Source organism: Corynebacterium lemuris, from assembly GCF_024919295.1.
GTDB classification, from domain to species: Bacteria; Actinomycetota; Actinomycetes; order Mycobacteriales; family Mycobacteriaceae; genus Corynebacterium; species Corynebacterium lemuris.
Window position 1 is genome coordinate 226579 of the sequence record NZ_JANWTC010000001.1, and the last position, 115343, is coordinate 341921.

The following is a 115343-nucleotide window of genomic DNA, read 5'->3' on the forward strand; positions in this document are numbered from 1 at the left end:
CACCCTGGTGGTCACCCTCGAACCGTGCACGATGTGCGCGGGCGCAGTGCTCGGCGCGCGGGTCGGGGAGCTGATCTTCGGTGCCTTCGAACCGAAGACGGGCGCCTGCGGCTCGCTTATCGACGCCGTCCGTGCCCCCGGCCAGCTCCACCGCCCCGCGGTGCGCGCCGGGGTGCTGGAGGCGGAGTGCGCCGGGCTGCTGGAAGATTTCTTCGGATCGTTACGTTGACGTTATGCGCGTCTGCCGATGTGTCATTAGCGTGGAGGAACGAACACCGATCCGAAGAAAGCGAGTGAACACCATGGGTACATTCGAGAACAAGGCGGAGGACCTCGGCGGCAAGGCCAAGGAAGGCTTCGGCAAGGCCACAGACAACGAGAGCCTCGAGGCCGAGGGCAAGGCCGACCAGACCAAGGCCGACATCAAGGAGGCCGCGAACAAGGCCGGCGACAAGATCAAGGAGACCGGCGACAAGATCCTCGGTTCCTTCCAGGACGACGACAAGCGCCGCTGATTTGGCCCGTCCGGACACCCTCCGTTAGTCTTGGACCTTGGTCGAGTATCGGCCTGACCAGGTGGCGTGTCCGAGCGGCCGAAGGTGATCGCCTCGAAAGCGATTGTTGGGTAACCCCCAACCGAGGGTTCAAATCCCTCCGCCACCGCAGCTGAAGGGCCCCGGTGCGCAGTGATGCGCACCGGGGCCCTCCTGTATCTGCGGAGACCGTGGGTAGACTGGCCCTGTTTGATTGTCGACGGTATTGAGGAAGCCCCTACCTCGTGGCTAAATTTCTGTTCAAGCTGGGACGTTGGTCCTTTCACCACAAGTGGATCGTCATCGTCCTGTGGCTGGTGACCCTGGCTGGTGTGGCCGGCGCCGCCGTGACCTTCCAGAAACCCTTCACCAATGATTTCCCCATGGGCAACACCCCCTCCATTGACGCGACCTACTCCCTGGTGGAGAAATTCCCGGGGGAGGGCAACCCCGTCAGCGCGGCCGGCGTGAACGTCGTCTTCGCCGCACCCGAGGGGCAGACCCTGGCGGAACCGCAGAACTCTGCCGCCATCGACAGGGTCGTCGACCACATCGAAGCCAACCTGCCTGATCTGACGGGCACGGAGCGGTTCGGTAACCCGGTGGAGGTTTCCCCGGCCCTGCAGGACAGCGTCATCACCATGATGACGGACCAGGGGCTGCCGGAGGAGACCGCCCGCGCCGACGCGGAGAACCTGGCGATGCTCTCGGACGACGGGCGCATCGGCTACACCACCTTCACCATCGACGTCCCCTCCTCGATGGATGTCACCGACGAGCACCGGCGTGTGGTCAACGAGGCGATGGACCTGGGCCGTGAGGCGGGCGTCCAGGTCGAGGCCGGCGGCGCCGGTTTCGGTGACCCCATCACGATCAAGACGAGCAGTGAGATCGTCGGCCTGATCATCGCCTTCATCGTGCTCATCTTCACCTTCGGCTCCCTGGTGGCCGCCGGCCTGCCGGTGCTCACCGCCGTGGTCGGTGTGGGCATCGGGGTACTGACCATCGTCATTGCCACGGCCTTCACCGACCTCAACAACATCACCCCGGTTCTGGCGGTGATGATCGGCCTGGCCGTCGGCATCGACTACGCCCTGTTCATCCTCTCCCGGTACAGATCCGAACGGGAACGGATGCCCGCCGACGAGGCCGCCGGCATGGCGGTGGGCACCGCCGGTTCCGCGGTGGTCTTCGCCGGCGCCACCGTCATCGTCGCCCTGGCGGCACTGGCGATCGTCAACATCGAGTTCCTCACGGCCATGGGCCTGTCGGCCGCCTTCACCGTGTTCGTCGCGGTGCTCGTCGCACTGACCTTCATCCCCGCCCTGCTGGGTGTGCTCCGCGACCGCACCTTCGCCGGGCGGGTACCCGGCGTGGCCGGGAACCGACGCAGGCGCGAGATCCGCGCGAACCGCCCCCGCCGCCAGAAGCCCACCATGGGCAACCGCTGGATCAACTTCGTGCGCAAGGCCCCGGGGCTGGTCATGGCCGTCGTGGTGCTGTCCCTGGGGGCGATGTCCTACCCGGTGCTCAACATGGAGCTGTCGCTGCCCTCGGACTCCACCTCCAACCTCGACACCACCCAGCGTAAATCCGCTGACCTCATGGCCGAGGGCTTCGGCGCGGGGGTCAACGCCCCCTTCCTGGTCATCGTCGACGCCGACGAGGTCAACGTCGACGCCCCCGCCCTGCAGCCGCTGATCTTGGCGCAGGGGGACGTCGATAAGCAGGAGGCAGCGGTGACCGCCTCCTTCCTGCACACCGTCGGCCAGCTCAAGAACGTCGGCGGGGTGAAGCACGCCCAGCTGATCTCCATGAACCCGGACACCAGCGCCGCCCAGATCCTGGTCACCCCGCTGACGGGGCCCGATGACCAGTACACCGCCCAGGTCTCCCACGCGCTGCGCGAACAGGGGATGCAGGTCACCGACGCCACCGGCGTGGAGATCGGCCTGACCGGGCTGACGGCCGTGCAGATGGACATCACCGAACGGCTTTCCGGGGCGATGCCGACCTACCTGGCCATCGTCGTCGGCCTGGCTATCTTCCTGCTGCTCGGGGTGTTCCGCTCCGTGATGGTGCCGCTCGTCGCCGGCCTGGGCTTCCTGCTCTCGGTGGGCGCGGCCTTCGGCCTGACGGTCCTGGTCTGGCAGGAGGGCCTCTGGGACCTGGTGAACACCCCCGCCCCGCTGATCTCCTTCATGCCGATCTTCCTCATCGGCGTCACCTTCGGCCTGGCCATGGACTACCAGGTTTTCCTGGTCACCCGCATCCGCGAGCACTACATCAGCCTGCGGGTGCAGGAACGGGAGAACCCCGACCCGGACACCCCGCGGGCCGTCTCGCGTCTGAACGCGGTCGACCAGTCCACCGTCGTCGGTTTCACCCGCGGTGCCCGCGTGGTCACCGCCGCCGCACTGATCATGATCGCCGTGTTCATCGCCTTCATTGACCAGCCCCTGCCCTTCATCCAGATCTTCGGCTTCGCCCTGGGCGTGGGCGTGCTCTTCGACGCCTTCTTCATCCGCATGGCGCTGGTGCCCGCCACCATGTTCCTCATGGGCAACGCCACCTGGTGGATCCCCCGCTGGCTCAACCGCCTCATCCCGCACATGGACATCGAGGGCACCGCCCTGGAGAAGGAATGGGAGGCCCGGCACGCCGCCGAGAAGGAGCACCGGAAGAAGATGGATACAGTTAGCTCATGACAGACCTCTCCTTCACCCTCGGCACCGAACTGGAATCCGGCCCCGGCCGGCACGGCCGCACGGGTACGATCCACACCCCCCACGGTGACATCCGGACCCCCGCGTTCATCCCGGTGGCCACCAAGGCAACGGTGAAGACACTGACCCCGGAGCAGATCCGGCAGACCGGCGCCCAGGCGATCCTGTCCAATGCCTACCACCTCTACCTGCAGCCCGGCGCCGACATCGTCGACGAGGCCGGGGGAGTGGGGCGTTTCGAGAACTGGTCCGGGCCCACCTACACCGACTCCGGTGGCTTCCAGGTGATGAGCCAGGGCTCCGGCTGGCAGAAGACCATCTCCATGGACGTCGCCGAGGCCAACGCCAAGGGGCATCTGCCGGCGAAGAAGAACATGGCCAAGGTCGACGAGGACGGGGTGAACTTCACCAGCTTCATCGACGGCTCCCGCCACCGCTTCACCCCCGAGGTCAGCATGCAGATCCAGCACCAGCTGGGCGCCGACATCCTCTTCGCCTTCGACGAACTGACCACCCTCATGGACAACCGCTCCTACCAGGAGGAGTCCGTCGAGCGCACCCACCGCTGGGCGGCCCGCTGCCTCGACGAGCATGACCGGCTCACCCATGAGCGGGCAGATAAGCCGCTGCAGTCGCTGTGGGGCGTGGTGCAGGGCGCGAACTACGAGGACCTGCGCCGCCAGGCCACCCGCGGACTGGTCGCGCTTTCCGACACCGCCGTGGAGCAGGGCCGCCGCGGTTTCGGCGGCTTCGGCATCGGAGGTGCCCTGGAGAAGGAGAACCTGGGCACCATCGTCGGCTGGGTCTGCGACGAACTGCCGAAGGACAAGCCCCGCCACCTGCTGGGCATCTCCGAACCGGATGACATGTTCACCGCCATTGAGGCGGGCGCGGACACCTTCGACTGCGTGGCACCGACCCGCCTGGCCCGCCGCGGCGGCGTCTACACCCTCGACGGGCGCATGAACCTTGAGGGGGCGCGGTTCAAGCGGGATTTCCGGGGCATCGACGAGGAATTCGGCGGCTACGTCTCCGAGAACTACTCGCGCGCCTACCTCCGCCACCTGTTCAAGGCGAACGAGTTCCTCGGCATGACGTTGTGCACCATCCACAACCTCAGCTTCATGATCACGCTGGTGGACAACATCCGCGACTCCATCGACGGCGGCTACTTCGAGGAGTACCGCGCCGAGTTCATGGGCCGCTACTACGCGGGGCAGCAGAAATAGGGGTTCCGGCCCGGTTTCCGGCGGGGAGTGGTGCGCAACATCTGACGGCTGTGTGACGGACGTGCGCGCAACATCCCTGCTCAATGGCTCTCGCTTGACGCGTCAAGGTAAGATATTGCGCTACGCGCCCGGCACCTGGTCGTAGCCCTCACGGCGTTTGACCCAGCCGATGACCGCGTAGGTCACCGGCAGCAGCAGCACCTCGATGAGCGTCTTCCACAGGAAACCGACGATGACGAAGTTCAGCAGGTCCGCGCCCGTCGCGATGCCGATCACCGGCGCGGCGATGATGCAGAACAGCAGGGTGTCGCCGAACTCGCCGACCACCGTTGAACCGATCAGGCGGGCCCACAGGGATTTCTCTCCGGTGCGCCGTTTGATGGCCACCAGCACCCAGGAGTTGAGCAGCTGGCCGACCATGTAGCCGGTCAGGGAGGCGACGACGATCTGGGGTACCAGGCCCAGGACGTGGGCGAACTCCTCCTGCGAGCCGTAGAAATCGGCCGCCGGCAGCCAGATGGCCACGTAGAAGGACAGCACCGCCAGGATGGTCACGGCGAAGCCGGTGAAGATGGCGCGCCGGGCAGCCTTGAAGCCGTAGCATTCGGCCAGCACGTCGCCGAGGACGTAGGCGATGGGGAAGAGGAAGAAGGCACCGTCGGTGATCAACGGGCCGATGGACACGCCCTTGGTGGCCAGGATATTGGAGATGAGGAAGACCGCGACGAAAACGGCGACGATGACGGGGTAGTAACTGGGCTGGAGGGGGATGAAACGGTCGTTCATCCCCTGCCCAGGTGCAGGTTCATTGGAAGTCATGACTGGAATATTCGCACAACTTCCGCAGTAGTCTGTAAGTCATGACTGCGCACGCCGGACGTTATGCCCCTTCCCCCAGCGGTGACCTGCACTTCGGTAATCTCCGGACGGGTCTCATCGCCTGGCTCTTCGCCCGCCAGTCGGGACGGAAGTTCTTGCTGCGGGTGGAGGATGTGGACAGCCAGCGCTCCACGATCGACTCCGCCCACCGCCAGATCGACGATCTGCTCACCCTCGGCCTCACCTTCGACGGGGACATTCTCTACCAGTCGGACCGTTCCGCCGCCTACCAGCGCGCCCTCGACCGGCTCAGGGCCCACGGCCGGGTCTACGAGTGCTACTGCTCGCGCAAGGACGTCCAGAACGCGCCCCGCGCCGCGCACCACGTGCCCGGCAGTTACCCGGGAACCTGCCGCGAGCTTGACGACGCCGAGCGGGAGCGGCGTCGAGAAGAGCTCGCCGCCCAGGGCCGCAAACCTGCGCTGCGCCTGCGTGCGGACGTGGACACCTTCACCATCCAGGACCGCTACCACGGTGAGTACACCACCGAGATCGATGATTTCGTGTTGCGCCGTGGCGGCCAGGACACGGACTGGGCCTACAACCTCGCGGTCGTCGTCGACGATGGCTTCCAGGGCATCGACCAGGTCGTGCGTGGGGAGGACCTCCTGCCCAGCACCCCACGCCAGGCCTATCTGGGCAGCCTGCTGGGCATCCCCGCCCCCGAATACGTTCACGTTCCGCTCGTGGTCAACCAGGCCGGGCAGCGGCTGGCCAAACGCGACGGGGCCGTGACGCTGCGGGAGATGCTGCTGGAGGAGCCGGTGCACCACGTCATCGGCAAGCTCGCCGAATCCCTGGGCTACCCGGACGTGTTCACCCTGCATAAGCTGCTCCAGGTCTTCAACCCCGACGACCTGCCGCGCGAACCGTTGGTGTGGCGCTGAGGCCTCAGGTATGTTCGGGAAAAATCGGACATTTTATGAGGTGGGTCACCATGGAGCAGGATCAGACAGCCGCACGGATCGTCGCCGACACACAGGATGCGGTCATCTACGCCGACCGCAGCGGCACCGTGCAGATGTGGAACAAGGGTGCAGAGCGGATCTTCGGCTGGCGGGAGGCCGAGGCCATCGGTGAGAACCTGGACATGATCATCCCCGAGAAGCACCGCCGGGCCCACCGGCGTGGCTGGAGCCGCGTCATGGACACCGGCCTGACCCGTTATGGCGCCGACCCCCTCGCCGTGCCCGGGCTGCGCAAGGACGGCAGCATCGTCTCCCTGGAGTTCTCCATCACCCTGCTCAAGGACGCGGGCGGGGCCATCGAGGGCGTGGCTGCCATCCTGCGGGACGTGACCAAGCGCTGGAACCGCGAGCGCGCGCTGCACAAGCGGGTCGAGGAGCTGGAGGCGGCGCAGTAGGAGTTCTGTGATTTATCTGGTCAACTCCGGGCCGGAAATTTTGATTCCGGCCCGGAGTTGACCAGATAAAGCTTCGGCACCCTGAAACCGGATCCGGGGATGCAGAGAACCCCCGGTGAAAAATCACCGGGGGTTCTGCTCTGGCGGAGGATAAGGGATTTGAACCCTTGAGGGTATTGCTACCCGCACGCGTTCCAGGCGTGTGACATAGGCCGCTAGTCGAATCCTCCTGAGCACTGCAGCAACAGCTGCTGTGTTCTCGTAAGACAGTACACAACATCGGTGGAAAAACACAAATCACAGGTCAGGGCGCCGAAGTGGGGGTTTGCTGTCAGGTCCTGCAGCGTTGGAGACGGTGGGGGAGTTGGCTCCGGCGGCGGGCGATGCGCTACAGTTGTGCGCAGGATCCCGTGCGGCGTCCATCTTGTGAACTCCCCCAGGGCAGGAATGCAGCAAGGGTCAACGAGCTCTGACGGGTGCGCGGGATCCCCTTATTTTCTCAATGCGTCTAACATTGTGGCCGTACATCCCCGATGGAAGGCAGGCCCTCAACATGACGCTCCTCGACTTCGATTCTGACCGCCTGGCACAGTTCGCGGCGCAGGTCCGCGCCGATTACGAAGAACTCAAGGGGAGGAACCTCAAGCTTGACCTGACCCGGGGCAAACCCTCCTCTGAACAGCTCGATTTCGGGGAGGCCCTCCTGGCCCTGCCGGGGGAGGACGACCACCTCGATGCGGATGGTCAGGATGTCCGCAACTACGGCAACCTCAAGGGCATCCGGGACATCCGGGAGCTGTGGGCGGAGCTGCTGGGTGTGGACCCGGAGAGTGTCTTCGCGGGGGACTCCTCCTCCCTGAACATCATGTTCGACCTGGTCACCTGGGCCTACATGTTCGGCACCAACGATTCGCAGCGGCCGTGGCAGGACGAGGAGAAGGTCCGCTGGATCTGCCCCGTCCCGGGTTATGACCGCCACTTCACCATCACGGAGCACCTCGGCTTCGAGATGGTGACCGTGCCCATGCTCGAGGACGGCCCGGATGTGGAGGCCATCAAGGAGCTCGTGCAGGATCCGCAGGTCAAGGGCATGTGGGCGGTGCCGGTATTCGGTAACCCCACCGGCATCACCTTCTCGGAGGAGGTCTGCCGGGAGCTGGCCGCCATGGAGACTGCCGCCCCGGATTTCCGCATCATCTGGGACAACGCCTATGCGGTGCACACCCTGACCGATGAGTTCCCGCCCATCTACGACGTCGTCTCCTTCGCGGAGGAGGCCGGCAACCCGAACCGTTTCTGGGCGATGACCTCGACCTCGAAGATCACGCATGCGGGCTCCGGTGTGAGCTTCTTCCACTCCTCGAAGGCGAACCTGGACTGGTACCTGCAGACCGCCGGTGTCCGCGGTATCGGCCCGAACAAGGTCAACCAGCTGGCCCACGCCCGCTACTTCGGTGACGCGGAGGGGGTGCGCGCCGTGATGCGCAAGCACGCCGGTTCGCTGGCCCCGAAGTTCGCCCGGGTGCTGGAGATCATGCAGAGCCGTCTCGGTGAGTACGAGGTGGCCCGCTGGACGGAGCCGGCAGGCGGCTACTTCATCTCCCTCGACGTCATCGACGGCACGGCCTCCCGGGTCGTTGAGCTGGCCAAGGAGGCCGGCATCGCGCTGACGGGCGCGGGTTCCTCCTTCCCACTCAAGGATGACCCCAATGACCGCAACATCCGCCTGGCACCGTCGCTGCCGCCGGTGGAGGAACTTGAGGTGGCGATGGACGGGGTGGCCACCTGCGTGCTGCTCGCGGCCGTCGAGAAGCTCGGGGCGTAGTGCAGCGGGAGGAGACCACCTTCTGGCTGGGCCAGCTCATCCCCGCGGAGCTTGATTTCGGGGAGGATGCGGCGGTCGCCGACCTGGATGACGGCCAGCGGGTGGCGGTGACGGTGGGTTTCGCGGACGTCGACACCGGCCTGGTGGCCGTCGAGGGCGGCGCGGATGTCCGTTCCGAACTGATCACCGTGGCGCGTGCGGAACGTGGGCAGCTCACCGCCGTGCTGCGGGCCGCGGCCACCCTGCTTGCCGACGCGAACGGTCTCCTCCCCGCCCAGCCCGGCACCATGATCCCCCACCTCGCCGAGAAGGCGGGTCTGCAGGGTCTTTCCGTCGCGCACGGCCTGTTCGTCCCGCCCTACCTCTGGGGCGGGGAGACCCCGCGTGTCACCGAGGAGGACCGTTTGACGGTGCTCCTGCAGCTGGTCATGCTCACCGACGCGGAGTACGCCTACGCGATGGAGGAGGGTCCCGGCGGGCTGCAGCAGGCGCTGGGTGAGGCGGGAATCGACCTGCTCGACTGGGCTCGGTGACCCGCAGCGGCGCCGGGTAGGCTGTTGCGCGTGGCTCTCTACCGGAAGTACCGTCCCGCCTCCTTCGCCGAAGTCGTCGGACAGGAGCAGGTGACCCGTCCCCTGTCGGTGGCCCTGGACTCGGGCCGTATCAACCACGCGTACCTCTTCTCCGGTCCGCGCGGCTGCGGTAAGACGTCCTCGGCCCGCATCCTGGCCCGTTCGCTCAACTGCGTGCAGGGGCCGACCTCCACCCCCTGCGGGGTGTGCCCCTCGTGTGTGTCCCTGGCCCCCGGCGGACCCGGCAACCTGGACGTCACCGAACTGGACGCCGCCTCGCACCGCGGCGTCGAGGACATGCGTGATCTGCGCGATTCCGCCATCTTCGCCCCTGCCGAATCCCGCTACCGCGTCTTCATCATCGATGAGGCGCACATGATCACCCGCGAGGGTTTCAACGCGCTGCTCAAGATCGTGGAGGAGCCGCCGGAGCACCTCATCTTCATCTTCGCCACGACGGAGCCGGAGAAGGTGATCGGAACCATCCGTTCACGCACCCACCACTATCCGTTCCGCCTGCTCACCCCGCAGGCGATGCGCGGTCTGCTGGAACGCACCGTCGAGGCCGAGGGCGTGCACGTCGACGATTCCGTCTATCCGCTGGTCATCCGCGCCGGCGGCGGCTCCCCCCGTGATTCGCTGTCCATCCTGGACCAGCTCATCGCCGGCACCGGGCCCGAGGGCCTGACCTACGAGATCGCCCTGCCGCTGCTCGGGGTCACCGACCTCTCACTTATCGACGCCGCCGTCGACGCCCTCGCCGCCGGCGATCGCGCCGCGATGTTCACCACCGTCGACGACGTCATCGAGGCCGGCCACGACCCCCGCCGCTTCGTCGAGGACCTGCTCGAACGCCTCCGCGACCTCATGGTCCTGCAGGCCGTGCCCGAGGCCTTCGACCTCGGGCTTGTCGACGCCCCCACCGACCGCGCCGAGATCCTCCGTCAGCAGGCCGCCGCCTTCACCGCCGCACAGCTGGCGCACCTGGCCGCCACCACCAATGACCGCATCGCCGACATGCGCGGTGCGACCTCCCCGCGCCTGCTGCTGGAGATCCTCTGCGCCCACCTGCTTCTCCCACCCGCCCCGGTCCAGGCCGCCGGGGGAGTGGCTTCCGCGGCAGTTGCCACCGCCTCCCCGACGGCGGCACCGGCCGCCACACCCGCCCCCGCGGACGGGAAGGTCTTTGAACGGCCCTCGGTCCGCCGGGCCCGGGAGGCCGCCGAGAAAGCCGCACAGCAGCAGACCACCAAGGAACCGGCCACCCCGAAGGCGCCGGAGCCGACTCCCGAGCCGAAGCCTGTTCCCACGCCCCCGCCGGCCCCGGCGACCCCGAAGCAGCCGGAACCCGGGCCGGCCCCGGCACCTGCGGCACCTGCCGCCTCCGTCGACCCCGTCGAGATGATCCGTTCCCGCTGGTCGGAGATCCGCCAGCTGGTATCGGGCCGCAACAAGATCGCCGGCATCATGCTCGCCGAGGCACGTGTCCTCGGACTGCGCGAGGACACGCTCACCCTCGGCCACAACACCGGGGCCCTGGCGGAACGCCTCAACGCGGAGATGAACAACAGGGACATCGCGGCGGTCGTCTCCGAGGAGGCGGGCCGCAGCCTGAAGGTCCACTGCGTGATCGGCACCGATCCGGCGGCCGCCGGTTTCGCTGCTCCGCAGCCCAGGCAGGAGGTGTGGAACCCGCAGCAGCCCGCGACTCCGCCCGCGACTCCGCCTGCAAAGCCGGCACCGGTAGCCACGTCGGAACCCACCCCGCCGCCTGCACCCGTGTCCGAGCCGGCACCCACTCCGACGTGGGGTCAGCCACGCCCGATCGGCGGCCAGGCCACCCCCACCCCGGCCCCGACGCCGCCGCAGGCTCCCGCACCCGCGGCGGCACCTGAACCGGCACCGGCCCCCACCTGGGGTCAGCCGCGCGCCCTCGGAGGAGAACCGGCACCGGCACCTGCGCCGACTCCGCCCCCTGTGCCTGAACCGGCCCGGGAAGAACCACAACCGCAGCCCCGTCCCTGGGAGGCGGTCGCGGAACGGGCGGCCAGTCCCTCCTTCGGGGACGGCATTCCCTTGCCGCCCGAGCCCGATGACGAGGACATCGAACCGGCCCCGCCGGTGGAATCTGCACCTGAGCCTGCCCCGCAGGCCCCGCCCGTGTCCTCCCGTCGGGAAGAGGAGGAGATGATGGTCGAGGCGGCGCAGGAGCCGGGCACCTTCGACCGTCGAGACGCGACGACGATCGCCGTCGAACTGCTGGAGCAGGAACTCGGCGCGCGCCGGCTGTGAGCCGGTAGACTTGCGCGCGATCACTCCACTCAACGAAAGGCCCGTCATGACCCAGCCGGATATGTCCCAGATCCTCGCCCAGGCGCAGGAGATGCAGGCCAAACTGCAGCAGGCCCAGCAGGAGATCCTCGCCACCGAGGTGACCGGTACCGCCGGCAACAACCTCGTCACTGTCACCATGACCGGCGGCGGCGAGGTCACCAACGTGACCATTGACCCGCAGGTGGTGGACCCGGAGGACGTCGATACGCTCCAGGATCTGGTCATGGGTGCCTTCCAGGACGCCCACGCCAAGGCCGGCGACCTCGCCGCCCAGAAGATGGGACCGCTGTCCGGCGGCGGCGGCGACCCCTTCGGTGGAATGCTCGGCTGAGGCTGATCAGATTCGGGTAACGTGGCCCTCAGGAATCCCTGAAGAGGTGCGCCATGCTGAGTCGACTCGACGACCCGTTCTTCACTGCCCCGGAGGGGCCGGACCGCCCACTCGTGGTCTTCCTCGGTGACGACATCGATGATGAGGACCACGACATCCTCTTCCCCGCCCTGCGGGAGCGGGGGCGGGCGGTCATCCGTGTCCACCCCGATGAGCTGGTTATCCGCCTGGACCCGGAGCGCACGACATTCTCGGTGCAGGGTCATCCCCTCGAACCTGATCTGGTCGTCGGCTGGGTGCTCGATGACCTGCTGATACCGGGCATGGCCCAGCTCGACGTGTTCGTACGCGCGGGTGTGCCCGTGATTAACGACGCCCTGACGCTCTTCCGGGCGCAGAACAAACTGACCGACAGCTCCATGCTCGCCGCCGCCGGCAGCCTGTACTACCCGGTGATCTCCGGCAAGGACATCCCCGAGCTACGCCGCTGGATCGAGGAGATCGACGGCCCCGTCGTGCTCAAACCCCTCGTCGGTTACGGCGGGCGCGGCCTGCAGCGGATCATGGACATGCCGGATGATGAGGCCATCATCTGGGCGATGGAGCAGCACAACGAGGCTTATTATGCGATGCCGTGGATCGATAATCCTGGCCGTGACATCCGCGTCTACACCGTCAACCACCGGGCCGTCTTCGCGATGTACCGCTACGCCCACGAGGGGAAGTGGATCACCAACGTGCGGGCCGGTGGCCTGATAGCCATGTGTCCACTCACCGACGACCTGGTCGAGCTGGCGGAACGCGCCTCGCGCGGCGCCGGGACACTCATCGGTGGGATCGACATCGCCGAGAACCGGGAAACCGGCGGGTTGGTCGTCTACGAGGTCAACTCCTGTCCCACCTGCGAGCCGCCCGCGCTGGACGCCGTCGCCGACTTCCTCGCCGCTGCCGCCCTCGACCTGGATGAAGCGCGGGAGGTGTGGCACCCCCGCCACGTCTACACCGAATACGATCCCTCGCCCGAGCTCTTCCACCCCAGCAAGCACGACCAGCTCAAACCAGCCGACTGAGGGGTGGATCGGGGGCCCGGCGACCGCAGCCACTATCCTGGACCGGATGACGCGGCCGCTCCAGGCCGCGTGGGAACCTGAACTGAAAGGGGTCGGAAGGCGACGTGTTTGAAGGACCGCTCCAGGACCTGATCGATGAGCTCTCCCGCCTGCCCGGGGTAGGCCCCAAGAGTGCCCAGCGCATCGCCTTCCACCTCCTCGGCGTCGAACCGGATGACATCAACCGCCTCACCGCGGCCCTGGAGGCCGTGCGCGACGGTGTGACCTTCTGCCGCATCTGCTGCAACATCTCCCGCGAGGAGGTCTGCCGTATCTGCGCTGACTCCGGCCGCGACCGCGGCATGATCTGCGTGGTCGAGGAACCGAAGGACATCCAGGTCATCGAGCGCACCGGTGAGTACAACGGCCGCTACCACGTGCTCGGTGGGGCGCTTGACCCCCTGGCGAACGTCGGCCCGAAGGACCTGTACATCTCCGAGCTGCTGCAGCGCATCGGCGGCGTGCTGCCGGACCGGGAGCTGGCCGATTCCACCCCGGATGTCCCGCGCCACGACTCGACCCCCGACATCCACGAGGTCATCATCGCCACCGACCCGAACACCGAGGGGGAGGCGACGGCCGCCTACCTCGCCCGGCTGCTCAAGGACTTCCCGGGTCTGACGGTCTCGCGTCTGGCCTCAGGCATGCCGCTGGGCGGCGATCTGGAGTTCGTCGATGAGCTCACCCTCTCCCGCGCCCTGAGCGGCCGGTTGAAGATCTAGCCGCGCCGGCTCCCGGCACGGAAAATGCTCCACAGAACCGGAGCCCCTGGAAAGGTGCCGGGGCAGTTCTGTGGAGCGTTTTCCGCAGGCCCAGGACAGGGCTCAGTTATCCACCAGCTGCTGCGGCAGCTCCGGCACCGGGACGACGACGACGTCGTAGAGCTTCCAGTGCACCTGGCGGATCTGATCCCGCAGCCCCTCGAGTTGCTTGACGGTCGGGGCCTGCCCGTCGCGGAGGACGACGAAGACCTCGACGTGGAAGATCCGGCCCTGGTCACGCCCGCGTGCCGCGGCGTCCTGCACCCAGACGGCGGCGCGGGCGGTGTCGGCGGCCTCCTCGATGAGCGGGTGGAGATCGGAGTCGTCGAAACGCATGGGGTAGGTGTCGGTGAGGTCCTCGATGGCGGCCTTCAGGTTGGTCATACCGTCGTAGATGATGGAGCCGGACACGAGGATGGCCACCGCCCCGTCCATCCACCACAGGCCGACGCCGATGCCCAGGACACCGATGATGGTGGCGAAGGCGGTCATCCAGTCCGCCTTCTGCATGTCCGCGTCCGCCCGCAGCACCTTGTCGTGGAGAGGTTCCGCCAGCTTCAGTTTCATCCGGCCGAGGATGACCGGGATGATGCCGGTGATCAGCATGGCACCGACCATGAGCCAACCGGCCCAGATGTCGTATCCGAAGAGCACGGTGATCCCGATGGGGGGTTTTTCCTGGCTGATCAGACCCATCGCCGAGTTGAAGAGCAGCAGCCCGCCCATCAGGAGCAGGGCTGTCGCGGAGACCAGGTGACCGACGCCGATGGCGCGGTGATAGCCGTAGGGGTGCTTCCGGTTGGCCGCGCGGCGGGTGAAACGGGTGGCGATGAGGAAGGCGATCGGCGGCAGGAACCCCAGCATGTCCTCCACCCAGGCCGCACGCATCGCCTGGGACTGCCCGGCGACCAGGCCGACGATGGTGACGGCGAAGACCATGTAGATGATGGTGATCCACTCGAGGCGGATCGCCTTCTTCAGGATCTTCTGCATGTCCTCCGGCAGGGGATCATTGACCGGGTTCTGCCGGGTGTCCACGGCGCGGCTCACTGGATCTCCCCGTGCTCGCGGGCGAGATGACGTTCCAGGGCGACGAGCAGCTCATTCTCGCCCAGCCGCACACCCATGACCATGTCCTCGCCTTCCACTGTGGTGTACGGCCGGGTCAGGACCATGTGGGAGGCCCAGGGGGCGGTGGTGGTCAGACCGCCGGCGATGACGTCGACCTCACCGTCCTTGATCCTCTCCGCCAGGACTGATTCCGGGCCCGGCCGCCATTCGATCTCGGCGTTGATGGATCGGGCGAAGCTGTTGAGCAGCTCCGCCTCGCTGCCGGTGACTGCACCGGTGTCACCGTCGATATTGACCCAGGGCGGGTGTTCGGAGACCCCGACGACGAGGGTGCCGTCCCGGGCACGGTCCATGGTGCCGTCGACGTCCGCCGGCATGCCGGACACGATGCCGCATGCGCTGAGCAGCGGCCCTGCCGAGAGCAGCAGCCCCGCGAGGCGCATGGTGGGTTTCATCTGACCTCCAGATCTACATGAAGTTCACTGAATATGAAGCCAGTCTAACGACGTTCCTCCGCGGCGGGGCCGCAGCTATTTCAACCGCTCCAGGCGCAGACGGTCGACGACGGCGATCTCCAGCGGTTCCAGGTCCACCAGGGCCATCCCGAGGGCCCGGGCCAGCAGCAGGTCCGCCAGCTGGGGGTTGCGTGCCAGGACGGGACCGTGCATGTAGGTGGCGATGACGCTGCCCTGGACGGCACCCTCCGCGAAGCGCTGGCGGGTGCCGTCGGCGACGTCGTCGGCCGCGGCGGCGACATCGCAGTTGCCGGTACCGCGGGTGACCCGGCCCAGGGGCTCGGCACGTGAGCCCAGCAGGGTGGCGCCGAGGTGGTTCTCGAAGCCGGTGAGCGGTTCAGTCAGCTCGGCGGTGATGCCCGCCTTCGTCGGGGTGGCGGCGACCTCCCCGATGGCGCGCTGCTGGAGGCCCACGGTGGTGGCGTCGATGAGGCCGAGGCCGTCGATGACTTTCCTTCCGGCGCGGAAGGATTCGCCGAGGATCTGCAGGCCCGCGCAGACACCCAGGATGGGGCGGCCCGCCCAGGCGGCGCGGGTGAGCCCGCCGTCGGCGATGAGGTGCTCGGCCGCCAGCGTCTGGGCGGAGTCCTCGCCCCCGCCGAGACAGTAGACGCTGAGGTCGTCCGGGACGGGCTCGCCGAGCCTGACCTGCAGGATCTCGGCGTCGATACCGCGCATGCGGGCACGCTGGCGCAGCACAAGCGCGTTGCCGTCGTCGCCGTAGGTGCCCAGGACGTCGGGCAGGACGAGTCCGATGGTCAGGCGGTCAGCCACGGTGCTCCAGCTCCTTGTTCAGTGCCTTCTTCAGGTCGCGGAAGGCGGTGTAGTTGGCCAGGACCTCGACGCGTCCCGGCGGGCAGGCCAACACCGCCTCGAGGGGATCGGGGAGCAGGTCATGCCCGATGTCGGCGTAGGTCAGACGTACCGCGAGATCGGTGCCGCGCTCACCGGCGGCCTTGACCTCCAGGCCCTCGAAGTCCTCGAAACGCACGTCCCACAGCCAGGAGAGGTCCTCACCGTCGGCGACCTGGCCGTTGACGGCGATGACCAGGCCGTCCGCGGAGCGGTCGACCATGGACAGGGCCTCCTGCCAGCCGGCGGGGTTCTTCGCCAGCAGCAGGTGGATGTCCCGGTCGCCGAAACGGATGGTGGAGTAGCGGCCGGCGACGTTGTCCACACCCTCGGTGGCGGCGACGGCGTCGGCAAGCGGGACCTGGAAGCCCTCGACGGCGGCTGCGATCGCCTGGGTGGCGTTGCCGCGGTTGGCGCGGCCCGGCAGCCGGAGCTTCATGTCGGATTCGCCGTGGGGGGAGACCAGCCCGTGGTCCGTGACGGTCCACGTGGGGGTGGGGCGGCGGAAGGTGCGGCCGTCGGCAAGCGGTTTGACGGACCACCAGTCCTCGCCCTCGCGGACGACGTGGCCGCCGGTGCGCGGGCAGGAGACCGAATCGCCGGTCCAGCCGGCGCCGGCGGCGACCCACACGACGTTGGGGGCGTCGAAGGCGACGGAGGTCATGAGCACGTCATCGCAGTTGGCGATGATCAGCGCGTCCGGGTGGTTGTTGACCGCGCCGCGCAGGGCGCGTTCGATCTTGTTGATCTCCCCGACGCGGTCAAGCTGGTCGCGGGTGAGGTTGAGCAGCACCATCACCTGCGGGTTGAGGCGGTCGGCGACGGCCGGGACGTGCAGCTCATCGACCTCAAGGACGAGGTGGCTGGCGTCCTTCCCGGCGAGCAGGGCGGAGATGATGCCGGCGTCCATGTTGTCGCCGCCGTCGTTGGTGGCGACGGGGTACTTCCTCCGCATCGCGGCGGCGAGCATCCGGGTGGTGGTGGATTTGCCGTTGGTGCCCGTGACCAGCACGGCGGGGCGGCCGCGGCCGAGCCTGTCCATGATGGTCGGGTCGATGGCGTTGGCCACCAGCCCGCCGATCATGCCGCCGGCGCCCCGGCCGGTGAGGCGGGAGGCGGTGGTGGCGAGCCGGGCTGCGGTGGTGGCCGCCGTCGAACGCAGGCGGCGCAGGACACCGGTAGTTCTGGAACTCATGCTCTCAGACTAGTACCAAGTGGCCGGTCCGCGACTGACCGGCGGTGCCCGGGTGTTTGCATTGGAGAAGCCTGGAAAATGGTCGTGATCTGCTGGAACAGGGGAACAGGACGTGGAAGGTGGATGGCGGGGTTCAGCTGAAGATCACAGGACTCAGGAGGTCCCCGGGTGTCGCCCCACCCGGGACGTGGAACGGCCCTGGCGGTGGCCGGAGCGATGACGCTGACGCTCTACCTGGCCCACCTGGCCTTCCTGCACTTCTACCCCTTCGAGGACCGCCCGTGGACCGCCCTGCTCATCCAGGTGGCCGCGGTGCTGGTCATCCCCGTGTTGTGGCGCCTGATCTTCCGGCGGGGACCGCTGGAATGGGTGGTCGCCGCCATCAGCCGGCTCGCGGTGGCCCCGGTCAAGGTCCGGGAGACCGCGGACCGGGGCCGCCACCGCAGCTGAGCCTGGGCTGAACGGGCGGATCAGTCCCGCCAGGCCACCGCGAGCTCGGCGCCCAGGGCAGGTGGCAGAGCCAGCTGGCGCACCTGCCAGCCACGGGGCGCACGGGGCCGGCGGCGGGTGCCCACCTCATCGAGACCCGGGCCCCGTCGCAGACCCACACCCATGGCCTTGAGGGTGGCCTCCTTGCGGGTCCATGCGGCGGTCACCTCGGAGGCGGGTCGGCCGCGCAGCCGCCGCTGATCCGCCGGGTGCAGGAGGCTGAGCAGCAGCTCCGCCTGCTCCGGGGACTGCTGCTTCTCCACGTCCGCTCCCACCGGGCGGTCCGCCAGCGCCACCGCGATCAGCTCCGCTGTCCGCGCCAGTGAGGTCTCCGGCGCCGGTGCCGGTCGCCGGGCCAGCAGGAGCCGCAGCAGGACATGGGAGAGCCGCCGGACAGCAGAGGAGTCCCCCTGCTCGGCGCGGTCCTGCCCGGCAGAGCTCAGCAGATGACCATGGGAGTCCAGCAGCGGGCGGTACTGCGCGACGGGAAAAAGGTGGACCTCCACGTCCGCGGGCACACCCCGGGGGACCCGGATGCGGGCGGCAGCCAGGTCCGGCAGATTCATGCCCGCCGGGAGTGGCTCTTCGCGCCCATCTTGGCCACGGCGGCGAGGAATTCGGCGTCGGTGAGCAACGGGATGCCCTTGCGTGCCGCATGCATGGCCTTGCCCCGCAGGTCGGCGGTCTCATTGCACACCACCAGGCTGGTGGTGCGCGTGAGCTTCTCCGAGTAGACCAGCTGTGCCTTCAGGGCCGCCTCGATGAGGATGTCCGGATCGGTCTCCACCTCGGGGGCGATGACCACCTCCATGCCGCGCTTCAGGTTCCCGCCCGCGATATGCGTCCCCGGGTTCGGATGGGGCCGGGGTGCCTCCACCGCATCCACCCGCACGTGGGAGCGCTGCAGACCGAAACGATCCGCCCGCAGTTCAGCCGGCGTGGTGCTGCAGAGCTCACCGTTGTCGCGGATGGCGAAGAAGACGTCGATGAGGATGTCGTTGAGCTCACGTGTCGTCTCATGTTCCGGCAGGAGTGCACGTTCCACGGTGGCGACGGGGGACTCCGCATCCACCTTCAGGACCAGCGCCAGCGCCGCCAGACGGGTGTCCTCCAGCGTGATCCGCTGCCGGCGCGCGGTCGCGAGCGTATCGACGATCGCGGTCGGCTTCGGCACGTGTCCCACCCGCTGGCGACGACGTCGGCCCCGGCCCCGACCCCGACCGCGGGAACGGTTGGAACGGGCGGCGGCGTTCATGGCGCGCCGGGCCTCGGAGACGAGGAAACCCCACACGCGGGGGGCGTTGTGGACGATGAGGGTGCGGTCGTCGATAAGCCGGTCGAGCGTGCGGAGCACCTGCGAGAAGCGCTGCCCCTCCGCGACCTGTTCATGGGTGAGCCCGTGGTAATGGCGGGGGCCGGGGTCGCTGCCCGGGTTGAGTACGGCATGGAACTCTTCGCCGATCTCACCGTCTTCGTTGAAGGTGAGGACGTCCACTGCGACCAGTCGCGCGGTCGACGGGTGGATCCCCGTCGACTGGGTGGTCACTGTGACATAAGGGAATTCAGTGACTTCAGCGGCACGGGCGTCCTGCTCGGTGTCACCGTTTGTCATTGTCATTATTCAGAGTCTAATCTCCGCACACCGGTACGCGGGCCGGCAGGTCGCTGAGGCGGGGGTACCCCAGATATCCAGAGGGTGTCGGGCAGGGTGCCGGGGATCAACTATCGGTCAGGGCCGGTGGTAGGGGGGTGGTTTCCGCCTGCCGGGGAGGGCCTTCATTACGAGAACGGTGGGCTGGTGGGGCGGCTGCCCAGTAATTCCGGCGGGAAAGCTCGGGGTGATCGGCGGGGGCGGCCCCTGGCCCGGGGAGTGCCGGCACCGAGGGCGCGGGAAGGGATGACGCCGTGGTCTAGCTGTTCATATGTGCGCACATGCATGTGATTTGGCTGTGTGTAGCCAAGAAGTTAAATAAATATGTTCTTATGTTTCTGCCGCAAATAAGTATCTCCTTAGTTTTTTATTCTACGGCGACCCAATTTCGAGACTCGCTTTTCTTGGTGAGTTCTGCATCCATGCAGGTAGGGGCACTTACCGCAGCGGTGCAGGGAGTGGTACCCCCGCTTTAGGGGAGCTGGAGAGGTGGCCTTTTCACAGCTGTTTATGGGGCAATTCTGCGGTGATGGTTAGGGGTGTGGCGGGTTGGCGCAGTTCAGTACATGTTTGCAAACGTTTGAGTGATCCATGTTCACTTCTGTTCGCAAGGAGGGGGAGGCGGGTCCCTGGGATTCTGCAGCAACTAAAAGCGGTCAATACGGTTACGATTTCGTCTCGCACCACGGGCTTTGTCCCTGTTATTGGAAATAGTGTGCTGCATCACTCTGGCGGGGTTCCGGTTCTTTTCTGGGAAGACCTCGACGGGCGTGGCTGAGAAAGGAAAGAAATGGATAAGAGTCTGTTCATGCGAAGTGGCGGGAAGGGGGTGGCCCCCTGGATACCGCTGGCTGCGATCGTCGCAGTGCTCGCACTGCTTCTCTCCCTGCTGACTGTCGCACCGACAGCCTCGGCCGATGAGAGCGATACTGACATCACCTCCATCCTTGAGGAACAGAACGCAATCCAGTCCATGCTGGAGGACTCCGCCACAGAGGAGTCCGCCACTCCTACCGCTGAGGTCGTCGAGGAGGAAGAGGCAGGTTCGGATCCCGTGGGGGATTCCACCCAGCCGGAAACCACCGGGACCCCGCTCACCGAGCGGGAGACGACCGAGCGGCCTGAGCCCCGCATGGGCCTCTTCGCAGCGAACCCCGCTGTCGTCGTCGAGGTCACCAGTGTCCTCAAGAAGGGGAGCACTGTTGCCGACGACGAGAAGCTGACCGTCGAGGACACCGTCACCGTCAAGGGAGAGTGGGATGCCACCTCTGACACCACCGGCGTGGCACCGCAGGAAGGGGACACCTTCACCATCGGTTTCCCGGACGAGCTGGAGATCCGGGGCGACCTGGACTTCAACCTGAACGCCCCGGGCAACATCCCGCTGGCCAACTGTGTGGCTGTCGGCGGATCTCGTGAGGCCACGTGCACCATCACCGCTGCGGGTGCTGATGAAGACGCCTACATCCCTGCCGGCACCTGGACCATCGAGGCAACCGTCACCGAGGAGACCGAGGACAACTTCGTCCGATTCAACCTCAACGGCACCGCCACCCCGGTGCCCCTGCCGGGCGGCGGCGGGATCGACCCGAAGCCGGAAGAACAGCGCTTCACCACCAAGGCTGGTGCCTTCAAGGGCATCAGCGGCACGGTGGCCACCTGGACTGTGACTATTCCGGGATCTGCCCTGCAGGGCGAGGCCCCCTACGAGTTCACCGACAAACTGCCTTCGCAGACTGACGGCCCGAATGCCGGCACGATGGTCTACGTCGACGACTCCGTGAACATCGACCGCGGCGCCGGCGTCGTGGCTCTCGACAATGGCGACGGCACCCTGACCCTCACCCTCGAGCCGCCGACCGGTGGTTTCGATCCGCAGGTCGACTACAAGCTCACCTACGACACCAAGGTGGACGGTGACCGCGCCGGACCGGCAGGCACCACCTACACCAACGATCTTGAGGGACCGGGCGTCGGACCGGGTGGCGTCGTCGGCAAGCTGACGCAGATCTGGAATAAGGCCCAGTTCAGCAAGGGTGGCCGCATTCAGGTCGGCACCGCCGCCGAGATGGAGGACCGCCTCGCCAGGATCACCTGGACCGTCGTCGTCCCGGGCAGCAAGCTCCAGCGAGACACCAACTTCTTCGGTGATTCCCTCACCGACCACCCCGCCGGCACGGCAGGGCACAACTACTGCGCTGACTTCAGACTGGACGTCTCCGAGATGGTCCACCGTGATACCGAGGGGGGCTCCACCAGCTGGAGCGCGCCCCTGTCCGGTGTGTTCAACTCGGGCCCGAGCATTTCCGGGGACCGCAAGTCCTTCACCGCGACCTCCGACTACGAGTTCAAGGAGGACGCCCAGTACCGCTTCGTCTACACCTCCTGCGCCGACACCCCCGGTATTCCGGAGCACGAGTCCTGGTTCCGCAACGTCTTCACCATCAACGACGAGGACGTCCTGGGTGCAGTCCAGTACAGGGGCGGCAACAGCTCCAAGACCGGTGGCCTCATCACCGAAGAGCGTGAGATCAACGGCCAGACCCTGGAGCCCTACACCGCTCTGACCTGGAACATCAACATTCCGGGTCGCCACATCGAGAACAACGATGAGCCCCTGGTTCTGCGGGATCTCCTCAGCGCGGGCCACAAGGTCTGTGAGGGCTCCGGCAGCGTCAAGGACCGCCTGGGCCTGAAGGTCATCGCCAGGGACCAGGTCGGTGGGCAGCTGCCGCAGCTGGATCTCACCGCGGACACCACGGCCACCAGCAACGACGGCCTCCAGATCACCCTTCCCCGCCCGGAAGGTGGTTACAACCGTGAGTACCAGTACGTGATCACCTACGTCACCTGCACCGCCAGCGGTGGCGACGACACCAACGCCGGAGTCGAGTACACCAACTCCGTGCAGTACGAGGGCGGCAGCGCCAAGGGCACCGTCAGGTCCCGTGAGACCGCCAGCGGTACCGGCGGCATCGCCAACCGCGGTTCCTTCACCCTGCTCAAGGAGCGCTCCTCCGAGTCCGAGAAGTTCCCCGAGGACACCGTCTTCACCGTCCGTGTCGAGGAGTTCGGCCCGAACGGCCAGGTCATGGCGCCCTACAACCTCCAGGTGAAGGCCAACGGCGAGCCCGTCAAGGGCAGGTTCGTCCGCGGCGAGGGTTGGACCATCAAACTCTCGGAGATCAACCTTCCGCAGGTTGACGGTATCGAGTTCGGTGATCCCCGCTTCGCGGAGAGTGACGGCGTCGAGCCCATGAACGGTGGCAAGGAAGCACTCGTCACCGTCAAGCCGCGCACCAACGCCCAGGTGAAGCTGTTCAACACCGCCAGGAAGGACGAGGTCTCGCTCACCAAGGTTGTGGAGGGCGACGCCAAGGACGCGGTCAACCCCAACCAGTATTTCGATGTCACCGCCCGGGTGAACGGCAAGAAGGAAACCCTGAGCCTGAAGGCCGGGGAGACCATCACCCTGGACGAGCTGCCGATCGGCGCCGAGGTCTTCTTCGAGGAGATCCAGCCCGCCGACAACAATGTCATCACCTGGGGCAAGCCGGTCTTCAGCAAAAACCCGATCAAGGTCGGCGAGGATGCCTCCGTCATCCTCACCAACACGGCCAGCGCCTCCGAGGGCACCTTCAGCCTGAAGAAGGTCCTCAACGGTGCTGAGGCCAGCAACGCAGAGCTGCCGACCTCCTACACGGTCAAGGCTGCCTGGGGCGACAACGAGACCGCAGAGATCGACGTCCCCGCCAACGGCGACGTCAAGGCCTCCGGCCTCGATCTGCCCACGGGCACCGAGGTCACCCTGACCGAGGTCCTGCCGCAGGTCAACAACATCGACTGGGGCACCCCGGTATTCTCCGGCGAGGGCGTCACCGTCAATCCTGACGGCTCCGCCGTCGTGACCATCGGGCGTGGCAACGTCGACCTGACCGTCACCAACACGGCCGTGCGCACCGGCACCTTCCAGCTGAGCAAGGGCCTGACCGGTGAAGCCGCGGGTGATGTCCCGGCGGACGCCGTGTTCACCGTGAAGGCTCAGTGGCAGAAGACCGGCGACACGCAGTTCACCACCAGGGAACTGCAGGTCGGCCTCAACGGCACGGTCGAGCTCGGCGAGGACCTGCCGGCCGAGACCCGCGTCCGTTTCTCCGAGATCAAGTTCCCGGAGATCGACGGCGTCGTCTGGGGCACCCCGGTCTGGGGCACCAACCCGACCGGCGAGCAGTGGCTCACCGTCAACAACGGGGTCGCTGAGGGCATCATCTCCGATGACCCGGCCGAAGGCCGCCTGATCTCCGTCACCAATGAGGCCAGGTACGCCGATCGTCCGGTGTACATCACCAAGCAGGTCGAGGGCCCCGCCGCCGCCAAGGTGGCTGCGGACCTGGTCTACAAGATCCAGGCGATCTTCCCCGACAACGAGGTCCGGACCTACGGCATCACGGCCGGCGAGCCGGAGCTGATCGGAAACTTCCCGGTGGGCACCGAGATCACCTTCAGCGAGATCCAGCCGACCGACACCAACGAGATCACCTGGGGTGAGCCGACCTTCTCCCCGAAGACGCTCACCGTCGGAACCGATCTCCGCGCTGATGTCACGGTGACCAACGTCGCCGATCAGACTGTCGGCACCTTCTCGGTGACCAAGAAGCTGGATGGCCCCGAGCAGTTCAACGACGCAGTTCCGGAGTCCTTCGACGTCATCGCGACGTGGACCGAAGGTACCGAGGAGAAGTCCCACACCATGACCGTCCCGGTCGGTGGCGCGGTTGACTTCGCCACGGATTACGGACAGCCGCTCCCGTCGGGCACCACGGTCACCCTGACCGAGGTTCTGCCGCCGAACGGCGAGGGACTGGCCTGGAGTTCCGCCACCTTCGTGGAGGGCAACGAGGTCACCATCGGCCTGGATCCGATCAAGGTGAAACTGAAGAACTGGGTGGACAAGAACGACGGCACGCTCCAGGTTCTCAAGGCCGTGACCGGTGACGCCGCCGAGGGCATTGAGTCCGACGTGGAGTTCACCGTCAAGGCCGAGTGGAAGAAGCCGGGCAGCACCGCCACCAACTTCGACTCCACCAGGCTGACGCTCAAGAACGACGGCGTCGCGGTCCCGCTGGGCCTCGACCTTCCGGTCGGCACTGAGGTCCGTTTCACGGAGATCGACCTGCCGGAGATCGAGGGCATCGAGTGGGACACCCCGCAGTGGGATGTCCACCAGCCTGAGGGATCCTGGCTGCGTCAGGATGCTGAGGGTGTCGCCACCGGCATCGTCTCCGATGATCCGGCCGAGGGACGCATCATCAAGCTGACCAACGAAGCCACCTGGAAGACCGGCGAGCTCGAGATCACCAAGAAGATCGTCGACGGCGACAAGATCTACGACGTGAAGGACTCCTCCATCGATGAGGACTCCGAGTTCGAGGTCCGTATCACCGGCATCGACCCGGCGCTGCCGGACGACGTCAACTTCCCGAAGGTCGGCCAGAGCTTCAGGCTCAACAAGGCCAACGACTGGACCTGGTCCTCGGGCAAGGTCCTGCTGAAGGGCACGAAGGTGACTTTCGAGGAGGTCAACCTGCGCAACACCGCCGGCTACGACTGGGCCAAGCCCTACTACGTCACCGGCACCGAGGGTGAGTTCGTCTACGGTAGCGAGATCGTCATTACCGGTGGGGACAAGACCGACACGGTTGAGATCCACAACCGCCTGATCCCGACCACCGAGGTGGACATCGACAAGATCGTCACCGGTCCGAAGGGCAACGAGGTCGAGAACGACGCCTCCTCCACCTTCCAGGTGACCGCCAGGTGGCAGGACGCCGACGGCCAGGACCGCACCTGTGTCCTGAACGTCACCCCGCGCGGCGGCGCTGTCCCGACCTCGAAGTGCGACGCCACCGTCATCGACGGCAAGGTCCACTTCCCGACCAACACCGAGATCACCTTCACGGAGACCGGTGCCTACACGGACGTCCCGAACGTCAAGTGGGGTGAGGTCATCTGGAGCGCCGACCGTGGCGCCGAGGTGAGCAAGGTCAAGGGCGACAAGAAGAACAAGAAGCACCAGGCCGCCGCCACCGTCGTCTTCACCGGCGGCAAGAAGAACAAGAAGGTCACCCTGGGTCTGGAGAACAAGACCAGCTCCGACGGTCTGATCCTCCTCCCGCTGCCCATCCCGCTCCTGCCCTTCGGTGGTGGCTCCTCCGTGGTGCCGGTCCCGACGAACCCGACCGCCCCGGCGGCACCGGGTGAGCCGGGCAAGCCGACGGAGCCCGCGCAGCCGGCCCAGCCGAGCGCACCGGGTGAGCCCGGCAAGCCGGTGAGCCAGGAGAAGCAGGACCAGCACGCCCAGGTCACCCCGGGCAAGCGCGGTCTGGCCAGCACCGGAGCCAATGTGCTCTGGCTCACCGGCGGCGCAGCTGCCCTGATTCTCGGTGGTGCGTGGCTCGCGCTGCGTGGCCGCCGGAACGAATCCTAGAACGGTAGTCTGACCGCCGTGACAGGGTGGGTGAGGTTCATCCCTGAGCCTCACCCACCCTGTCGTCCCCGCCCCCATACATTCATTCCGAATCTTCTGCAGGAGTCTCCATATGCTTTCCGTCATCCCGATCCCGCTCGTCATCGAAGACGTCAACGCCACCGGCTCCGCCGTGGTTGATCTGCTGGGCACCCTCTCCATCGCCCTCTACGACCTCTTCTCCGGGGCAGGCCTCGACCTCGGCGCACTGTCCTCCGTTCAGCTGTAGAACCCACTGACTGACAGGCTGTGGCCCTGCACCTCCCTCGGGGTGCAGGGCCACAGTGCTTCTCGACGCCGCGGGGCACCACCCCGCGGTCGGCGGGGGCGCCTATAAGCGAACAGGCCCTCCGGTGCACCGGAGGGCCTGTCAGAGTGCGGGGGTGTTTAGACGCCGCCGGCCAGGACGGAGACCTTGCTGGTCAGCGCGCGGTTGACCGCGGAGGTCAGGGCCTTGATGGAGGCGCGGGTGATGGAACCTGCGATACCCACACCCCAGGCGGCGGAACCGTTGACCGTGGCGTAGATGTAGCAGGCGGCCTCGGCGTCATCGCCGGCGGAGCGGGACTGCTGGGAGTAGGACTGGACCTCGGCGTCGATACCCAGCTTCTCCAGGGCGTTGGCGTAGGCCGCGACCGGGCCGTTACCGAAACCGGAGATCTCGACCTCCTTGCCCTGGTGGATGACGGTGGCGGTGACGGTGGCCTCATCGGAGTCGGTCTCCGCGTTGACGATGTGGATGGCGACCTCCTCGACCGGCTCGGTCACGTCCAGGTACTCGGTGGCGAAGATGTCCCACATGTTCTTCGAGTTGACCTCGCCACCCTCAGAATCGGTGACCGCCTGGACGACGTTGGAGAACTCCACCTGCATCTGGCGCGGCAGGTTGATGCCGTGGTCCGTCTTCATGATGTAGGCGACACCACCCTTACCGGACTGGGAGTTCACGCGGATGACGGCCTCGTAGTCGCGGCCCACGTCCTTGGGGTCGATGGGCAGGTAGGGAACCTCCCAGATGGTCTCCTGCAGCTCCTCCCAGGTGACGTCGGTGTTCGCAGCACCCGGCTGGACCTTGGCGGCCATGGCATCCAGCCCCTTGTTCACGGCATCCTGGTGGGAACCGGAGAAGGCGGTGAAGACCAGCTCGCCGCCGTAGGGGTGACGCTCCGGGACACGCAGCTGGTTGCAGTACTCCACGGTGGCGCGGATCTGGTTGATGTCGGAGAAGTCGATCTGCGGGTCCACACCCTGGGTCAGCATGTTCAGGCCCAGGGTGATCAGGTCGACGTTGCCGGTGCGCTCACCGTTGCCGAACAGGCAGCCCTCGATACGGTCGGCGCCGGCCAGGTAACCCAGCTCGGCGGCGGCCACGCCCTCGCCACGGTCATTGTGGGGGTGCAGCGACAGGATGATCGAGTCGCGACGGGCCAGGTGGCGGTGCATCCACTCGATGGAGTCGGCGTAGACGTTCGGGGTGATCATCTCCACGGTGGAGGGCAGGTTGATGATCATCGGGTTCTCCGGCGTCGGCGCCATGACCTCGGTGACGGCGTCACAGACCTCCAGCGCGAAGTCCAGCTCGGTGCCGGTGAAGGATTCCGGGGAGTACTGCCAGCGCCAGTTGGTGGCCGGGTAATCCACGGCGATGGACCTGATCAGTTCCGCGGCGTCCACGGCCAGCTGCTTGATGGCCGGCTTGTCCTTGCGGAACACCACCCGGCGCTGCAGCTCGGAGGTGGAGTTGTAGAAGTGCACGATGACGTTCTTCGCGCCCTCACAGGCTTCGAAGGTGCGGCGGATCAGGTGCTCACGCGCCTGCACCAGCACCTGGATGGTCACATCCTCCGGGATCATGTCCTTCTCGATGATCTCCCGGACGAAATCGAAGTCCGTCTGCGAGGCGGAGGGGAAACCGACCTCGATCTCCTTATAACCCATTTTCACCAGCAGGTTGAACATGCGGCGCTTACGCTCCGGGCTCATCGGGTCGATCAGCGCCTGGTTACCGTCACGCAGGTCCACCGCACACCACTGCGGGGCGACGGTGATCTTCTTGTCCGGCCAGGTGCGGTCCGGCAGGGTGATGTCTTCCACTGCCTCGGCGAAGGCACGGTAGCGGTGTACCGGCATGGCGGAGTTGCGCTGCTTGTTCCAGGCGGGCTGGTCCTCATGGCGCGGCCCGTCAGGGGTGCGGATCTCGGAGGGGGCGGAGATGAAGGAGTCGTTCGGGGACATGGCGGTTTCCTTTTCGGGTCTTCGTGTGGCTACCAGGGGCCGACAATGGCCTTCACTGTAGTAGCCGGGTGGGTCTCCCCGCTGAATCATTCAGTGGGAGTCACGACCGGCAACACCAAACCCCGCGACGGGTTGCCGGTCGTTTCTTATCGGACCTGGGACCCGCCGCGGCGAAGAAGGAGAAGGTTCGCGCGGAAGTACATGTTGTGAAGTTTACACCGGAAAGCTTCCGGGGCAACACAACTTTGTGAAAATCAGTGGGAACCCACCGCAGCGCCTGCCGGGGAGGGGCAGGAAAACCCCCGGGCACCGCCGGTGAAAGGCGGATGCCCAGGGGAAGGGCGGGCAGGGGCGGGAAGTGCTCTACCAGTGGGAGCTGAGTGCCCGGAGTGGCCAGGTGAGCCAGCTGAACGCGAACACGAAGGGGCTCGCCAGCCAGGAGCTGACCCCATGGTGGTGGTGGCGGTGGTAGTTCGACATGATCCCTTTGTCCTTTCTGACTTTCCGATGTGAGATGTACCACTTACCACGGTAGGGGTCTGATCGCAGCCTGTCCACGGTTCAGCGGGGGTGAATCGTTTACATACCCGATTGTTATCTCTGTTATCTGGGGTGGCCGGAATTCTCTGCGGGAGCCCTGGGGTGCGGCTGGGTATACACGGTCCGGATGCTGGGTGGACAGTCCGGAATGGTGGCTCGAATCCGGGGTTTTCCCGTGGGAGAGTGCTGCGGTGCCCCTTTGAACTCGAGGGTGGAAAGCAAAAAAATAAGCCCCCGTGCAGGCCGGCAAAACCGGCCCGTACGGGGGCTTGAAAACTCCGGGGAGTTTAGCTGAGGCCTAAGCCTTACTGGTCAGCATCCTCGAGGGAGGAGCCCAGGAAGCCGTCGAAGAGGCCGCCGAAGGCGTTCCAGAGGCCGCCGATGAAATCGACGAGGCCGCCGAAGAGGTTCTCGGTGTTGGAGGAAAGGGCGTCTGCGAATTCAACGAACATGTTGATTCCTTTCAGATAGAGAATTGAACTGCTGAACACTTTAACCACACTGACCTTCGAAAACGAAAATCCGCCGGTCAAAGCGTCCAGTCTGACTGTACTGACAGGAACCTGAGAAAGAGGCTTTTCCGGTACCCGGTCGCCCACCGTACACCCGGTTAGGATGACGTGGTGCGTAACCGTGATGCCCGGCTCCGACTGCTTGCTCAGGCCCTCATCATCTACAACATCGGCACCCTTTTCCGGATCGTTACACTCGCTTTTTTCGCGATGCTGAATAGCGCTTCCCTGGCGGAGCTTCTGGGAAAGTGGGACGCAGGGTATTACCTGGCCATCGCGGAAAACGGCTATTTTTCGGCTGATCTGAAAACTGATGGACCGGTCCACCATCGGACGCTGGCTTTCTTCCCCGGGTTCCCCGCCCTGACCCGTCTGGTGCACGAGCTGACCGGGCTGGAAATGGCCGCAGCCGCGACGGCCGTCAACCTCGTGGCGGGGGTGGCGTTGACCGCCGGAGCGATGGCTATCGCGGAGCGGATGGGGGCTGGACGGGCGGGAATGCTCGGCGCAGGCATCCTCGCCTCCTCCGCTCCGATGTCCATCACCTTCGCCATGCCCTACACGGAGGCGGTCTTCGGGGCCCTGGCCTTCTGGGCGATCGTGGCACTGATGGACCGTCGCTGGGGTATCGCCGCCGGCCTGATATTCCTGCTCGGTTTCGTCCGGCTGACAGCCGTGGCGCTGATCCTGGTCTTCGGTCTGGTGGTGCTGGTCCATGCCCGTCGGGACTGGCGGGCCTGGGCCTGTCTGGCGCTGACCCCCTGGTCGTTGCTCGGTTATGTCGCCTGGGCAAGCTGGCACAGCCGGGAGGTGGGCGGTTATTTCGGCGTCCAGGAGGCCGGTTGGCATTCCGGCTTCGACTTCGGTGGGGCCACGCTGCGTTGGGTGTGGAAGGTGCTCACCACCAGCGGGGAGGCCGGCTACCTGCTCAGTGTCGCAGTGATGGCGGCGGCGGTGGTCGCGCTCGTGGCCGCCCGCGGCCGCGTGCCCTGGGAGGTGTGGTGGTTTTCCGCCGTGCTCTCGGCCACTGTCCTGCTCTCGGACGGGATCATGCACTCACGCCCGCGGCTCCTCCTGCCGGCGGTGATCCTGCTGCTGCCGTGGGTGCTGTGGGCCGCGGAGAATCTTCCCCGGCGCTGGCAGCTCGGCCTGGCTGCCGGTTGGGTGGGATTCGGTGCCTGGTTCTCCGCCTACATGCTGGGGGTTTTTCCGTGGGCCATCTGAGTGTCGGGAAAATTCCCATACGTATATATACAGTGCTGTGATTCCGGCCATCAGGCGGCGTTTGAGATGATTTTTATCACAATATTGGCGGCGTGCTCCGTGGCGGTCCTGCAGTCTCAGCCCACGCCCTTGCGGGAGAGCACCACCGTGGAGATGATCATCGCCAGCAGCGCCAACCCCATGAACGACCACCCGGTGAAACTGTCCACCTGGAACTTCTCACCCAGAACGAGGTAACCCAGGCTGAAGGCGACGATGGGCTCGGTGATGGTCATGGCGGGGAGGGAGTTCTTCAGCGCGCCGGCGTTGAAGGAGTACTGCTGGACGATGGTGCCCAACGTGGCACCGAGGATCAGCCCGTAGGTCTCCCAGTTGGTCAGGACCGCCGACACCCCGCCGTGGATGAAGATGTCCACGAAGGCCTTGCTCAGCACAGCGACGTAACCGAAGAGCGCGCCGGTGACCACGCCCAGGAGTAGGGCCTTCTCCCGGCGGATCTGGCGTTGGGCAAATCTCTCCAGCGCCAGGAGGGTGATCAGGCCGACAGCCAGGGCGGGGACCCACCTCTCCAGGGGCGGCTGCGGATCGCCCGGCAGGGGGCGGCCGAGGAGCACGAGCACGGCGACGGCGACGGTGAGCAGGCCCGCCCAGAACATCTCTGCGGGGGAGATGCGGCGGCCGTCGTAACGCGCGGACAACGGCAGCGTGAACATGAGGGAGAGCACCAGGATGGGTTGGACAACCAGCAGGGTGCCGAAACCCAGGGCGACCACCTGCAGTCCGTAGCCCAGCAGGGCGGTGCCGGTGCCGGCCCACCACAGGGGCCGGGTCACGGCGTTCCAGAACGGGGAACCCTTGAGGGAACCGTCGGCGGGGGCCTCCTCCGCGATGCGGTGGCGCACCACGGTTCCCCACGCGATGGTGAGGGCGGAGGCCAGTGCGAAAAGCACGGCCAGCAGGTTGCTGTGCACGAGAGACAACCTTAGTGAACCTGGGCCTTTCCGCAGGGTCGGGCACCCGCGTGTGGCCCGCGAACATCGGCGGTTCAACTACTGCAGGACAGGGGTGAACAGGTACGATGGGGCAGAACTTTGTGCACCCGAGACGAAAGGCAACCTGCCGGTGGCTCTGATCGTTCAGAAATATGGCGGCTCCTCCCTGGAGAGCGCGGAGCGGATCCGCGCCGTGGCGGAGAGAATTGTCGCGACCAAAAAAGCCGGCAATGATGTCGTCGTCGTCTGCTCCGCGATGGGTGACACCACCGATGAGCTGCTGGAGCTCGCCGCGGCCGTCAACCCGGTGCCGCCGGCGCGTGAGATGGACATGCTGTTGACCGCCGGTGAGCGGATCTCCAATGCACTGGTCGCCATGGCGATCGAGTCGCTGGGGGCGGAGGCGCAGTCCTTCACCGGTTCCCAGGCCGGCGTGCTCACCACCGAACGCCACGGCAACGCCCGCATCGTGGACGTCACCCCGGGCCGGGTGCGGGAAGCTCTCGACGAGGGCAAGATCTGCATCGTCGCCGGCTTCCAGGGCGTGAACAAGGAGACCCGGGATGTGACCACTCTGGGCCGCGGCGGTTCGGACACCACCGCCGTGGCGCTCGCTGCGGCCCTGGATGCCGATGTGTGCGAGATCTACTCGGACGTCGACGGCATCTACACCGCCGACCCGCGCATCGTGCCCAACGCCCAGAAGCTGGCGAAGCTCTCCTTCGAGGAGATGCTCGAGCTGGCGGCGGTCGGCTCGAAGATCCTGGTGCTGCGTGCCGTGGAGTACGCGCGTGCCTTCAATGTTCCCCTGCGAGTTCGCTCGTCTTACAGCAATGACCCCGGCACCCTGGTTGCCGGTTCGATGGAGGATATCCCTGTGGAAGAAGCAGTTCTCACTGGCGTAGCTACTGACAAGTCCGAGGCGAAGGTCACGATCCTCGGCATCCCTGATAAGCCGGGCGAGGCGGCCACCGTATTCCGTGCGGTCGCTGACGCGGAGATCAACATCGACATGGTGCTGCAGAACGTCTCCTCCGTGGAGGACGGCACCACCGACATCACCTTCACCTGCCCGCGCGCCGACGGCCCGCGCGCCATGGAACTGCTCAAGAAGATGCAGGCGAAGTACGGCTGGTCCAACGTGCTCTACGACGACCAGGTGGGCAAGGTCTCCCTGGTCGGTGCGGGCATGAAGTCCCACCCGGGCGTCACCGCGGATTTCACTGAGGCGCTGCGTGACGCAGACGTCAACATCGAGCTGATCTCCACCTCCGAGATCCGCATCTCCGTGCTCATCCGCGAGGCCGGTCTCGATGCCGCTGCGCGTGCCCTGCACGAGAAGTTCGAGCTCGGCGGCGACGCCGAGGCGACCGTCTACGCCGGCACCGGCCGTTAGTCCCCACACTTCTGAAGGAGATTTCACCACCATGACCACTCTTGCTGTCGTCGGTGCCACCGGTCAGGTCGGCCACGTGATGCGTGCGATCCTGGCGGATCGCAACTTCCCGGCCGACAAGGTCCGTTTCTTCGCCTCCCCGCGTTCCGCCGGGACCACCCTGCAGTTCCGCGGCGAGGACATCACTGTCGAGGACCTCACCCAGATCACTCCGGAGTCCATCGCCGACGTCGACATCGCCCTGTTCTCCGCGGGTGGTTCCACCTCCCGTGAGTGGGCCCCGGTCTTCGCCGCCGCCGGCGCGACCGTGATCGACAACTCCTCGGCCTGGCGCAAGGACGAGGATGTCCCGCTGGTTGTCTCCGAGGTCAACGGTGCGGAGGCGAAGGCCCCGTCCAAGGGCATCGTCGCCAACCCGAACTGCACCACCATGGCCGCTATGCCGGTGCTCAAGCCGCTTCACGACGCCGCCGGCCTGATCCGTCTCCACGTCTCCTCCTACCAGGCGGTCTCCGGTTCCGGCCTGGCCGGTGTGGAGACCCTGGCGAAGCAGACGGCCGAGATCGGCGACCGCAATGTCGAGCTGGTCCACGACGGTTCCGTGGAGGCGCCGGCGGATCTGGGGCCCTACGTCGCCCCCATCGCCTTCAACGCGCTGCCGCTGGCCGGCAACCTCGTCGATGACGGTTCCCTGGAGACCGACGAGGAGCAGAAGCTGCGCGACGAGTCCCGCAAGATCCTGGGCATCCCCGGCCTGCGCGTCGCGGGCACCTGTGTCCGTGTCCCCGTATTCACCGGCCACACCCTGACCATCCACGCCGAGTTCGAACGTCCCATCACCGTTGATGAGGCCAAGGCTCTGCTTGCTGACGCCCCCGGCGTCGAGGTCGTCGACGTCCCCACCCCGCTCGACGCGGCAGGCAAGGATGCCTCCCTGGTCGGCCGCATCCGCCAGGACCAGTCCGTCGACGACAACAAGGGCCTCGTGCTCGTCGTCTCCGGCGACAACCTGCGCAAGGGTGCTGCGCTGAACACCGTGCAGATCGCCGAGCTGCTGGTCCAGTAGCTTCAACGCGCTCCCGGCCCCTCCTTCCGCCAGTACAGCGGGGGAGGGGCCGTTCGCGTTGCCGGGATGCGCGTCAACTCTGGGAGGTTATTTTTCCTCGGGATCCTCCGAGCTGGCTGCTGTCGCCGCGATGAGATCCCGGCGGGCGCGTGCGACTCGGGAGCGGATGGTGCCGATGCGCACGCCGGCGATCTTCGCCGCCTCCTCGTAGGTGTAGCCGAGGACCTGGGTGAGGATGAGAGCCTCGCGGCGCTCCTCGGGGAGGGCGTCAATGAGCGCGCGGACGTCGATCCACTCCGACCAGGAGGAGGCGTTGGCGCCGTCGACGGGGGTGGTGGCGGCGGCGTCCTCATATTCGGTGATGGATTTGCGGGGGCGGGCCATGTCGTGGCGGATGTTGTCGATCCAGGCACGGCGGGCCAGGGAGAGCAGCCAGGTGCGTGCCGAAGACCGGGCGGCGAAGCGGGGGAGTGCGCCCATCACGCGGAGGTAGGTCTCCTGGGTGAGGTCGTCGGCGATGTCGCGGCCGCCCAGGTGGGCGAGCAACCGCCACACGTCGTCCTGGGTGGCGCGGATGAACTCCGTCAAGGCCTCGCGGTCACCGCGGCCAGCCCGAAGAGCCAGGTCGGTGACGCGGGCGTCATCGGCGGCGGAGTGCATGGTCACGGCTCATGACGTTACCAGGACCGCTGCGGGGCCTTCCTTTTGTAGCTAGAGTTGAGGTTGCGGGGGTCACTAAATGGGGCTAAGCTATCAATCACCCGCAGCCGATAGGTTACATTAATTATCGATACAGAAAGAGGGAGCTATGAGCGAGCAGAACTCCGCAGCTGACAAGATTGTGGACCGGGGCCTGCGCCCCAAGGTCACCGGAAACACCACCCGCCACAACGGCGCGCCGGTCCCGTCCGAGAACATCTCCGTCACCGCTGGCCCCCAGGGCCCGAACATCCTCAACGACATCCACCTGATTGAGAAGCTCGCGAACTTCAACCGTGAGAACGTCCCGGAGCGCATCCCCCACGCCAAGGGTCACGGTGCCTTCGGCGAGCTCCACGTCACCGAGGACGTTTCCCAGTACACCAAGGCCGACCTCTTCCAGCAGGGCAAGGTCACCCCGATGGGCATCCGTTTCTCCACCGTCGCCGGCGAGAAGGGCTCCCCGGACACCTGGCGTGACGTCCACGGCTTCGCGCTGCGTTTCTACACCGAGCAGGGCAACTATGACATCGTCGGCAACAACACGCCGACCTTCTTCGTCCGTGACGGCGTGAAGTTCCCCGACTTCATCCATTCCCAGAAGCGCCTCCACGGCTCCGGCCTGCGTGACGCTGACATGCAGTGGGATTTCTGGACCCGCGCGCCTGAGTCCGCGCACCAGGTGACCTACCTCATGGGTGACCGCGGCACCCCGAAGACCACCCGCCACATGAACGGCTACGGCTCCCACACCTTCCAGTGGGTGAACAAGCAGGGGGAGGCCTTCTGGGTCAAGTACCACTTCATCTCCCGCCAGGGTGTGGAGAACTTCACCGACGCCGAGGCCGCCGAGATGGCCGGTATCAACGCCGACTACCACCGCGAGGACCTCTGGAACTCCATCGAGGAGGGTGACTACCCGATCTGGGACGTCAAGGTCCAGATCATGCCGTTCGATGAGGCCGAGGACTACCGCTGGAACCCCTTCGACCTGACCAAGGTCTGGTCCAAGAAGGATTACCCGCGCATCGATGTCGGCTACTTCGTGCTCAACCGCAATCCGCACAACCACTTCGCCCAGATCGAGCAGATCGCCCTGGACCCGGGCAACCTGGTCCCCGGCATCGGCCTGTCCCCGGACCGTATGCTCCAGGCGCGCGTCTTCGCCTACGCCGACCAGCAGCGCTACCGCATCGGACCCAACTACCGCGACCTGCCGGTCAACCGTCCGCTCAACGACGTGAACTCCTACAGCCGTGAAGGTCACATGCAGTACCTCTTCGAGGGTGCTGACCAGCCGACCTACACCCCGAACCGCTACAGCAAGGGTGCCGGCTATCTGGACAACGGTGAGGACTCCTCCTCCAACCACACCTCCTACGGCCAGGCTGAGGATGTCTACGTCAACCCGGACCCGCACGGCACTGATCTGACCCGCGCGGCCTATGTCAAGCATCCCGAGGATAACGACTTCATCCAGCCGGGCATCCTCTACCGCGAGGTCATGGATGACGGCGAGAAGGAGCGTCTCGCGGACAACATCTCCAACGCGATGCAGGGCATCTCCGAGGAGACCGAGTCCCGCGTCTACCAGTACTGGAACAGTGTGGACGAGAACCTCGGCGCCCGCGTGAAGCAGCTTTACCTGCAGAAGAAGGGCAGCGGTGCTGATCACACCGCCTCCGTCGGCGACGAGGGCGACAACTAGTCAGTCCCCTTTCAGCTGAACCCCGCCGGTGACCACCCAGAGTGGTCACCGGCGGTTTCGTGTTTCATGCCGACGGCCGCTCAGAGGGAACTCTTATTCGGGCTGAACGAAAGGAGTGCGGGCTGGTCATGTCATGATGAATCCACTTCCCGCACACCCAAGGAGACTACGTGTCCGCATCAGCCCGACTGTCCCTGCTTCTCGGCGCTTTCGCTCTTTCCCTCACCGCTTGCTCAGCAGCCGGGGAGACAGAAACAGTCGTGGTCACTGAGACGGTCACCGTCGGGGAGCCGACGTCCACCACGCCGTCAGCCGCGCCAGTCACTGTTACCTCGACTGCGGAAGCTGAACCTGTTCCACGTGAAACCACTGCTGCATCTGTGGAGAGGATAAGCACCACCCAGGCGGAATCACCTCAGGATTCAGCTAACTCCGAGTACCGCGCTGCCCTGGGGAAGGCAAATTCGTACGCCAATAACCAGCACATGTCGAAGAGCGGACTCTACGATCAGTTGACCTCGCCCTACGGGGAGGGTTTCACCCCCGACGCCGCCCAGTACGCGGTGGAAAATGTCTCGGCGGACTGGAATGCCAATGCACTGGCCAAGGGGCAGTCCTACGCCTCCCAGCAGGATATGTCCCTCCAGGGAGTATACGATCAGCTGACCTCTGAATATGGTGAGGAATTCACAGCTGAGCAGGCACAGTACGCAGTGAACAACCTGCAGATCGACTGGAGTGCCAATGCCCTGGCCAAGGCACGCAGCTACCGGGATAACCAGAATATGTCGGAGCAGGCGATCTACCAGCAGCTGGTTTCCCCCTACGGGGAACAGTTCACCCCGGGAGAAGCCAGCTACGCGATGAACAACCTCTGATTCATTCGCCCGGCTGGTAGGCGCGTTCCTCGGCATGCCGGACATCTTCCACGGTGACACCGTATATGGAACGCCCCATGTAGTAGGAGCCGACGGAGGCGACGATCCACACCCCGGCGATGGCCAGGACGGCCCGGACGAAGTTGTTCGGGTCAAAACCCCGGGTGGACCAGTCGATGATGAGTTTGCCCATGACCAGCAGGGGGAAGGCCACACCGACGGTGGGGCCGAGCAGATTGACCCGGGTGAGGGCGTCCGGCGCCCGCCACATGGCGATCGCTGTGGTGACGACCATGATGGTGGCGAGGATGACCAGGGCGGAGACGATGATTTCGGTGACGGTCACGGCTATCGGCGTCCCTTCGAGATGATGCGGGCCATCGACAGGGTGGGCAACACACCGCCGGCGATGGCGGCGAGCAGCGCGACCTCGTAGCCGATGGAGGTGGGGTTGGTCAGTGTCCAGGTCAGGAAGATGCAGATCATGGCGTAGAAAACCAGGTCACTGAGCACAGCGCGGGTGAACACATCATGGGTGCGCAGTACCAGCACCAACCCGGACAGCAGACAGACGGCCATGACCGCGATGCAGGCCGCGAGAATCCATTCGAAGGGGGTCACTGCTGCTGCTCCTTCCGGCCGAGCGGGTATTCGTAGTAGCGGGGATGGAGTTCGGTGGCGGAACCCTGCCCCGGCACATTGTGGTCGATGCCGCGGACATGGGGGGCCATGCGGGACTCCATGTCGGCCAGCCCAGCCACCACGTCTGCCGGGTCGGAACCGAAGGCGGCCTGCACCAGCAGGATGCGCGGCTGCCCGGGAGTCGCCGGTTCGCGCAGTCCCAGGGAGAGCGTGGAGGGGGTGGCGGTGATGGAGGTGGTCAGCCAGAAGATCTGCCACTCGGTGGTCACGCGCAGGGGATAGCGTACGACCACCGGGTCATAACCCGCGTTGGGGCGTAGTGCCGCCCAGGCCACCTGGAGGCCGGAGGCGAAGATCTCCTTGATCAGCCATGGAATGTAGATCAGCAGGTGCATGTCAGCGGCCTCCCTGAAGTCCGGTCATGTCGGGGACGCCCACGGGGTCCTCGCCAAGGACAGCGGCGGCATAACCCCCGGTGTCGAGCAGTCCTGCGGTGGCGGTGAGGGTGGCGTCGAGAAGCGGGCCCGCGAGGGCGAACATCGCCACAGAACCGGCCACCAGCAGGACGGGTGGTGCCAGCAGCCGGGGGGAGATCCGCAGGGACGTGGGGTAGCGCTGCATGGGCTGGCCCCAGAAGACCTCCCGCCACACCCGCAGCAGGGAGAGTAACGCACCCACCGAGGCCACCACCACGACCGCGATGACCAGCCAGGCCCACCAACCGCCGCTCCGGGCGATCTCGAAGACGAGGAGAAGTTTGCCCCACATACCGGAGAAAGGCGGGAAGCCGACGATGGAGAAGGCACCGGCCGCGAAGAGCGCGGCCACCACAGGTTCGCGCCGGGCCAGACCTGACAGGCGGGAGATCAACCCGGTGGCGTAAGTCTCCTCGATGGCTCCGGAGGTGAGGATGAGCGCCGCGACGGTGATCATGTGGTGCAGTGTGTACAGCAGCCCCGCGGCCAGGGCGCGTTCCGGGTCCCCGGAGGTGAAGGCCAGCATGACCAGGATGAAGGGCATACCGTTGATCATCTGGTAGGCGAGGACCTGGCGGATGGACTTTTCCGCCAGTCCCGCGAAGGCACCGATGAGCATGGAGATGATCATCAGGGTGATGATCAACCAGTTCCAGCGGTCCTCGAGGTCGAAGATGTGCACCCAGATGCGGTAGAGCATGTACACCGCGACCTTGGTGTGCAGACCGGAGAACAGACCCATCACCGCGGCTGAGGTGGTCGGGTAGGTGCGCGGCAGCCAGGTGTGGACGGGGAAGGCACCGGCCTTGGCCAGGATCGCGATGATGACCAGCCCCATCGCAACGACTGCGGGGCCGTTGCCGGCGGCGGTGCCCTGCAGCGCGGCGATGTTCACTGAACCCGTGACGCCGTACATGATGCCCACACCCACCAGAAGCAGGGTGGAGGCGGCGAGGTTGACCAGCACGAAGGTACGCCCGCCGGCCAGGCGTGCCCAGGTGCCGGACATGGTGATCAACCCGTAGGAGGGCAGGAGCATGACCTCGATGAACACGAAGAAGTTGAACAGGTCGGCCGTGAGCAGCGCGCCGTTGACACCGGTGATGAGGATGAGGGTCAGGGAGGCGTAGTAGCGGGAGACCGTCTCGCCGGTGAGGGTGGCGAACCAGTTGGTGGCCGCGGCGACGATCATCGTGGTGATGATCATGATCGCGGAGAAGGTGTCCGCTGCAAACGGGATGGCCACACCACCGACGTAGAGACCGACGTTGTGGGCGATGGTGCCGTGCTCGGCGGTGTGGGCGAAGAGCCATGCACCCGCGGCCACACCCAGGACGGGGATGCCGATGTGCAGGATGTCGCGGGCCCGGCGCCAGGGCAGGAGCACGGCGACGGCCGCGCTGAACAGTGGGACGGCAGCGAAGAGGGGGAGTGTCCAGTCCATCTACGCCGCCCTGCCCAGGGTCTGCACCGGGTCGGTGGCGATGTTGTCGTCCGTCGGTTCCGGGACCACGGTGTCGTCGTCACGGCCCAGCGCCGCCAACGTCAGCAGGATCGTGGTGGTGGCCATGGCGATGACGATGGCGGTGAGCACGAAGGCCTGGGGGAGGGGGTCGGCGGCGTCGGCAAGCGACGTACGGTCGGGGAAGGGTTCCCCGCGCCAGGCGCCCACCCCGCCGGCCAGCAGCGTGAGGTTCGCGGCGTGACCGAGCAGGGACATGCCGAAGACGATGCGGACCATACCGCGCTGCTGGATGAGGTACGTGGAACCGGCGACCAGAATGGCGATGGTCAGGGCGAGGATCATCGGTTCTCCTCCTTCTCGGTCTCGGTGAACACTGAACGGGGCGCTGCGGCCGGGTTGATGGGCTCCGGCCAGGGGTCGGCGGCGTCCTCCCCGACGGGAACCGCCGGGGTTGGCGGCAGCGGCCCCTCACCGGTGCGGGCCCAGTCGAGTTCGGACGTGTCCATACCCGGGCGCAGGTAGCCGCCCAGGGCGTTGATCGCCATGGTGAGCATGCCCAGCACCGCAAGGTAGATACCCAGGTCGAAGATGAGCGAGGTGGTCATGTGTTCACCGAGGATGTCGCCGTGGATGGCGTAGAGGAAGGAACCCTCCAGCAGTCCCAGGAAACCGGCACCCACGGCGGTCATGATGCCGATGCCGGTCAACCAGGTCGGGGTGGATTCACGGAAGACGATCTCGTCGCGTCCCTTCGACAGGTAGGCCAGGCCGATGGCCGCACCCATGATCAGTGCCGCGACGAAGCCGCCGCCGGGGTCCTGGTGGCCGCGCAGGAACACCAGCACGCTGAGAAGCACCAGCACCGGGATGACCAGCACGATGACCTTGCGCATGGGGATGGAGTTGAGCTGTGACTGGCCGAAGGGTGCCGGACGGGTGCCACCGCGGAAGGGGTGGCGCGGCATCGATGTGGCCACCGCGGCGATGACGATGGCGGCCATGCCCAGCACGGACAGTTCGCCGAGGGTGTCCAGGGCGCGGAACTCCACCAGGATTGTGGCCACGACGTTCTGCCCGCTGGTGATCTCGGGGGCCTCGGTCAGGTACCAGATGGCCAGCTCGGAACGCTCGCGGCGGCCGAGCAGGGCGTACACACCGGTGAAGGCCACGGCTCCGGCCAGCAGGGCGATCACCAGCGCGCCGAGCTGCCTCCGGCCGAAATCCGGCTTGGGGAAGAGCGCCGGCTGGTAGCGCAGCACCATCATGATGACGATGACGGTCAACGCCTCCACAGTCAGCTGCGTCAGGGCGACATCCGGGGCACCCAGCAGCATCATCTGCAGGCTCATGCCCACGCCGACGGTGCCGATGAGCACCGCCGCACTCAGTCTGGAGCCGGTCAGTGCCAGTCCCACCACGGAGACCGCGATGATCGCCAGCGGGATGAGGTCCCAGGGGTTGTCCAGGCCCGGGGTGCGCGGGGCCGGGGTGATGCCGTCGACACCGGGGCTTAACCAGGTGGCCACGCCGAGCACGATGACGCTGAGCACCAGCGGCAGCAGATGTCGCGAGGGGTTGAGGGAATCGGCCATCGCCCCCAGGCCACGGCCCAGGGCGGTGGCGCCCCGGACACCGGCGGAGAGCAGTTCGTTGCCGGAGGCCGGTGCCAGGCGGCGACCCTCGAGCGCGGGCCAGATCTGCTTCCGCGCCACCACGCCGAGCGAGCCGACGACCAGCACGGCCACCGAGATGAGCAGGGGTGTGTTGATCCCGTGCCACAGACCGAGGTGGGTCTCGTGGCTGGCGCCGAGGGAGGCGACGACGGCGGTGACGGGGGTGTCCAGAAGCGGCAGTGCAAAGGCCAGCGGCAGGGAGAGCACACCGGGCAGGGCCGCGGGCAGCCACAGTGAGACCGGGGCCTCGCGCACGCCGGACATGTCGCGCGGGCCGTCGATGAAGGCACCGAAGACGATCTTCGCCGAATAGGTGAAGGTCAGCACCGCACCGAGCGCCGCCACCGCCAGCAGGAGACCGGGGGCAGGTGCGTCCTGGAAGGCGGTGAGCATGCCCTCCTTGGAGGCGAAACCGAGCAGCGGTGGGACCGCGGCCATCGATGCCGCGCCGATGACCACGGAGCCGAAGGTCCACGGCATGCGGTCCCACAGCCGGCCCAACCGGCGGATGTCACGGGAACCGGCCTGGTGGTCGATCACGCCGATGAGCATGAACAGTGAGGACTTGAACAGGGCGTGGGCGAAGGTGTGCACCACCGCCGCCGCCAGGGCGAAGGGCGTGCCCATGCCGATGGTGGCCACGATCCAGCCCAGGTGCGAGACCGTGGAGTACGCCGTGAGCTGTTTGAGGTCGGTCTTCTGCACCGCGAACAATGCCGAGATCACGGCCGTGGCCATGCCGACGATGATGAGCAGCGCGTTCCACACCGCCACATCATGGAAGACGGTGGAGAAGCGCAGCAGCAGGTAGATACCCGCCTTGACCACCGCCGCCGCGTGCAGGAAAGCCGAGACCGGGGTGGCCGCGGCCATGGCCTCCGGCAGCCAGAAGTGGAAGGGCAGCTGTGCGGACTTGGTGAAGGCGGAGACCGCCACCAGCACCGCCACCGTTGCCGTCAGGCTGGGGTTCTCCACCCAGAAATCGCTGGCCAGGATGCCCTGCAGACTGGTCGTCCCCGCAGAGGTCGCGGCGAGCGCCACCGCCACCAGCAACGTCAGCCCGCCGACGAAGGTGAGGATGAGGGTACGGACGGAACCGGCCTCACCGGCGGAACCTGACCGGGCGATGAGCAGGAAGGAGGCCAGCGAGACCAGTTCCCAGGCCAGGAAGAGCACGACCACGTCATCGGCGAGCACCAGCAGCAGGATCGACAGCGTGAAGGCCGTCATGATGGTGTAGAAACTCGTGTTCCCCTGCCGCCTGGGCAGGTAGGCGGCGGAATAGATGAACACCACCGCCCCGATCACCAGGGCGAGCAGGGCGAAGAACATACCGAGGGCGTCGCCGCGCAGCGACAGCCCCACGTCGACCCCCGGTGCGATGACGTCGGCGACCCACACGCGGGAGAACTCCAGCGGGCGGCCGTCCAGTACCGCGGGCAGCTCCCGTCCGAGGAGCACCGCGGCGACCAGGAAGATCACCGCCAGCGGCCAGCCGGCGTTTCTGTCGAGGGCGCGCACCGCGGGCGGGGAGAGGACCACCGCCAACGCCATGAGCGAAATGACAATAATCAGCGTCACGGGACTACCACGCTCAATCGGCTCGGGGACATGTGAAGGTCAGGAAGAATCCGTCCTGAGGTTACCAGCCTCACATCACGGTGCGCCTACCACATACCCACCCCTGCCGACCAGTACTTTCAGAAGGCATGAGCCTGCCCACCACACGCACCCGCCACTGGGTCACGGCGATCCTCCTTCTGGTCCCGCTGATCGTCGGCACCGTCATCGCCGCCACCACCCATCTCGATGCCTCCCGCGCCTGGAGCAGCGCCGAGGAACCCGCCGCCGCGCCCGCCGCCGGTCTTCACCCCACTGAGCTTGTCGACGCCCGCCGTGCCGCCGGCGAGGCCGGCGCCCAGGCGGGTTTCCTCGCTGCGGGCACCGGTGAGCTCAGGGACGGGGTGGAGGAGATGCGCGAACAGGCCACCACACTGCCCGGGCAGTTCGGTGAGGCGGTCGCCGGCGCACAGCAGCTGCACCAGGGGCTCGTGGAGATCCAGGCCGGGGTGGGCCAGCTCGGTGGCGGGGCCACCGAGGTCGCCGACGGGGTGGGGCAGGCCGTGGACACCGTCATCGGCCTTGAGGCGGTGCAGGGCCAGCTCGTGACGGCGATCGACCGCACCGTCCGTGAGCTCGAGGGAACGAGGGATCCTCAGCTCGTCGAGGCCCGGCGGCAGCTGACCGATCTCCGCGGGCAGGTCCAGTCCCTGCAGCTCGGCGGGGAGATGGCCGATCAGCTGGTCGCCCTCAAGGACGGCTCCCGGCAGATCGCCGACCAGCTGAGTGTGCCCGGCCAGCCCTTCCATGACGGCATCTACTCCGCCACCCGCGGCGCCCAGGACCTGGCCTACGGCCTCAGCCAGGCCCAGGGCGGTGTCGACGAAGCCGTCGCCGGGGTGGACACCCTCGGTGAGGGCGCCCAGCGTATCGACGACATGGCCACCCGCACCCAGGACCGCATCGGCGTCGTTCAGCGTGCCCTGCCCGTCACCCAGACCACCGCTGAGGTGGCGGAATCACCTGTTGTAGCGCTGGCCCCCATGTATGCCCTGCTCATCGCCGCTCTGGTGATGCTCGGCGGGGCCTTCGCCGGGGCCACCCGCAACTGGTGGATCCTCCTCGGTGCGGTCCTGGGACTCACCGGCCTGGGGACGGTGCTGCTCTGGCTCACCGCCACCGGCCTGACCGCCGGTGTCGTCGCCTGGTCGGCCCTGGTCCTGGCGCTGGGTGTCCTGGCCGCTGCCATGGCCACCCGCGTGCTGCTCAGCGTCCTCGGTCCGGTCGCCGGCTGGATCACCGCCGCTGTCCTCGGTGCGGCGCAGATCGGTGTGGTCGGCTGGGTGTGGAAATCCCTGTCCTACACCGACGTGGCCGCCGGCTGGCAGATCCTGGCGAACCTCTCACCGCTGAGCTGGGCCACCGCGGGGCTGACCACGGTGGGCAACGCCGCCACACCGCAGGTGCTCTGGCTGGCCCTCGGTGTGCTCGGGGCGATGGCGGTGGTCGGTGTCGCGGGTGTGGCGCTGGGGAGCCGGGGCCGGCGCTGAGCGGGGCGTCGATAAGCAGGGTGGGCGCACGAGGAGAACACCCCCTGACTGAATTTCTCCAGTCAGGGGGTGTTCTGTGAATGGTCGGGATAACAGGATTTGAACCTGCGACCTCTTCGTCCCGAACGAAGCGCGCTACCAAGCTGCGCCATATCCCGGTGTACTCCGTGGTACCTGGAATACCATAGCCCACATCCCGACCTCTACCAAAACCACAGCTCAGGCTGTGGTCTCGGTGATGCGCAGCAGAGTGGCGGAGGGGCGGCAGAAGAAGCGGAACGGTACATATCTGGAGGTGCCCAGTCCGTTGGAGACGTGCATCTTCATCGGACCGAAGTCATGGAGCCCCTGGACCCGCGCCCGGTCGATGCCGCAGTTGGTCACGATCGCGCGCGAACCCGGCAGACACAGCTGGCCGCCGTGGGTGTGGCCGGAGAGGGAGAGCTGGTAGCCGTCCTCGGCGAAGCGGGACAGCACCCGTGGCTCAGGTGAGTGCAGGAGCGCGAGGGAGAGGTTGGAGTCCGGGTTCGGTGGGCCCTCGATGAGGGAGTAGTCGTCGAGGTTGTGGTGCGGGTCGTCGACACCGGCGGCTGCGATGCGCACCCCGCCAACCTGGAACTCGACGCGCTTGTGGGTGGCGTCGTGCCAGCCACGTTCGAGGAAGGCGGCGCGCATGTCGCGCCACGGCAGGTCGATGTAGGAGGGGGTGCGGCGCAGTTTGAGCAGGTAGGAGAAGGGGTTGACCAGCTGGGGGCCCCAGTAGTCGTTGGTGCCGAAAACGAAGATGCCGGGGCGGCTGAGCAGCGGGCCGAGGGCGCGGAGGACGTCGGGGACGGCACGCTCATCGGAGAGGTTGTCACCGGTGTTGACCACCAGGTCCGGGCTGAGGGAGTCCAGGGCGCTCACCCAGGCGGTCTTCGTGTCCTGCCCGGGGATCATGTGCAGATCCGAGATGTGGAGCAGGCGGAACTCCGGCTTGCCCCGCAGTGCGCCCGGCGGGAGCAGGGGCACGGTGATGTCCTTGAGTTCGAATTTGCGGAGCTCGGAGTTCCCCCAGGCCGCGAGACCTGCGGTGGCGGCCAGGGCGCCGATGCCGGTCAGGCCTGCGAGGGGGAGAATGCGCTTGGTCACCTTGGCTGTCTCGTTCACCCGGACCACCCTACCCGGCGCGTACCCTGGGGCCCATGAGTGAGCTCAAGAGCAGAATCAGGGACGATCTGAAGACCGCCATGAAGGCGCGGGAGAAGCAGCGGACGGGCACGATCCGCATGCTGCTCGCCGCGATCCAGGCGGAGGAGACCACCGGCGCGAAGCATGAGGCCACCGATGAGGACATCCTCAAGGTGATCGCCCGGGAGATCAAGAAGCGTCGCGAGTCCGCGGAGATCTACACCACCAACAACCGTCCTGAGCTGGCGGAGACGGAGCTGGCGGAGGTGGCGGTGCTCGAGGACTACCAGCCCGCCCAGCTTGACGACGCCGCGGTGGACACCCTCGTCGACGACGCGGTCGCGTCGGTCGCCGCGGAGCTCGGCGTGGTACCGGCCGAGGTCTCCATGAAGCAGATGGGGCAGGTCATGAAGGCCGCCACCGTCGCGGCTGCCGGACAGGCTGACGGTAAGCGCCTGTCGGCGGCGGTCCGGGCGAAGCTGGCCTGACCCCGTCCTAGAGGCCGAAGGCGTCGCGGAGCTGTGTGGTCAGTGAGTCGATGTCGTCCTGGGTGATCTCCGGCAGCGCCGGGCGGCTCTCCCGCGGGGAGGTGGTCGGAGCCGTGGTCCGTGGCGCGGGGCCGGTGGAGATCTCGAGGGTCACGGTGCCGCCGGGGCGCAGCATCCCCTGCGGGACGGCGCGTTCGACGCGTCCGCGCGGCTGGCTGCCGGGGGTGTTGCGGACGTTGACCTGGTAGCCGTCTCCCTCGAGTCGGCGGCGGGCATCCGCCTCGGTCAGACCGACTACCTCTGCGAGCACGGCGTGGGTGGTGCCCAGCTCATAACGCTCGTCCATGGCGGGCAGGGTGCCGCTCAGTGCGGCGGGGATGAGGTTGGCGGTCTGGAACCAGGACTGGGCGGCCTCTGAGCCGCCGAAGAGATTGCCGTTGGCACACTGGCGTACCGGGGAGGTGCACAGCGGGGTGGTGGTTGTGCCGTCGTTGTAGATGTACGGTGCGGCGGAGAAATTGCTGTTGAAGCCGAGGAAGGCCGAGGACTGGTGGGACTCGGTGGTGCCCGTCTTGGCGGAGGCCTGGCCGGACCAGCCGTTGGCCCGGGCGGCATTCGCTCCGGTACCGATGGTCAGGTCATCGGACATCCCGATGGCCAGCGCGTTGGCCACGCCCTGATCGACGGCGTTCTCACAGTCGGGTCGCTCGAGGAAAACCTCCTGGCCGCCCCGGTCCGTGACCTTTGCAATGGGGTTGGGTTCGCACCACCGGCCGCCGGAGGCGATGGTGGCGCCGACGTTGGCCAGCTCCAGCGGGTTCACCGGGGTGGGGCCCAGGGTGTAGGAACCCAGGTTGGCCTCCTTCATGTAGTCCGCGATGGAACGTTCCCCGTCGTGGGTGCCGGGCTCGGCATAGCTGCGCAGGCCCAGCTTCACGGACATGTCGACGACCGCCGGCACACCGACCTGCTCGATGAGCTGGATGAAGGTGGTGTTGGGGGAGTAGGCGAGGGTCTCCCGCAGGGTCATGCGCGACTGGTAGGCGCCGGCGTTCTCCACGCAGTAGGTGTTGGGCGGGCAGTTGGCGGCGCCGCCGGTGCCCAGGCCACGGGCCTCGTAACGGGCGGGTACGTCCAACTGGGTCTCCAGGCCCATGCCCTGGTCGATGGCGGCGGCGGCGGTGAAGATCTTGAACACGGAGCCGGCGCCGTTGCCCACCAGGGAGCTCGGCTGCGGCAGCATGGTCTGCCCCTGGTCGAGGTCGAGACCGTAGTTGCGGGAGGAGGTCATGGCGAGGATGTCGCGGGAGTCAGTGCCCGGCTCGACGACGTTGAGGACCTCGGCCACACCCGTGGCCGTGGGGTCGACATTGCGGGCGACGGCGGCGCGGGCCGCGTCCTGGACCTGCGGGTTGAGGGTGGTGGTGACGGTGTAGCCGCCTTCGCGCAGCTGGTCGCGGCTGAGCCCCTTCGAGTCGAGGTACGTCAGTGCGTAGTCGCAGAAGAAGCCGCGGTCCCCGGCGGCGATGCAGCCGTTGGGCAGGGTGGCCGGTGAGTCGAGGACTCCCAGCGGTTCCGCGGCGTAGGCGGCGGCCTCCTCGGGGCTGAGGTAGCCGTGGGTGGCCATCGCCTGCAGGACGGCGCCGCGGCGGCTGGTCACCCCCTCCTCGTTCGTGTACGGGTTGAGGAACTCCGAGGACTGCACCATGCCGGCCAGCATCGCCGCCTGCGGCACGGACAGTTCAGCGGCGCTGGTGCTGAAGTAGGTCCGGGCGGCGGCCTCGACGCCGTAGGCATGGTTGCCGAAGGGCACCAGGTTCAGGTACCCGGTGAGGATCTCGTCCTTGCTGAGGTTGCGGTCCAGGTCCGAGGCCATGCGCATCTCCCGCAGCTTGCGGGGGACGGACTGTTCGACTGCGGCGGCCTGCTCCTCCGGGGTCTCGGCCTCGATGTGCAGGAGGTAGTTCTTCACGTACTGCTGGTTGAGCGTGGAGGCGCCCTGCTCGACTCCGCCGGCCATGACATTTGTCAGCATTGCGCGGGCCGTGCCCTGGATGTCGACGCCGTCATGTTCGTAGAACCGATGGTCCTCGATGGCGACGATCGCGTCCTTCATGTGTGGTGAGATCTGGTCACCGGGCACCTCGTAACGCCGCTGGTGGAACACCCACGCCATCGGCTCACCGGTGGCGTCGGTGATGGTTGTCACGCCCGGGGTATCGCCGTAGGTGAGCTCCGAGAGGTTGGAGGCCATCGTTTCATTCGTCCGGGCGATACCCGCCCCGGAGATACCCGCGACGGGGGCGAGGGCGAGTGCGCCCGCCACACCTGCGACGACGGTGGCGGCAACCATATTGGCCAGGGATTTCCAAACAGACACGTTCTTTACCCTACGCACGTATGGGGGGAGGAGGGAACCGAATAGTTCCCCCTAAAAGTGTGACGTACTCGACTTCGTGTTAATACTGTGAATAGACTTACACGCATAAAGGCCGAGTGGCCCTGAATGTGAGTCTGGACCACCTGGACCGTTTGAAAGGAGCGAATGATGGCAACCCCACTCGCTGGCGAGACCTTCCGTTCCCCCTCTGACCAGCACCCTGTCAACTATGAGCGAGGTGAGTGGATCACCCAGGCGACGTGCCGTACGGGAGACCCCGATGCCCTCTTCGTACGTGGAGCTGAACAGCGCAAGGCTGCCGTCATCTGCCGACACTGCCCTGTGCTTACCGAGTGCCGGGCCGATGCCCTGGACAACAAGGTCGAGTTCGGTGTGTGGGGTGGCCTGACGGAGCGTCAGCGTCGTGCCCTGTTGCGCAACAACCCGCAGATCACCAACTGGGCCGCCTACCTGTCCTCCGGTGGGGAACTGAACGGCATGTGAGTGCCCCCGGTACGGTGGACGTCATGACCACTTGGGAATACGCCACCGTTCCGCTGCTCACACACGCCACCAAGCAGATCCTCGACTCCTGGGGCGAGGACGGCTGGGAGCTCGTCTCCGTCATGCCGGGCCCGAACCCGGAGAACGTCGTCGCCTACATGAAGCGGGAGAAGAACTAGATGTCGACCGTTTCTGAGCGGCTCGACGAGCTGGGGGTCACCCTGCCCGCTGTCGCTGCCCCCGTCGCGGCCTATGTGCCTGCCGTCCGGACCGGCAACCAGGTCTGGACCTCCGGACAGTTGCCCTTCATCGACGGTGCCCTGGGCACCACCGGCAAGGTCGGCGCCGAGGTCACCGCCGAAGAGGCGGCCGACCTGGCCCGCACCGCCGCCCTCAACGCCCTGGCTGCGGTGGATGCGCTCGTGGGTGCGGACAAGATCACCCGTGTCCTCAAGATCGTGGGCTTCGTCGCCTCCGCCGAAGGCTTCACCGGCCAGCCGACGGTGGTCAACGGGGCCTCCAACCTCATGGGTGAGATCTTCGGTGAGGCGGGCGCACATGCCCGTTCCGCCGTGGGTGTCGCGGAGCTTCCGCTGGCCGCCCCGGTGGAGATTGAGCTCATCGTCGAGGTCGCCGACTAACCTGCTTCCCCGGTTCGGCAGGCCGGGAAAACCGGGCTAAGCTGATGCCCATGGAGCATCCTGCTTACAGCCAGCGTCGCCCGGTGACGCCTTCCGTGTCGGTGATCCTGTGCGCCAACCCGGGCTATGCCGCACTGGAGGGCACCAACTCCTGGCTCATCCGTGCTGAGGGGGACACCCGCAGCATCGTGATTGATCCGGGGCCGGAGGACGAGGGCCACCTCAACGTCATCCGGGCGAATGCGGGGGAGGTCGCGCTCGTGCTGCTGACCCACCGCCACCCTGACCATGCCGACGGCGCGCCGCGCCTGCGCCAGCTCACCGGCGCACCGGTCCGTGCCTTCGCCCGCACCGCCTCCTCCGATGATGTCGAACCTCTCGCCGACGGCGATGTGATCTCCGTCGACGGTGTCACCCCGCAGATCGAGGTCGTGCACACCCCGGGTCATACCGCCGACTCGGTGTGCTTCTTCATCTGGTCCGGTGTCCCCGGGGAGTCCACCCTGGAGGGCATCATCACCGGTGACACCATCGCGGGCCGGCACACCACCATGATCTCCGAGACCGACGGCGACCTCGGGCAGTACCTGGGCACCCTGGAACTGCTGGAGCGCCGGGGTCGGGACATTCCGCTGCTGCCGGGTCACGGTCCGGACGGCAGGGACGTCTCGGCCTTCGCCCGGAAGTACCTGGACCGCCGTCATCTCCGCCTCGAGCAGATCCGGGACATCCGTGCCCGGCAGGGGGAGGACGTGGAGCTGAAGACGTTGATCGACGAGATGTATGACAACGTGGATCCGGTGCTGCGTCACGCCGCGGAGCAGTCCACCCGCGTTGCCCTGCGCTACCTTGACGGTGTGAAGACCGTCTGACCTGCAGAAGAACAGAACCCGACGCCCTGCGCAGGGCGTCGGGTTCTGTTCTGTTCCGGGGTCAGCGGGCGCGCTTGGCCAGCGACTCCGTGTCCACGATGAGCACGGACTTGCCCTCCAGGCGGATCCAGCCGCGGTGGGCGAAGGTGGCCAGGGCCTTGTTCACGGTCTCGCGGGAGGCGCCGACGAGCTGGGCGATCTCCTCCTGGGTGAGGTCATGGTTGACGCGCAGGGCGCCACCCTCCTGGGCGCCGAAGCGGTTGGCCAGCTGGAGGAGGGTCTTGGCCACGCGGCCGGGGACATCGGTGAAGATGAGGTCGGCCAGGGAGGCGTTGGTGCGGCGCAGGCGGCGGGCGAGGACGCGCAGGAGCTGCTGGGCGATCTCCGGGTGGTCCGAGACCCACTGCTTGAGCATGTCCGAGTTCATGGTCGCGGCCTGGACCTCGGTGACACACACGGCGGAGGAGGTGCGCGGACCCGGGTCGAAGATGGACAGCTCACCGAACATGTCGGAGGGGCCCATGACGGTCAGGAGGTTCTCCCGGCCGTCGGAGGCGTGGCGGGCCAGTTTCACCTTGCCTGCGGTGATGATGTAGAGGCGGTCGCCGGGTTCGCCCTCCTCAAAGATGGTTGTTCCACGGGGGTACCGGGCCGTTTCCATGTCCTGGGTCAGGTTGGCCACGGCCACGGGGTCCACCCCCTGGAAGATTCCGGCGCGGGACAGGATCTCCTGTACACCTTCCACTTATCGCTCCTCAGTCATAATCGACGTTCGTTGACAGGGCGCCGGGGGAAAACCTCGGTGGTATAGGCTGCAGCCCGCGGATCGGGCCCATCTGTGACGTCCGGCGCAATGTATTCGCCACCACCTTACCGTGGAATTGGTCACTGGTAGGTATCGGAGGGAAATTTGTCACATCCCACTGATTATAATACGCGGTACCTAATGCGGTGATTTATCATCGGTCTGCAACACGACGGACTCCAGTTTCTCCATCAGCAGAGCGAACAGCGCCAGGACCAACGGGGCGGCGACGACGAGAACGGCGATCATGGGTGCCCATCGTAATGGCTAAGCTGTGCCTTATGTCGGTCACGTCCTCACATTCCCATCCCGCCGCCCGCGGCACCGAGACTGACCTGGGCCGCACGCGGCGGGCCCGCCGTATCAACCGTGTTCTGGCCCAGATCCATCCGGATGCACACTGCGAACTCGACCACCGCAACCCGCTGGAACTGACGGTCGCCACGGTCCTGTCCGCCCAGACGACGGACGTCCGGGTCAACCAGGTCACCCCGGAACTGTTCCGCCGTTATCCCACGGCCGCGGCCTATGCCGCCGCGGAACCCGCGGAGCTGGAGGAGATCCTCCGACCCCTGGGTTTCTTCCGTGCCAAGACGAAGAGCCTCATCGGGCTGGGCGAGGCACTGGTCGCGCGTTTCGACGGCCAGGTGCCCACCGCCCTCGAGGACCTGGTCAGCCTGCCCGGTGTGGGGCGCAAGACCGCGCTCGTCGTCCGTGGAAACGCCTTCGGGCTGCCGGGTCTGGCGGTGGACACCCACGTCACCCGCCTGGCGGGTCGGCTGATGCTCACGGAGGCCACCGACCCCCTGAAAATCGAACAGGCCCTGTGCGCCCGGATCGAGAAGAAGGAGTGGACGATGTTCTCCCACCGGCTCATCTTCCACGGCCGCCGGGTGTGCCACGCCCGCCGCCCCGACTGCATGTCCTGCGGTATCGCCCGGGACTGCCCCTCCTACGACCCCACCTCCAGAGCGCGAGCATGAACCGGCAGCACACCTGGACCATCATCATCGGCATCCTCCTCACCGTCGGGGTCTTCGCCGCGGCCGCCACGATGCTGCGTACCGTCAACGGACCTGCCCAGGACCCGCAGGCGGTGGGCACGGCGGGGAATGCGGGGGATGAGGGGGCGTCGCAAAGCAATGTCCCGCCACGCCCGGACTGCCCGGCCACCGGCGCGGGCGGGGTGGCGCTGGACTGCCTCGGCGGCCAGACCGGTGAGGGGGCGGGGGAGGGTATCACCGTGGTCAACGTGTGGGCCTGGTGGTGCGGACCCTGCCGCGATGAACTGCCCTTCTTCGACGAGTTCGCCGCCACCCACCCCGAATACACCGTTGTCGGCGTCCACGCTGACGCGAACCCCGGCAACGGCGCGGCGATGCTCGGGGAGCTGGGCATCAGCCTGCCCAGCTACCAGGATGACGACAATCTTTTCGCCGGTACCCTGGGATTACCCGGCGTCATCCCCCTGACGCTGGTGTTCGACGGCACCGAGCAGCTCGCCATGTACCCGAGGACGTTCCAGTCGGTCCAGGAGCTGAGCGAGGCCGTCGCTGATGCAGTGGAGGACACTTGAGGAATGATTTCGGGATCGACCACCCCGGCAGCAACACCGAACTGAATCCGGAGCAGGCCCCGCGCTGGCTGCGGCAGCTCGTCTCCGAGGTGTCGGACGCCCGCGCACACCCTGATGTCCGGCGCGTCGACGCCTGCATGACCAACCGGGAGGGGCCGGACCGTTCCGCAGCTGTCCTCATGCTCTTCTCCGGTGCCGACCACCTGCAGGCCTATCCGCCGGAGGACGCCGCTGTCCTGCTGACCCACCGCTCGCCGGCGATGCGCTCCCACTCCGGGCAGATCGCCTTCCCGGGCGGCCGGGTCGACCCCACCGACCTCAACCCGGTCGATGCCGCGCTGCGGGAGGCATGGGAGGAGACCGGTCTGGACCGTACCACCGTCACCCCGGTTGCGGAGATGGAGCCGGTCCACATCCGGGCCTCCGGTTACCCGGTGCACCCGGTGCTCGGTCACTGGCACAGCCCCGGTGAGGTCGGGATCGCCAGCCCCGCGGAGGTCGCGGATGTCTTCCCCGCCTACCTCTCCGACCTGGTCGACCCCCGCAACCGCCTCATGGTGGGTTGGTCGGGATGGAAGGGACCCGCGTTCACCATCAACGACTACCTCGTGTGGGGTTTCACCGCCGGCCTGCTCTCCGCGCTGCTGGACCAGGGCGGCTGGTCGCGCCCCTGGGACCGGGAGACCACTCTTGACCTGCAGGAGACGCTGGCGAAATCCCGCAACAACGAACCGCGCTATTCCGATCCGGGCAACCGGGTAAGATTTCTCCGGTAAACGCCGGAGCACCCGTCCCCGGCACGTCCACCCGACAGGAATCTGAACTTCGTGACCCCCGCGCTCATCGTCGACGGCCTCATCGTCCTGGCGGTTTTCCTCGCGATCACCGTCGGCTGGCGCCAGGGGGCGTTCACCTCCGTGCTCTCCACGGTGGGGGTGGTCGCCGGGCTGATCATCGGTGCCGCGCTCGCCCCGCCGGTCATGCAGCTGACGGATTCCGTCGCGCTGCGTTTCCTGCTGGTCCTGGGCACGATCATCATGCTCGTCGGCCTGGGCAACCTCATCGGCGGGATCCTGGGGGCCTCGGTCCGGGACCGGATGCGGATGCGGGCCTCCCAGACCATTGATTCGGCCATCGGTGCGGTGTTCACCGCCGCGGCGACCCTCATCGTCGTCTGGTTGATCTCCATTCCCCTGGCCACGGGGTTGACCGGTCCCGCCAGCCAGGGCCTGCGCAATTCGGAGGTCCTCGGCTTCGTCGACCGCAACACCCCGCCGGGCCTGGATCAGCTGCCCGCCCGCATCACCGTGCTTCTCGACGATTCCGGCCTCCCACCTTTGTTCTCCCCGTTCAACGAGCCACCCGCCCGGGAGGTCGCCGCCCCCAACATCCAGGTCGAGGACCAGGCACTGGTGGAGCAGCTGCGGCCCGCGGTCGTCCACATCCAGGGCGATTCCGATGAGTGCCGGCGCCGCCTCATGGGCTCGGGCTTCGTCACCGCCCCCGACTACGTGGTCACCAACGCGCATGTCGTCGCGGGCACCCAGACCGTCCGCCTGGACACGATCCTGGGGGTCCACGAGGCCACTGTCGTCTACTACAACCCCGGGGTGGACCTGGCTGTTCTCCACGCCCCTGAACTGGGCCTTCCTGCCCTCCAGTGGGCGGAGGCCCCCGCCGCCACAGGCGACGACGCCATCGTCATGGGCTTCCCCGAGTCCGGCCCCTTCGAGGCCGCCCCCGCCCGCATCCGGGACAAACTGCTCATCGCCGGCCCGGACATCTACGCCTCCGGGCGGGTGGAACGGGAGGCCTACACCGTCCGCGGCACCATCCGGCAGGGCAATTCCGGTGGCCCGCTCGTGGACGCTGAGGGCAGGGTCCTCGGTGTGGTCTTCGGCGCCAGCGTCGACCAGACCGACACCGGTTACGCCGTCACCGCCGCCGAGGCGCAGCGCCAGATCGGGGATGTCACCGCCCTGGTCGACCCCGTGGACACCCAGGGTTGCGTGGCCAGCTGATCAACGGGGCCGCCCGGCGCGGGCCGGGGCGGGGTGGCGCTCCACGAAATCAGTGATGACGTCGACGAAACCTGCCGGGTTCTCCAGGTGGGGGAGGTTGCGCGTACCGGGCACGTGGGAGATCTCCACCACGGCGTCGACCCGGTCGCGGGAACGCTGTGCCAGTTGCCGCCAGTCCCGCTGCGGTGGCTGCACGAGCAGCGTGGGGGCCGTGACCTTCGCGTGCAACCAGCGGGCGGAGACCGTGGCGGTGAGCATCCGGTTGGTGCGCAGGATCGCCTGCTGGGCATTGCTGATCTGGGCTGACCGCAGGCGCAGCTGGAGCGTCGGCGCGAAGGCGGGGGAACGGGAGAAATCCGCGGTGGTGTTCAGCTGGAGCTGGCGCCGGTAGGCGGCTGCCACCAGACCCGGCACCAGGTGGAACAGGGGCAGGGGCAGCCGGGAGAGGAGCGCACGGGTGCCCAGCCAGGGGTAGTTCCAGGGGCGGGCGGCGATCGCGCGGCGCAGGTCCACCGGGTGGGCGGAACTGACGGAGACCAGGCTGGCGACCAGCTCGGGGTATTTCGTCGCCAGCGCCCATGCGACGGTGCCGCCGGTGTCGGAGCCGATGACCACGGCGGAGTCATAGCCCAGGGAACGGATGACTCCGGCGATGTCCCCGGCGGCGGTGCGCAGGTCGCCACCGGCGGTGGCCGGGGGCTTGTCGCTCAGGCCGTAGCCGCGGGCGTCGACGGCCACCACGTGGAAACCCCGGGCAGCCAGTGGTGCGATCACCTCCCGGAAATCGAACCAGCCGGAGAAGGCGCCGTGCAGCAGCACCACCAGGGGATCTCCTGGATCACCCGCCACGGCCGCATGGAGCCGCACACCACGGGTGTGGACGAGCTCATGGGTGAAGGGGCCGTCCAACTCCACCACGGAGGGCGACAGAGCGAACCGGCGGCGCTTGGGGCGGTGGCGCTTCAACACGTCGGGGCAGGTCCTTTCGGCGGGACAGGTGCGGCGGGGCGAAGAAAAAGCCGCCCGTCCGCTGCCGGAGACAGGAGCGGAGGGCGGGGGAGGGGGCGGGGTCAGCTGTACAGGCCGCGGTCGCGGCCCTCCAGCTTCTTCGTCGCCTGACCCGGGACGAGTTTCTTCAGTTCGGTGACCGACTCGATCGTCTGCTTCGGGGCCCCGATCTTCTTCACCTTGCGCCAGCCGAACAGGGCGAGCACCGCTGCGAGGAGGACCATCACCAGGAAGACGATGAGGAAGGCGGCCCACGGCTCCAGCCATACGCTCAGCAGTGCGGCGACGAAGAAAAAGAAGAAGAAGGAGGAGTACAGGGCGATGACGCCTGCGACGCCGAAGAGACCGCCACCGATGGCGCCCTTCCTGGCCTCCCCGGCGAGTTCCGTCTTGGCCAGCTCGAGCTCGGCGCGGAACAGGCTGGACATCTGGGAGGTGGCGTTGGAGACCAGGTCGCCGATGGAGCCTTCACCCGGACGGGTGGTGTCGACGTCGCTGAGCGGGATAGAGCTGACGCGCGGAGTGAAGTCCTTTGGTCCGTCGGTGAAAAGTCCGTTTGTGCTCACGATGTGCCTTCCTGCAGCGGTGTCATGCCTTAGTTGTCCATGGTGCCACGGATTCACAATGAATGCGGGTCCCTTGCAGCGCTATCGTAGTGGATATGTCTGCGGTTGACCCTCTCCAACCCCTCCTCCAGCTCGGCGATGTGGCGGCACTCGCGGCGGAGGCCGTGTCGGCGATCGCGGCGGTGCACCGGCGCCCCGTCTCCCTGCGCAGGGCTGACGTCACAGGATCGGAATCCGTGTTGCGTGGTGCGCGTACCTCCGCGTTGATCGAGGACCCCTCGGCCCGTGACCTGGCTGAGCCGGTGGGGGTGCTGGGGGCGTCGATAAGCGTCTCCAGCATGCTCGCACCCGATTCCCTGCAGGCCTCGGCGCGGGTGTTCTCCCGGGCGCCGCTGCAGGTGCTCTCCCGCATGTCTGTGCTCGCCGGAGGGGGCGGACGTCCGGAGGGGGCACCCGAGCGGCTGCAGCAGCTGGCCCTGCTGATCAGCCAGGGCGCCCATGACGTGCTGCTGCCCCAGGTCGTGCACGCGGAGCTGCTCGCCCATGAACCCTTCGGGGAACGCTCCGGACTCATCGCCCGTGCGGCAGCCCGGCTGTCGGCGGTGACCTCCGGGCTGGACCCGCGCGGTCTGGCGGTGCCGGAGCCTTATCTCCTGCGCCACCGGGATGACTACCTCGCCGCCGCAGCAGCATGGCGGCAGGGCAGCGCGGTGGAGTTCCTCGAACTGTCGCTGCGTTCCTGGGCCGCCGGCGCAGAAGAGGCGGAGGCCATCGCCCGGGCGCTGTGAGGCGGTGTGTCGTAGGGCTTCGGAAAACATCACATAACGCGTCACCCTCAGTGCCGCGTCGGATGGTGCGGGTGCGGGGACATGCGGGCACCTGTATTTTCCTGGCCAAGCTCCACCTGGGCTTATAAAAATGCGCCTACGTACTGCGTGGCATTTTCCGGAGCGCTCCTTTTCCGGCCCGGTGTCCTAGGCTGAGCCGCGGCGGCCGCGTGCCCACCAGATGCTGCCGGCGGCAGCCGCGGTGACGACGGCAACGACACTCGCGCCGATGCTCACCTCGCGCGGGGAGGGCATCTGGAACAGCGGCACCGGGTGGCGGAAGGAGCGGATCTCCCAGCCCCTCTCCAGGGCGGTCTTCTTCATGGCGCGGTCGGGGTTGACTGCGACGGGGTTGCCCACCATCTCCAGCATGGGGATGTCGGTGGCGGAATCGGAGTAGGCGTAGCTGAGCGCGAGATCGTAGTCGTGTTCCCTCGCGAGGTCTGTGATGGCCGCTGCCTTCGCCGCGCCCTTGCAGTAGAAGAGGATCTCGCCGGTGAAATGGCCGTCGGCGACCTCGAGTTCCGTGGCCACCACCTGGTTGATGCCCAGTTCCTCGGCGATGAGGCCCACCAGGTGGGAGGCGGAGGCCGAGATGATGATGACGTCGTGGCCGGCGTTGCGGTGGAAGGCGATGAGCTCGCGGGCCTCCGCGTAGATGGCGGGGGTGACCACGTTGTGCATGGTCTCTGAGGCGATCTCGCGGACCTGTTCCACGGACCAGCCGGCGACCATTGAGGCGAGCTGGTCGCGGGTGGTGTCCATCTGTTCGCTCGACTGGCCGGCGATCATGTAGGTGGCTTTGGCCAGGGACATCTGCAGTGCCTCGGAGGTGGTGATCAGGCCGTTGTGCATGAACTCGCGGCCGAAGGCGAAGGCGGATGAGGTGGCGATGATGGTCTTGTCCAGGTCGAAGAAGGCCGCCACGCGCGGGGGTGTTGGCGTGGTGGCCTGCTGATTGGGGGTGGGCCCGGATGTCATGAGGACAGAGTGTAGACCTCCAACCTGTGAAACGTAAGGGTTGGATGTGGCTGAAGTTTCCTGAGGGACGGGCGGGGCTGCAGTGTGGAGGCTTCTGGACATGAGATTCTTTCTCGAATGATTATTCGAGAAAACTCCGCCACCGGTATTGTCTTGCCGCGCAAGGTGTGCCATAATTTCTCTTGCAAGGCCCCGACATACAGTGTGGCCTGCCCCGGCAATCCCCCCCGATGCCGGGTTACGACGGCCCGCGCACACCCCCCCCCGAGGCGCGGGCCGTCCCTTATTTTCCGCCCCTTCCGGCGGTACCCGTATTGTCACCGGGCCCCGTCGCGGACGCCACCGCTGCGCCGGTTTTCTCCACAGGCCTGTGCTGAGACGTCAACAATCCGGGCGGTTGTCCACAGCCGGAGCCCACTGAGCCTTGTGGCCGGGACCTGTAGCGGGCGACTGTGGGGACATGAGCAGCACATACATCCTCGTCGCCGTCGGGGACCCCGTCATCCACCCTGAGGCCACGCATATCGCCGCCGCCACCGGCCACGGGGTCATCGACACCATCGACCCCCGTGAGATCACCCGCCTCCTGCCCCGCGCCCACGCCCTGCTTGCCGACGCCGACACGGCCGGCCACGTGGCCACCCTCGACCGGCGGCCCGGCATTTATTTCCTCGCTGCCGACCCCGGGCCTGCCGACTGGCGCGCCGCGCTGACCTGCCACGCGGAGAACGCCTACGTGCTGCCGGCCCAGGCCGCCGAGCTGCTCACCGCCCTGGGCCATGCCCGGGCCCCGCAGCCCGGGCAGGAGACCCACCCCACCGCAGGCCGCACGGCGCTGGCCAGGGCCAGGCATGCAGCCCCTGCGGCAGGGCAGGCCGGCGGGACGCTCATCGCCGTCTGCGGGGCGGTCGGCGGGGCGGGCACCTCCACGCTGGCCGCGGCACTCGCCCGCACCGTGGCCCGCCACCACCCGGTCACCCTCATCGACGCCGACGGGCACTCTGGCGGCCTTGATCTACTGCTCGGCCTGGAGGACACCCCCGGAGCCCGGTGGCCGGACCTGCGGCTGGGGGAGGGCACCGTCGCAGGTACCGATCTCCGGGCGGCACTGCCCACCACCCCCGACGGAATCGCGGTGCTCTCCGCAGCGCGGAGCACCCTCGCGGATCCGTTCCGCCTCAGGCCGGAGCACATGCGCCCCGTGCTGGAGGCTCTGGATGGTTCGCCGGGCATCACCGTCGTCGACCTACCCGCCCACGGCCCCGTGACGGAGACCGTCACCGGCACCTGCGACCGGCTCGCCCTGCTCATCCCCGCCGAGGTCCGTGCCGCCGCGGCCGCGGCAGGCCTGGTCACCGACCTTGCCCGCGGCCGCACAGCCACCATCGGCATCGCCCGGCACCGGGGCTGGTCCGGCCTGACCGCCGATGACCTGTCACGGATCACCCGCTGTCAGATCATCGGGGAACTCGGCCAGCTCTCCCGTCTGCCCCGGACGGTGGAACTCGGCGGCCTGCCCGACCGCCTGCCCGGACCACTGGGGGCCACCACCCGGTTGATTGCGGAGGATGCGGGGGTGGCACTGTGAATCTCCCCACTGGCCCCGCCCTCATGGAACGCGTGCAGCGCCGCCTGGTCGACACCCCCGGCGCCACCGGGAACGCCGCCGAACTCGCCCGCCTCATCCGTGAGGAAGCCGGGGTCATCTCCGATGTCGACGTCCTCGACCTGCTGCGCCGCCTGCGCCACGACTCCACCGGCATCGGCCTGCTCGAGACCGTCCTGGCGCTGGAGGGCGTCACCGACATCGTGGTCAACGGCCCGGACCAGGTGTGGTTCGACCGGGGTGGTGGCCTGGAACGCGCGGAGGTCACCTTCGCCGACGACGCGGAGGTCCGTCAACTCGCCACCCGGCTGGCCACCGCCTGCGGCAGCCGGCTCGATGACGCCCAGCCCTTCGCCGACGGGCGGCTGAGCCGCGACGACGGTTCCATCATCCGGATCCACGCCCTGCTCGCCCCGCCCTCGGCCGGGCACACCTGTCTGAGCCTGCGGGTCCTGCGCCAGGCCACCACCACCCTGGAACAGCTGGTCACCTGGGACACGGTCAGCGCAGAAATTGCCGAACTGCTGCGGGGCGTGGTCCGCCACCGCCGTGCCTTCCTCGTCGTGGGCGGCACCGGCACGGGCAAAACCACCCTGCTCGCCGCGCTGCTGGCGGAGGTCGACCACCGGGAGCGGATCCTGTGCATCGAGGACACCGCCGAGCTCCAGCCCCGCCACCCGCACGTGGTCAACCTGGTCTCCCGCTCCCGCAATATCGAGGGCAGCGGCGAGATCACCATGTCCGACCTGCTCCGGCAGGCACTTCGGATGCGCCCCGACCGCATCGTCGTCGGCGAGATCCGGGGCGCGGAGGTCGTCGACCTTCTCGCTGCGCTCAACACCGGACACGAGGGCGGTGCCGGCACCATCCACGCCAACTCGCTCGGGGAGGTCCCCGCCCGCATGGAGGCACTCGCCGCACTCGGGGGGCTGGAGCGGCAGGCACTGCACTCGCAGCTGGCGGCTGCGGTCGACGTGGTCATCGTCATGCGCCGGGCCGGTGATGGCCGCCGCATCGTCCACCAGCTCGGCCTGCTCAGCGGCAACCCCGCGACAGCCCATCCCGTGTGGGACAGCGGGCACGGCCCGCTCCCGGGTTTCGACGAGTTCCGGCAGGCCCTGTCATGACCGCCCTCCTCCTGCTCGCCGGACACCTGCTCCTGCCCGCCCCGGCCCCGGCCACCCGGCTGTCCGCCCGCCTGCGCAACCGCACCCGCCTGCGCTCCCTGCTGCCCCTCGCCCTGGGGGCCTGCGCCACCATCCTTCTCCTGCCCGGCAGCTTCAGTGTCGCGGCCGCCGTCGTGCTCATCGCCGGCACCTCCGGGTGGACCGTCCACGACATGCGCACCCGCCGCCGCGCCCACCACCGGGAAACCGTCACTGCCGGATTCCTCGGCCACCTCGCCGGGGAACTGCGTGCCGGTGGTGCCGTATCCACGGCGGTGGAGCACTCCACCGCGAACCTCCCGGAAGACACCCCGCCCGAGCTGCGCGGCATTCTCCAGCAGGTGTGCGCCCACCTCCGCCGCGGAGTCCCCGGCGCCCACGTACTCACCGACAATGCCACCACCCCGGAGCTGGCGGGGCTGGGGACCCTGTGGTCCCTGGCTGAACGGTACGGCCTGCCACTCGCCCCGCTGGTGGAGCAGGCGCAGTTGCGTATCGACACCCGCCTGCGTCACCGCACCGCCACCGCCGCCACCCTCCAGGGCCCGCAGGCCACCGCCGTGATCCTCAGTCTCCTGCCGCTGGCAGGCATCGCCATGGGCACCGCCATGGGTGCCGACCCCCTCGGACTCCTCCTCGGCGGCGGGCTGGGTGGACTTCTCCTGGTGGCCGGCACCGGGCTGGCCGCGACCGGCTTCGTCTGGTCCCGGTACATCATCCAGAGGGCGGCCCCGTGACCCTCATCCTCCTCGCCCTCGTGCTGCTCCTGCCGGTTCCCCGCGCCGCCGGACGGTTGGACCACCGCAGCCCGAAAACCCCGCGTGACGGACCACCCACCCGGTCCGGGCCCGACCGCCTGTCACTCGCCGCCGACATCGACCTCTACGCCGCCTGCCTGCGCGCCGGGCTCACCCCCGCCGCGGCAACCACGGCACTGGCAGATGCCGGCCACGACCCCGCCACCCGCGGGGCCTGGCGGTCCGTCTCCGCCCTGCTCGCGATCGGCGTGCCCGCCGGGCGCGCCTGGGCGGAAGTCACCGACCTGCCCGGACTGGGGGAACTCGCCGGGCTGGCCCGCATGTCGGGACGTTCCGGCTCCGCCATGTCGGAGGCCTGCGGGCGTATCAGCGAAAGCCTGCGTGCTGACGCCGCCGACCAGGCCACCGCCCGCGCCGAACGCGCCGGGGTGCTCATCGCCCTGCCGCTGACGGTCTGTTTCCTGCCCGCCTTCCTCGTGCTCGGCCTGGCCCCCGTGGTCATCGGCCTGGGCTCCCAACTGCTCACCTGAACCAATGCCCCAGAACAGAACCAACCACACAAGGAGAAAGAACATGACCTTCCACAAGCACACAAAAGACCTTCTGAACAGCGATGACGGCATGTCCACCATCGAATACGCCATGGGCTCACTTGCCGCAGCAGCCCTCGCGGCGGTGCTCTACGCCGTCATCAACACCGGAGCTGTCGTCGACGCAATTGAATCGATCATCACCGACGCCCTGTCCAACACCCCGATCTGATGTCCACCATCGAGGCCGCGGTCGGCCTGGGCAGTCTCATCGCCGTCTGCGGGTTCATCGTCGGGGCGATCGCCACGATGGCGGCACACCTCAACGCGGTCGAGGCTGCCGGGGCCGCCGCCCGGGCACACGCCATCGGGGTGGATTACCAGCCCACCCGAGGTGAGGTGACCGTCACCGAATCCGGTGGCCTGGCCACCGCCACCGCGCGGGTGCCCGCCCCGCTGGGGGAGCGCAACCACAGCGCGGTCTTCCCGGTGGAGGTGCCCTGACACCGTGCCCACCATCGCCACCGCCGGTTTCGCCGCCGCCCTCATCAGTCTCGGGCTGGCGGTCATCGGGGCCGCAGCACAGGTCAGCGCCCACCAGCAGGCGCGTGTGGCGGCTGACCTGGCCGCGGTGGCCGCCGCTCATGCCCACGCCCGGGGTGAGGACACCTGCGCCGTGGCCGGGCAGGTCGCGGGCCACAACGGGGCCGCCCTGAGCGGATGCGTGGTCACGGGTGCCGATGTCACCGTCACCGCACGCATCCGCAGAAGGGAGGTCAGCTCGACGGCGGGCCCGGTGTAGCCCCCGTCATCGACACCAGCGCACCCAACAGCTTCAGGGCGCCGGCCTTGTCCAGCGGGTGGTTGCCGTTGCCGCACTTCGGGGACTGGACGCATGACGGGCAACCGGACTCGCAGCCGCAGGAACGCACCGCCTCGAAGGTCGCTTCGATCCACGCCGGGAAACGCGCGAAACCCTCGTCAGCGAAACCCGCCCCGCCGGGGTTGCCGTCGTAGACGAAGACCGTCGGTAACTGCGTGTCCGGGTGCAGTGCGGTGGACACCCCGCCGATGTCCCAGCGGTCGCACGTGGCGATCAACGGCAGCAACCCGATTGCCGCATGCTCAGCGGCGTGCAGAGCACCCGGGATCTCAGCCGCCGTGATCCCCATCGCCGCCAGGGCGAGCGGATCAACGGTGTAGGCGATTGCCCGGGTGCGCAGACGCTGCTCCGGCATCGCCAGCGGAACGACATCCGCGGTGGTGCCGTCAGCGAGTTTGATCAGGTATCCGGTCACCCGGTCGGTGACCTCCACCTCCACGTTGGCCACCCACAGACCAGGGGAGAAGTTGATCAGCTCATCCTCCCCCGGGCCTCCCAGGATCCGGATGTCGGTCTCCGAACGGGCGACCGTGGTGTAGTCCGGCAGTTCGGGGCGGGCGCGGGCGACATGGTCATCGAAGTCGAGCTCCTCGATGAGGAAGCTCTCACCCTGGTGCAGGTACACCGCGCCGGGATGGACCTGGGCTGCGGCGCGCGCCGCATCGACGGTGCCGAGCAGGCGGCCGTCGGAGACGTCGACGATCAGGACCTCCTCCCCGGAGCCACCCCGCAGGTTCACTGCAGCGTGGGCGTTCTCGGGGGTGAGGGGGGCGTCGATGAGCGGGGTGGGGAACCAGCCGCGTGGGCGCTTCCGGAGCAGCCCCGCGGCGGTGAGTTCCCCGACGACCTCCCCCGCGCCGAGGGCAGCCACGTCCGCCTCGCTCAGCGGCTTCTCGACGGCCGCACAGTAGACGTGTCCGCGCAGCACATAGGGGTTGCTCGGGTTGAACACGGAGCGCTCCACCGGCCGGCCGAGCAGCGCCTGGGGGTGGTGGATGAGATAGGTGTCCATCGGTTCGTCACGGGCCACCAGCACGACGATCGAACCCTGGCCGCGTCTGCCGGCGCGGCCGGCCTGCTGCCAGAAGCTGGCCACTGTCCCGGGGAAACCGGCGGTGACCACGGCGTCGAGGCCGCCGACGTCGATGCCCAGCTCAAGGGCGTTGGTGGTGGCCACGCCCAGCAGGGTGCCGTCGTCGAGTTCGCGTTCCAGCCGGCGGCGGTCCTCGGCCAGATAACCGGCGCGGTAGGCGGCGATGCGGCGGGCGAAGTCCGTACGCCCCATCGTCGACAGCGTCTCCTGGGTGCGCAGGGCCACCACCTCGGCGGAACGGCGGGAGCGCACGAAGGTCAGGGTGCGTGCGCCCTCGGCGACGAGGGTGGCCATGATGCCGGCGGCTTCAGTGGTGGCGGCGCGGCGGACGGGTGCGCCCTGTTCGCCCTCCACGCCCTCGAGGAAACCCGGTTCCCAGAGCAGGACGGTCCGGGCGCCGGTGGGGGCACCGTCTTCGGTGATGGCCTGCACGGGGCGGCCGGTGAGATTGGCGGCGTGGGCAGCCGGATCGTGCGCGGTGGCCGAAGCCAGGATCACCGTCGGATCCGCCCCGTAGTGGGCGGCCAGCCGCAGCAGCCGGCGCAGCACCAGGGCGACGTTCGCGCCGAAGACCCCGCGGTAGGTGTGGCACTCGTCGATGACGATGAAACGCAGGTGCCGCAGCAGGCGGGCCCAGCGGGCGTGGTGGGCGAGGACGGAGACGTGCAGCATGTCGGGATTGGTGAACACGAACCTCGTCGTGTCGCGGATACCGGTGCGTGCCTCGGTGGGGGTGTCCCCGTCGTAGGGGGCGGGATAGATGGTGTCCAGCCCCTCGACCGCGCGGGTGAGGGCGGTGACGGCGGCCAACTGGTCCGAGCCCAGGGCCTTGGTCGGGGTCAGGTAGAGGGCGCAGGCGGTGGGGTCGGTGGCCAGGTGGCTGAGGATGGGCAGCAGGTAGCCCAGGGATTTGCCGGAGCTGGTGCCGGTGGCCACCACTACGTCCGTGCCCGCGTGCGCGAGGGTGGCGGTCTCGGCCTGGTGGCTGTAGAGCGCGGTGATCCCCGAGTCCGTGAGGTGTGTCCGCAGGTGCGGGTGGACCCATTCGGGCCAGGGTGCGGTCCGGGCGGTACGGGCCGGGATGACGGTGGAGTACGTGCAGGTGGAGGCGGGGAAGCGGCGGGTGATCTCCGCGGCGAGCTCCGCACCCAGCGGATTTGGACTAGTCAGGAGGATCACCCCTTTCCGTGGGAGAGGTCTCAAAAAATCTGCCCGGAAATGCCGTAAGACTATCGCGCCCGTTTAATTCGTGACACACTGGGTCCTGGTCGCAGTTCTGTGCGTTACGTTTACGTGCTCGCAAGGATATTTGCGCGAGCACCCGAATCATCGCTCCATACCGGGGGTGGTGGTTACTCGGGGGTTCGATACGACCCGGTTGTCGGCAGGTGTCGACACCGTACCCACCTCCACGTCAAGAAATAGGTAAGAAAACATGGCACAGGGAACTGTGAAGTGGTTCAACGCTGAGAAGGGCTTTGGTTTCATTGCCCCGGCCGACGGTTCGGCCGACGTCTTCGTTCACTACTCTGAGATCCAGGGCTCCGGCTTCCGCACCCTCGAAGAGAACCAGCAGGTTGAGTTCGAGATCGGTGAGGGCGCCAAGGGCCCGCAGGCTCAGGCTGTTCGTCCGCTCTAAGCCTCACTGACCTTCAAGGAAGCTTCTGGTCCTCCTGTAGGGCCGGTTAAGGTTTTCTCGCATGACCGTCCACCCGTGTACGCGGGGCAGGACGGTCATTGTTGTTTCCGGGGTTGGTCCCGGGCCGGCCCACCGGCCTGCCTCCGTCGGTCCAGCAGGTCCTGCACCCGCTGGACCAGCAGGCCTGCGGCGGTGCCCAGCGTGATGCCCATGGCCATGCCCACGAGCGGGTAGTCGGAGAAGATCCAGCCGCCGAGGTAGCCGATGAGGACGGCCTGCAGGGCCCAGATGACCACGCCGATTGTGTCGTAGAGGAAGAACCAGCGCCAGGGGTAGCGCACGGAACCGAGCATGATCGTCATGAACCACCGGGCCCAGGGGATGAAGCGGGCCACGATGATGGTGGTGGCGGCGTTGCGGCGGATGTTCCCCCGCACCCAGGCCACGGCCCGCCCCCGGGCGGAGTCCTCGGGGACGCTCTCCACGAAACGGATCAGCCGGGTACCCAGGAGATAACAGATGTTGTCGCCGACGACCGCACCGACGACCGCGATCTGGATGACGGTGAGCAGGTCCGGCACGCCCCGGGAACCGGACCATGATCCGGCGAGGGTGAGCACGGCCTCGCTGGGAATCAGTGGCAGCAGCGAGTCGAGGACCACCAGCCCTGCCAGCACGGGGTAGAAGACCGGCAGGGTCAGCAGCGTCTCCACCCACGTCACGATCTGCCCGGTCATTGGCGCCAGAGTAGTGTGCGGGGACGATCGGCGGCAGGGAGATCACTGTGAATTCCGGGTGAGTTGCCCGACCACAGGAGGGCCATTAAATACTGTGTAACGTATTGCCCAGTACCGGGTCTGGGCTAAAGTCACCCGGAAAGGACGGGTTCGCCCGCCAGACATGCAGCCGGCGGACACGCCGTGGCACCAGTTAGATGAGAGGGAAGATCCCCCAGTGGCAGAAGCGAAGGGATCAGGGATGAAGACCCTGGTCATTGTGGAGTCGTCGACCAAGGCGAAGAAGATCCAGCCTTATCTGGGTGACGACTACATTGTCGAGGCCTCGGTCGGACACATCCGTGACCTTCCCCGCGGTGCCGCCGATGTACCGGTGAAGTACAAGAAGGAACCCTGGGCGCGGCTGGGGGTGGACACGGAGCACGGATTCGCCCCGCTCTACGTGGTCAGCCCCGACAAGAAGAAGAAGGTCGCTGACCTCAAGGCCAAACTGAAGCTCTGCGACGAGCTGCTGCTGGCCACGGACCCCGACCGTGAGGGCGAGGCCATCGCCTGGCACCTGCTCGAGGTGCTCAAGCCGACGGTGCCGGTGCGCCGCATGGTGTTCAACGAGATCACCAAGCCCGCCATCCTCGCGGCCGCGGAGAACACCCGTGAGCTGGACGTCAACCTCGTCGACGCCCAGGAGACCCGCCGCATCCTCGATCGTCTCTACGGTTACGAGGTGTCGCCGGTGCTGTGGAAGAAGGTCATGCCGCGCCTGTCGGCCGGCCGTGTCCAGTCGGTGGCCACCCGCGTCATCGTCGAGCGGGAACGCGAGCGCATGGCCTTCGTCTCCGCCGAGTACTGGGACCTGTCCGCTGAGCTGGACACCGGCAACGAGACACCGGACCCGGAGAACCCGCGTACCTTCCAGGCGAAGCTGGCCACGATCAACGGCCAGCGGGTCGCCCAGGGGCGTGACTTTGATGACCGGGGCCGCCTCAAGGGGGAGGCGGTGGTCGTCGGCAAGCAGCAGGCCGAGGCACTGGCCGAGGCCCTGCAGGGTGTGGACATGCAGGTCTCCGGTGTGGAGGAGAAGCCCTACACCCGCCGCCCCTACGCGCCGTTCATGACCTCGACCCTCCAGCAGGAGGCGGGCCGGAAGCTGCACTACACCTCGGACCGCACGATGCGTATCGCGCAGCGCCTGTACGAGAACGGCCACATCACCTATATGCGTACGGACTCGATCTCGCTGTCGGAGCAGGGCATCCAGGCCTCCCGCCAACAGGCGAAGGAACTCTACGGTGACGCCTTCGTCGCCGATTCCCCGCGCCGCTACGAGCGCAAGTCGAAGAACTCGCAGGAGGCGCACGAGGCGATCCGTCCCGCCGGCGAACGCTTCGCGACCCCCGGGGAGCTGCACAGCCAGCTCGATGCCGAGGAGTTCAAGCTCTATGAGCTGATCTGGCAGCGCACCGTCGCCTCCCAGATGTCGGACGCGAAGGGCACCTCCATGAAGGTGACCATCGCGGGCCAGGCACGCACCGGCGAGCAGACCGAGTTCTCCGCCACCGGCCGCACCATCACCTTCCCGGGTTTCCTGCGCGCCTACGTCGAGACCACGAAGCTTGACGACGGCCGCGACGTCGCCGACAACGCCGAGAAACGCCTGCCCAACCTCGCCGAGGGTGACGCCCTCACCGCCGCGGGGATCAGCGCCGACGGCCACGCCACCAACCCGCCCGCCCGCTACACCGAGGCCAGCCTGGTCAAGAAGATGGAGGAGCTGGGCATCGGCCGCCCCTCGACCTACGCGTCGATCATCAAGACCATCCAGGACCGCGGCTACGTCGTCCCGCGCGGCAACGCGCTCGTACCCAGCTGGGTCGCCTTCGCCGTGGTCGGCCTGCTGGAGAACCACTTCGGCCCCCTCGTCGACTACGACTTCACCTCCTCCATGGAGGACGAGCTGGACAACATCGCCGCAGGGGAGGAGGACCGCACCGAGTGGCTCACGGGCTTCTACTTCGGTGACGCCGAGGCCGATGACAGCACCGCGGAGTCCATCGCCCGCCACGGTGGGCTGAAGAGCCTGGTGGGCACCAACCTTGAGCACATCGACGCCCGTTCGGTGAACTCCCTGCACCTGTTCGACGATGAGGCCGGCCGCCCGGTCAATGTCCGCGTCGGCCGCTACGGCCCCTACATCGAGCGGAAGGTCGGCGAGACCGCCGAGGGGGAGCCGGAGTACCAGCGCGCCAACCTGCCTGAGTCCACCACCCCGGACGAGCTCAACCTGGAGCTTGCCGAGAAGCTCTTCGCCACCCCGCAGGGTGGCCGCGAGCTGGGGGTGAACCCGGCCAACGGCCGCATGATCGTGGCGAAGGAGGGCCGCTACGGTCCTTATGTCACCGAGGTCGTGCGTGACGATGAGCGCGCCACCGCTGAGGCCGCGGCCGAGGAGGTCGTGGCGAAGGAGCGGGCCGAGGAGGACGCCCAGCGCGCCGCCGACGGCAAGCGTGCGAAGAACTGGGACACCAAGACCGCTGCCGCCCAGAAGGAGAAGCGGATCAACGCCCTGGTGGAGGAGAATCTCAAGCCGGGCACCGCCTCCCTGTTCAAGTCGATGGAGCCGGCGTCGGTCACCCTGGAGCAGGCGCTGCAGCTGCTCAGCCTGCCCCGCGAGGTGGGTGTGGACCCGGTTGACAACGAGGTCATCACCGCCCAGAACGGCCGCTACGGCCCCTACCTGAAGAAGGGGTCGGATTCGCGTTCGCTGGCGGATGAGGACCAGATCTTCCAGATCACCCTCGACGAGGCGCGCCGCATCTACGCCGAGCCCAAGCGCCGGGGCCGCACCGCGGCCGCACCGCCGCTGAAGGTCCTCGGCGACAACGACGTCTCCGGCAAGCCGATGACCGTCAAGGACGGCCGTTTCGGCCCCTATGTCACTGACGGCACCACCAACGCCTCGCTGCGCAAGGGCGACAGCCCGGAGACGATCACCGACGCCCGCGCCAACGAGCTGCTCTCCGAGCGCCGTGCCAAGGAGGCGGCTGACGGTAAGGCCCCGGCGAAGAAGACGACCAAGAAGACCACGAAGACCACGAAGAAGACGACGGCCAGGAAGACCACCCGCAAGGCACCTTCTCCGGGCACCACGCGTGTGATCAAGGCAGGCAACCGGAAGCAGTGACCCGTCGCTAGGGTGGGGGCCATGAATCGTATGGTCACCCACACCCAGGATGGCGCCGAGGCCCTCTTCGCCTCCGTCACCACCGGCCTCCGGGAACCGGAGCGCCTCGCCTACCTCAGCCTCGGTGAACTCGTCGCCTGGTCGAACATCTTCCGCTGGCAGCGGGTGCGGTCGGTGGTCACCCCCTTCCTCCATCCGTTGCTGGCCGCCACCATCCTGCGCACGAACCGGGAACCGGTCCTGCTGGCGGGGATGGCCGGGGGACTGGTGGGCAGTGTCGTCAAGCTGCGGCGGCCGGAGAAGACCCCGGTGCTGGGCATGTTCGGCCTCGCCGCCAACCACGCCGCCTATTCCGCGGCGCTGGTCTCCCACGGGGCACGCCCCTCCGCGGGCCGGGTGGCCCTGCGGGCGGCGGCCTGGACAACCGGTGTGGGGTTGGCCGTGTGGCGGAAGAAGCAGCTCATCGCCCCGGCTGTCCTGGCCGGTGTCTTCGTCTCCGCGACTTCGACCCTCGCGGACGACCCGGCCCTGCAGGACGGTTCCACCCCCGCTAAGGGGCTCGGGCACGCGGGCAACCTGCTGCTCGGTGCCGAAGGCATTGCCCTGCTGCGCGAGACCGTGTTCACCGGCGACAAACCGGGTCACCGGCTTCTCGACGCCACCATGACCGCCGCCAGTGTCATCGGCAACGTCCTCATGGTCGACGGGTTGACGCGGCGCACGTCCCGGGACAACGGGGCGTCGGCAGGCTAGGCCCCGCCGCGGAATCGCACCAGCGGCGGGCCGATCACGGGTTGGACCCGCTTGACGATCGTGCCGATGAGGAAGGCCGCGGCGACGGTGCCCTCACGCACGCCGACGACCGCGCCAGCGAACAGCAGCCCGAGGATGATGGCGGAGATCACGGTGATGAGGTCGAAACCGATTTTGACGTGGCCGAAGACGAACAGACGCCGCTTGCCGAACACCCGGGACAGCTCCGTGCTGATCGCCAGGACCACCGCCTCCCCGGCGAGCATGAGAGTGTTCGCGGAGATCTGGAAGCAGATACCCGTGCTCAGCAGAAGCAGGCCGATGAGCACGATCAGCCACTGCTGCCAGTACGCGGAATAGGTGACCCAGGAGGTCAGCCACAGGGCGAGGTCATTGAACAGGCCGAACACGACCGCCAGGGGGATCTGCAGCAGCTGGAAGGCCTGGAAACGGCTCCGCAGCAGCAGGACCTGGATCAGGACCAGGCCGATGTTGAAGATGATCGTGGTCATCCCCAGCGTGAGCGGGCTGATCAGGCTGAGGACATAGGGCAGCGAGGAGATCGTGGTGGTGCCCAGGTCACTGCGCACCGACAGGGCGATGCCGAAGGCCATGAACAACATGCCTGTGACAAGCAGGACAAGCCTGCGGGGCTGCAGTTTCTCCATCTCAGGAACGGTCCGCCATCGTCGCGCGGATGGGGCGGGCCAGCTGGGTCATCTCCCGGCGCCCGCGCAGCTCCACCGACTTCATGACGGTCCAGCGGGCCTGCTCGGCCTCGTTCGCCCCCCGCAGCGTGGCAGCGTTGGTGAGCACCCGGCCCGGGGTGTCCTTGGCCAGGTCGGTCAGGCGCGCCGCGGAGTTCACGGCGTCACCGATGACGGTGTACTCGAAACGGTCCGAGCCACCGATGTGGCCGGCGACGACGTGGCCCGCGGCCACGCCGATGCCGGCCTGCAGCTCCATGCCCTTGAGCTCCTGCCGCAGCTCGCGGGCGGCGGTGAGGGCATGGGAGGTGGCGTCGGGCAGCCCGATGGGGGCCCCGAAAACGGCGAGCGCGGCGTCACCCTGGAATTTGTTGATGATGCCCTTGTTGCGGTGCACCACCGTGACCACGTGCTCGAAGAATTTGTTCAGCTCCTCGACGACCTCCTCCGGCGAGTGGTTCACCGCGAAGGTCGTCGAACCGATGACGTCGACGAACAGGACGGCGACCTTGCGGTCCTCCCCACCGAGGGTGGGGCGCTCCTCCAGGGCTCGCTTGGCCACCTCGATGCCGACGTAGCGGCCGAAGATGTCGCGTACCCGCTGGCGTTCCTTCAGACCGCGCATCATCTCGTTGAAACCGGCCTGCAGGACACCGATCTCGGAGCCGTCGTAGATGTCCACCTCGGCGTCGGTGTCGCCACGGCGCACCCGGTTGATGGCCTCCTGCAGCTCCAGGATCGGGTCCACCACACTCATGATGGCGAAGCTCGTGCCCACGAAACCGGTCAACAGGGCAGCCCCCGCCAGCGCCACGACCGCCGGGATGATGTCCGCGGCGTTGTCGGTGAAGAAGCCGAGTTTCTGGCCCAGGACGATCAGCAGGAGGCCCACCAGCGGCAGGGCCGTGGTCATCAGCCAGGTCATCCGCAGCCGCTGGGTGATCGGCGGTTCCAGGGTGGAGTCCTCGAAACGCCGTGCCAGTGCGGAGGCCGCCACGGGACGCACGAGACGCTCCGCCAGCAGGTAGGTGATCAGCACAATCACCATGCCCGTCAGCGCCGTCGCCAGACCGATGACCAGCGCCAGACGCCAACTGGAGGACGAGGCCACCACCACCGCGATCGCGATGCCGATCACCCACACCACGGCACAGACCACCGCCTGATACACCGGCAGACGCATCACCAGGTTGCGGACCATGTTCGGGTCGTGGTCATCCGGGTTGCGCTGCCACTCCAGCACAGGCCGGAACAGCAGCAGTGTGGCCACAACGGCGACGATCACCGCGAATGCCAGATACGTCAGCCCGATGACCTCCAGGTGCGGGACATCGGCGGTGAAGCCACGCACCTCCGGCATCGGGATGAGGAAACGTACGAACAGCATGATCGCCAACGCGCCGATGACGTTGGCCGCGAGCACCACAGCGGCATACAGGGGCCACGACGTGCCCCACAGCCACCTGACCGCCCGCAAAAGTCGACTCATGGTTCCTTACTCTAACCTCCCCACCCCTCCCACGTAGGCACCGCTTGAGCGTGCCGAATAGGGTGGGTGGGGTGAACACCGTTGCCAGCCGTCTCGCCGACACCCCATCCGTCCGGGACACCGTGCTCGCCGCCGCCACCGCCGCCCGTGCCTTCATCCGGGGGGAGGCGCACGAACTCGGCAACGCCATGGCGCACGCCTGGATCTTCACCGGGCCGCCCGGCTCCGGACGCTCCGTGGCCGCCCTCAACTTCGCCGCGGCCCTCCAGTGCACCGACCCCACCGAACCCGGCTGTGGCCGCTGCCGCAACTGCCATGACGTCTTCGCCGACTCCCACACCGACGTCCTCCACATCGTGCCCGCCGAGCTCTCCATCGGCATCAAACCGATGCGGGAGATGCGTACCGAGGCAGTGAAGATGCCCACCGTCGCCCCCTGGCGGGTCATCATCATCGAGGATGCGGACCGGTTCACCTCCGAGGCCGCGGATGCCATCCTCAAGGTGGTGGAGGAACCTCCGGCCCACACCGTCATCATCATGTGCGCCCCCTCCATCGACCCGGAGGACTTCTCCCCGACACTGCGTTCCCGCTGCCGCCACCTCTATATTCCGTACCCCTCGATCGACCACATCGTCTCCCTGCTTATCGACGAATGCGGTGCCACCCCCGAGGACGCCCGCCTGGCGGCTGTCGCCTCCAACCGGCACATCGGGCGCGCCCGCCGACTGGTCTCTGATGCGGACGCGCAGCAGCGTCGCGCCAGCATCCTCAACCTCGCCGAGATGGTCTTCCACCACGATGAGGCATTCAAGGCCTCCACCGCCTTCCTGAAGAACGTGGACAAGCAGGTCAAGTCCATGAGTGACGAACAGGACGCCGGGGAACTCGCCGAGCTGGAACGCGCCCTGGGCAAAGGCGGGCGCGGCAAGGGCACCCAGAGGGTGATGGACGGCTCCGCCGGCATGGTCAAGGACCTGGAGAAGAAGCAGAAGATGCGCCGCAACCGCCGCAACCGCGACTTCCTCGACCTCGCCCTCGTGGACCTCGCCGGCCTCTACCGCGATGCCCTCATGCTTGCCGTGGGGGCCGACGTCCAACTGACCCACCCCGACTTCGGGGGCTTGGCCAGCGACCTGGCCGAGCGGGTGACCGAACCGGGCCTGGTCGAGTGCCTGGACGCGGTGACGAAGGCCCGGGAACACATCAGCGTCAACGTCACCCCGACCATCGCCATCGACGGCATGCTCGGCCGCATCCGGCTGGCGTGCGAGGTCTCCTGAGGTTTTGGCCGGATACTTTTCTGGCACACCGCGATTTCTCGGCTCCACCGCAGTGCGCTAGAATGTCCCCTCGGTACTGTTTGCGCAGATGACTGCACAGATTTGGATACAGCACCACGCCGCCTTAGCTCAGTCGGTAGAGCGTCTCACTCGTAATGAGAAGGTCAGGAGTTCGATTCTCCTAGGCGGCTCCACACAGAAACCCCCTCAACCTGCTGAAACAGGTGGAGGGGGTTTCTCCGTAGGTCAAGTTCCTGAGGGGTCCGGGCGCAATTCGGGCACACCGACTGCCGATTGACTGCGTCTTTCCCGGGTATTCGTGCTACGCAACTTAGGACATCTGCAGGCTGCGGACTCGAGCCCGGAGGTGATCGGCGTATGTGTAGATGTCCTCGATGCTCTCCATGTCGAAGGCCTGCTCTTCCCGGTTCTCGTCGAAGATGACGATCCGGGGGATCTTACGGTCGAAGAACAACCGGGCGATCGGCTTGCGGTTGTTGTCCTGGTAGAGGATCCCACAGTAGCTCTTGGCGTCCCGGATGGTGATGTCGGTGGCAGGAACGTCGACGCAGCAGATGGCGCGGATGATCCCGAAAGCCTGGAGTTCTTCCTCGGTAGTGGTGATGCCGTCGTTTGGCAGCTCAATTTCTTCGGCCTCTACGGGTGTCGAGTCCTCCAGGACGCTGTCCTCGAGAGGCTTCAGCGGTTCCTCAAGGTCCTGGGCAGAACGGAGACGGCGGTTTGCTTCGTCGCGGAGGAACTGGGAGCCTGCGGTGGACACCAGATGAGTGAAGGTCTCCATGACATTGGCTGTGAGTCGGCGCGTGGTTACCCGTGATGCGATCGTTTTGACCCATTCGGCGTCGGGTTCCCGGAACTGAGAGGCAAGCACCTTCTTGATCTCAGCCACGTACTTCAGTTCTTCTGCACTGGCATTGATGGTGTCGGAGTCGAACTGCTGCTTCGTGCACATCTCCAGGTGCGGGAACACTCGGTTGTCCACGTTGGCCAGATCGAGCGTCATGAACGGACGCTCGTCCATACGGTTCATTTCATCCAGCTGGGCATAGAATTCGTACACTTCACCATTAGTGAGAATCGCGAAATCTGTGTCGGTGACATTGAAGTACCGGATCAGCTGGGTCGCATGATCCAGGTGGAGCGGTTCGCCGATTTTCTTGCATTCAATCAGGAATCGGAAGTCGGTACCGGATTTGATGGCGAAGTCGACTTTCTCGCCCTTCTTCTTGCCGATGTCTGCGATGTACTCGGGGATCACTTCCCGGGGGTCAGTGACGTCGTAGCCGAGGACGTCATTGATGAAGGGAATGACGAATGCGGTTTTCGTTGCCTCTTCGGTTTCGATAATCGGCTTCAGCTCGCGGATCCGCGCCGCAAGATTCTGGATAGTCTGATCAATGCTCATTCCGCATTCCTTTATTCTGGTAAGTGCTGAAGGCGCACAAATATGATGGTGATTCTGAATCGCGCCTTGTCGTACTTATCGTGACTTTACGAAACGACTCGGCTTCCCGCCTGGTGAAGTGCTGGTAGGGCACCTGCTGGGAAGGTTTTCTCTGTTTAACGAGTTTTATTACCGGCGTTCCGTGGCTGGAATCACCAGGTTAGCAGCAGTGCTTGACATGGCCTGTTCTTAGTCGAACAAAAGCCCGAAGATAGCTCCTCTGCAATGGCTCCCGCCCAACTCCGCAGCCATTCTCCAGAAAATAACACAATCTTCTCTTGCGTCATCGGATTCCTCGGTCCTGCTGCTGGCCAGCTGAATGCCAGAACGCACGCATGAATTGCCGGGCACCATGGAGGGCAGACGCCAACCGAAGGGTCGCACGATGACTGAACTTTCCGCCCTTGCCCTTGTCTGCACGCTGAACCCCTCACCGACCGCCTCAAGCAGTGAACTGATCGCACGCCATGTCCTGGCGGAGCTGGCCAATCACGGAGCGCAGACTTCTCTGGTGCGGGTCGTCGACCACGACGTGAAACCCGGTCCACACCGACATGTCCCAGGCTCTCCACGACATCGGTTTCACCATCCCGGCGCAGGCCGGCACCTACTGGGTTGGAGAGGCGATGCAGAAAGTGGACTATCAGGATCTGGATGAGGTCCCCGAGATCATCGCCCAGACCACGGCCACTGCCGCCCGGAATGCGGTGCATCTGGCGCAGGTACTGCACACTGCCCCCTATCCGGTGGAATAGAGCCACGCCCCTCCGTGGTAAGACACTGGGAGTCCGCAGTTGATTCCCAGTTGAAGGTCCCGCATGCAGTTACCAGCCCCACGTTCCGTCATCTGCCACTCTCTGGCTCTTCTGCTGGTGATGGCGCTCACGGGAGGGTTCCTCGCGCCGGAGGCAACCGCGAAACAGCGCAACCTGGTGATCTTCGGCGATTCCGTCATCGCGGATCCACCGCTGGGGCAGTACCTCGCCCGGAAGGTTGAGCAGGGTTCCTCGGAGTTCATCGGGGGCAGGTTCTGCCCGACGTCGAGAAGCAGCTTCGGCGTCCAGGCTGCCGCAGAACTGGGGCTGGAGGTGGCGGATTATTCCTGTGCCGGCGCCACAGCCACCGGCAGCAGGTCGATCTTCGGTGGGCAGGACTTCGCGGTCCAGGTCGACCGCGCGCTTGCCGACGCTACTCTCAACCCCGCCACCGACCGCGTCCTGATCACGCTCGGTTTCAACGACACCTACAACAACCTCGCCCTGCCGGGGCCTGAGCTACGTTCCCGTTTTGTGGCCGTCATGGTCCCGCAGATCGAGCGGATCCGCCGGGCGGCTCCGGAGGCGCGCATCCAGCTCATCGGCTACCCGACAATCGCGGACGACGAATATGTGTGTCTGTTCAATCTCGGCGGTAGTGTGCGCGACCGGACCTATGCTCCCGTGATCGGGCAGTTCGAGGATCTCGCGCAGCGCATGCAGCAGGATCTGGCGGTGGCCACCGGTGTCGAGTTCCTCGACCTCAAGCCTTCGACTGCGGACAACGGCATGTGCGCCCCGGATCATCTGCGGGGCTGGGCGGGCCTCATCGATCTCAATGCCAGCCCGTACCACCTTCCGTACCACCTGAATGCCCGCGGGCATGAGTACGTGGCGGAGGTTGTAGTGGAGAGCTGATCCTGAGCCGGCCCGGCCCGCCCCTACTTCTCCAGCAGCAGGCGGGGGACGACCTTGCCCGTGGCGTTGCGGGGGAGTTCGTCGACGAAGTGGACGTCACGCGGGATGGAGTGGTCGGCGAGGTTGTCGCGGACGAAGTCACGGATGTCGTCGGGGGTCAGCGCCTGGCCGGTCTCGCCGGAGTCGCGGACGACCCAGGTAGCGATGCGCTGGAAGGTCTCGGCGTCCTCGACTCCGGTGGAGAAGGTTTCGCTGACACCGGGCAGGGCGTCGAGGACCTCGTCGACGGAGCGGGGGAAGACGTTCTCGCCGCCGACGATGATCATGTCGTCGATGCGCCCGAGGACGCGGAGGTGCCCCTTGTCATCGAGGTATCCCAGGTCACCGATGCGGACGAGGTCGCCGACCTTGTCCACGGGGATGTCAGGGTTGGTGTACCCGGTGAGGGTGGTGGAGTTGCGCAGGTGGATCTGGCCGATGGTGCCGACGGGGACCTCGCAGCCCTCATCGTCGAGGATCTTCAGCTGCGTGCCGATGGCCACCCTGCCGGAGGTGTTGGGGTCGGCGGCGAGTTCCTCGGCGGAGGCGACGGAGGCCAACGTGAGCTCGGTGGAGCCGTAGACGTTGCAGAGGATCGGGCCGAAACGTTCGATGACCTGCTCGACCAGGTGCGGGGTCAGGGCGTGGCCGGAGGAGACGATGAACTCCAGGTGGGAGGTGTCGTACTTCTCGTTGTCGCTGACCTCAAGGAACTGCTTGAGGAAGATCGGGGAGGTGACCATGGCCTCGAGCTGGTGGTCGTCGATGTCCCGGAGCACCTGCTCGGCGTCGAAGTGGCGGTGGGTGATGATCGTCGCGCGGGCCGCCAGGGCGATGTTGACCGCGCCCCAGCCCCAGGTGTGGAACATGGAGGCGTGCAGCTGGACGCGGATGTCGGCGCGCCACGGCACCTTCTTCAGCATTCCGGCCAGCACGAGCGGCAGTTTCGGTTCGGGGCGCATGACACCCTTGGGGATGCCGGTGGTGCCGGAGGACATGAGCACGATCGGCCCGTGCTTCGGCATGACCGGCAGTGCGACATCCTCGGTGATCCAGGGGCGCTCGACGATGTCGGTGAGGGTGATGTGGTCCTCGTGTTCACGGCTGGCGTCGCCGATGATGACGTGGACGCCCTGCTTCTCGACGACCGCGGGGTCCAGGCGGTCGAGGAACTCGTCGTCGATGACCAGGACGTTGATGCCGTTCTCCTCGATGCAGCCGGTGAGCTGCTCGGCGGAGGAGCCGACGTTGAGGAGGTAGATGCCGGCGCCGGCGTAGCCCTTGGCGGCCAGCGGGTAGATCATGCCGCGGCCGTTGCGTGCCATGACGCCGAGCCGGATCTCGTCGAGGTCCAGGCCGACCAGGTGGCGGGCCACCGAGCGGGAGTTCTCGCGGAGCTGGCGGTAGGTGAGTTCGCCGTCGTCGTCGATGAGCGCGATGCGGTGCGGAGTGGCCAGGTGTCCCTGCTCGACCTCCCGGGCCGTGGTGAACCAGTAGCGGCCGAGGGCGGAGACCTGGCCGGGGCCGCCGCCGAGGCCGAGGATGCCGGAGCGTAGGACCGCGGGGAGGAATTCGCCGAGGGCGCGGGCTGTGACCGCGGTGTCGCGGAAGCGGGCTGCGAGGGACACGGGACAAGCTCCTTCAGGGTTGGGTTTCCACAACCATAGTTTCTCGGGTCTAATTAGTTCCACTCGGATGCGGCATTCATATGGTGACACGCTAAAGTGTTCCGTGACCATTCCGTGATGTACCGGTGTGGCTGAAGTGACTGGAGTGACAAACTTTCGCTGATGCTGGACACTGGTGCCTACGAAGTCGGTACCCAAGGACCGTAAGGACCCACATGTTCAACCCCTCGCTCGCCACCCGCCGTCTCCTGGTGGCGCTCACCCCGCTGCTGCTGCTCATCGGCCTGATCGCCGCCGCACCCGCCTCGGAGGCCCAGCAGCGCAATCTGGTGATCTTCGGTGACTCCATCATCGCCGACACCCCCACCCCCGAATACCTGGTCAACCGGCTCGGCATGGCGAGCTCGGGCTCCTCGTTGAGCTCGCTCGGCTCGTCGGCAAGCTCGGGCAGCAGCTTCCAGCAGTGCCCGACCTCCCAGAACAACTACGGCGTCCGGGCGGCGAACAAGCTGGGCCTGGTCCCGCGGGACTACTCCTGCGCCGGCACCACCGCCATCGCCCCGGGTCCGCAGTTCTCCACCCAGGTGGACCGCGCACTGGCCTCCGGCGCGCTGAACCCGGCCACCGCCCGCGTCGTCATCAGCACCGGATTCAACGACACCTACAACAACAACGACCAGAACGAGCACCAGGTGCGCGCCCGCTTCGTTGACGCGCTGCGCCCGCAGATCCAGCGCATCCGCAACGCCGCCCCCAACGCACGCGTCCAGATCGTCGGTTACGCCACCATCACCGACAACGACCACGCCTGTCTGCTCCACCTCGGCGCGGGCATCCGGGACCGGACCTACCTCCCGCAGGTCGGCTACTGGGAGCGTCTGGCCCAGGACATGCAGCGCGACCTGGCACATGCCACCGGCACCGAGTTCGTGGACATGAAGCCCTCGACCCGCGACAACGGCATGTGCGCCCCGGACCATCTGCGCAGCTGGGCAGGCATCATCGACTTCCACGCCGGCCCCGGCAACATGCCCATCCACATGACCGACCGCGGCCACGAGCACGTCGCGAACACCATCGCCCGTTCCTGATCCCCACCTCCGCCCACCCCGCCGTGCCAGGCATTACCTGGCCGGCGGGGATTTTTCGTCCCGGGCCCGCCGCTGAGGAATACCGGTATGCTCGGCTGCGAACACGGGCCTGCGGGCCTTTGCTGACGAAGGAGAATTCATTGACAACCACTGTTCAGGGAGTCATCGCCCGTTCCAAGGGGGCGGATGTTGAACTCACCGACATCGTGATCCCGGATCCCGGCCCCAACGATGTCATCGTGCGTGTCCAGTCCACCGGTGTGTGCCACACCGACCTGGCCTACCGTGACGGCGACATCAGCGACGAGTACCCCTTCCTGCTGGGACACGAGTCCGCCGGCATCGTCGAGACCATCGGCGAGGCAGTCACCCATGTCGAGGTCGGCGACTTCGTCGTCCTCAACTGGCGTGCGGTGTGCGGGGAGTGCCGCGCCTGCAAGAAGGGTGACGTGAAGAACTGCTTCAATACCCACAACGCATCCAAGAAGATGACCCTGGCCGACGGCACCGAGCTGTCCCCGGCACTGGGTATCGGTTCGTTTGCGGAGAAGACCCTGGTCCATGAGGGCCAGTGCACCAAGGTCAACCCGCAGGCGGATCCGGCAGCTGTCGGCCTGCTCGGTTGCGGCATCATGGCCGGCCTCGGTGCGGCGGTGAACACCGGTGAGATCCAGATCGGTGAGTCCGTGGTCGTCTTCGGCCTCGGCGGTGTCGGCATGGCAGCGATCGCCGGCGCGAAGCTGGCCGGTGCGGCGAAGATCATCGCCGTGGACCTCGACGAGCGCAAGACCACCCAGGCCAAGGAATTCGGCGCGACGCACACGATCGTCTCCAAGGGCATGGACGAGCAGGAGGTCATCGACGCGGTCCGTGAGCTGACCGACGGCTTCGGTACGGACGTGTCCATCGACGCGGTGGGCATCATGCCCACCTGGCGCCAGGCCTTCTACTCCCGTGACCATGCCGGGCGCATGGTCATGGTCGGTGTGCCGAACCTGACCTCGAACATCGACATCCCGGCCATCGACTTCTACGGCCGTGGTGGTTCCCTCAAGCCGGCCTGGTACGGCGACTGCCTGCCGGAGTGGGATTTCCCCGCCTACACCCAGCTGTTCGAAAACGGTGTGTTCCCGCTGGACAAGTTCGTCTCGGAGCGCATCGGCCTGGGGGAAGTCGAGGAGGCTTTTTCCACCATGAAACGTGGGGACGTCCTGCGATCGGTGGTGGTCCTCTAACATGAGCGGACTTCGTATCGACCATGTTGAGACCTCCGGGAAGTTCATCCTGGACGGCGGTGAATGGGATGTGGACAACAACATCTGGATCGTCGGTGACGATTCGGAGGTGTTCATCATCGACGCCGCCCATGACGCCACCCCGATCATCGAGAAGGTCGCGGGGCGTAAGGTGCGCGGCATCATCTGCACACACGCCCACAACGACCACATCACCGTGGCCCCGGAGCTGTCCGAGAAGCTGGATGCCCCGATCTGGGTGCATCCGGGCGATCAGATGCTGTGGGATGAGACCCACCCGGGGCTGGCGCATGAGGATCTGGCTGATGACCAGGTCTTCCAGATCGCTGGTGCGGAGATGCAGGTGCTGAACACGCCGGGTCATTCCCCGGGTTCGTGCTGCCTGTATCTGCCGGAGGCCGGTGAGTTGTTCTCCGGTGACACCCTGTTCCAGGGTGGTCCGGGTGCGACGGGGCGCAAGTACTCCTCCTTCGAGACGATCATCGAGTCGCTGCAGAAGTCGGTGCTGGATCTGCCGGCGGAGACGATCGTGCGGACCGGACACGGTGACCACACCACCATCGGTGCGGAGGCCCCGCACCTGGAGGAGTGGATCAGGCGCGGCCACTAGCGCGCATCTCCCCGACGGGACCGGTCGCCGCTGCTAGAGTGCGGATCTATGCACACACTCGTCACCGGCGGCGCCGGTTTCATCGGCTCCCATCTGGTTGACCTGCTGCTGGCCGAGGGCCACGACGTCACCGTCGTGGACAACCTCTCCCACGGGCGGCTGGACAACCTCACCGACGCGCAGGCCACCGGCCGGCTGACCTTCATCGAGGCCGACCTGCTCGACGTCGACTTCGACGCCCTGGTCGCCACCCACCGCCCGGAGGTCATCTTCCACCTGGCCGCCCAGATCGACGTGCGCAACTCGGTGACCGATCCGATCCACGACGCGCAGACCAACATCCTGGCCACCATCCGCATGGCCGAGGCCGCCCGTAAACACGGGGTGCGCAAGATCATCCACACCTCCTCCGGTGGGGCGATCTACGGGGTGCCGGAGTCCTTCCCGGTCTCCGAGGACACCGCCGTGGATCCGCATTCCCCGTACGCTGCGAGTAAATACGCCGGTGAGGTGTACCTGAACACCTTCCGGCATCTCTACGGGCTGGACTGCTCGCACATCGCCCCGGCCAATGTCTACGGTCCGCGCCAGGATCCGCACGGTGAGGCCGGGGTGGTGGCGATCTTCGCGCAGCGGCTGTTGGCGGGGGAGTCGACGAAGGTCTTCGGGGACGGTTCCAACACCCGCGACTACGTCTTTGTCGGGGATGTGGTGCGTGCGTTCTACCTGGCCGCAGGCGAGAAGGGGTCGGGCCTGCGGTTCAACATCGGTACTGCGGTGGAGACCTCGGACCGGCAGCTGCACACGCTGGTGACCCAGGCTGCGGGCGCGCCGGATGACCCGGAGTACGCTCCGGCACGCCTGGGGGATGTGCCGCGTTCTGCCCTGGCCTACGGTCGTGCGCGGGAGGTGCTGGGTTGGGAGCCGTTGACCCCGATCACTGAGGGTGTCGCACAGACCGTGGAGTACTTCCGCCAGCAGCCGAAGTGACCCCGGGGTTCTCCCTGCGACGCAGCTGACGGGCCAACGCAACTGCAGTGAGCACCGCACCGGCCAGGGCCACCCAGAACCAGAACATCACGTCGGAGACCGCACCAGCGGCCCGGGATGCCCAGGCCTCGACCTCGAAGCGGGTGTCCAGGCTGAGCGGACCCGGCAGGTTGGCGCTGCCGTGGCTGGCGATGAACAACCAGCCGACAGCGATGAACAGTCCGCCGGAGACCACCGCCCAGACAGTGGTGCGCAACCGCCCGATCCGGATCTCCCGGCCCCGCAGCAGCGCCCCGGAGCCCAGGTCAAGGCGGTCCCATAATGCGGCCAGCACGAACAGGGGCAGGGCCATGCCGAGGGCATAGGCGCCCAGGACCAGACCACCGTAGAACGCTGAACCACCCACCGCTGCGGTGGTGAGCACCGCCCCCAGCAGCGGGCCGGCGCAGAAACCGGCGAAGCCGTAGACCATGCCCAACAGCAGGATCGGCACCGCCCCGGTACCGCGGACCCTCCCTGCGGACAGCCCCGGAATCCGGAAACCGCCGCCCAGGCCAGTCCAGACACCCAGCGCGATGAGCAGCCAGCCTCCCACCAGGATCAGTGTGCTCCGGTGTCCGGCAAGCACCGCCCCCAGCGTGCCCGCCCCGGCCCCGAGCGGCACCAGCACGATCAGCAGGCCGGTGAGGAAGACCAGGGTGCGGCCCAGCAGGGCATGCAGGGAGGAGAAGGCGTAGGCGAAGAAGGCGGGCAACAGCAGCGCTGAACAGGGGCTGACCAGCGAGAGAATCCCCGCCACCAGCGCCCCGAAGAGTCCGACAGTGCTCACCTGAGCTCCGGGACCTCCACGTCACCGCGGGCGACCTTGGCCAGCTCCTCGGTGATCAGCTCCTCGAAGACCTCGGTGGGCTGCGCCCCGGAGATGAACTGCTCACCGATGAAGAAGCTGGGGGTGCCGTTCACCCCGATGCCCGCGCCGTAGTCCTTCGCGGCGGCAACGGCCTCGTCGAAGGTGCCGTCGGTGGCGTCGGCACGGAAACGCTCCAGGTCGGGCACACCGGCCTGCTCCGCGAAACGGACGAAATCATCGGTGTCGTGCCCGGGATGGCCCTGGATACCGCGGGTGGCGGTGTAGAGAGCGGTCTTGTACTCCCGGAACTTGCCCTGCGCCGCGGCGGCACGTCCGGCACGGGCGGCATCCTCCGCCGCCGGGCCGTTGACCGGCAGGTCATTCCACTCCAGGCGGACCAGCCCGCGGTCCACGTAGTCGCTGAGCAGCAGCTTGCCGGTGGTGTTGGCGAAACGCGCGCAGAAGGGGCACTCGAAGTCCGAGAACTCGGAGATGACCACCGGGGCATCGAGAGCCCCGACGGCGAAGGGGTCGGCCGGGTCGCGGCGGTGGACCTTGAGGATGTCCCCGGCGGAGGTGATCTCCGAACCGGGGCCGGAGATGGTGGCGTCGAAACGCCCGTCCGGACCGGGAACGGGGCCTTCCGTGCGGGTGCCGGGGGTCACCTCCGCGAGCTCAGTCGCTGCCGCAGCAACCTCCGGGGCGGCGGTGGTGACCACGCTGCGCTGGCCGAGGAGATACCCCACGAGGAAGACGAGGACGAGGATGAAGGCGAGCAGGACCCACGCGAGCGTCGGCACGCGGAGACGCGGAGCAGTCACTTGGTGGCGGTCTCCTCGTCGGCCACCTCATGGGCAGGCAGCACCGGGCTCTGCAGCGCCACGGCGCGCGCCAGGCGGGCATAGCGCAGCTCCTGCTCGCGGAAACGGATCCAGGTGGACATCGTGGTGAACAGGAAGGCGATCACTACGACGTAGAGCAGCAGGTCGGTGCCGCGGTCCACGCCCAGCCAGTTCGCCAGGACGGTGAGGTCATCCGGACGCAGGACCGCCCACACCGCGGCGATGATGAAGAGCACGAAGCCGAGCTTCACACCGGCCTTGGCACGCGCCTTGCGGCGGTTGGTCAGGAAGTAGAACGCCAGCACGAGGGTGGCGGCGAGCAGCAGCAGCTGCACCAGGGTTGCGATCATGTCGGGTTTCAGAGCCTCCTGGCCAGGATTCCGTCGGCGAGGATGTTCACGCCGTTGATGAGCGACTGGCCCTTGCTCATCGAGTACTCGGTGTAGAGGATGTCCACCGGCTCCTCCGCCACACGCCACCCCTTGTCGTCGATCATGCCGACGATCTCGGAGGCGTGCGACATGCCGTTCATCCGGATGTTCATCTCGTCCGCGACCTTCTTGTTGAAGACCCGCAGACCGTTGTGGGCATCCGAGAGCCCCAGCCTCCTGGTGGTGGGGGAGAGGAGCACCACGGTCTTCAGCACGACACGCTTGATCCAGGGCACCTGGTCGTCGGCGGCGCGGGGACGTCCGAAACGGGTGCCCACGATGATGTCCACCGGCTCGTTACGCAGGCGGTTGACCATGCGGATGACATCCTTGACCTGGTGCTGGCCGTCGGCGTCGAAGGTGACGAAGTACTTCGCGCCGGGCTGGCGGCGGGCGTACTCCACCCCGGTCTGGATCCCGGCGCCCTGGCCGAGGTTGACCGGGTGGTTGACCAGGTGGGCCCCGCCGGCGTGGATGCGTGCGGCGGAATCATCCGCCGAACCGTCATTGACGGCGACGATGTTGGGGAAGGTCTTCCTGGCGTTCTCGATGACGTCCTGGATGACCGTTCCCTCGTTGTAACAGGGGATGATCAGCCAGGTGTCCCGGAAATCGGTGTTGTCCATGATGGTCCACATGCTATCGCGAGAGCGGGTCAGCGGTGGAACAACCTGCCGTAGACGGCGGTGAGCAGCCCCGTGGGCAGCAGCCGGTAGGCGGTGCGGGCGGCGAGGTTGAACCAGGAGCGCGGGCGGGAGATCAGCCCGTAGGAGACCAGGTTGCGCTGCATCTGCCGCTCGGCGGCGAACATGCCTCTACCGGTACGGCGTTCGAACTGGGCGGGGGAGGTGCGGAAATACGTCAGCGGTTCCGGCAGGTTGTGGAAACGCGCCCCGGTGGACAGCAGCCGGGCGTAGAGGTCGTAGTCCTCCATGTGGTGGACATCGCGGTAGCCGCCGGCCTCCGCCACGGCCGACACGCGCATCATCACGGAGGGGTTGTTCACCGGGGAGTTGATCCTCGCGTAGCGCGCGATCTCCTCGTTGGTCTCGGGGAGGGAGCGCACGGCGACGATCTCGGATGGTTCCACGTGGAACTCGGCCAGTGCGGTGCCCAGCACATCCGTGTCGGGGTGGGCCTGGAACCAGGCGAGCTGGGTGGCGAAGCGCTGCGGGTAGGCGATGTCGTCGGCGTCGAGACGCGCGACCAGTTCCGTGGTGATCGCCGCCATCCCGGCCGCCGAGGCCCTGCCGGAGCCGACGTTGCGGGCCAGCACCACGGTGCGGGCCTGTTCATGCGTTGCAACGAAACCGTCGATCACCGTCCGCAGCTCCGCACCCACGGGCCCGTCCTCCACGATGACGATCTCATCGGCGGGGCGGGTCTGGTCGGCCAGGGACTGCAGGGCCTGGGTGAGTTCGGTGGCGTCGATACGGTGGTAGACGGTCACCAGCGCGGTGAGGGTGGGCATGCCCAGCACCCTACCGGTCGCGTGCGACATTGAGCAGGTACTCGCCGTAGCCGGATTTCAACAGCGGTTGTGCCAGCTCCTCCAGGGTGGCGGCGTCGATGAAACCCTGGTGGTAGGCGGCGACCTCGGGGGAACCGATGACCTGACCGGTGCGCTTCTGGATCACCTCGACATAGGCCGCGGCCTCACTCATCGAGTCGAAGGTGCCGGTGTCCAGCCAGACGTCACCGCGCTGCAGACGCTGGACGTGCAGCTGCCCGAGCTTGAGGTAGGCCTCGTTGACGCTGGTGATCTCCAGCTCCCCGCGCACACTCGGCCGGATGGAACGGGCGATGTCAACGACCCGGTTGTCGTAGAAGTACAGGCCCACCACCGCATAATTCGACTTCGGCTGCGCCGGTTTCTCCTCGATGGACACCGCCCGGCCGTCGGCGTCGAAATCGACCACGCCGTAGCGCTCCGGGTCGGAGACCTCGTAGGCGAAGACGACACCACCCTGCGGGTTGCGGCACTCGGCCAGGGAGGTGGAGAACTGGTGGCCCTCGAAGATGTTGTCACCGAGCACCAGCGCCACATCATCGTCGCCGATGAACTCCTCACCGATGAGGAAGGCCTGGGCCAGCCCGTCGGGGGAGGGCTGCTCGGCGTAGTCGATCATCAGCCCCCACTGGGAGCCGTCACCCAGCAGCCGCTCAAAAGCATCGGCGTCCTCCGGGGTGGTGATCACGAGGATCTCCCGGATACCCGCCTGGATCAGCGTGGACAGCGGGTAGTAGATCATCGGCTTGTCGTAGATCGGCATCAGCTGCTTGCTGATGCCCTTCGTGATCGGAAACAGCCTGGTCCCCGATCCGCCGGCGAGAATGATGCCTTTCATAACGCGTACAGTGCCAGCCCGACGCGCCAGTTCTGCGGCACGAAACCGGTTGCCTCGATCTTCGCCGTGCTCATCGTGCTTCTCGACGGCCGCGGGGCATGCTCCTTCCCCGCGAAGTACTGCTCGCTGCTCACCGGCTGCACCATGTCCGGATCCTGCTGCCGGCCGGTGTAGACGGCCATGGCGAGTTCATCGAAACCGACCTCGTCGCCGGCGCCGGTGAGGTGGTAGATCCCGTACTCCGGTTCCGCCTTGAGCAGATGCGCGATGCCGCGGGCGATCTCGTCGGCGAAGGTGGGCCGGCCCTTCTGGTCGTGCACCACCTGCGGCCGGACACCCCGCTGCGCCAGCTCCCGCATGGTGTCCACGAAGTTCTTCCCCGCACCCACGACCCAGCTGGTGCGCACGATGTAGTGGCGCGGCGCGGTCGCGGCCGCCACCTCACCCGCGGCCTTCGAGGCGCCGTACACGCTCAGGGGGCTGACCGGATCCGTCTCCTCGTAGGGGCGGTCGGATTCCCCGTCGAAAACGTAGTCCGTGGACAGCTGCACCAGCGTGAGATTGTTCTCCGCCGCAATGCGCGCCAGCTGCGCCGGCCCCCGCGCGTTCACGGCCCAGGCCGCGGCGCGGTCGGATTCCGCTGCATCGACAGCGGTGTAGGCGGCACAGTTGATGATCGCGGAGTACTGCCGCCAGTTGCGCGCCGGGGGAGCAGTGACATCGAAATCCGCCCGACCCACGAACTCGGCCTCCGGCAACACCTTGCGCAGGGCCTTTCCCACCTGGCCGTCCGCCCCGGTGACGAGGACGCGGCGTGGGGGGACGGGCGGGGCGTCGAGAAGCAGTGCCTCGTCTTTGGCGGAGACATTCGTCGGCTCCAGCGGCCAGTCGATGAGCCGGTAGGAGACGTTGACATAGGCGGCGTCCGGAGACCAGTGGTCATTGACCAGGTACAGGTAGCTCGTGTCATCCTCGAGCGTCTGGTAGCCGTTGGCCAGCCCGCGCGGCACGAACACCGCCGTGTCGGGGCCGACCTCCACGGTGACGGTCTCACCGAAGGTGGGTGAGCCCTCCCGCAGATCGCACCAGCCGCCCTGGATCCGCCCCGTGCCCACCGTGATGAGCTTGTCCCACGGCTCGGCGTGCAGGCCGCGCGTCGTCCCCGCCTCGTTGTTGTGTGCGACATTCGCCTGCACCGGCCGGAAGTCCGGCAGGCCGGCTGCGACCATCTTCTCCCGCTGCCAGGATTCCTTGAACCAGCCCCGGTGGTCGCTGTGGACGTCCAGACGCAGGACCAGCAGGCCCACAATGTCGGTCTTCTCGATGTGCATTACTGACCTCTCTCCGCATAAGCCTGCTCCACCCGCTGCTTCGCGGGTGCCCACCACTGCTCGTTGACCCGGTACCAGGCGATCGTCTGCTCCAGCCCGGCGCGCATGCCCGTCTGATTGTCGGTGTACTCCGGGGCCCAGCCGAGCTCCTCGCGCAGCTTGGTGGAATCCATGGCGTAGCGCTGGTCATGCCCCGGGCGGTCGGCGACGTGCTCATAACCCGGCGCGCCCATGAGCTCGCAGATCAACTCGATGACCGCCTTGTTGTTCACGTGGTCGTTGTCGGCGCCGATGTTGTAGGTCTCGCCGTTGCGGCCGCGTTCCAGGATGAGGTGCACCGCGGCGTTGTGGTCGTCCACGTGGATCCAGTCGCGCACCTGCTCGCCCGTGCCGTAGAGCTTCGGGCTCTGACCGGCGAGGATGTTGGTGATCTGCCGGGGGATGAACTTCTCGATGTGCTGGTACGGGCCGTAGTTGTTCGAGCAGTTGGAGATCGTCGCCTCAATGCCGAAGCTGCGCACCCAGGCGCGCACCAGGTGATCCGAACCGGCTTTCGTCGCCGAATAGGGCGAGCTCGGTTCATAAGGCGTGTTCTCGGTGAAGCGCGCCGGGTCGTCCAGGCCGAGATCGCCGTAGACCTCGTCCGTGGAGATGTGGTGCAGGCGGTTGCCGTGCCTCCGGATGGCCTCCAGGATGGTGAAGGTGCCCACGATGTTCGTGTCCACGAACGGCCGCGGATCCCGCAGGGAATTGTCGTTGTGGCTCTCGGCGGCGAAGTGGACGGTCACATCCGCCCGGGCCACGAGCTTATCGACGAGCCCCGCATCACACACATCCCCCTCGACGAACTCCACGTCCGTCCCCGCCAGATTCTCCTGGCTGCCGGCATAGGTCAGCTTGTCCAGGACGATGATGTGGTCCCCGGGATAACGCCTGCGCGTCATGTGCACGAAATTCGAACCGATGAACCCGGCTCCCCCGGTGACCAGCAGTGTTCTCATGAGTGACCACTATACGTCCGTGCGCCGGGAACCTCCGCGCCTGTGGGCGGGTCCAACAGTGGTGATGCTTACTCCACTGTCTGAACTCACCGCCCGTTACGCCGCCCAGCACAAAGTGCTTCTCGACGACCCCCGCCTCCTCCCCGCCATCCTGCAGAACCACGTACTCGCCTCACCCGGTCATGTCGTGCCGGTGTCAGCTCTCCGCGCCGAGGCCCTGGCCCGCCACGACGCCCGGTACCATCCACGCGGCATCGCCTACCGGGTGGAGCCGGTACCGCGGGCACTCGCCCACCACCGGGAACGCCCCGGATCCCTCATTGCTGAGTGGTCTGCCCTGGCGGTGTTGGGACTCGATGAATTCTCCTCCGGGGCTGACACGACAGTCCTGTGCACCTCCGACCGGAAGCTGGCCGTGGACGCCCTGAAGCCCACCCTGCGGCGCCGCAAGAAACACCACCGTGCTGAGATCCTCCAGGTGGGTGGGATCACCCTTGCAGCCACAGACCATATGCAGACCCTGGCTGCCTGCCTGCGGTCGCTGAAGAACAGGGAACATGCCTGGGACATCCTGGCCGATCTGGAGCGGGAATCAGCCACCGTCATGTCCGTGCAGCTCATCGATCGTTTCTGTCACCGCTTCGAATACGGTCTCGATGAGGTTCGGGCAGGGCTGACCGGCCTCTACTGTTCCCGGGATCTGGGGAAACTACTGGCACTGAGCTGCCCAGCGGCCGAATCCCGGCCCGAAACTATCCTCCGCCTGCTTGTCGGGGAAGCCGTCGCCGACCTCGCCTGGACGAATTTCGCCTCCCAGGTGCCCGTCTACACCGACGGAACGGTTGGCACACCGGGTGAGCGTCGTCGTGACAGGACCCTGCTCACCGTCTTCGATTATGCGGATCCCCGGTTGAAGGTCGGGCTCATGTACGACGGGGAACACCACCTGCAGCGCAGCCAGCGGGATAAGGATGCCGAGATCACTGCAGACCTGGTGGCCTTGGGCTGGACCACGCTGCGGACCTCGGCAGGGATGCTCCGGCGCACCGCCGACACGAAACGACGGGTGCGTGAGGCTGTCCTGGGGGCTGCGGAGAAGCTGAAATAGGTGATGTGTCATGTCGGATAATACGGGTGCGGGGAAATGCGAGCACCTGTATTTTTTCCGGCGAGGCCCTACCTGGGCCTATAAGAATACGTGCATACGTACTATGTGACATTTTCCGGGGCAGTTTTTTCAGCCCCAGACCCAGCCCCAGCAGCCCGGCGCAGCGCCAGCACGTGCACCAGCCCCCCGACCGCCGGGCCGATGACCAGGGCGGTGCACACCCCGGCCTCCAGGGACAGCGGTGCCAGCCACAGCACGCCGAAAGCCACCACCGATGCGGCCACCCAGCCCAGGACATACGCCCGGTGCAGTTCCGATGCCAGGGCGGCGGCGCCGGTGACCATGAGGGAACCCGTGCAGGCGGAGGCGAAGGTCAGTGCGGCGAGGATCAGGCCCGGTACCCACAGGTCATCCCTGAAGAAGGTGTCCAGGATCCAGGGGCCGATGAGCCAGGCCGCGCCCGCGCCGATGACACCGAGGCCGAGCACCGCACCGATCGGCGCCACCAGGGCCGTGTACAGGCGCGAGCGCTGCTCCACGAAGCGGACGATGAGTGCGGACTGGAAGCGCTGCAGCGGCACCAGGATGGGGGCGCGGGTGAGGGTGACGGCGTTGATGATGCCGGCCACCGTCACCACGGTCCCGGCATCCGGGGCCGAGGTGGACTGCACGAAGACGGGGAAACCGGTGATCAGGGCGGCGGAGGCGCCGGTGGCGAACATCGCGGAGATGACGCGGCGGGTGAGGACGGGGTGGGGGACGTCGACAAGCGAGCGCACCGAACCCCCGGCCACCAGAATGACCACCCAGCTCAGGGCGCCGATGACGGTGATGATGAGGAAGGCGGTCATGCCCCAGCCGAACCACCAGGCCACCAGCGCGAGCAGGAGGCGCACACCGGAGTCGAGGGCGACGAGGCCGGCGTAGCGGCGCCACAGTCCCATGCCGGAGAGCACACCGGAGAGCACCGCCTGGAAGGCGTAGGTGAGCAGGCCGAAGGCCAGGAAGGCGGTGGCTGTGCCGGTGGGGGCGTGGCCGCGGAGGAGGACGGGCATCCAGAAGAAACCGACGACCAGCGCCACCACCAGCACCGTGCCACCGATGACGGCGGCCAGCCGCCAGGGGTGCCCGGTGCCGGAACGGCCGGTGTCACGTGCTCCGGCCACCCCACGGGTGGTTTCCTGCATGATGCCGTCGAGGAAACCGGTCGCGGCGAAGAACAGTCCCCAGTAGGCCTGGAAGGCAGCGAATTCGGAGGTGGGGAGTGCCCAGGAGGCGACGTAGATGACGACGAAGCCGGACAGGGCCGCGAAGACGGTCGCCAGGCTCAGGGCTCTCACTGCGGGAACTCCGGCAGGGGACGTTCGTTGAGCCAGGCCCGCCACAGGTCCTTGACCTGCTGTTCCGGGATACCCAGCTCGGTGGCCTCGGCGAGGACCTCGCGCTTGAGGTCGACGGGTTCGACGACGGAGTGGGCGCCGGCGGCGACGTAGCGGCGGAGCATGCGGAAGAAGGGGGCGTCGCCAAGCAGGACCCGCAGGGCGTGGATGGTCAGTGCACCGCGTTTGTACACGCGGTCATCGAACATGTCGCGCGTGCCGGGGTTGCACAGCAGAAGATCCTGGGGCTTGGCGGCGAGTTCGTCGTAGTGTCTGCGCGCGGAGACGGCGGCCGGGCGGCCCGCGGAGTGCTCGAACCAGAGCCATTCGGCGTAGCAGGCGAAACCCTCGTTGAGCCAGATGTCGTTCCACTGGGCCAGACCCAGAGAGTTGCCGAACCACTGGTGGGACAGTTCATGGGCGATGAGGCGTTCCCAGGCGTGGTCACCCTTGATGTGGTTGGCGCCGAAGATGGACAGCCCCTGGGCCTCAAGTGGGATCTCCAGCTCATCCTCGGTGACCACGACCGAATAGGAGTTGAAGGGGTAGGGACCGAAGAGTTCGGTGAAAAGCTCCAGCATGCGGGCCTGGTCGGCGAATTCCGCTCGGGCGGAGTCCTTGAGCAGCGGCGGCACCCAGGCCCGGACGGGCACCTGCGCGCCGGGCTGGGAGAGCAGCAGCTGGTGGTATTCGCCGATCTGGACGGTGGCCAGGTAGGTGGCCATGGGGCTGCCCACCCGGTAGTGCCACGTGGTGGTGGAGCCGCCGGTCTTCTTGGACAGCAGGGTGCCGTTGATGGCGACGACGTAGGGGTTGTCGGTGGTGACGATGATCTCGTAACGCGCCTTCTCGTCGGGTGTGTCATCGCAGGGGAACCAGCTGGGGGCGCCGTTGGGCTGGGAGGCGACGAGGGCACCGTTTTCCAGTTCCTCCCAGCCGATCTCGCCCCAGGGGGAACGGATCGGGGTGGGATTGCCGGTGTAGCGGATGACCAGGGAGAACTCCGAGTCGACGGGGATCTCCTGCGCGAAGGTGAGGTGCAGTTTGCCCCGTGCCTGGCGGAAGCGGGAGACGCGTACCGTCTGCCCGGCGGTGCCCTGTGCGGTGATGCGGGTGGCGCGCAGGTGTGGCGACAGGTCGAGCGTCATGGAGCGCAGGGGCTGCCAGTTGTCCAGCTGCAGCGTCGCGATGCCGTTGAGGTGGTTCGGCCCCACCCGGTAGGTGAGGTCCAGGTGGTAGGAGCGGACGTGGAAACCGAGGTTGAAGTCGATTCCGGTGTATTCGTCACGCGTTCCGGGGACGGGGGTGGAGCGCAGCCTTCGCATGGTCATGATTGACCAGATGTTACCGAGCACCTAACCGACGTGCTGATTCAGCCACTCGAAGATGAGCGCCTCCACCCGGGCGACCTGTTTGTTGTCGGCCGCGCCGGCGTGCCCGCCCTCAATGTTCTCGAAGTAGTCGACGGGTTGCCCGGCCTCACGTAGGGCGTGGGCGAACAGGCGGGCGTGGGCGGGGTGGACGCGGTCATCGCGGGTGGAGGTGGTCACCAGCGCGGGCGGGTAGGTGCTTGTCGACGCCACGTTGTGCAACGGCGACCACTTCTCGATGGCCTCGCGCTCCACCGGGTCCCCCGGGTCACCGTACTCCGCCATCCAGGACGCTCCCGCCGACCAGGTGTGGTAGCGCAGCATGTCCGTCAGCGGCACCTGGACCACCGCCGCGCCGAAACACTCCGGGTACTGGGTGAGCGCCCCGGAGGTGAGCAGTCCGCCGTTGGAGCCGCCGCGGATCGCGATCTGCTCCGGGGTGGCGTAGCTGCGTTCCACCAGGTCCTCGAGGACGGCGCGGTGGTCCTCCCAGACCTTGTGCCGGTTGGTCTTGACCACCTGGCTGTGCCACGTGGGGCCGAATTCGCCACCGCCGCGCAGGTTGGGCTGGACGAAGTAGCGGCCGGCCTCGAGCCAGCCGATGCCGCGGACCGCCGAGTAGCCAGGGGTCAGGGAGATCTCGAAACCGCCGTAGCCGCCGACCAGGGTGGGACGGGCACCGAGGGAGAAGTCACCGGTGATGAAATAGGGCAGGCGGGTGCCGTCGGCGGAGGTGACCCAGTGCTGGCGCGTCTCCAGGCCGGTGGCGTCGAAGAAGGCGGGGGAGCGGCGTACCGCCTCCGGGCGCAGCCCCTCGGACAGATCCAGGCGGTGGAGGGCGGTGGGCTCGGTGAAGGAGGAGGTGGTCAGCCACACCTCATCGCCGTCGAGCGGGCTGGTGGCCACGACCGAGGCGCTGACCAGGGGCGGCAGTTCCAGGTCGCGGGCTGGGGCGGTGGGCTCGTCGAGGGGGTGGACGACGAGGCGGGTGGCGACGTCGTCAAGCAGCGTGAGTACCACCCACCCTGCGGTGAAGGCGATGCCCTGCAGCGCGGTGTGCGCGGTCGGGGTGAACACGGGGCGGATGTCGCGCTCCCCGCCGAGGAAACGGTCCAGCTCGATGACACCCAGCGCACCGGCGGGAAGGCCCGCGAAGTCCTCGCGCGGGGCGAGGAAGAGCCACTGCCTGTGGATCAGTGTCTCGCAGTCCTCCGGCACCTTCACCTGTCGCAGGGGGGCCTCCGGATCGAGTGGGGCGACCCACCGGCGGGAATGGTAGAAGTCGATCGCCCGCGTCGCGACGATCCGCTCATGGCCGGGAGTGAGATCCGCCCGGGCGCTGACGGCGACATCCTCGTGCTCGCCGACGGTGTGGACGGGTGCGTCGGCAAGCGCGGTACCGCGGTGCCACACACGCACCTCGGCGGGATAGCCGGAGGCGGTCAGCGAACCCTCGCCCGTGTCTGTGCCCACGAGCAGGGTGTCCAGGCCGATCCAGCTCACATCGGTCTTCGCCTCCGGGAGCACGAACGGGCGGTCATCGATGAAACGACCGGTGTCCAGGTCGAATTCCCGGATCACCACGGCATCGGCCCCACCCCGGGACAGGCGCACCAGGGCACGGTCATTGCCGGGGAAGCGCACGGTGGCGCCCTTCCACACCCAGTTCTCATCCTCCGCCGCCGCGAGGGCGTCAATGTCGATGAGCACCTCCCACTCCGGGGCGTCGGAAAGGTAGGAGTCCAGGGTGGTGCGGCGCCACAGACCACGGACATGGTCGGCGTCCTGCCAGAAGTTGTAGAGCCGGTCACCGCGCCGGGCGACGAAGGGGATGCGGTCGTCGGTCTCCAGGGCGGCGAGGATCCGCCCGCGCAGCTGCGGGTTGTCCGAGGCCTTCTCCGTGACGGTCGACCATTCCTCTGCCCAGGCCAGTGCCTGCGGGGAGTCGATGACCTCGAGGGCCTTGAGGAGCTCAGGGGAGTCAGTCATGACCACCAGGCTACGTGCGGGCTGCGGCAGAGGGGTGGGGAAATGCGGAAGGCACCGCCCACCGGAGTGGTGGACGGTGCCTTCAGTGGCGGCCGGTGAGTGCGGACTTAGTACAGTGCGCGCTCGAAGGTCGGCCAGGACTTCTCCAGGTCGTCGATCCAGTAGTTCCAGGAGTGGGTACCGGTCGGACGCAGGTTCCAGTCGGCCGGGATGCCGAGGTTGTCCAGCTTGGCCTTCAGGTTGTGGGTACAGACGTTGGTGGCTGCCTCGATGACGCCGCCCTCGACGATGAGGGTGCCGGCGCCGGTGGAGGCGGTCTGCTGGTCAACACCCTGATCGACGTAGAAGCCCGGCATGTCCCACTCACCGGCGAGGCCGGAGGCGTTGGAGATGTAGAGCTGGGTGCCGCGCAGGCCCTCAGCATTGATGAGGGCGTCGTTGGCCACGTTGTGCGGGCTGCCCATCGGGCCGAACATCTGCTCGGTCTTGGCGCCGGCGCGCTCGACGGTCATGCCTGCGGAGATGTAGCCCAGCGGGCTGGCGGTCTCGGCGCAGCCGGAGAAGGAGCCTGCGACGTCGAAGAAGCCGGTCGGGGCCTTCTCAGCCAGCAGCAGGGAGGAGGTGGCGGACATGGAGTAGCCGGCGATGCCGCGCTTGCCGTTGGTGTGGCCGTTGGTGTGGTTCTCGATGATGCCGGGCAGCTCATGGAGGAGGAAGGTCTCCCACAGCTGCTTGCCCTCGAGGTAGCCGGTGCCCGTGTTCGGGGACTGCTCGGCCCAGTTGATGTAGTAGGAGAACGCGCCCTCCATGGGGATGACGACGTTGACGTCCTTGTCGGAGTAGAAGTCCACGATCGGGGCGGAGGTGATCCAGTCCAGATCCTGCTCGGCACCGCCTGCACCGTTGAGCATGTAGAGGGTCGGGCGCTCCTCGTTGAAGGTTCCGTCCGGGGTGATGACGGCGAGCGGGATGTAGCGCTCCATCGCGTCGGACTTGACGTCGATGTGGAAGACGCGGTCGTCGTCCCAGGTCTCCTGGCGCCACTCGCGGGAGTCTTCGGTGACCTCATCCTTGTCGCGGACGATGAGATTGCGGTCCTGGGCGTCGGAGACCGGGGCCGTGAGGAGGGAGGCCCCGAGGGCGAGGGCCGCGACGGGCGCGGCGATCTTGCGGAGGAACTTCATGGAATGGCTTCCTAAGGTCGTGTTTCTACCGTGTACGGCTTCTGTCTTGGTTCTACGACGCATGCCAGCGCAGGCTGAGTGCGTTCACAGGGGTACATCGTAGCGACTGCCGAACATGTTAACGGCCCACCCCCGGAAGTGCAGGAATTAAGGGGGTGATCCAGCCGACAGTCCTGAGACCATAGTTGCAGAAGTGGTTGATGGTGGGCAAGGGGTAGCTGTGTCATAATGCAGAATGTTTGTTTCCGGTGCATCACGTAACATCTCGCTGGAACGTGCCGCTAATACCTAGTGGAAGCCTGCACACCGCACAGAAAGAAGTTTCCCCATGACCATGTTTGAGCAGATCGTCGTCCAGTTCTTCACCTTCCTGGGCCCCGGCGTCCACGGTGCATCCTCCGCCTCTTCGCAGGCAGCACTGTTCCTCGGCCTCTTCTAGCCGTCGGAACTCTGTGGCGCCCCGACCGTCCGGCCGGGGCGTTCTCCCTTTTAAGGGGGCACTGGCCGGTGACACGGGGGTGACGGTCACCTATTCTGGAGTGCGTGACTGAACATTATGACGTTGTTGTACTCGGTGCGGGCCCCGGTGGCTACGTCGCCGCCATCAGAGCAGCCCAGCTCGGTAAGAAAGTTGCCGTCGTGGAGAAGCAGTACTGGGGCGGAGTCTGCCTCAACGTGGGCTGCATCCCCTCGAAGGCGCTGATCAAGAACGCCGAGGTCGCCCACCTCCTCACCCACGAGAAGAAGACGTTCGGCATCAAGGGCGACGTCTCCTTCGATTACGGGGACGCCCACAAGCGCTCCCGCCAGGTCTCCGACAAGATCGTCGGCGGCATCCACTACCTGATGAAGAAGAACAAGATCACCGAGGTCAACGGCCTCGGCAGCTTCAAGGATGCCAAGACCATCGAGATCTCCGACGGCAAGGACGCCGGCAAGACGATCACCTTCGATGACTGCATCATCGCCACCGGCTCCGTCGTCAACTCCCTGCGCGGTGTCGAGTTCTCCGAGAACGTCGTCTCCTATGAGGAGCAGATCCTCAACCCGGTGGCCCCGAAGAAAATGGTCATCGTCGGCGGCGGCGCCATCGGCATGGAGTTCGCCTATGTCCTGGCCAACTACGGTGTCGACGTCACCCTCATCGAGTTCATGGACCGCGTCCTGCCGAACGAGGACCCCGAGGTCTCCAAGGTCATCGCCAAGGCCTACAAGAAGATGGGTGTCACCCTCCTGCCGGGCCACGCCACCACCGCCGTGCGCGACAACGGTGACTCCGTCGAGGTCGACTACCAGAAGAAGGGTTCCGACAAGACCGAGACCCTCACCGTCGACCGCGTCCTCATCTCCGTCGGTTTCCGTCCCCGCGTGGAGGGCTTCGGCCTGGAGAACACCGGCGTCAAACTCACCGAGCGCGGCGCCATCGACATTGACGATCACATGCGCACCAACGTCGACAGCATCTACGCCATCGGCGATGTCACCGCGAAGCTGCAGCTGGCCCACGTCGCTGAGGCACAGGGCATCGTCGCCGCCGAGACCATCGCCGGTGCTGAGACCCAGACCCTGGGCGACTACATGATGATGCCGCGCGCCACTTTCTGTAACCCCCAGGTCTCCTCCTTCGGTTACACCGAGGAGCAGGCCAAGGAGAAGTGGCCGGACCGCGAGATCAAGGTCTCCACCTTCCCGTTCTCCGCCAACGGCAAGGCCGTCGGCCTCGCCGAGACCGAGGGCTTCGCCAAGATCGTCGCCGACGCCGAGTTCGGTGAGCTCCTGGGTGGCCACCTGGTGGGCCCGAACGCCTCCGAACTCATCAACGAGCTCGTCCTGGCCCAGAACTGGGATCTCACCACCGAGGAGATCAGCCGCTCCGTCCACATCCACCCGACCCTGTCGGAGGCTGTGAAGGAAGCGGCCCACGGCATCAACGGCCACATGATCAACTTCTAGGCCGGAGCAGCCGCTCCCATGGGCAAGGGGCCTCCCACCGGAGGCCCCTTTCTTCTATTCTCAAGGAGGTCCGCGGTCCACATGACGACCATCGGAATCCTGGCGGACGCCGGGCAACCCTCCGACGATGTCACCCGCATCGTCGGGCAGCAGCTGGAGGATCCCCGGTACGACACCGATGATGACGGCACCCGTGTCCTCAACGGCACCTGGCCCGGGGTGGGACGGGTGGAGGTGCGGGTGGAGACCATCCCCATGAACCGCAGGGGGGACGTGGAGCTCTCCGAACACGCCCCCCGGATCCTGCAGACCCGGAACTGGGACCGTTTCATCTACGTCACCGACCTGCCGCTCACCGCCTGGGAACGGCCGGTGGTCAGCCAGCGGGCGTGTGACGCCGCCGCTGTGCTCCTCTCCCTCCCCGCCCTCGGGGCCTTCGGGGTCACCCGCCGTCTGCGGCGGGAGCTGGCCAGTCTCGTCGAGGACGACCGGGCACTGACAGGTGTGCTGCGTGGGGGAGCGGACCGGGACGAGGTGGAGACCCGGGTGCTTGACCACCGCGGGCGCTCCCTGCGCATGATCCTGGGCATGATCCGCGGTAACCAGCCGGGCAGGTTGCTGCCGGTGTTGTCGAGTTCCCTGGCGGCGATGGTGGCCACCGGTGGTTTCGGCATCTTCTACGGTTCCATCTGGAAACTCGCCGAGGAGATGAGCTGGCCCCGGTTGCTGGGGGTCAGCGTCTTCGCGGTGCTCTCCTTCACCACCTGGCTGATCATCCACAACCGGCTCTGGCAGCGCCCCCATACCCAGGAGACACGGTGGCGGGAACGCATCGACAACCTCGCCACGGTGGGCACGATCGGGATGACCGGCCTCATCCTGTACACACTGGTCCTGGTGGTGTTGTGCATCTCCTCGGTGGTGGTCATCCCGCAGGCCTACCTGGATGCGGAACTCGGACGCGACGTCGGCCTATCCACGTACCTGTCCATCGCCACCCTGAGTGCCTCCCTGGGGACGATGGCCGGGGCGCTCGGATCGAATTTCGACCGGGACGTGGAGATCCGCTCCGCCACCTACAACCTGCGCGAATATGAACGCAGGCTGCAGAGCGGCAACTACACAGACCGGGAGTAGGAGGGGCGCCTAATTGTAGGGCGCCACCGAGGAGCGGTGCGCATCGACGGTGATCTCCTCGTGGATCGGGGGGAAGGCACGCTGGGCGCAGTTCTCACGCGGGCACAGCCGGCAGCCGGCGCCGATGGGGGTGGCGCTGGACAGGTCCTCCAGATTCAGCCCCTCCGCGTAGACGGTGCGGTCGGCGTGCCGGGCCTCGCAGCCCAGGCCGATGGCGAAGAGCTTGCCGGTGTCACCGAAACGGCCGCGGTGGTGGCGGACGGTGCGGGCGATCCACAGGTAGTTGCGACCGTCAGGCATCTGGGCGAGCTGCCGCAGGATGGTGCCCGGGTTGGTGAAGGACTCGTAGATGTTCCACAGCGGGCAGGTGCCACCCGAGTTGGCCAGATGGAAACCGGTGGCGGACTGCCGCTTCGACATGTTGCCGGCGCGGTCGACGCGGACGAAGGTGAAGGGGATGCCCCGCAGCTTCGGGCGTTGGAGCGTGGACAACCGGCTGGAGACGGTCTCGTAGCCCACGCCGAAGACCTGGCAGAGGAAGTCGACGTCGTAGCCGGAGCGTTCGGCCTCCGAGTGGATGCTCTGGTAGGGCAGCAGGACGGCGGCGGCGAAATAGCTGGCGATACCGCGGCGGGCGAGGTTGGCCGAGGCCTCGGAGGTGAAGGCCTCCTCTGCGACCAGGGCCTCGACAGCGTCACCCGCCTCCAGGTAGGCCAGTTCCATGCCCATGCGGAAAGCCCGTTGTCCGGTGTTCAGACGGCTGGCCAGCTGCAGGTGGCCGGTGTCCCGGTCAAGGCTGTGGAGGGTGCCGTTGAGTTCGGAGGAGGTGGAGATCTCAATGCCGTGGTGGTCGCGCAGCCGCTCGGCGATGGCGTCCTCGGTGGGGCGGATGGAGAACCTCTCCACCCCGATCTCCGTGGCGAGGGCCTCCGCGGCGGTGTCGAGGGTGTCCAGGTAGTTCTGCCGGGCGTAGAAGAAGTCGCGGACCTCGTCGTGCGGCATGGACAGGGCCTGGGTGCCCAGTGAGGTGTTGAGTGGGCCGGCGTGGCGGCGTGTGTCGGTGGCGATGGACAGCTTGTCACGGACGTTGCGGTAGCGCCGGTGCATGTCGACCATCGTGCGGGCGATGGACGGGTGGTTGTACACCAGCTCCGACAGCTCCTGCAGTTCCACCGGGTTGGGGCACAGTTCCTTGTCGAGGACGACGTCCTGGATCTCGGCGAGGAGACGTGAGTCGTCGTCGCGGGAGAAGAAGGTGGCATCGACTCCGAAGGCCTCGGTGATGCGCAGGAGAACAGGGACGGTCAGCGGCCGGACGTCATGTTCGATCTGGTTGACGTAGCTGGCGGACAGTCCGAGCGTGGCCGCGAGTGAGGCTTGGCTGAGGTCACGTTCGCGGCGCAGTTGGCGCAGGCGCGAACCCACGTAGGTCTTTCCCATGTCCGATATCGTAGCGTGATGGCGCTCACTTCTACACATTCTTTGCAAACTTGATGCGAAGAAAGTTAATGATCCGGGGAATGTTCTGGTTGAAATCAATCCCGGGGGTGAAAGCAATCGAAAGTTTGACACCTATCGGGGTGGGATTGACTGGACTGAAGGTCCGGGGTGAGCAACCTCACAGTACCCTGAGAATTGGGGTCCTGCCGTTGCATTATCCGGAGACTCTGGGGAAAGGGGCGTGGCAGGCGGGTGGTTTGGTTCCCGATTGGGGCTGCAATCATGAGGTAAGGCTCGCCTCAGTCGTCATCGGGGTGGGGTGCGGGGGTCATCGGAAGGGCTGGTCAGGTTGCCTGAAAGTGGTCCCGACCGGTGGGGGCACCGTAAAGTATGAGCGACACTGGAGGTGCCATGACTGTTAAAAACGCAGACCGTGACGCAATCGCTCACGGCGTTATCACTGAGAAGCCGCTGCGCGAGCGGCCGTCCTACCCGACCTGGGCCATCAAACTGGTGATGGCCATCACCGGCCTGATCTTCGGACTGTACGTCCTGGTTCACATGGTCGGTAACCTGAAGATCTACATGCCCGACCATAACGGGATCGCCGCCATCAACGAATACGGTGAGTTCCTCCGTACCGTCGGCGCCCCGATCTTCCCCCGCGAGTCCATCGTGTGGATCCTGCGTATCACGCTGCTGGTGGCGGTGGCCCTGCATGTTCACGGCGCCTTCGCCCTGAACGCACGCTCCCGCGTCTCCCGCGGCAAGTTCAACCGCACCAATCTGATGGGTGGCCTGGACTCCTTCTCCACCCGTTCGATGCTGATCACCGGCATCATCCTGCTGCTGTTCATCATCTTCCACCTTCTCGACCTGACCATCGGCGTCGCTCCGGCAGCCCCGGAGACCTTCGCCCATGGCGAGGTCTACGCGAACATGATCGCCAGCTTCTCCCGCTGGCCTGTCGCGATCTTCTACATCCTCGCCATGGTCGTGCTGTTCCTGCACCTGTCCCACGGCATCTGGCTCGCCGTGTCCGACCTGGGCATCACCGGTAGGCGCTGGCGCAAGGTTCTCCTCGTCGTCGCCTACCTGGTGCCGGCGATCGTCGTGATCGGCAACATCGTGATGCCGCTGTCCATCGCACTGGGCTGGCTCAGCTAGGTCCTGAAGGGAAGTTCTGAAAAATATGAGCAACACCGAGACTGCCTCTCGTTCTGAGTTCAAGCACCCGGCCTCCATCGTCGAGGGTGTCATTCCGGGCACCGTCCTCGACAACGCCGAGCCGCAGGGCGTGCCGACCAAGGACATGTGGGAGTACCAGAAGGAGCACATGAACCTTGTGTCTCCGCTGAACCGCCGTAAGTTCAAGATCCTCGTCGTCGGCACCGGCCTGTCCGGCGGCGCCGCCGCAGCCGCCCTCGGCGAGCTGGGTTATGACGTCAAGGTCTTCACCTACCACGACGCCCCGCGTCGTGCGCACTCCATCGCCGCACAGGGTGGAGTGAACTCCGCCCGCGGCAAGAAGGTCGACAACGACGGCGCATACCGCCACGTCAAGGACACCGTCAAGGGCGGCGACTACCGTGGCCGCGAGTCCGACTGCTGGCGTCTCGCCATCGAGTCCGCCCGCGTCATCGACCACATGAACGCCATCGGCGCCCCCTTCGCCCGTGAGTACGGCGGCACCCTGGCCACCCGTTCCTTCGGTGGTGTGCAGGTCTCCCGTACCTACTACACCCGCGGCCAGACGGGCCAGCAGCTCCAGCTGTCCACCGCATCTGCGCTCACCCGCCAGATCGGCCTGGGCAACGTGGAGATCTTCACCCACGCCGACCTGGTCGACATCATCGTCACCAACAAGGACGGCAAGAAGCGTTGCGAGGGCATCGTCACCCGCAACCTCATCACCGGTGAGCTGTCCGCCCACACCGGCCACGCAGTTCTGCTGGCCACCGGTGGTTACGGCAACGTGTACCACATGTCCACCCTGGCCAAGAACTCCAACGCAGGCGCCCTCATGCGTGCATACGAGCAGGGTGCGTACTTCGCCTCCCCGGCCTTCATCCAGTTCCACCCGACCGGCCTGCCGGTCAACGCGACCTGGCAGTCGAAGACCATCCTGATGTCCGAGTCGCTGCGTAACGACGGCCGCATCTGGTCCCCGAAGAACCCGAAGGACGACCGCGACCCGAACTCCATCCCGGAGGAGGAGCGCGACTACTTCCTGGAGCGCCGCTACCCGGCCTTCGGCAACCTGGTCCCGCGTGACGTCGCCTCCCGTGCGATCTCCCAGCAGATCAACGCCGGTCTGGGTGTGGGCCCGCTGTACAACTCCGCGTTCCTGGACTTCCGTGACGCCATCGAGCGTCTCGGCCAGGACACCATCCGCGAGCGTTACTCGAACCTGTTCGAGATGTACGAGGACGCCATCGGTGAGGACCCCTACGCCTCCCCGATGCGTATCGCCCCGACCTGCCACTTCACCATGGGTGGCCTGTGGACCGACTTCAACGAGATGACCTCCCTCGACGGCCTGTTCGCCGCCGGTGAGGCCTCCTGGACCTACCACGGTGCGAACCGTCTGGGCGCCAACTCGCTGCTGTCGGCCTCGGTCGACGGCTGGTTCACCCTGCCGTTCACCATCCCGAACTACCTGGCTGACTACCTGGGCGAGGATGCCCTGGCGACGGACTCCCCGGAGGCCGCCGAGGCTGTCGAGCGCGCCCAGGCACGCATCGACCGCCTGCTCAACATCAAGGGCCCGAACCCGCGCGGCGCCGACCACTACCACCGCCAGCTCGGCGAGCTGCTGTACTTCGCCTGCGGTGTGTCCCGTAACGTCAAGGACCTGCAGGACGCGATCGTCAAGATCCGCGAGATCCGCGAGGACTTCTGGACCAATGTCCAGATCCCGGGCGAGCAGAACTACATGAACCAGGCCCTCGAGTACGCCGCACGCGTGGCTGACTACATCGACCTGGGCGAGCTCATGTGTGTCGATGCCCTCGACCGCGATGAGTCCTGTGGTGCGCACTTCCGTGACGACCACCTCTCCGAGGACGGCGAGGCCGAGCGCGACGATGAGAACTGGTGCTTCGTCTCCGCATGGGAGCCGGCCGGCGAGGGCAAGTTCATCCGCCACGCCGACCCGCTCGTCTTCGAATCGATCCCGCTGCAGACAAGGAACTACAAGTAATGAAGCTGACACTTGAGATCTGGCGTCAGGCCGGACCGACCCAGGAGGGCAAGTTCGAGACCGTCCAGGTCCCGGACGCTGTCCCGCAGATGTCGATCCTGGAGCTCCTCGATCACGTCAACAACCGCCTGATCGAGGAGAACAAGGAACCCTACATGTTCGCCTCGGACTGCCGTGAGGGCATCTGCGGCACCTGTGGTCTGACAGTCAACGGCCGTCCGCACGGTCCGGGCCAGAACACCCCGGCCTGCCAGCAGCGTCTGGTCGGTTACAACGAGGGCGACGTCATCAAGCTGGAGCCGATGCGCTCCGCCGCTTTCCCGGTCATCAAGGACATGGTCGTGGACCGTTCCTCCCTGGAGCGCGTCATGCAGAAGGGCGGCTACGTCTCCATCAACGCCGGTACCGCCCCGGATGCCGACACCCTGCACATGAACCACGAGGTCGCCGAGCTCGCTCTCGACCACGCCGCCTGCATCGGCTGTGGTGCCTGTGTGGCAGCCTGCCCGAACGGTGCCGCGCACCTGTTCACCGGCGCGAAGCTGGTCCACCTCTCCCTCATGCCGCTGGGCAAGGAAGAGCGTGGCAAGCGTGCCCGCCAGATGGTCGACGAGCTGGAGACCAACTTCGGTCACTGCTCCCTCTACGGTGAGTGCGCCGACGTCTGCCCGGCGGGTATCCCGCTGACTGCCGTCGCCGCCGTCACCAAGGAGCGGGCGCGTGCCGCCTTCCGCGGCAAGGACGACTAAACTCGGTGTTGAACCGAGTATCGAGAGACGAAAGCGAGTAAAGGCTATGGCTTCCACCAATTACGCGGTCGCCGATCAGGCATCCGAGTCCTTCCCGGACTATGCACCCAAGCTGCACCATTCCTACATCGAGGGATACGAGCCCAACTCCCTGGGCGCGCCGCACTCCTCCCTGGAGCGCTCCTCCACCTGGATCGGTATGGGTCTGCTGCTCGGCCCGGCCCTGGCTGGCGTCGGCATCATGATCTGGGTCGCCGCAACCTGGGTCTGGGGTCCGGGCGTGGGCCCGGCGGATTACAACCTCCCGCTGCTCTTCGGCATCGGAGTAGCCGTTGCCGTGGCGTTCGCGGTGGCCGGCTTCGGCCTCATCTTCTGGGGTCGCCGCTACTACCGTGAGTACCGTAAAACCACCGGTCGCGTGAACTAGTCCGCACCGCTGACGTCTTTCGGCGACCGGCTCCGCCCCCTCCTGCCATGTGCAGGCAGGGGGCGGAGCTTTTTCGTACCCTGGGTCCCGTGCGCCGAAACATCATCATCGTCCTGATCACCCTGATCACCCTGCTGACCTCGTTCAGTCTGTTCCAGTACGCCCTGGAACTGCTGTGAGACCGCGGGCGTCCATAATGGAGGGCATGGGAAGACACAGCGAGACAGCGCTTATCAACGCCCGGCAGATGCCCGGCCCCGGCCCGGAGGTCGAGGCGGAGCGCCGACGCGCGCTGCGCCGCCACAAGGCCTTCGTCACCGGCCTGCTGGTCGTCGCAGCGGTCATCTTCCTGGCCTGCAGTTGGTGGCAGTCGCAGCCGGGTGGGGCCCCGGTGTGGGTCGGTTATGTCCGGGCGGCCGCGGAGGCCGGCATGATCGGTGGTCTGGCGGACTGGTTCGCCGTGACCGCGCTGTTCCGGCACCCCCTGCGGATCCCGATCCCGCACACCGCGATCATCCCGAAGAAAAAGGACCAGCTGGGGCAGGCACTCTCCGGCTTCGTGGGGGAGAACTTCCTCAACGCGGAGCTGATCACGGAGAAGGTCCGGTCGGCGGACATCCCGCAGCGCCTGGGTGCCTGGCTGTCGCAGCCGGACAACGCGGGGAAGGTCTCCCGGGAGGCCGGCCGCCTCACAGCGAACGCCATCCGCGCCCTGGACCCTGCGGACGCGGAGGCGGTGATCCAGTCGCAGCTGATCGACAAGTTGGCGGAGCCGCAGTGGGGTCCACCGGCGGGCCGGGTGCTGGCCGGTCTCATCGAGGACGGTCGCACCGAGCCGGTGGTCCAGGAGGTGGTCACGTGGGCGCACCGGAAGGTGCAGGGCATGGAGGACACCGTCGTGGAGCTCATCGACGAGCGGATGCCCACCTGGGCCCCGCAGTTCGCGAAGCAGCTGGTGGGTGCGAAGGTGTACAAGGAACTGGTGGGCTTCACCGCCGCAGTCGCCAACGACCCCTCGCATGAGGCCCGCGGTGCCATCCGCCGTTTCCTCGCCGACCTCGCGGATGACCTGCAGCACGATCCGACGATGATCGCCCGGGTGGAGGGGATCAAACACGATCTCATGGGTTCGACCCCGGTCCGTGGAGCGGCCGCCACCATCTGGGCGAACGCCTCCGCCTCCCTGGTGGACGCCGCCACCGACGAGAGCTCCCTGCTGCGCACGAAGATCACCGAGCTGTGCCTGACGTGGGGCAGCAACATCCAGACGGACGTGGAACTGCGTGCCAGCCTGGAACGCCGGATCACTGGTGGCGCGGCCTTTCTGGCGGACAACTACGCCGGCGAGGTCACCGCCATCATCTCGGAGACCGTCGAGCGCTGGGACGCCGCGGAGGCCAGCGACAAGATCGAGCTGATGGTGGGCAAGGACCTGCAGTACATCCGCCTCAACGGCACGATTGTCGGTGCACTTGCGGGACTTCTTATTTACACTGTGAATCACCTGCTCTTCGGAGCGTGACGCTGACTCTTCAGGAGGGAAGTCCCACCATGACCACCCCGAACGACAACACCACCCCCGACCACGAGCAGAACCGCTCCATGCTGGACAACCTGCGGGAGCCGTTCCAGGCCTGGCTCTCCGCAGGATCGCGTCTGGGGGACGTGGTCTCCGACTTCGCCGGCCGGTTCCGGGAGGACCGGGAGAAGACCGGGTTCAGCTCCGGGGCGCACGCACAGCCCAGCCCGGTGACGGAGGAGGACTCCACCACCGACCGCTTCAAGGCCGCCGCCCAGGAGGCGCGGGAGGGACTGTCCGCTGCGAAGAACACCGAGGATTACAAGCGGGTCTCCGCGGTCTTCGCGGGTCACGCCGAGGAGATCATCCGGGATCTGGCCGGCTCGGCACGTCGTGCCGCCGACCAGACGAAGGACTCCGAATCTGCGGAGGATGCCCGCAACGCCTTCGACCGGGCCGTCGCCGCGGTGCGCGAGACCTTCGATGAGACCGTCGAGCAGGCCCGCGTCCGCCGCGCGGCCTCCGGTGATGAACAGCACGAGCAGTCCTTCATCGAGGAGCTCCGGGGCCGTCTTGACGACCTCATCAGCCGGGCGGGTTCGCTGGCGGGCCGGGAGGAGAAGGAGCGTTTCACCCCGACCGCCCCCTCGACAACCGGTGAGGGTGAGGTGCCGCATATGATTGACGGTGAGGTCATCAGCACCACCGAGGTGCCCACCGACACCGACAAGGACAGCTAGAACTCCCCATGACTCTGATTGCCGGCTACATCATCTTCGAACGTCTGCTGTTCGCCCTGATCGCCCTGACTGGTGTGGTCGGTGCGTTCTTCGCCGCGACCACACGCGACGACGCCTACCAGGCGGCTGACCGTCAGACGAAGTGGATCTGGGTGGCCATCCTCGTGGGCTCCGCCTTCGTGGTCATCACCCGGGTGCCTTTCCTGTCCTGGGCTGGCATGGTCGCCATCGGCGTGTACTGGTTCGACGTCCGTCCCCACCTGAAGTCCCTGATCAGCGGCAGCCACGGCTGGTAGGCGGCCGTGACATCGGATCTGGCGTGGCTCAGGGGCCACGCCTTTCTCATGTGCGTCGGCCCCGGTTTCGGCCCGCAGGATGTGGTCCCCGCGGTGTCCGGGGCTCTGGAGACCGGCCTGGGCGGCATCGTGCTCTCACCCTCCCATCTGGAGCTGGGCGGTGACACGGAGGGTCTCACGGTGGCCGTGGTGGTGGGTTTCCCCACGGGACGCCACCACAGCCTGGTCAAGGCCGCGGAGGCCCGCCTGGCGGTGCAGCAGGGGGCCACGGAGGTGTGGCTGAGCCCGGACATGGCCGTGGCGGACAGCAACCGGCTGCTGGCGGAATTCGTGGCCGTGCGGGAGGCGGTGCCGCACCCGGTGACACTCGCCGTCATCCTGGAGACCCCCGCCCGCACCCCGGAGTCCGTGGCCGCAGTGGCGGAGGCCGCCCGGCTCGCCGGGGTGGACCGCCTGGTCACGGCCGGCGGCTGGCTGGGGGAGGGCACCGGGGCGTCGGTGAGCACGGACCTGCCGTTGACGGTGACCGGCGCGGAGACACTGGAGGACGTGATCACCGCCCTGGAATCAGGGGCGGACCGCGTGGGCGTCAGCTCTACTGCAGCTGTGGATTCCCCACCTCACTGAGCGGGACATTCTCGCCGCTCACACGCATGCGGGCCCCGCCCTCGATGACGGTGAATTCCTCGATGGTGAAGCCTGCGGCCTGCTCCGCGACCCCCTCCCGCAGGGAGGCGGTGATCATGTCGGTGACCTGGCCGGGCAGGTCGAAACCGAACAGGGAGGCGCCGGTGGCCACGAAGGTGAGCTGGCCGTCCACGGGGGTGGGGGAGAGGTTGAGCTCGGCCATCCCGTTGTTGAACTGGACGTTGAGGGTGCCGGCCGCGGCATCGGAGGTGACGCCGGTGAGCTGGAGCAGCCCGCCGGCGTTCTCCTCCGCCATGGACTGCTGGATCACGGCCAGCAGGTACTCGTCGGGGACCTCGGTGGTGGCGACCATGCGGCCGGCCACGGGGTTGTCGGGGTCGGAGATGAGCAGGTCGTTCAGGACGACGTGGGTTCCGGGCTGGCCGATGATCTCCTGACCGGTGACCTGCAGGGTGGAGGGCGTGGTCACCTCCACCTCGGGGATGGTTCCCCGGGTGGCGGAGAGGATCAGCGGTGTGGCGCCGAATGCGATGGTGGGGTCCTCCGTCAGCTCCACGCCCTCCCGGGCGGCCTGCTCCCGGAATTCAGTGCGCAGTTCGTTGCCCATGAACCACCGCAGGCCGAATTCGGCGACGAGCAGCAGGACGAGGAGGGCCACGAGGAGGCCGACGATGAATTTCCAGATGGCCGAGGAGGCCGAGCGCGCAGATGCCATGGGTGCCAGTGTCCCGTAGATCAGGTACCCGGGGCAACCGCTCCCCACGGGATTGTCAGGATGCTGTCACGCAGGTTCCGGCGAACGGGTTCAATGGGCCAGCCTTCGGCGATGAGCTCGGCACGCGCGTTACGCCAGCGCACCCGAGGACCGTAGGGCTCCCAGCCGGCGGCCCGGTTCCAGGCGTCGTCGGCGGCACTGAGCAGCTCGTGGATGCGTTCGCCGGGGGTGTTGCGGTGGATGAGGATCTTCGGCAGCCGCTCCGCCAGATCGGAGGGGGTGGCCACATCGAAGGGGTCCCAGGCGAGGGTGAGGGAGACGGGGCCGTCCGCGTCGAGAAGCAGCCAGGCGGCGCGGCGGCCGATTTCATCGCAGGTGCCCTCGATGAACAGGCCACCGGGGGCCAACCGCCGCAGCACCGACTCCCAGGCCTTCTCCACCTGGTCGACGTCGTACTGGCGCAGCACGTTGAAGGCACGCACCAGGTGGGGGTGATGTCCGGCGAGCTCGAAACCGCCGAGCTCGAAACGCACCCCACCCTGCGGCGGGAGGACCCGCCCGGGGTCGATCTCCAGGCCGACGACCTCTAGGTCGGGACGGATGGTGCGCAGCCGGGCGGCCCATTCCACGGTGGTGGTGTGGGAGGCGCCGTAGCCGACGTCGACGGCGAGGGGAGCGGGGGCGTCGATAAGCAGCCGGCGGACGCGCGGATGGTGCACCGTCCACCGGTCGGAACGGCGCAGCCGGTTGAAACCGGTGGTGCCGCGGGTGATGACGCCGAAAGGCCGACCACGGCCCTCCTCCGCGCGGACATTATGCGCGCGGAGGTTGGGAGTGTGGTCGGCCATGAGGTCAAGCAGTGGGAATCGGGGGACGCCTAGGCGTTCTCGGAGATCCAGCGCTCGGTGAGCTCACCCTCGGTGTTGAACAGGTCACCGAGTGCGTCGGCGACCTTCGGCTCGATGGCCGGACCCATGAACGGGATGTTCACGGAGACCTCGTTGTTGTAGTTCAGGGTGGTGGTGGCGTCGTCGTCGCTGAGGTTGATCTCGCCCTGGAAGTCGACGGGGGTGCCCTTGACGTCGGCGGTGTAGGAGATGTGGGAGGCGTTGTCGGCGAGCGGGCCGACGGTGACGACGCGCTTGACCTTCAGCGCCTGGGAGATCATCGCGCGGACGGCCTCGGGGAGGATGTCCAACGGCAGGACCTCGAAGAGGGTGACCACGGCGCCACCCTCGGTCGCCTCAAAGGAGTTGACCTCACCCGGTTCGGGGGAGAGGTGCTGTGCGATGAATGCCCAGTAGTCGGCGTTGGTCAGCGCGGCGTGGACCTTCTCGGCCGGCTGGTTGATGGTTACGGTGTTCTCACTGCGGGATGCCATGACCAACAGACTACCGTTGAGCACGTGACCGATTCATCTCTGACCCCGGACATCCGCACGTGTCTCACCCGGATTGCGGATGTGAGCCTCGATGAGCACACCACGTTCGCCGGGCTGACTACCCTCCACCTGGGGGGACGCCCCCTCCTCGCGGTGCGGTGCGGCACCACCGCAGCCGTGGCGGAGGCCGTGCGGCTTCTCGACGCCGCCGCCATCCCCCTCCTCATCGTCGGCGGCGGCTCCAACCTCGTCGTCGCCGACGGGGATCTCGGGCTGGTGGCCGTGATCCTGGAGAACGACGCCCTCGAGCTGGACACCGGCAGCGGTCTGGTCCGCGTCGGGGCGGGCGCGGTATGGGATGACGTGGTGGCCGCCACGGTTGCGGCCGGCCTGGGCGGTATCGAGTGCCTGTCCGGCATCCCCGGTTCCGCCGGTGCCACCCCGGTGCAGAATGTCGGGGCCTACGGGGTGGAGATCTCGGAGGTGCTCACCCGTGTGCTGCTGCTGGAGCGCGCCACCGGTGAGGTCTCCTGGGTGGACGCTGATTCCCTGGAACTGGCCTACCGCCGGTCGAATCTGAAGTTCACCGGCCGGGGTGTGGTCCTGGAACTGGAGATGCAGCTGAACCCGGACGGGCAGTCGGCGCCGTTGCGCTTCGGGGAGCTCGCCCGCAGCCTGGGGGCCACCGCGGCCGGGGAGCGGCGTCCGGTGGCACAGGTCCGCGAGGCGGTCCTGGCGCTGCGCCGGGGCAAGGGGATGGTGCTCGAGGAGAGCGACCACGACACCTGGTCCGCGGGCTCTTTCTTCACCAACCCGGTGGTGGAGGTGGCGGTGGCCGATGCGGTGCAGGCGGCGGTCCGTGCGGAGCGCGGTGATGAGGACGCCGACCGGATGCCGCGCTTCCCGGCGGGGGAGAGGCAGGTCAAGCTCTCCGCCGCGTGGTTGATCGACCGGACCGGCTTCCACCGTGGTTATCCGGCGGAGGGGGCACCGGTGCGCCTGTCGACGAAACACACCCTCGCCCTGACCAACCGCGGCAGCGCAGTCACCGCAGACCTGGTGGCCCTGGCCCGTGAGGTCCGGGACGGGGTCCAGGACCGTTTCGGGGTGACTCTCGTCTCCGAGCCGGTGTGGATCGGGGTGTCCATCGACTGAGGCCACCCCCGTGGCCACAGAACCTGCATCTTTGCTGAGGCGGAGGGGTGGGGCTGAATCATTGCTGAGACGCCTGGGGTGGATCTGAGTAGGATCAGGACGAATCGGGGCCTGCTCGGCGGTGATCAGTATGAGGGGATCACGGTGGCGAGCCGATTCCCGGACCCGCCCCTGCACTTCCCCAGAGGAATATGATGCCCCGTTTCTTTCCTGCCCTGATCCGGTCATCCGCCGCCATACTGTCCGTCGCCCTGGCGCTGTCTGCGGCCCCGGCCACCGCCGCAGAAAAACCCACCCTGAAACTCTCGGAACTGGGGCTTGCCGATGACCTGTCTCTGCCCGGGCGCACCGTCGAGGTTCCGCTGAGCTTCCGGGTGCCCGACGGCACCGTCCCGACGACGCTGACGGGGCAGCTGCAGCTGCCTACCGAGTACTCAGGTGGGATGTTCGAGATCCACCAGGACAACAGGATGTACTCCGCCACCCCGGTGGTGGTGGAGGGTTTCGCCGCCGAGATCGCCCTGCCGTTGGACGGCGTCACCGTCGAAGCCGGCCGTGCAGACATCACTCTCCGTGCGGTCCTGGACGTGGTGGGGGACCAGTGGTGCATCGAGGAACCGGAGGCGGTCCTCCTGGATGCCACAGTCAGTTTCTCGGGGGACACCGCGCATCCGACGGTGGTGGCGGAGTTTCTTCCCGCCGTGCTGAAGAAACTCAGCATCCATGTGCCGGCGGACCCGGCGGGGACCGTCCAGGAGGCGGCGCTCGAGATCGCCACCTCCCTGGCCTCGGTGTACCGGCCGACCGACCTTGATGTCGAGGTGGTGGAACTGCCTCGGGGCACCACCAGCCCCACAGCGGCCCCTGAGGACTTCGAACGCCAGATCGTGCTCGTGGACGACGGCCCCGAGGGTAGGACCGAGCTGGTCAATGCCGGCCGGGACAACGTCTTCCTCCGGCTTTCCGGCGGCGGCGGGACCCTCTACGACCAGACCCGGCTGCTCACCGACTCCCTGCTCCCCCTGGCTGCTGACATCGAGGTCACCCCCGCCGGTTTCGGTGACATCCCGGACCTGTCCGCGGACGTGGCGACCCTGGCTGAGCTGGGGAACCACAATCTCATCTCTGAATCCGTGGCCCGTACGCGGGTCCCCATCGGCGTGGAACGCTCCCGTCTGCGTCCCTACGCCGCCTCCCTCGACGTCCACCTCGCCGGCACCTACACCCCGCTGCCCGACGCGAACAGCGGACAGATCACCGCAACTGTGGGGGACACAGTCCTCGATGCCTTCACTGTTGACCAGACCGGGGTCATCGACCGTCGGTTCACCGTTCCGGGTGAGCTGATGGACCGTTACGTCGAGATCGGCGTGGAGTTCCGCACCCTCGGTGAGGTCTCCTGCGGGAACACTCAGCCGGTGGGCCTGAACATTGATGCGGACAGCGTGGTGACTGCGCAGCATTCGGATAGCCCGGTGCTGCGCGGATTCCGTGTCCTGCCCCAGTCCTTCCAAGCGGGCGTCGATGTCGCCCTCGCCGAGGGGGACGCCGCAGATCTGTCGCGCGCTGTCCGCGTGCTCACCGGTGTCCAGTCCCTGAGTTCCCAGCACATCCGTCCCCACCTGGTCGACTGGGACGAGGCGGTGGCGGGCTCCCGCTCCACCATCCTGGTGGATGCGGGAGGAACCCGACTGGAGCAGGTCCCCACCTACCTCAACCAGACAGCCACCACCGTCGAGGTCTCCGACGGAAGCAGAGCTGTTCCCTCGGACACCGACCTCGTGCGCAGCCTCAACACGGGCAGCGGTCTGCCCGCGGCCTCCCTCCAGGCTGTCTGGGACGAGGACGCCGCCCGGATGCTTCTCGTGGCCTCCGCCACGGGTGCATCCGGGCAGCTGGATGAACTGCTCGATTGGCTGGAGGAAGGTGATGACCGCTGGGCCGGGCTGGACGGTGAGATCCTTGTCCGGACCGGAGAGCGGGAACCGGTCGAACTCAGTGTCGTGGCCGCCCCGGAACCGGTTGCCGAGGTCTCCCGCGCCGGTGTGGCCGCCGCAGTCGCGGCAGTGGCGGTGGCCCTGGCCGTAGCTCTGTCCCTCTGGTCCGCCCGGCGCCTGAAGCGGCAGAAGCACCAGAACCTGGGCCGATGAGCACCACCCTTGCCGAGGAGAAGACACCGCAGGAGATCGGGACGCCCGGGACAGCTTCCGCACCCGGCCTGGCCACCTTCCTGCTCAGACTGGTCTTCTCGCTGAGCTGTGTCGTCGTGGCGTTCCTGGATTCCTTCCGTGCCATTGTCACGGACGCAGCTCAGGGCGTGGGGCATTACTCGCTGCTGGTGTTGTTCATGGCGGCGGTACTTCTCGTGGGATTCGATCGCCGCCGGGCACGGGCCCTGGACATCCACGACCGGGAGGTCGACTACATCATCGGCGGCATGGCCGTGATCCTGGCGGTGACCGTCAAGGTCCAGCTGCTGCCGCGCTTCGCGGAGTGGGATGCCCTCCTGCGCCTGGACATGTTCGCCATCCTGGTGTTCTCCTTCGGTGTCTCCAGTCTCATGCTCGGCATGCGTTCGACCCTGCACTTCGGCCCGGGCTGGATCCTCCTCTTCCTCTACAATGCGCCCGTCCACCTGCTGGTCTCAGTGACCTCCGGGGGAGGCTGGTGGGGTCCCACCATGGCGAACATCATTGGCATGTCCCTCGCGGTGACGGTTGCCGCACACAGGAACATCCCGCGCCCTGTCCGCGCCGGCCTGCTCACCCTGGCCATCGCCGTCATCCTGGCGGTGTGCGTCTGGTACCTCGCCGATGCCTCCCGCATCACGAAGCAGATCCCCGGGGTCGTGGCCACGGCCACCGTCGCCCTCATCGTCTCGGGTGGGAAACCACAGCGGTGGTCCATCCGCCGGCGCGAACCGACGGTGAAGAACATCAGGCCCGCCTTCGCCGCGGTACTGGCCGCCACCGTCCTGATGGTCCTCTACCCGGTCCACGCCGACAGCACGACGCAGACCACGGTCCAGCGGGGACCCTCCACCTCCTTCACGCTGGAGGACTCCACACTCCCGGGCTGGCAGGTGACGAAGTACACCGACTACGGCTGGGCGGGCCGGTTCTTCGGTGCCGAGTCCTCGCTGACCAGGCACAAAC

General features: G+C 66.9%; 106 protein-coding genes, 4 tRNA genes, 1 other RNA gene and 1 pseudogene (2 of these 112 only partly in view). 65 read left to right on the forward strand and 47 right to left on the reverse strand.

Features of this window, described 5'->3' with window-relative positions; genetic code table 11:
* The 5 genes from NYP18_RS01120 to tgt form a co-directional block, all read left to right on the forward strand.
* Positions 1-229 carry the end of a nucleoside deaminase gene (locus tag NYP18_RS01120; protein WP_259426293.1) on the forward strand. It extends 281 nt beyond the left edge of the window, so 229 of the gene's 510 nt are visible here — the last part of the coding sequence; the start codon falls outside the window, past its left edge; the stop codon is at positions 227-229.
* Between the two features lie 73 nt (positions 230-302).
* Positions 303-515 carry a CsbD family protein gene (locus tag NYP18_RS01125; protein ID WP_259426294.1) on the forward strand — a complete coding sequence of 71 codons (213 nt, stop codon included), beginning with the start codon at positions 303-305 and terminating at the stop codon, positions 513-515.
* A 60-nt stretch (positions 516-575) separates the two neighbouring features.
* Positions 576-663, forward strand: a tRNA-Ser gene (locus NYP18_RS01130).
* 115 nt (positions 664-778) lie between these two features.
* A complete protein-coding gene (locus tag NYP18_RS01135; protein WP_259426295.1) occupies positions 779-3241 on the forward strand; it encodes an MMPL family transporter in 2463 nt (820 codons plus the stop codon).
* A complete protein-coding gene (gene tgt, locus NYP18_RS01140) occupies positions 3238-4488 on the forward strand; it encodes a tRNA guanosine(34) transglycosylase Tgt (protein ID WP_259426296.1) in 1251 nt (416 codons plus the stop codon). The genes NYP18_RS01135 and tgt overlap by 4 nt, the downstream gene beginning before the upstream one ends.
* 120 nt (positions 4489-4608) lie before the next feature.
* Here the strand turns inward: tgt and NYP18_RS01145 are convergent, their stop codons facing one another.
* On the reverse strand, positions 4609-5307 hold the full coding sequence (locus tag NYP18_RS01145) for a queuosine precursor transporter (protein ID WP_259426297.1): 699 nt from the start codon (positions 5305-5307) through the stop codon (positions 4609-4611).
* Positions 5308-5348: 41 nt separating this feature from the next.
* Between NYP18_RS01145 and gluQRS the strand changes: the two genes are divergently transcribed.
* Both gluQRS and NYP18_RS01155 read left to right on the forward strand, forming a co-directional pair.
* Positions 5349-6254, forward strand: coding sequence for a tRNA glutamyl-Q(34) synthetase GluQRS (gluQRS, locus tag NYP18_RS01150; protein ID WP_259426298.1), 906 nt, complete (start codon positions 5349-5351; stop codon positions 6252-6254).
* A 50-nt stretch (positions 6255-6304) separates the two neighbouring features.
* Positions 6305-6730 carry a PAS domain-containing protein gene (locus NYP18_RS01155; protein WP_259426299.1) on the forward strand — a complete coding sequence of 142 codons (426 nt, stop codon included), beginning with the start codon at positions 6305-6307 and terminating at the stop codon, positions 6728-6730.
* A gap of 141 nt (positions 6731-6871) precedes the next feature.
* Here NYP18_RS01155 and NYP18_RS01160 read toward each other — a convergent pair.
* Positions 6872-6960, reverse strand: a tRNA-Ser gene (locus tag NYP18_RS01160).
* A 169-nt stretch (positions 6961-7129) separates the two neighbouring features.
* Here NYP18_RS01160 and ffs point away from each other — a divergent pair.
* The 7 genes from ffs (at position 7130) to recR (ending at position 13623) form a co-directional block, all read left to right on the forward strand.
* Positions 7130-7228: signal recognition particle sRNA small type (gene ffs / locus NYP18_RS01165), an RNA gene on the forward strand.
* Between the two features lie 55 nt (positions 7229-7283).
* Complete coding sequence (locus NYP18_RS01170; protein ID WP_259426300.1) at positions 7284-8555, forward strand: aspartate aminotransferase type Ic; 1272 nt, start codon at positions 7284-7286, stop codon at positions 8553-8555.
* Positions 8555-9088: a suppressor of fused domain protein gene (locus NYP18_RS01175; protein WP_259426301.1), complete on the forward strand. Its 534-nt coding sequence runs from the start codon at positions 8555-8557 to the stop codon at positions 9086-9088. Before NYP18_RS01170 ends, NYP18_RS01175 begins: the two co-directional genes overlap by 1 nt.
* Positions 9089-9118: 30 nt before the next feature.
* Positions 9119-11419 carry a DNA polymerase III subunit gamma and tau gene (locus NYP18_RS01180; RefSeq protein ID WP_259426302.1) on the forward strand — a complete coding sequence of 767 codons (2301 nt, stop codon included), beginning with the start codon at positions 9119-9121 and terminating at the stop codon, positions 11417-11419.
* A 46-nt stretch (positions 11420-11465) separates the two neighbouring features.
* Positions 11466-11792 (forward strand): YbaB/EbfC family nucleoid-associated protein, encoded by a 327-nt coding sequence (locus NYP18_RS01185; RefSeq protein WP_259426303.1) that lies wholly within the window; start codon positions 11466-11468, stop codon positions 11790-11792.
* 53 nt (positions 11793-11845) lie between these two features.
* On the forward strand, positions 11846-12862 hold the full coding sequence (locus NYP18_RS01190) for an ATP-grasp domain-containing protein (protein ID WP_259426304.1): 1017 nt from the start codon (positions 11846-11848) through the stop codon (positions 12860-12862).
* Positions 12863-12966: 104 nt separating this feature from the next.
* The gene (recR, locus tag NYP18_RS01195) at positions 12967-13623 is read left to right on the forward strand and encodes a recombination mediator RecR (RefSeq protein ID WP_259426305.1); all 657 of its coding nucleotides are present in this window, start codon (positions 12967-12969) and stop codon (positions 13621-13623) included.
* A gap of 102 nt (positions 13624-13725) precedes the next feature.
* On the opposite strand, the gene NYP18_RS01200 is transcribed toward recR, so the two are convergent.
* The 4 genes from NYP18_RS01200 to NYP18_RS01215 all read right to left on the reverse strand — a co-directional run bounded on the left by NYP18_RS01200 (position 13726) and on the right by NYP18_RS01215 (position 17295).
* Positions 13726-14712 carry a cation efflux transmembrane domain-containing protein gene (locus NYP18_RS01200; protein ID WP_439648034.1) on the reverse strand — a complete coding sequence of 329 codons (987 nt, stop codon included), beginning with the start codon at positions 14710-14712 and terminating at the stop codon, positions 13726-13728.
* On the reverse strand, positions 14709-15188 hold the full coding sequence (locus NYP18_RS01205) for a transporter substrate-binding domain-containing protein (protein ID WP_259426306.1): 480 nt from the start codon (positions 15186-15188) through the stop codon (positions 14709-14711). The genes NYP18_RS01200 and NYP18_RS01205 overlap by 4 nt, the downstream gene beginning before the upstream one ends.
* A gap of 75 nt (positions 15189-15263) precedes the next feature.
* Complete coding sequence (locus tag NYP18_RS01210) at positions 15264-16022, reverse strand: type 1 glutamine amidotransferase (protein WP_259426307.1); 759 nt, start codon at positions 16020-16022, stop codon at positions 15264-15266.
* The gene (locus tag NYP18_RS01215; protein WP_259426308.1) at positions 16015-17295 is read right to left on the reverse strand and encodes a Mur ligase family protein; all 1281 of its coding nucleotides are present in this window, start codon (positions 17293-17295) and stop codon (positions 16015-16017) included. Before NYP18_RS01215 ends, NYP18_RS01210 begins: the two co-directional genes overlap by 8 nt.
* Before the next feature lie 168 nt (positions 17296-17463).
* Here NYP18_RS01215 and NYP18_RS01220 point away from each other — a divergent pair, with 168 nt between their 5' ends.
* Positions 17464-17745 (forward strand): hypothetical protein, encoded by a 282-nt coding sequence (locus NYP18_RS01220; RefSeq protein ID WP_259426309.1) that lies wholly within the window; start codon positions 17464-17466, stop codon positions 17743-17745.
* Between the two features lie 20 nt (positions 17746-17765).
* Here NYP18_RS01220 and NYP18_RS01225 read toward each other — a convergent pair whose 3' ends face one another.
* Positions 17766-18350 (reverse strand): 4'-phosphopantetheinyl transferase family protein, encoded by a 585-nt coding sequence (locus NYP18_RS01225; protein WP_259426310.1) that lies wholly within the window; start codon positions 18348-18350, stop codon positions 17766-17768.
* Positions 18347-19402, reverse strand: coding sequence for an exonuclease domain-containing protein (locus tag NYP18_RS01230; protein WP_259426311.1), 1056 nt, complete (start codon positions 19400-19402; stop codon positions 18347-18349). The genes NYP18_RS01225 and NYP18_RS01230 overlap by 4 nt, the downstream gene beginning before the upstream one ends.
* 823 nt (positions 19403-20225) lie before the next feature.
* Between NYP18_RS01230 and NYP18_RS01235 the strand changes: the two genes are divergently transcribed.
* Positions 20226-25922, forward strand: coding sequence for a DUF5979 domain-containing protein (locus tag NYP18_RS01235; RefSeq protein WP_259426312.1), 5697 nt, complete (start codon positions 20226-20228; stop codon positions 25920-25922).
* Positions 25923-26034: 112 nt separating this feature from the next.
* Positions 26035-26190, forward strand: a complete 156-nt coding sequence (locus tag NYP18_RS01240) for a hypothetical protein (RefSeq protein WP_259426313.1) — start codon at positions 26035-26037, stop codon at positions 26188-26190.
* 158 nt (positions 26191-26348) lie between these two features.
* Here NYP18_RS01240 and leuA read toward each other — a convergent pair whose 3' ends face one another.
* The gene (gene leuA / locus NYP18_RS01245; protein WP_259426314.1) at positions 26349-28196 is read right to left on the reverse strand and encodes a 2-isopropylmalate synthase; all 1848 of its coding nucleotides are present in this window, start codon (positions 28194-28196) and stop codon (positions 26349-26351) included.
* Between the two features lie 845 nt (positions 28197-29041).
* A complete protein-coding gene (locus NYP18_RS01250; RefSeq protein WP_259426315.1) occupies positions 29042-29188 on the reverse strand; it encodes a hypothetical protein in 147 nt (48 codons plus the stop codon).
* Positions 29189-29359: 171 nt separating this feature from the next.
* Between NYP18_RS01250 and NYP18_RS01255 the strand changes: the two genes are divergently transcribed.
* Positions 29360-30472: a putative hexosyltransferase gene (locus NYP18_RS01255; RefSeq protein ID WP_259426316.1), complete on the forward strand. Its 1113-nt coding sequence runs from the start codon at positions 29360-29362 to the stop codon at positions 30470-30472.
* A 116-nt stretch (positions 30473-30588) separates the two neighbouring features.
* Here the strand turns inward: NYP18_RS01255 and NYP18_RS01260 are convergent, their stop codons facing one another.
* The gene (locus tag NYP18_RS01260) at positions 30589-31443 is read right to left on the reverse strand and encodes a DMT family transporter (protein WP_259426317.1); all 855 of its coding nucleotides are present in this window, start codon (positions 31441-31443) and stop codon (positions 30589-30591) included.
* Between the two features lie 151 nt (positions 31444-31594).
* Here NYP18_RS01260 and NYP18_RS01265 point away from each other — a divergent pair, with 151 nt between their 5' ends.
* Both NYP18_RS01265 and NYP18_RS01270 read left to right on the forward strand, forming a co-directional pair.
* A complete protein-coding gene (locus NYP18_RS01265; RefSeq protein ID WP_259426318.1) occupies positions 31595-32860 on the forward strand; it encodes an aspartate kinase in 1266 nt (421 codons plus the stop codon).
* A gap of 31 nt (positions 32861-32891) precedes the next feature.
* A complete protein-coding gene (locus tag NYP18_RS01270; RefSeq protein ID WP_259426319.1) occupies positions 32892-33926 on the forward strand; it encodes an aspartate-semialdehyde dehydrogenase in 1035 nt (344 codons plus the stop codon).
* 87 nt (positions 33927-34013) lie between these two features.
* On the opposite strand, the gene NYP18_RS01275 is transcribed toward NYP18_RS01270, so the two are convergent.
* Positions 34014-34586 carry an RNA polymerase sigma factor gene (locus tag NYP18_RS01275; protein ID WP_259426747.1) on the reverse strand — a complete coding sequence of 191 codons (573 nt, stop codon included), beginning with the start codon at positions 34584-34586 and terminating at the stop codon, positions 34014-34016.
* 148 nt (positions 34587-34734) lie between these two features.
* Here NYP18_RS01275 and NYP18_RS01280 point away from each other — a divergent pair, with 148 nt between their 5' ends.
* The gene (locus tag NYP18_RS01280; RefSeq protein WP_259426320.1) at positions 34735-36333 is read left to right on the forward strand and encodes a catalase; all 1599 of its coding nucleotides are present in this window, start codon (positions 34735-34737) and stop codon (positions 36331-36333) included.
* Between the two features lie 380 nt (positions 36334-36713).
* Positions 36714-37211, forward strand: coding sequence for an Ltp family lipoprotein (locus NYP18_RS01285; protein WP_259426748.1), 498 nt, complete (start codon positions 36714-36716; stop codon positions 37209-37211).
* Between the two features lies 1 nt (position 37212).
* Here NYP18_RS01285 and NYP18_RS01290 read toward each other — a convergent pair whose 3' ends face one another.
* Genes NYP18_RS01290 through NYP18_RS01315 form a run of 6 tightly spaced genes read right to left on the reverse strand, consistent with a single transcriptional unit; the run spans position 37213 to position 43048 of the window.
* The gene (locus NYP18_RS01290; protein ID WP_259426321.1) at positions 37213-37557 is read right to left on the reverse strand and encodes a Na+/H+ antiporter subunit G; all 345 of its coding nucleotides are present in this window, start codon (positions 37555-37557) and stop codon (positions 37213-37215) included.
* 2 nt (positions 37558-37559) lie between these two features.
* The gene (locus tag NYP18_RS01295) at positions 37560-37790 is read right to left on the reverse strand and encodes a cation:proton antiporter (RefSeq protein ID WP_259426749.1); all 231 of its coding nucleotides are present in this window, start codon (positions 37788-37790) and stop codon (positions 37560-37562) included.
* A gap of 38 nt (positions 37791-37828) precedes the next feature.
* On the reverse strand, positions 37829-38248 hold the full coding sequence (locus NYP18_RS01300) for a monovalent cation/H+ antiporter subunit E (RefSeq protein WP_259426322.1): 420 nt from the start codon (positions 38246-38248) through the stop codon (positions 37829-37831).
* A 1-nt stretch (position 38249) separates the two neighbouring features.
* The gene (locus tag NYP18_RS01305; protein WP_259426323.1) at positions 38250-39773 is read right to left on the reverse strand and encodes a monovalent cation/H+ antiporter subunit D family protein; all 1524 of its coding nucleotides are present in this window, start codon (positions 39771-39773) and stop codon (positions 38250-38252) included.
* Entirely contained in the window at positions 39774-40136 is a 363-nt protein-coding gene (locus NYP18_RS01310; protein WP_259426324.1) for a cation:proton antiporter subunit C, read from the reverse strand.
* Complete coding sequence (locus NYP18_RS01315) at positions 40133-43048, reverse strand: DUF4040 family protein (RefSeq protein ID WP_259426325.1); 2916 nt, start codon at positions 43046-43048, stop codon at positions 40133-40135. Before NYP18_RS01315 ends, NYP18_RS01310 begins: the two co-directional genes overlap by 4 nt.
* A gap of 128 nt (positions 43049-43176) precedes the next feature.
* Between NYP18_RS01315 and NYP18_RS01320 the strand changes: the two genes are divergently transcribed.
* Entirely contained in the window at positions 43177-44577 is a 1401-nt protein-coding gene (locus NYP18_RS01320; protein ID WP_259426326.1) for a YhgE/Pip domain-containing protein, read from the forward strand.
* A gap of 81 nt (positions 44578-44658) precedes the next feature.
* On the opposite strand, the gene NYP18_RS01325 is transcribed toward NYP18_RS01320, so the two are convergent.
* Together NYP18_RS01325 and NYP18_RS01330 are read right to left on the reverse strand one after the other, a co-directional pair.
* Positions 44659-44735 (reverse strand) — tRNA-Pro (locus tag NYP18_RS01325).
* 61 nt (positions 44736-44796) lie between these two features.
* Positions 44797-45726 (reverse strand): metallophosphoesterase, encoded by a 930-nt coding sequence (locus tag NYP18_RS01330; RefSeq protein ID WP_439648035.1) that lies wholly within the window; start codon positions 45724-45726, stop codon positions 44797-44799.
* Between the two features lie 35 nt (positions 45727-45761).
* Between NYP18_RS01330 and NYP18_RS01335 the strand changes: the two genes are divergently transcribed.
* Positions 45762-46235, forward strand: coding sequence for a GatB/YqeY domain-containing protein (locus NYP18_RS01335; protein WP_259426327.1), 474 nt, complete (start codon positions 45762-45764; stop codon positions 46233-46235).
* Positions 46236-46242: 7 nt separating this feature from the next.
* Here NYP18_RS01335 and NYP18_RS01340 read toward each other — a convergent pair whose 3' ends face one another.
* Positions 46243-48615: a penicillin-binding protein gene (locus NYP18_RS01340; protein WP_259426328.1), complete on the reverse strand. Its 2373-nt coding sequence runs from the start codon at positions 48613-48615 to the stop codon at positions 46243-46245.
* A 168-nt stretch (positions 48616-48783) separates the two neighbouring features.
* Here NYP18_RS01340 and NYP18_RS01345 point away from each other — a divergent pair, with 168 nt between their 5' ends.
* From NYP18_RS01345 to NYP18_RS01360, 4 genes are read left to right on the forward strand one after another with little or no spacing between them, the layout of a single operon-like run.
* Positions 48784-49119: a WhiB family transcriptional regulator gene (locus NYP18_RS01345; RefSeq protein WP_259426329.1), complete on the forward strand. Its 336-nt coding sequence runs from the start codon at positions 48784-48786 to the stop codon at positions 49117-49119.
* A gap of 23 nt (positions 49120-49142) precedes the next feature.
* Positions 49143-49298 carry a Sp36 family protein gene (gene sp36 / locus NYP18_RS01350; protein WP_259426330.1) on the forward strand — a complete coding sequence of 52 codons (156 nt, stop codon included), beginning with the start codon at positions 49143-49145 and terminating at the stop codon, positions 49296-49298.
* Positions 49299-49760, forward strand: a complete 462-nt coding sequence (locus NYP18_RS01355) for a RidA family protein (RefSeq protein WP_259426331.1) — start codon at positions 49299-49301, stop codon at positions 49758-49760.
* A 50-nt stretch (positions 49761-49810) separates the two neighbouring features.
* The gene (locus NYP18_RS01360) at positions 49811-50632 is read left to right on the forward strand and encodes an MBL fold metallo-hydrolase (RefSeq protein ID WP_259426332.1); all 822 of its coding nucleotides are present in this window, start codon (positions 49811-49813) and stop codon (positions 50630-50632) included.
* A gap of 61 nt (positions 50633-50693) precedes the next feature.
* Here the strand turns inward: NYP18_RS01360 and glxR are convergent, their stop codons facing one another.
* A complete protein-coding gene (gene glxR / locus NYP18_RS01365) occupies positions 50694-51377 on the reverse strand; it encodes a CRP-like cAMP-activated global transcriptional regulator GlxR (protein ID WP_259426333.1) in 684 nt (227 codons plus the stop codon).
* 341 nt (positions 51378-51718) lie between these two features.
* Between glxR and nth the strand changes: the two genes are divergently transcribed.
* Genes nth through NYP18_RS01385 form a run of 4 tightly spaced genes read left to right on the forward strand, consistent with a single transcriptional unit; the run spans position 51719 to position 55034 of the window.
* Complete coding sequence (gene nth / locus NYP18_RS01370; protein WP_259426334.1) at positions 51719-52420, forward strand: endonuclease III; 702 nt, start codon at positions 51719-51721, stop codon at positions 52418-52420.
* Entirely contained in the window at positions 52417-53013 is a 597-nt protein-coding gene (locus NYP18_RS01375) for a TlpA family protein disulfide reductase (protein WP_259426335.1), read from the forward strand. Before nth ends, NYP18_RS01375 begins: the two co-directional genes overlap by 4 nt.
* Positions 53010-53789, forward strand: a complete 780-nt coding sequence (locus NYP18_RS01380) for an NUDIX hydrolase (protein ID WP_259426336.1) — start codon at positions 53010-53012, stop codon at positions 53787-53789. The genes NYP18_RS01375 and NYP18_RS01380 overlap by 4 nt, the downstream gene beginning before the upstream one ends.
* 51 nt (positions 53790-53840) lie before the next feature.
* Complete coding sequence (locus NYP18_RS01385) at positions 53841-55034, forward strand: MarP family serine protease (RefSeq protein WP_259426337.1); 1194 nt, start codon at positions 53841-53843, stop codon at positions 55032-55034.
* Here the strand turns inward: NYP18_RS01385 and NYP18_RS01390 are convergent, their stop codons facing one another.
* On the reverse strand, positions 55035-56003 hold the full coding sequence (locus NYP18_RS01390; protein ID WP_259426338.1) for an alpha/beta fold hydrolase: 969 nt from the start codon (positions 56001-56003) through the stop codon (positions 55035-55037). It lies immediately after the preceding gene.
* Positions 56004-56104: 101 nt separating this feature from the next.
* Positions 56105-56611 (reverse strand): phage holin family protein, encoded by a 507-nt coding sequence (locus tag NYP18_RS01395; protein ID WP_259426751.1) that lies wholly within the window; start codon positions 56609-56611, stop codon positions 56105-56107.
* Positions 56612-56703: 92 nt separating this feature from the next.
* On the opposite strand from NYP18_RS01395, the gene NYP18_RS01400 reads away from it, so the two are divergent.
* Positions 56704-57396 (forward strand): hypothetical protein, encoded by a 693-nt coding sequence (locus NYP18_RS01400; RefSeq protein WP_259426339.1) that lies wholly within the window; start codon positions 56704-56706, stop codon positions 57394-57396.
* Positions 57397-57582: 186 nt separating this feature from the next.
* On the opposite strand, the gene NYP18_RS01405 is transcribed toward NYP18_RS01400, so the two are convergent.
* Positions 57583-58416, reverse strand: a complete 834-nt coding sequence (locus tag NYP18_RS01405) for an HAD family hydrolase (RefSeq protein WP_259426340.1) — start codon at positions 58414-58416, stop codon at positions 57583-57585.
* A gap of 460 nt (positions 58417-58876) precedes the next feature.
* On the opposite strand from NYP18_RS01405, the gene ssd reads away from it, so the two are divergent.
* The 7 genes from ssd to NYP18_RS01440 are packed head-to-tail and all read left to right on the forward strand — an operon-like array spanning position 58877 to position 63278.
* Positions 58877-60004, forward strand: a complete 1128-nt coding sequence (gene ssd / locus NYP18_RS01410; protein ID WP_259426341.1) for a septum site-determining protein Ssd — start codon at positions 58877-58879, stop codon at positions 60002-60004.
* 23 nt (positions 60005-60027) lie between these two features.
* Positions 60028-61149, forward strand: a complete 1122-nt coding sequence (locus NYP18_RS01415) for a TadA family conjugal transfer-associated ATPase (protein WP_259426752.1) — start codon at positions 60028-60030, stop codon at positions 61147-61149.
* Positions 61146-61925 carry a type II secretion system F family protein gene (locus tag NYP18_RS01420; protein ID WP_259426342.1) on the forward strand — a complete coding sequence of 260 codons (780 nt, stop codon included), beginning with the start codon at positions 61146-61148 and terminating at the stop codon, positions 61923-61925. The genes NYP18_RS01415 and NYP18_RS01420 overlap by 4 nt, the downstream gene beginning before the upstream one ends.
* On the forward strand, positions 61922-62476 hold the full coding sequence (locus NYP18_RS01425; RefSeq protein WP_259426343.1) for a type II secretion system F family protein: 555 nt from the start codon (positions 61922-61924) through the stop codon (positions 62474-62476). The genes NYP18_RS01420 and NYP18_RS01425 overlap by 4 nt, the downstream gene beginning before the upstream one ends.
* Positions 62477-62519: 43 nt before the next feature.
* Positions 62520-62708, forward strand: a complete 189-nt coding sequence (locus NYP18_RS01430) for a DUF4244 domain-containing protein (protein WP_259426344.1) — start codon at positions 62520-62522, stop codon at positions 62706-62708.
* Positions 62708-62980, forward strand: a complete 273-nt coding sequence (locus tag NYP18_RS01435) for a hypothetical protein (protein WP_126120298.1) — start codon at positions 62708-62710, stop codon at positions 62978-62980. Before NYP18_RS01430 ends, NYP18_RS01435 begins: the two co-directional genes overlap by 1 nt.
* 4 nt (positions 62981-62984) lie before the next feature.
* Entirely contained in the window at positions 62985-63278 is a 294-nt protein-coding gene (locus NYP18_RS01440; RefSeq protein ID WP_259426345.1) for an Rv3654c family TadE-like protein, read from the forward strand.
* On the opposite strand, the gene NYP18_RS01445 is transcribed toward NYP18_RS01440, so the two are convergent.
* Positions 63253-65622 carry a DEAD/DEAH box helicase gene (locus NYP18_RS01445; protein WP_259426753.1) on the reverse strand — a complete coding sequence of 790 codons (2370 nt, stop codon included), beginning with the start codon at positions 65620-65622 and terminating at the stop codon, positions 63253-63255. The genes NYP18_RS01440 and NYP18_RS01445 overlap by 26 nt on opposite strands.
* 265 nt (positions 65623-65887) lie before the next feature.
* Between NYP18_RS01445 and NYP18_RS01450 the strand changes: the two genes are divergently transcribed.
* Positions 65888-66091, forward strand: coding sequence for a cold-shock protein (locus NYP18_RS01450; RefSeq protein ID WP_040084711.1), 204 nt, complete (start codon positions 65888-65890; stop codon positions 66089-66091).
* A 95-nt stretch (positions 66092-66186) separates the two neighbouring features.
* Here the strand turns inward: NYP18_RS01450 and NYP18_RS01455 are convergent, their stop codons facing one another.
* Positions 66187-66828, reverse strand: coding sequence for a DedA family protein (locus NYP18_RS01455; RefSeq protein WP_259426346.1), 642 nt, complete (start codon positions 66826-66828; stop codon positions 66187-66189).
* Positions 66829-67069: 241 nt separating this feature from the next.
* On the opposite strand from NYP18_RS01455, the gene topA reads away from it, so the two are divergent.
* A complete protein-coding gene (gene topA, locus NYP18_RS01460) occupies positions 67070-70009 on the forward strand; it encodes a type I DNA topoisomerase (RefSeq protein WP_259426347.1) in 2940 nt (979 codons plus the stop codon).
* A 21-nt stretch (positions 70010-70030) separates the two neighbouring features.
* The gene (locus NYP18_RS01465; RefSeq protein ID WP_259426348.1) at positions 70031-70762 is read left to right on the forward strand and encodes a lysoplasmalogenase family protein; all 732 of its coding nucleotides are present in this window, start codon (positions 70031-70033) and stop codon (positions 70760-70762) included.
* Here NYP18_RS01465 and NYP18_RS01470 read toward each other — a convergent pair.
* Positions 70759-71430 carry a YczE/YyaS/YitT family protein gene (locus tag NYP18_RS01470; protein WP_259426349.1) on the reverse strand — a complete coding sequence of 224 codons (672 nt, stop codon included), beginning with the start codon at positions 71428-71430 and terminating at the stop codon, positions 70759-70761. The two genes, NYP18_RS01465 and NYP18_RS01470, sit on opposite strands and share 4 nt — an antisense overlap.
* Before the next feature lies 1 nt (position 71431).
* The gene (locus NYP18_RS01475) at positions 71432-72958 is read right to left on the reverse strand and encodes an adenylate/guanylate cyclase domain-containing protein (RefSeq protein ID WP_259426350.1); all 1527 of its coding nucleotides are present in this window, start codon (positions 72956-72958) and stop codon (positions 71432-71434) included.
* Positions 72959-73029: 71 nt separating this feature from the next.
* Here NYP18_RS01475 and NYP18_RS01480 point away from each other — a divergent pair, with 71 nt between their 5' ends.
* Both NYP18_RS01480 and NYP18_RS01485 read left to right on the forward strand, forming a co-directional pair.
* The gene (locus tag NYP18_RS01480; RefSeq protein WP_259426351.1) at positions 73030-74241 is read left to right on the forward strand and encodes a DNA polymerase III subunit delta'; all 1212 of its coding nucleotides are present in this window, start codon (positions 73030-73032) and stop codon (positions 74239-74241) included.
* A 118-nt stretch (positions 74242-74359) separates the two neighbouring features.
* Positions 74360-74435: transfer RNA gene (locus NYP18_RS01485), tRNA-Thr, on the forward strand.
* Between the two features lie 137 nt (positions 74436-74572).
* Here the strand turns inward: NYP18_RS01485 and NYP18_RS01490 are convergent.
* Positions 74573-75667, reverse strand: a complete 1095-nt coding sequence (locus tag NYP18_RS01490; RefSeq protein WP_259426352.1) for a type I restriction enzyme HsdR N-terminal domain-containing protein — start codon at positions 75665-75667, stop codon at positions 74573-74575.
* A 424-nt stretch (positions 75668-76091) separates the two neighbouring features.
* Between NYP18_RS01490 and NYP18_RS01495 the strand changes: the two are divergent.
* Both NYP18_RS01495 and NYP18_RS01500 read left to right on the forward strand, forming a co-directional pair.
* Positions 76092-76461 (forward strand): annotated as a pseudogene (locus NYP18_RS01495) (hypothetical protein).
* A gap of 63 nt (positions 76462-76524) precedes the next feature.
* Positions 76525-77379: a GDSL-type esterase/lipase family protein gene (locus NYP18_RS01500; RefSeq protein ID WP_259426353.1), complete on the forward strand. Its 855-nt coding sequence runs from the start codon at positions 76525-76527 to the stop codon at positions 77377-77379.
* A 23-nt stretch (positions 77380-77402) separates the two neighbouring features.
* On the opposite strand, the gene NYP18_RS01505 is transcribed toward NYP18_RS01500, so the two are convergent.
* Complete coding sequence (locus tag NYP18_RS01505; RefSeq protein ID WP_259426354.1) at positions 77403-79046, reverse strand: AMP-binding protein; 1644 nt, start codon at positions 79044-79046, stop codon at positions 77403-77405.
* 215 nt (positions 79047-79261) lie between these two features.
* On the opposite strand from NYP18_RS01505, the gene NYP18_RS01510 reads away from it, so the two are divergent.
* From NYP18_RS01510 to NYP18_RS01525, 4 genes are all read left to right on the forward strand, one after another.
* Positions 79262-80137 (forward strand): GDSL-type esterase/lipase family protein, encoded by an 876-nt coding sequence (locus tag NYP18_RS01510; RefSeq protein WP_259426355.1) that lies wholly within the window; start codon positions 79262-79264, stop codon positions 80135-80137.
* A 140-nt stretch (positions 80138-80277) separates the two neighbouring features.
* On the forward strand, positions 80278-81372 hold the full coding sequence (locus NYP18_RS01515) for an S-(hydroxymethyl)mycothiol dehydrogenase (RefSeq protein ID WP_259426356.1): 1095 nt from the start codon (positions 80278-80280) through the stop codon (positions 81370-81372).
* 1 nt (position 81373) lies between these two features.
* Entirely contained in the window at positions 81374-82003 is a 630-nt protein-coding gene (locus NYP18_RS01520) for an MBL fold metallo-hydrolase (RefSeq protein WP_259426357.1), read from the forward strand.
* Positions 82004-82051: 48 nt separating this feature from the next.
* Positions 82052-82993, forward strand: a complete 942-nt coding sequence (locus NYP18_RS01525; RefSeq protein ID WP_259426358.1) for an NAD-dependent epimerase/dehydratase family protein — start codon at positions 82052-82054, stop codon at positions 82991-82993.
* On the opposite strand, the gene NYP18_RS01530 is transcribed toward NYP18_RS01525, so the two are convergent.
* The 8 genes from NYP18_RS01530 to rfbB are packed head-to-tail and all read right to left on the reverse strand — an operon-like array spanning position 82941 to position 89796.
* Positions 82941-83822, reverse strand: a complete 882-nt coding sequence (locus tag NYP18_RS01530; protein WP_259426359.1) for a cytochrome c biogenesis CcdA family protein — start codon at positions 83820-83822, stop codon at positions 82941-82943. The genes NYP18_RS01525 and NYP18_RS01530 overlap by 53 nt on opposite strands.
* Positions 83819-84664: a DsbA family protein gene (locus tag NYP18_RS01535; protein ID WP_259426360.1), complete on the reverse strand. Its 846-nt coding sequence runs from the start codon at positions 84662-84664 to the stop codon at positions 83819-83821. Before NYP18_RS01535 ends, NYP18_RS01530 begins: the two co-directional genes overlap by 4 nt.
* Positions 84661-85035 (reverse strand): DUF2304 domain-containing protein, encoded by a 375-nt coding sequence (locus NYP18_RS01540; RefSeq protein ID WP_259426361.1) that lies wholly within the window; start codon positions 85033-85035, stop codon positions 84661-84663. The genes NYP18_RS01535 and NYP18_RS01540 overlap by 4 nt, the downstream gene beginning before the upstream one ends.
* An 8-nt stretch (positions 85036-85043) precedes the next feature.
* Complete coding sequence (ppgS, locus tag NYP18_RS01545) at positions 85044-85742, reverse strand: polyprenyl-phospho-N-acetylgalactosaminyl synthase PpgS (protein ID WP_259426362.1); 699 nt, start codon at positions 85740-85742, stop codon at positions 85044-85046.
* Between the two features lie 29 nt (positions 85743-85771).
* Positions 85772-86587, reverse strand: a complete 816-nt coding sequence (locus tag NYP18_RS01550) for a glycosyltransferase (RefSeq protein WP_259426363.1) — start codon at positions 86585-86587, stop codon at positions 85772-85774.
* A 10-nt stretch (positions 86588-86597) separates the two neighbouring features.
* Positions 86598-87464, reverse strand: coding sequence for a glucose-1-phosphate thymidylyltransferase RfbA (rfbA, locus tag NYP18_RS01555; RefSeq protein ID WP_259426364.1), 867 nt, complete (start codon positions 87462-87464; stop codon positions 86598-86600).
* Positions 87461-88795 (reverse strand): dTDP-4-dehydrorhamnose reductase, encoded by a 1335-nt coding sequence (gene rfbD, locus NYP18_RS01560; RefSeq protein ID WP_259426365.1) that lies wholly within the window; start codon positions 88793-88795, stop codon positions 87461-87463. Before rfbD ends, rfbA begins: the two co-directional genes overlap by 4 nt.
* Entirely contained in the window at positions 88795-89796 is a 1002-nt protein-coding gene (gene rfbB / locus NYP18_RS01565; RefSeq protein WP_259426366.1) for a dTDP-glucose 4,6-dehydratase, read from the reverse strand. Before rfbB ends, rfbD begins: the two co-directional genes overlap by 1 nt.
* On the opposite strand from rfbB, the gene NYP18_RS01570 reads away from it, so the two are divergent.
* The gene (locus NYP18_RS01570; RefSeq protein ID WP_259426367.1) at positions 89795-90904 is read left to right on the forward strand and encodes a putative endonuclease domain-containing protein; all 1110 of its coding nucleotides are present in this window, start codon (positions 89795-89797) and stop codon (positions 90902-90904) included. The genes rfbB and NYP18_RS01570 overlap by 2 nt on opposite strands.
* Before the next feature lie 101 nt (positions 90905-91005).
* Here the strand turns inward: NYP18_RS01570 and NYP18_RS01575 are convergent, their stop codons facing one another.
* The 4 genes from NYP18_RS01575 to NYP18_RS01590 form a co-directional block, all read right to left on the reverse strand.
* Positions 91006-92244 (reverse strand): polysaccharide biosynthesis protein, encoded by a 1239-nt coding sequence (locus NYP18_RS01575; RefSeq protein ID WP_259426368.1) that lies wholly within the window; start codon positions 92242-92244, stop codon positions 91006-91008.
* Positions 92241-93608 (reverse strand): M1 family metallopeptidase, encoded by a 1368-nt coding sequence (locus tag NYP18_RS01580; RefSeq protein WP_259426754.1) that lies wholly within the window; start codon positions 93606-93608, stop codon positions 92241-92243. The genes NYP18_RS01575 and NYP18_RS01580 overlap by 4 nt, the downstream gene beginning before the upstream one ends.
* Positions 93609-93638: 30 nt before the next feature.
* Entirely contained in the window at positions 93639-95642 is a 2004-nt protein-coding gene (locus NYP18_RS01585) for a prolyl oligopeptidase family serine peptidase (protein ID WP_259426369.1), read from the reverse strand.
* Positions 95643-95749: 107 nt separating this feature from the next.
* Positions 95750-96826 carry an alpha/beta hydrolase gene (locus NYP18_RS01590; RefSeq protein WP_259426370.1) on the reverse strand — a complete coding sequence of 359 codons (1077 nt, stop codon included), beginning with the start codon at positions 96824-96826 and terminating at the stop codon, positions 95750-95752.
* Positions 96827-97369: 543 nt separating this feature from the next.
* Between NYP18_RS01590 and lpdA the strand changes: the two genes are divergently transcribed.
* Complete coding sequence (gene lpdA, locus NYP18_RS01595; protein ID WP_126120256.1) at positions 97370-98779, forward strand: dihydrolipoyl dehydrogenase; 1410 nt, start codon at positions 97370-97372, stop codon at positions 98777-98779.
* An 81-nt stretch (positions 98780-98860) separates the two neighbouring features.
* Positions 98861-99916 (forward strand): hypothetical protein, encoded by a 1056-nt coding sequence (locus NYP18_RS01600; RefSeq protein WP_259426371.1) that lies wholly within the window; start codon positions 98861-98863, stop codon positions 99914-99916.
* Positions 99917-99925: 9 nt separating this feature from the next.
* Here NYP18_RS01600 and ramB read toward each other — a convergent pair whose 3' ends face one another.
* Positions 99926-101356, reverse strand: coding sequence for an acetate metabolism transcriptional regulator RamB (gene ramB / locus NYP18_RS01605; protein WP_259426372.1), 1431 nt, complete (start codon positions 101354-101356; stop codon positions 99926-99928).
* A gap of 411 nt (positions 101357-101767) precedes the next feature.
* Here ramB and NYP18_RS01610 point away from each other — a divergent pair, with 411 nt between their 5' ends.
* The 8 genes from NYP18_RS01610 to NYP18_RS15400 all read left to right on the forward strand — a co-directional run bounded on the left by NYP18_RS01610 (position 101768) and on the right by NYP18_RS15400 (position 108916).
* Positions 101768-102523: a succinate dehydrogenase cytochrome b subunit gene (locus NYP18_RS01610; protein WP_259426373.1), complete on the forward strand. Its 756-nt coding sequence runs from the start codon at positions 101768-101770 to the stop codon at positions 102521-102523.
* A 25-nt stretch (positions 102524-102548) separates the two neighbouring features.
* Entirely contained in the window at positions 102549-104558 is a 2010-nt protein-coding gene (locus NYP18_RS01615) for a fumarate reductase/succinate dehydrogenase flavoprotein subunit (RefSeq protein WP_259426374.1), read from the forward strand.
* A complete protein-coding gene (locus NYP18_RS01620; RefSeq protein ID WP_126120251.1) occupies positions 104558-105307 on the forward strand; it encodes a succinate dehydrogenase/fumarate reductase iron-sulfur subunit in 750 nt (249 codons plus the stop codon). The genes NYP18_RS01615 and NYP18_RS01620 overlap by 1 nt, the downstream gene beginning before the upstream one ends.
* Positions 105308-105353: 46 nt before the next feature.
* On the forward strand, positions 105354-105734 hold the full coding sequence (locus tag NYP18_RS01625) for a hypothetical protein (RefSeq protein ID WP_259426375.1): 381 nt from the start codon (positions 105354-105356) through the stop codon (positions 105732-105734).
* Positions 105735-105939: 205 nt separating this feature from the next.
* Positions 105940-107256, forward strand: coding sequence for a DUF445 domain-containing protein (locus NYP18_RS01630; protein WP_259426376.1), 1317 nt, complete (start codon positions 105940-105942; stop codon positions 107254-107256).
* Between the two features lie 29 nt (positions 107257-107285).
* Positions 107286-107993 carry a CGLAU_01105 family protein gene (locus NYP18_RS01635; protein ID WP_259426377.1) on the forward strand — a complete coding sequence of 236 codons (708 nt, stop codon included), beginning with the start codon at positions 107286-107288 and terminating at the stop codon, positions 107991-107993.
* An 8-nt stretch (positions 107994-108001) separates the two neighbouring features.
* Positions 108002-108289, forward strand: a complete 288-nt coding sequence (locus tag NYP18_RS01640) for a DUF2516 family protein (protein ID WP_259426378.1) — start codon at positions 108002-108004, stop codon at positions 108287-108289.
* A gap of 6 nt (positions 108290-108295) precedes the next feature.
* Positions 108296-108916, forward strand: coding sequence for a 2-deoxyribose-5-phosphate aldolase (locus NYP18_RS15400; protein ID WP_304503496.1), 621 nt, complete (start codon positions 108296-108298; stop codon positions 108914-108916).
* Here NYP18_RS15400 and NYP18_RS01650 read toward each other — a convergent pair.
* From NYP18_RS01650 to NYP18_RS01660, 3 genes are read right to left on the reverse strand one after another with little or no spacing between them, the layout of a single operon-like run.
* Positions 108885-109652: an LmeA family phospholipid-binding protein gene (locus tag NYP18_RS01650; protein ID WP_259426379.1), complete on the reverse strand. Its 768-nt coding sequence runs from the start codon at positions 109650-109652 to the stop codon at positions 108885-108887. The two genes, NYP18_RS15400 and NYP18_RS01650, sit on opposite strands and share 32 nt — an antisense overlap.
* 20 nt (positions 109653-109672) lie before the next feature.
* Entirely contained in the window at positions 109673-110500 is an 828-nt protein-coding gene (locus NYP18_RS01655; RefSeq protein WP_259426380.1) for a class I SAM-dependent methyltransferase, read from the reverse strand.
* Positions 110501-110529: 29 nt separating this feature from the next.
* Positions 110530-111033, reverse strand: coding sequence for a DUF2505 domain-containing protein (locus NYP18_RS01660; protein WP_259426381.1), 504 nt, complete (start codon positions 111031-111033; stop codon positions 110530-110532).
* 24 nt (positions 111034-111057) lie between these two features.
* Here NYP18_RS01660 and NYP18_RS01665 point away from each other — a divergent pair, with 24 nt between their 5' ends.
* From NYP18_RS01665 to NYP18_RS01675, 3 genes are all read left to right on the forward strand, one after another.
* Positions 111058-112188: a UDP-N-acetylmuramate dehydrogenase gene (locus NYP18_RS01665; RefSeq protein WP_439648036.1), complete on the forward strand. Its 1131-nt coding sequence runs from the start codon at positions 111058-111060 to the stop codon at positions 112186-112188.
* A gap of 191 nt (positions 112189-112379) precedes the next feature.
* Complete coding sequence (locus NYP18_RS01670) at positions 112380-114338, forward strand: hypothetical protein (protein WP_259426382.1); 1959 nt, start codon at positions 112380-112382, stop codon at positions 114336-114338.
* Positions 114335-115343, forward strand: partial view of a hypothetical protein gene (locus tag NYP18_RS01675; protein ID WP_259426383.1) — the 5' portion only. 482 nt of this gene lie beyond the right edge of the window; 1009 of the gene's 1491 nt are visible here — the first part of the coding sequence; its start codon is at positions 114335-114337; the stop codon falls past the right edge of the window. Before NYP18_RS01670 ends, NYP18_RS01675 begins: the two co-directional genes overlap by 4 nt.

Coding starts and splice junctions, on each gene's coding strand:
- NYP18_RS01125 (WP_259426294.1), top strand. CDS start 303: ATGGGTACATTCGAGAACAAGGCGGAGGACCTCGGCGGCAAGGCCAAG.
- tgt (WP_259426296.1), top strand. CDS start 3,238: ATGACAGACCTCTCCTTCACCCTCGGCACCGAACTGGAATCCGGCCCC.
- NYP18_RS01145 (WP_259426297.1), bottom strand. CDS start 5,307: ATGACTTCCAATGAACCTGCACCTGGGCAGGGGATGAACGACCGTTTC.
- gluQRS (WP_259426298.1), top strand. CDS start 5,349: ATGACTGCGCACGCCGGACGTTATGCCCCTTCCCCCAGCGGTGACCTG.
- NYP18_RS01155 (WP_259426299.1), top strand. CDS start 6,305: ATGGAGCAGGATCAGACAGCCGCACGGATCGTCGCCGACACACAGGAT.
- NYP18_RS01170 (WP_259426300.1), top strand. CDS start 7,284: ATGACGCTCCTCGACTTCGATTCTGACCGCCTGGCACAGTTCGCGGCG.
- NYP18_RS01185 (WP_259426303.1), top strand. CDS start 11,466: ATGACCCAGCCGGATATGTCCCAGATCCTCGCCCAGGCGCAGGAGATG.
- NYP18_RS01190 (WP_259426304.1), top strand. CDS start 11,846: ATGCTGAGTCGACTCGACGACCCGTTCTTCACTGCCCCGGAGGGGCCG.
- NYP18_RS01205 (WP_259426306.1), bottom strand. CDS start 15,188: ATGAAACCCACCATGCGCCTCGCGGGGCTGCTGCTCTCGGCAGGGCCG.
- NYP18_RS01215 (WP_259426308.1), bottom strand. CDS start 17,295: ATGAGTTCCAGAACTACCGGTGTCCTGCGCCGCCTGCGTTCGACGGCG.
- NYP18_RS01225 (WP_259426310.1), bottom strand. CDS start 18,350: ATGAATCTGCCGGACCTGGCTGCCGCCCGCATCCGGGTCCCCCGGGGT.
- NYP18_RS01230 (WP_259426311.1), bottom strand. CDS start 19,402: ATGACAATGACAAACGGTGACACCGAGCAGGACGCCCGTGCCGCTGAA.
- NYP18_RS01235 (WP_259426312.1), top strand. CDS start 20,226: ATGGATAAGAGTCTGTTCATGCGAAGTGGCGGGAAGGGGGTGGCCCCC.
- NYP18_RS01240 (WP_259426313.1), top strand. CDS start 26,035: ATGCTTTCCGTCATCCCGATCCCGCTCGTCATCGAAGACGTCAACGCC.
- leuA (WP_259426314.1), bottom strand. CDS start 28,196: ATGTCCCCGAACGACTCCTTCATCTCCGCCCCCTCCGAGATCCGCACC.
- NYP18_RS01250 (WP_259426315.1), bottom strand. CDS start 29,188: ATGTTCGTTGAATTCGCAGACGCCCTTTCCTCCAACACCGAGAACCTC.
- NYP18_RS01270 (WP_259426319.1), top strand. CDS start 32,892: ATGACCACTCTTGCTGTCGTCGGTGCCACCGGTCAGGTCGGCCACGTG.
- NYP18_RS01275 (WP_259426747.1), bottom strand. CDS start 34,586: ATGCACTCCGCCGCCGATGACGCCCGCGTCACCGACCTGGCTCTTCGG.
- NYP18_RS01280 (WP_259426320.1), top strand. CDS start 34,735: ATGAGCGAGCAGAACTCCGCAGCTGACAAGATTGTGGACCGGGGCCTG.
- NYP18_RS01295 (WP_259426749.1), bottom strand. CDS start 37,790: ATGGCCGTCTGTCTGCTGTCCGGGTTGGTGCTGGTACTGCGCACCCAT.
- NYP18_RS01300 (WP_259426322.1), bottom strand. CDS start 38,248: ATGCACCTGCTGATCTACATTCCATGGCTGATCAAGGAGATCTTCGCC.
- NYP18_RS01305 (WP_259426323.1), bottom strand. CDS start 39,773: ATGGACTGGACACTCCCCCTCTTCGCTGCCGTCCCACTGTTCAGCGCG.
- NYP18_RS01310 (WP_259426324.1), bottom strand. CDS start 40,136: ATGATCCTCGCCCTGACCATCGCCATTCTGGTCGCCGGTTCCACGTAC.
- NYP18_RS01320 (WP_259426326.1), top strand. CDS start 43,177: ATGAGCCTGCCCACCACACGCACCCGCCACTGGGTCACGGCGATCCTC.
- NYP18_RS01335 (WP_259426327.1), top strand. CDS start 45,762: ATGAGTGAGCTCAAGAGCAGAATCAGGGACGATCTGAAGACCGCCATG.
- NYP18_RS01345 (WP_259426329.1), top strand. CDS start 48,784: ATGGCAACCCCACTCGCTGGCGAGACCTTCCGTTCCCCCTCTGACCAG.
- sp36 (WP_259426330.1), top strand. CDS start 49,143: ATGACCACTTGGGAATACGCCACCGTTCCGCTGCTCACACACGCCACC.
- NYP18_RS01355 (WP_259426331.1), top strand. CDS start 49,299: ATGTCGACCGTTTCTGAGCGGCTCGACGAGCTGGGGGTCACCCTGCCC.
- NYP18_RS01360 (WP_259426332.1), top strand. CDS start 49,811: ATGGAGCATCCTGCTTACAGCCAGCGTCGCCCGGTGACGCCTTCCGTG.
- nth (WP_259426334.1), top strand. CDS start 51,719: ATGTCGGTCACGTCCTCACATTCCCATCCCGCCGCCCGCGGCACCGAG.
- NYP18_RS01375 (WP_259426335.1), top strand. CDS start 52,417: ATGAACCGGCAGCACACCTGGACCATCATCATCGGCATCCTCCTCACC.
- NYP18_RS01400 (WP_259426339.1), top strand. CDS start 56,704: ATGTCTGCGGTTGACCCTCTCCAACCCCTCCTCCAGCTCGGCGATGTG.
- NYP18_RS01405 (WP_259426340.1), bottom strand. CDS start 58,416: ATGACATCCGGGCCCACCCCCAATCAGCAGGCCACCACGCCAACACCC.
- ssd (WP_259426341.1), top strand. CDS start 58,877: ATGAGCAGCACATACATCCTCGTCGCCGTCGGGGACCCCGTCATCCAC.
- NYP18_RS01415 (WP_259426752.1), top strand. CDS start 60,028: ATGGAACGCGTGCAGCGCCGCCTGGTCGACACCCCCGGCGCCACCGGG.
- NYP18_RS01420 (WP_259426342.1), top strand. CDS start 61,146: ATGACCGCCCTCCTCCTGCTCGCCGGACACCTGCTCCTGCCCGCCCCG.
- NYP18_RS01430 (WP_259426344.1), top strand. CDS start 62,520: ATGACCTTCCACAAGCACACAAAAGACCTTCTGAACAGCGATGACGGC.
- NYP18_RS01435 (WP_126120298.1), top strand. CDS start 62,708: ATGTCCACCATCGAGGCCGCGGTCGGCCTGGGCAGTCTCATCGCCGTC.
- NYP18_RS01450 (WP_040084711.1), top strand. CDS start 65,888: ATGGCACAGGGAACTGTGAAGTGGTTCAACGCTGAGAAGGGCTTTGGT.
- NYP18_RS01455 (WP_259426346.1), bottom strand. CDS start 66,828: ATGACCGGGCAGATCGTGACGTGGGTGGAGACGCTGCTGACCCTGCCG.
- topA (WP_259426347.1), top strand. CDS start 67,070: ATGAAGACCCTGGTCATTGTGGAGTCGTCGACCAAGGCGAAGAAGATC.
- NYP18_RS01465 (WP_259426348.1), top strand. CDS start 70,031: ATGAATCGTATGGTCACCCACACCCAGGATGGCGCCGAGGCCCTCTTC.
- NYP18_RS01470 (WP_259426349.1), bottom strand. CDS start 71,430: ATGGAGAAACTGCAGCCCCGCAGGCTTGTCCTGCTTGTCACAGGCATG.
- NYP18_RS01475 (WP_259426350.1), bottom strand. CDS start 72,958: ATGAGTCGACTTTTGCGGGCGGTCAGGTGGCTGTGGGGCACGTCGTGG.
- NYP18_RS01490 (WP_259426352.1), bottom strand. CDS start 75,667: ATGAGCATTGATCAGACTATCCAGAATCTTGCGGCGCGGATCCGCGAG.
- NYP18_RS01500 (WP_259426353.1), top strand. CDS start 76,525: ATGCAGTTACCAGCCCCACGTTCCGTCATCTGCCACTCTCTGGCTCTT.
- NYP18_RS01510 (WP_259426355.1), top strand. CDS start 79,262: ATGTTCAACCCCTCGCTCGCCACCCGCCGTCTCCTGGTGGCGCTCACC.
- NYP18_RS01520 (WP_259426357.1), top strand. CDS start 81,374: ATGAGCGGACTTCGTATCGACCATGTTGAGACCTCCGGGAAGTTCATC.
- NYP18_RS01525 (WP_259426358.1), top strand. CDS start 82,052: ATGCACACACTCGTCACCGGCGGCGCCGGTTTCATCGGCTCCCATCTG.
- NYP18_RS01540 (WP_259426361.1), bottom strand. CDS start 85,035: ATGATCGCAACCCTGGTGCAGCTGCTGCTGCTCGCCGCCACCCTCGTG.
- ppgS (WP_259426362.1), bottom strand. CDS start 85,742: ATGGACAACACCGATTTCCGGGACACCTGGCTGATCATCCCCTGTTAC.
- NYP18_RS01550 (WP_259426363.1), bottom strand. CDS start 86,587: ATGCCCACCCTCACCGCGCTGGTGACCGTCTACCACCGTATCGACGCC.
- rfbA (WP_259426364.1), bottom strand. CDS start 87,464: ATGAAAGGCATCATTCTCGCCGGCGGATCGGGGACCAGGCTGTTTCCG.
- rfbD (WP_259426365.1), bottom strand. CDS start 88,795: ATGCACATCGAGAAGACCGACATTGTGGGCCTGCTGGTCCTGCGTCTG.
- NYP18_RS01570 (WP_259426367.1), top strand. CDS start 89,795: ATGAGTGACCACTATACGTCCGTGCGCCGGGAACCTCCGCGCCTGTGG.
- rfbB (WP_259426366.1), bottom strand. CDS start 89,796: ATGAGAACACTGCTGGTCACCGGGGGAGCCGGGTTCATCGGTTCGAAT.
- NYP18_RS01580 (WP_259426754.1), bottom strand. CDS start 93,608: ATGCGAAGGCTGCGCTCCACCCCCGTCCCCGGAACGCGTGACGAATAC.
- NYP18_RS01585 (WP_259426369.1), bottom strand. CDS start 95,642: ATGACTGACTCCCCTGAGCTCCTCAAGGCCCTCGAGGTCATCGACTCC.
- NYP18_RS01590 (WP_259426370.1), bottom strand. CDS start 96,826: ATGAAGTTCCTCCGCAAGATCGCCGCGCCCGTCGCGGCCCTCGCCCTC.
- NYP18_RS01600 (WP_259426371.1), top strand. CDS start 98,861: ATGACGACCATCGGAATCCTGGCGGACGCCGGGCAACCCTCCGACGAT.
- ramB (WP_259426372.1), bottom strand. CDS start 101,356: ATGGGAAAGACCTACGTGGGTTCGCGCCTGCGCCAACTGCGCCGCGAA.
- NYP18_RS01610 (WP_259426373.1), top strand. CDS start 101,768: ATGACTGTTAAAAACGCAGACCGTGACGCAATCGCTCACGGCGTTATC.
- NYP18_RS01615 (WP_259426374.1), top strand. CDS start 102,549: ATGAGCAACACCGAGACTGCCTCTCGTTCTGAGTTCAAGCACCCGGCC.
- NYP18_RS01620 (WP_126120251.1), top strand. CDS start 104,558: ATGAAGCTGACACTTGAGATCTGGCGTCAGGCCGGACCGACCCAGGAG.
- NYP18_RS01625 (WP_259426375.1), top strand. CDS start 105,354: ATGGCTTCCACCAATTACGCGGTCGCCGATCAGGCATCCGAGTCCTTC.
- NYP18_RS01630 (WP_259426376.1), top strand. CDS start 105,940: ATGGGAAGACACAGCGAGACAGCGCTTATCAACGCCCGGCAGATGCCC.
- NYP18_RS01635 (WP_259426377.1), top strand. CDS start 107,286: ATGACCACCCCGAACGACAACACCACCCCCGACCACGAGCAGAACCGC.
- NYP18_RS01640 (WP_259426378.1), top strand. CDS start 108,002: ATGACTCTGATTGCCGGCTACATCATCTTCGAACGTCTGCTGTTCGCC.
- NYP18_RS01650 (WP_259426379.1), bottom strand. CDS start 109,652: ATGGCATCTGCGCGCTCGGCCTCCTCGGCCATCTGGAAATTCATCGTC.
- NYP18_RS01655 (WP_259426380.1), bottom strand. CDS start 110,500: ATGGCCGACCACACTCCCAACCTCCGCGCGCATAATGTCCGCGCGGAG.
- NYP18_RS01660 (WP_259426381.1), bottom strand. CDS start 111,033: ATGGCATCCCGCAGTGAGAACACCGTAACCATCAACCAGCCGGCCGAG.
- NYP18_RS01670 (WP_259426382.1), top strand. CDS start 112,380: ATGATGCCCCGTTTCTTTCCTGCCCTGATCCGGTCATCCGCCGCCATA.